General features: G+C 66.5%; 75 protein-coding genes. 27 read left to right on the forward strand and 48 right to left on the reverse strand.

Annotation, left to right across the window (positions count from 1 at the left end; all coding sequences use genetic code 11):
• The 4 genes from QN357_RS00005 to QN357_RS00020 form a co-directional block, all read right to left on the reverse strand.
• Nucleotides 1-2,983, reverse strand: a 2,983-nt coding sequence (locus tag QN357_RS00005; protein ID WP_323504247.1) for a glycosyltransferase, incomplete at its 3' end; no start/stop codon positions are given.
• A 104-nt stretch (nt 2,984-3,087) separates the two neighbouring features.
• The gene (locus QN357_RS00010; protein ID WP_134449029.1) at nt 3,088-3,426 is read right to left on the reverse strand and encodes a WhiB family transcriptional regulator; all 339 of its coding nucleotides are present in this window, start codon (nt 3,424-3,426) and stop codon (nt 3,088-3,090) included.
• Nucleotides 3,427-3,606: 180 nt separating this feature from the next.
• A complete protein-coding gene (gene galE, locus QN357_RS00015; protein WP_134449030.1) occupies nt 3,607-4,575 on the reverse strand; it encodes a UDP-glucose 4-epimerase GalE in 969 nt (322 codons plus the stop codon).
• A gap of 144 nt (nt 4,576-4,719) precedes the next feature.
• Entirely contained in the window at nt 4,720-4,860 is a 141-nt protein-coding gene (locus QN357_RS00020) for a hypothetical protein (protein ID WP_166787366.1), read from the reverse strand.
• A gap of 93 nt (nt 4,861-4,953) precedes the next feature.
• Here QN357_RS00020 and QN357_RS00025 point away from each other — a divergent pair, with 93 nt between their 5' ends.
• A complete protein-coding gene (locus QN357_RS00025) occupies nt 4,954-5,934 on the forward strand; it encodes a GlxA family transcriptional regulator (protein WP_134449031.1) in 981 nt (326 codons plus the stop codon).
• Between the two features lie 42 nt (nt 5,935-5,976).
• Here QN357_RS00025 and manA read toward each other — a convergent pair whose 3' ends face one another.
• Complete coding sequence (gene manA, locus QN357_RS00030; RefSeq protein ID WP_134449032.1) at nt 5,977-7,278, reverse strand: mannose-6-phosphate isomerase, class I; 1,302 nt, start codon at nt 7,276-7,278, stop codon at nt 5,977-5,979.
• Nucleotides 7,279-7,428: 150 nt separating this feature from the next.
• Between manA and QN357_RS00035 the strand changes: the two genes are divergently transcribed.
• Complete coding sequence (locus QN357_RS00035) at nt 7,429-9,579, forward strand: hypothetical protein (protein WP_323504248.1); 2,151 nt, start codon at nt 7,429-7,431, stop codon at nt 9,577-9,579.
• Nucleotides 9,580-9,624: 45 nt separating this feature from the next.
• Here QN357_RS00035 and QN357_RS00040 read toward each other — a convergent pair whose 3' ends face one another.
• Genes QN357_RS00040 through QN357_RS00050 form a run of 3 tightly spaced genes read right to left on the reverse strand, consistent with a single transcriptional unit; the run spans nt 9,625 to nt 12,015 of the window.
• Complete coding sequence (locus QN357_RS00040) at nt 9,625-9,945, reverse strand: metal-sensitive transcriptional regulator (RefSeq protein WP_134449034.1); 321 nt, start codon at nt 9,943-9,945, stop codon at nt 9,625-9,627.
• Nucleotide 9,946: 1 nt separating this feature from the next.
• Nucleotides 9,947-10,249: a rhodanese-like domain-containing protein gene (locus QN357_RS00045; RefSeq protein WP_134560445.1), complete on the reverse strand. Its 303-nt coding sequence runs from the start codon at nt 10,247-10,249 to the stop codon at nt 9,947-9,949.
• Nucleotides 10,246-12,015 (reverse strand): FAD-dependent oxidoreductase, encoded by a 1,770-nt coding sequence (locus QN357_RS00050; protein ID WP_323504249.1) that lies wholly within the window; start codon nt 12,013-12,015, stop codon nt 10,246-10,248. Before QN357_RS00050 ends, QN357_RS00045 begins: the two co-directional genes overlap by 4 nt.
• 92 nt (nt 12,016-12,107) lie before the next feature.
• Here QN357_RS00050 and QN357_RS00055 point away from each other — a divergent pair, with 92 nt between their 5' ends.
• Together QN357_RS00055 and QN357_RS00060 are read left to right on the forward strand one after the other, a co-directional pair.
• On the forward strand, nt 12,108-13,412 hold the full coding sequence (locus tag QN357_RS00055; protein WP_323504250.1) for an O-antigen ligase family protein: 1,305 nt from the start codon (nt 12,108-12,110) through the stop codon (nt 13,410-13,412).
• A 68-nt stretch (nt 13,413-13,480) separates the two neighbouring features.
• Nucleotides 13,481-14,797 carry an O-antigen ligase family protein gene (locus tag QN357_RS00060; protein WP_134560451.1) on the forward strand — a complete coding sequence of 439 codons (1,317 nt, stop codon included), beginning with the start codon at nt 13,481-13,483 and terminating at the stop codon, nt 14,795-14,797.
• Between the two features lie 8 nt (nt 14,798-14,805).
• Here the strand turns inward: QN357_RS00060 and QN357_RS00065 are convergent, their stop codons facing one another.
• Both QN357_RS00065 and QN357_RS00070 read right to left on the reverse strand, forming a co-directional pair.
• On the reverse strand, nt 14,806-15,984 hold the full coding sequence (locus QN357_RS00065; RefSeq protein ID WP_323504251.1) for a glycosyltransferase family 2 protein: 1,179 nt from the start codon (nt 15,982-15,984) through the stop codon (nt 14,806-14,808).
• Between the two features lie 39 nt (nt 15,985-16,023).
• Nucleotides 16,024-17,286, reverse strand: a complete 1,263-nt coding sequence (locus tag QN357_RS00070) for a lipopolysaccharide biosynthesis protein (RefSeq protein WP_134449040.1) — start codon at nt 17,284-17,286, stop codon at nt 16,024-16,026.
• Nucleotides 17,287-17,353: 67 nt separating this feature from the next.
• Between QN357_RS00070 and QN357_RS00075 the strand changes: the two genes are divergently transcribed.
• Nucleotides 17,354-18,265 carry a glycosyltransferase family 2 protein gene (locus tag QN357_RS00075; protein WP_134449041.1) on the forward strand — a complete coding sequence of 304 codons (912 nt, stop codon included), beginning with the start codon at nt 17,354-17,356 and terminating at the stop codon, nt 18,263-18,265.
• 28 nt (nt 18,266-18,293) lie between these two features.
• Here the strand turns inward: QN357_RS00075 and QN357_RS00080 are convergent, their stop codons facing one another.
• From QN357_RS00080 to QN357_RS00100, 5 genes are all read right to left on the reverse strand, one after another.
• On the reverse strand, nt 18,294-20,324 hold the full coding sequence (locus tag QN357_RS00080) for a hypothetical protein (protein WP_323504252.1): 2,031 nt from the start codon (nt 20,322-20,324) through the stop codon (nt 18,294-18,296).
• Nucleotides 20,325-20,435: 111 nt separating this feature from the next.
• Nucleotides 20,436-21,446, reverse strand: coding sequence for a glycosyltransferase family 2 protein (locus QN357_RS00085; protein ID WP_416347597.1), 1,011 nt, complete (start codon nt 21,444-21,446; stop codon nt 20,436-20,438).
• Nucleotides 21,447-21,510: 64 nt separating this feature from the next.
• A complete protein-coding gene (locus tag QN357_RS00090; protein WP_323504254.1) occupies nt 21,511-21,927 on the reverse strand; it encodes a DUF2304 domain-containing protein in 417 nt (138 codons plus the stop codon).
• 2 nt (nt 21,928-21,929) lie between these two features.
• Nucleotides 21,930-22,670: a glycosyltransferase family 2 protein gene (locus tag QN357_RS00095; protein WP_416347598.1), complete on the reverse strand. Its 741-nt coding sequence runs from the start codon at nt 22,668-22,670 to the stop codon at nt 21,930-21,932.
• Nucleotide 22,671: 1 nt separating this feature from the next.
• On the reverse strand, nt 22,672-23,847 hold the full coding sequence (locus QN357_RS00100) for a glycosyltransferase family 4 protein (RefSeq protein ID WP_323504256.1): 1,176 nt from the start codon (nt 23,845-23,847) through the stop codon (nt 22,672-22,674).
• Nucleotides 23,848-23,993: 146 nt separating this feature from the next.
• Between QN357_RS00100 and QN357_RS00105 the strand changes: the two genes are divergently transcribed.
• On the forward strand, nt 23,994-25,493 hold the full coding sequence (locus QN357_RS00105; protein ID WP_323504257.1) for a DUF2142 domain-containing protein: 1,500 nt from the start codon (nt 23,994-23,996) through the stop codon (nt 25,491-25,493).
• A gap of 32 nt (nt 25,494-25,525) precedes the next feature.
• Here QN357_RS00105 and QN357_RS00110 read toward each other — a convergent pair whose 3' ends face one another.
• From QN357_RS00110 to QN357_RS00135, 6 genes are all read right to left on the reverse strand, one after another.
• A complete protein-coding gene (locus tag QN357_RS00110; RefSeq protein ID WP_323504258.1) occupies nt 25,526-27,571 on the reverse strand; it encodes a hypothetical protein in 2,046 nt (681 codons plus the stop codon).
• A gap of 221 nt (nt 27,572-27,792) precedes the next feature.
• Complete coding sequence (locus tag QN357_RS00115; RefSeq protein WP_323504259.1) at nt 27,793-29,376, reverse strand: glycosyltransferase family 2 protein; 1,584 nt, start codon at nt 29,374-29,376, stop codon at nt 27,793-27,795.
• A complete protein-coding gene (locus tag QN357_RS00120) occupies nt 29,373-29,732 on the reverse strand; it encodes a hypothetical protein (protein ID WP_323504260.1) in 360 nt (119 codons plus the stop codon). Before QN357_RS00120 ends, QN357_RS00115 begins: the two co-directional genes overlap by 4 nt.
• A 74-nt stretch (nt 29,733-29,806) precedes the next feature.
• The gene (locus tag QN357_RS00125; RefSeq protein ID WP_323504261.1) at nt 29,807-32,350 is read right to left on the reverse strand and encodes a glycosyltransferase; all 2,544 of its coding nucleotides are present in this window, start codon (nt 32,348-32,350) and stop codon (nt 29,807-29,809) included.
• A gap of 66 nt (nt 32,351-32,416) precedes the next feature.
• Complete coding sequence (locus QN357_RS00130) at nt 32,417-33,163, reverse strand: ABC transporter ATP-binding protein (RefSeq protein ID WP_323504262.1); 747 nt, start codon at nt 33,161-33,163, stop codon at nt 32,417-32,419.
• Nucleotides 33,160-33,996: an ABC transporter permease gene (locus tag QN357_RS00135; protein WP_323504263.1), complete on the reverse strand. Its 837-nt coding sequence runs from the start codon at nt 33,994-33,996 to the stop codon at nt 33,160-33,162. Before QN357_RS00135 ends, QN357_RS00130 begins: the two co-directional genes overlap by 4 nt.
• A 69-nt stretch (nt 33,997-34,065) precedes the next feature.
• On the opposite strand from QN357_RS00135, the gene QN357_RS00140 reads away from it, so the two are divergent.
• Complete coding sequence (locus QN357_RS00140) at nt 34,066-34,953, forward strand: glycosyltransferase family 2 protein (protein ID WP_323504264.1); 888 nt, start codon at nt 34,066-34,068, stop codon at nt 34,951-34,953.
• 63 nt (nt 34,954-35,016) lie between these two features.
• On the opposite strand, the gene QN357_RS00145 is transcribed toward QN357_RS00140, so the two are convergent.
• Genes QN357_RS00145 through QN357_RS00160 form a run of 4 tightly spaced genes read right to left on the reverse strand, consistent with a single transcriptional unit; the run spans nt 35,017 to nt 38,634 of the window.
• Nucleotides 35,017-36,042 carry an NAD(P)-dependent oxidoreductase gene (locus QN357_RS00145; protein ID WP_323504265.1) on the reverse strand — a complete coding sequence of 342 codons (1,026 nt, stop codon included), beginning with the start codon at nt 36,040-36,042 and terminating at the stop codon, nt 35,017-35,019.
• Nucleotides 36,039-36,785 (reverse strand): glycosyltransferase family 2 protein, encoded by a 747-nt coding sequence (locus QN357_RS00150; protein ID WP_323504277.1) that lies wholly within the window; start codon nt 36,783-36,785, stop codon nt 36,039-36,041. Before QN357_RS00150 ends, QN357_RS00145 begins: the two co-directional genes overlap by 4 nt.
• 5 nt (nt 36,786-36,790) lie before the next feature.
• Entirely contained in the window at nt 36,791-38,047 is a 1,257-nt protein-coding gene (locus QN357_RS00155) for a nucleotide sugar dehydrogenase (protein ID WP_323504266.1), read from the reverse strand.
• 26 nt (nt 38,048-38,073) lie between these two features.
• Nucleotides 38,074-38,634, reverse strand: a complete 561-nt coding sequence (locus QN357_RS00160) for a GtrA family protein (protein WP_323504267.1) — start codon at nt 38,632-38,634, stop codon at nt 38,074-38,076.
• 106 nt (nt 38,635-38,740) lie between these two features.
• Here QN357_RS00160 and QN357_RS00165 point away from each other — a divergent pair, with 106 nt between their 5' ends.
• Nucleotides 38,741-40,048: a hypothetical protein gene (locus QN357_RS00165; RefSeq protein ID WP_323504268.1), complete on the forward strand. Its 1,308-nt coding sequence runs from the start codon at nt 38,741-38,743 to the stop codon at nt 40,046-40,048.
• 169 nt (nt 40,049-40,217) lie between these two features.
• Here QN357_RS00165 and rfbA read toward each other — a convergent pair whose 3' ends face one another.
• Both rfbA and QN357_RS00175 read right to left on the reverse strand, forming a co-directional pair.
• Nucleotides 40,218-41,084, reverse strand: coding sequence for a glucose-1-phosphate thymidylyltransferase RfbA (gene rfbA, locus QN357_RS00170; protein WP_323504269.1), 867 nt, complete (start codon nt 41,082-41,084; stop codon nt 40,218-40,220).
• A 2-nt stretch (nt 41,085-41,086) separates the two neighbouring features.
• Nucleotides 41,087-41,695, reverse strand: coding sequence for a dTDP-4-dehydrorhamnose 3,5-epimerase family protein (locus tag QN357_RS00175; RefSeq protein ID WP_134558227.1), 609 nt, complete (start codon nt 41,693-41,695; stop codon nt 41,087-41,089).
• Between the two features lie 74 nt (nt 41,696-41,769).
• Between QN357_RS00175 and rfbB the strand changes: the two genes are divergently transcribed.
• From rfbB to QN357_RS00190, 3 genes are read left to right on the forward strand one after another with little or no spacing between them, the layout of a single operon-like run.
• Nucleotides 41,770-42,759: a dTDP-glucose 4,6-dehydratase gene (gene rfbB / locus QN357_RS00180; RefSeq protein WP_323504270.1), complete on the forward strand. Its 990-nt coding sequence runs from the start codon at nt 41,770-41,772 to the stop codon at nt 42,757-42,759.
• Nucleotides 42,756-43,610, forward strand: coding sequence for a dTDP-4-dehydrorhamnose reductase (gene rfbD / locus QN357_RS00185; RefSeq protein ID WP_323504271.1), 855 nt, complete (start codon nt 42,756-42,758; stop codon nt 43,608-43,610). Before rfbB ends, rfbD begins: the two co-directional genes overlap by 4 nt.
• Nucleotides 43,607-44,752, forward strand: coding sequence for a glycosyltransferase family 1 protein (locus tag QN357_RS00190; protein WP_323504272.1), 1,146 nt, complete (start codon nt 43,607-43,609; stop codon nt 44,750-44,752). The genes rfbD and QN357_RS00190 overlap by 4 nt, the downstream gene beginning before the upstream one ends.
• A 72-nt stretch (nt 44,753-44,824) precedes the next feature.
• Here QN357_RS00190 and QN357_RS00195 read toward each other — a convergent pair whose 3' ends face one another.
• The 4 genes from QN357_RS00195 to QN357_RS00210 form a co-directional block, all read right to left on the reverse strand.
• Nucleotides 44,825-46,069, reverse strand: coding sequence for a hypothetical protein (locus QN357_RS00195; RefSeq protein ID WP_323504273.1), 1,245 nt, complete (start codon nt 46,067-46,069; stop codon nt 44,825-44,827).
• Between the two features lie 558 nt (nt 46,070-46,627).
• Nucleotides 46,628-47,989: an LCP family protein gene (locus QN357_RS00200; protein ID WP_323504274.1), complete on the reverse strand. Its 1,362-nt coding sequence runs from the start codon at nt 47,987-47,989 to the stop codon at nt 46,628-46,630.
• Nucleotides 47,986-48,453: a 5-(carboxyamino)imidazole ribonucleotide mutase gene (purE, locus tag QN357_RS00205; RefSeq protein WP_323504278.1), complete on the reverse strand. Its 468-nt coding sequence runs from the start codon at nt 48,451-48,453 to the stop codon at nt 47,986-47,988. The genes QN357_RS00200 and purE overlap by 4 nt, the downstream gene beginning before the upstream one ends.
• Nucleotides 48,454-48,557: 104 nt before the next feature.
• On the reverse strand, nt 48,558-49,694 hold the full coding sequence (locus QN357_RS00210; RefSeq protein WP_322189442.1) for a 5-(carboxyamino)imidazole ribonucleotide synthase: 1,137 nt from the start codon (nt 49,692-49,694) through the stop codon (nt 48,558-48,560).
• A gap of 122 nt (nt 49,695-49,816) precedes the next feature.
• On the opposite strand from QN357_RS00210, the gene QN357_RS00215 reads away from it, so the two are divergent.
• On the forward strand, nt 49,817-50,341 hold the full coding sequence (locus QN357_RS00215; protein WP_322136414.1) for a GtrA family protein: 525 nt from the start codon (nt 49,817-49,819) through the stop codon (nt 50,339-50,341).
• Here QN357_RS00215 and QN357_RS00220 read toward each other — a convergent pair.
• A complete protein-coding gene (locus QN357_RS00220) occupies nt 50,297-50,857 on the reverse strand; it encodes a PH domain-containing protein (protein ID WP_322136415.1) in 561 nt (186 codons plus the stop codon). The two genes, QN357_RS00215 and QN357_RS00220, sit on opposite strands and share 45 nt — an antisense overlap.
• Nucleotides 50,858-50,864: 7 nt before the next feature.
• Nucleotides 50,865-51,746, reverse strand: a complete 882-nt coding sequence (locus tag QN357_RS00225) for a biotin--[acetyl-CoA-carboxylase] ligase (protein WP_322189441.1) — start codon at nt 51,744-51,746, stop codon at nt 50,865-50,867.
• Between the two features lie 175 nt (nt 51,747-51,921).
• Between QN357_RS00225 and QN357_RS00230 the strand changes: the two genes are divergently transcribed.
• Together QN357_RS00230 and QN357_RS00235 are read left to right on the forward strand one after the other, a co-directional pair.
• Nucleotides 51,922-53,535 (forward strand): acyl-CoA carboxylase subunit beta, encoded by a 1,614-nt coding sequence (locus QN357_RS00230; RefSeq protein ID WP_416172932.1) that lies wholly within the window; start codon nt 51,922-51,924, stop codon nt 53,533-53,535.
• A gap of 9 nt (nt 53,536-53,544) precedes the next feature.
• Entirely contained in the window at nt 53,545-53,808 is a 264-nt protein-coding gene (locus QN357_RS00235; protein WP_322189440.1) for a hypothetical protein, read from the forward strand.
• Nucleotides 53,809-54,062: 254 nt separating this feature from the next.
• Here the strand turns inward: QN357_RS00235 and QN357_RS00240 are convergent, their stop codons facing one another.
• The 4 genes from QN357_RS00240 to QN357_RS00255 all read right to left on the reverse strand — a co-directional run bounded on the left by QN357_RS00240 (nt 54,063) and on the right by QN357_RS00255 (nt 58,541).
• Nucleotides 54,063-55,103 carry a hypothetical protein gene (locus tag QN357_RS00240; protein WP_322140663.1) on the reverse strand — a complete coding sequence of 347 codons (1,041 nt, stop codon included), beginning with the start codon at nt 55,101-55,103 and terminating at the stop codon, nt 54,063-54,065.
• Entirely contained in the window at nt 55,103-56,419 is a 1,317-nt protein-coding gene (locus tag QN357_RS00245; RefSeq protein WP_322189439.1) for a sensor histidine kinase, read from the reverse strand. The genes QN357_RS00240 and QN357_RS00245 overlap by 1 nt, the downstream gene beginning before the upstream one ends.
• The gene (locus QN357_RS00250) at nt 56,406-57,110 is read right to left on the reverse strand and encodes a response regulator transcription factor (protein ID WP_322189825.1); all 705 of its coding nucleotides are present in this window, start codon (nt 57,108-57,110) and stop codon (nt 56,406-56,408) included. Before QN357_RS00250 ends, QN357_RS00245 begins: the two co-directional genes overlap by 14 nt.
• A 117-nt stretch (nt 57,111-57,227) precedes the next feature.
• Nucleotides 57,228-58,541: a class I SAM-dependent RNA methyltransferase gene (locus QN357_RS00255; RefSeq protein ID WP_322189438.1), complete on the reverse strand. Its 1,314-nt coding sequence runs from the start codon at nt 58,539-58,541 to the stop codon at nt 57,228-57,230.
• Nucleotides 58,542-58,598: 57 nt separating this feature from the next.
• Between QN357_RS00255 and QN357_RS00260 the strand changes: the two genes are divergently transcribed.
• The 3 genes from QN357_RS00260 to QN357_RS00270 all read left to right on the forward strand — a co-directional run bounded on the left by QN357_RS00260 (nt 58,599) and on the right by QN357_RS00270 (nt 61,554).
• Entirely contained in the window at nt 58,599-59,267 is a 669-nt protein-coding gene (locus QN357_RS00260; RefSeq protein WP_322189437.1) for a nucleoside triphosphate pyrophosphatase, read from the forward strand.
• 109 nt (nt 59,268-59,376) lie between these two features.
• Nucleotides 59,377-61,146 carry an acetyl/propionyl/methylcrotonyl-CoA carboxylase subunit alpha gene (locus QN357_RS00265; RefSeq protein WP_323504275.1) on the forward strand — a complete coding sequence of 590 codons (1,770 nt, stop codon included), beginning with the start codon at nt 59,377-59,379 and terminating at the stop codon, nt 61,144-61,146.
• A gap of 54 nt (nt 61,147-61,200) precedes the next feature.
• Complete coding sequence (locus tag QN357_RS00270; protein WP_322189435.1) at nt 61,201-61,554, forward strand: MmcQ/YjbR family DNA-binding protein; 354 nt, start codon at nt 61,201-61,203, stop codon at nt 61,552-61,554.
• A 108-nt stretch (nt 61,555-61,662) separates the two neighbouring features.
• Here the strand turns inward: QN357_RS00270 and QN357_RS00275 are convergent, their stop codons facing one another.
• Entirely contained in the window at nt 61,663-63,096 is a 1,434-nt protein-coding gene (locus QN357_RS00275) for an NAD(P)H-quinone dehydrogenase (protein ID WP_322189434.1), read from the reverse strand.
• Between the two features lie 181 nt (nt 63,097-63,277).
• Between QN357_RS00275 and QN357_RS00280 the strand changes: the two genes are divergently transcribed.
• Both QN357_RS00280 and QN357_RS00285 read left to right on the forward strand, forming a co-directional pair.
• Complete coding sequence (locus QN357_RS00280) at nt 63,278-64,111, forward strand: purine-nucleoside phosphorylase (RefSeq protein WP_134560705.1); 834 nt, start codon at nt 63,278-63,280, stop codon at nt 64,109-64,111.
• A 332-nt stretch (nt 64,112-64,443) separates the two neighbouring features.
• Nucleotides 64,444-66,264, forward strand: a complete 1,821-nt coding sequence (locus QN357_RS00285) for a phospho-sugar mutase (protein ID WP_416347599.1) — start codon at nt 64,444-64,446, stop codon at nt 66,262-66,264.
• Nucleotides 66,265-66,291: 27 nt separating this feature from the next.
• Here the strand turns inward: QN357_RS00285 and QN357_RS00290 are convergent, their stop codons facing one another.
• From QN357_RS00290 to QN357_RS00335, 10 genes are all read right to left on the reverse strand, one after another.
• A complete protein-coding gene (locus tag QN357_RS00290) occupies nt 66,292-66,564 on the reverse strand; it encodes a PTS sugar transporter subunit IIB (RefSeq protein ID WP_322189432.1) in 273 nt (90 codons plus the stop codon).
• The gene (locus tag QN357_RS00295; RefSeq protein WP_322189431.1) at nt 66,561-67,037 is read right to left on the reverse strand and encodes a PTS sugar transporter subunit IIA; all 477 of its coding nucleotides are present in this window, start codon (nt 67,035-67,037) and stop codon (nt 66,561-66,563) included. The genes QN357_RS00290 and QN357_RS00295 overlap by 4 nt, the downstream gene beginning before the upstream one ends.
• 41 nt (nt 67,038-67,078) lie before the next feature.
• Complete coding sequence (locus QN357_RS00300) at nt 67,079-68,197, reverse strand: adenosine deaminase (RefSeq protein ID WP_322189430.1); 1,119 nt, start codon at nt 68,195-68,197, stop codon at nt 67,079-67,081.
• A gap of 108 nt (nt 68,198-68,305) precedes the next feature.
• Nucleotides 68,306-69,616, reverse strand: a complete 1,311-nt coding sequence (locus tag QN357_RS00305) for a thymidine phosphorylase (RefSeq protein WP_322189429.1) — start codon at nt 69,614-69,616, stop codon at nt 68,306-68,308.
• Nucleotides 69,613-70,026 carry a cytidine deaminase gene (locus QN357_RS00310; RefSeq protein ID WP_322189824.1) on the reverse strand — a complete coding sequence of 138 codons (414 nt, stop codon included), beginning with the start codon at nt 70,024-70,026 and terminating at the stop codon, nt 69,613-69,615. The genes QN357_RS00305 and QN357_RS00310 overlap by 4 nt, the downstream gene beginning before the upstream one ends.
• 50 nt (nt 70,027-70,076) lie before the next feature.
• Complete coding sequence (locus QN357_RS00315) at nt 70,077-71,387, reverse strand: ABC transporter permease (protein WP_416173101.1); 1,311 nt, start codon at nt 71,385-71,387, stop codon at nt 70,077-70,079.
• Nucleotides 71,384-72,673, reverse strand: a complete 1,290-nt coding sequence (locus tag QN357_RS00320; protein ID WP_322189428.1) for an ABC transporter permease — start codon at nt 72,671-72,673, stop codon at nt 71,384-71,386. Before QN357_RS00320 ends, QN357_RS00315 begins: the two co-directional genes overlap by 4 nt.
• Nucleotides 72,670-74,190 (reverse strand): ABC transporter ATP-binding protein, encoded by a 1,521-nt coding sequence (locus QN357_RS00325; RefSeq protein WP_322189427.1) that lies wholly within the window; start codon nt 74,188-74,190, stop codon nt 72,670-72,672. The genes QN357_RS00320 and QN357_RS00325 overlap by 4 nt, the downstream gene beginning before the upstream one ends.
• 108 nt (nt 74,191-74,298) lie before the next feature.
• Nucleotides 74,299-75,402, reverse strand: a complete 1,104-nt coding sequence (locus QN357_RS00330) for a BMP family ABC transporter substrate-binding protein (RefSeq protein WP_322189426.1) — start codon at nt 75,400-75,402, stop codon at nt 74,299-74,301.
• A 185-nt stretch (nt 75,403-75,587) separates the two neighbouring features.
• Entirely contained in the window at nt 75,588-76,709 is a 1,122-nt protein-coding gene (locus QN357_RS00335) for a mannose-1-phosphate guanylyltransferase (RefSeq protein ID WP_322189425.1), read from the reverse strand.
• 100 nt (nt 76,710-76,809) lie between these two features.
• On the opposite strand from QN357_RS00335, the gene QN357_RS00340 reads away from it, so the two are divergent.
• The 8 genes from QN357_RS00340 to trpS all read left to right on the forward strand — a co-directional run bounded on the left by QN357_RS00340 (nt 76,810) and on the right by trpS (nt 84,944).
• Nucleotides 76,810-77,964, forward strand: coding sequence for a glycosyltransferase family 1 protein (locus tag QN357_RS00340; protein ID WP_322189424.1), 1,155 nt, complete (start codon nt 76,810-76,812; stop codon nt 77,962-77,964).
• Nucleotides 77,965-78,078: 114 nt separating this feature from the next.
• A complete protein-coding gene (gene sdhC / locus QN357_RS00345) occupies nt 78,079-78,495 on the forward strand; it encodes a succinate dehydrogenase, cytochrome b556 subunit (RefSeq protein WP_134449412.1) in 417 nt (138 codons plus the stop codon).
• Nucleotides 78,496-78,506: 11 nt separating this feature from the next.
• The gene (locus QN357_RS00350) at nt 78,507-78,959 is read left to right on the forward strand and encodes a succinate dehydrogenase hydrophobic membrane anchor subunit (protein WP_322189423.1); all 453 of its coding nucleotides are present in this window, start codon (nt 78,507-78,509) and stop codon (nt 78,957-78,959) included.
• 16 nt (nt 78,960-78,975) lie between these two features.
• Nucleotides 78,976-80,790: a succinate dehydrogenase flavoprotein subunit gene (gene sdhA / locus QN357_RS00355; RefSeq protein ID WP_322189422.1), complete on the forward strand. Its 1,815-nt coding sequence runs from the start codon at nt 78,976-78,978 to the stop codon at nt 80,788-80,790.
• Nucleotides 80,791-81,549 carry a succinate dehydrogenase iron-sulfur subunit gene (locus QN357_RS00360; protein ID WP_134449415.1) on the forward strand — a complete coding sequence of 253 codons (759 nt, stop codon included), beginning with the start codon at nt 80,791-80,793 and terminating at the stop codon, nt 81,547-81,549.
• Between the two features lie 378 nt (nt 81,550-81,927).
• Nucleotides 81,928-83,010, forward strand: coding sequence for a YihY/virulence factor BrkB family protein (locus QN357_RS00365; protein ID WP_322136429.1), 1,083 nt, complete (start codon nt 81,928-81,930; stop codon nt 83,008-83,010).
• Nucleotides 83,011-83,019: 9 nt separating this feature from the next.
• A complete protein-coding gene (locus QN357_RS00370) occupies nt 83,020-83,883 on the forward strand; it encodes an exodeoxyribonuclease III (RefSeq protein WP_322189421.1) in 864 nt (287 codons plus the stop codon).
• Nucleotides 83,884-83,939: 56 nt separating this feature from the next.
• Nucleotides 83,940-84,944, forward strand: coding sequence for a tryptophan--tRNA ligase (trpS, locus tag QN357_RS00375; RefSeq protein WP_322189420.1), 1,005 nt, complete (start codon nt 83,940-83,942; stop codon nt 84,942-84,944).
• Nucleotides 84,945-84,980 lie beyond the last annotated feature (36 nt).

Here is an 84,980-nt window from a genome sequence, read left to right on the forward strand (position 1 = left end):
CCTTCACGCTGCGCCGCAGTGCGGCACGAGCCTCGGAGCGGGCAGACCGCGCCTCGGACTTCGCACTGCGTTCTTCGCGGTGGAGATCCCGTGCCTCTGCCTTGCGGTCCTGGGTGTCCGAGCGGGCCGAGCGGCGCATGGCGTCGCGATTCGCCTGGCGTACGGCTTCGGGGCCTGCCCCGGTCGGGATCGACAGGAGCAGGGCTGAGCCGACCGTGATCGCGGCAAGAAGCAGGGCGGCGAGAGAGAAGACTCCCCCGGCGTGGGCCGGGACCTCGCTCGCCGTGACACCGGCGGCGGAGGCGGACCCGTCATGGCGCCAGAGCCGCCCGTACGCGGTGTCCCCGACGGGCACGAGCGCTGCTTCGCCGTCGAGCGCGGTCGTCGCCCTGGCTAGGGTCTCCGTGGCCGCGACGCTTGCCGCCGCGGCACCTCTGCCGGTGTCGGTGAGGGCGGCCGGCCGCAGCAGCACGAAGCGGATGCCGAGGTCGGCCAGTCCGGCCGAGGCATCCAGTCCGCTGCGTGAGGCCAGGTTTCCCGCGAGCGTGGCGAGTTCCTTATCCGCCGCGGAGAGCGTGGTCGTGGTGTTGACGAGGGTGCTCTGCTCGTTGAGGGTGGTGCCCGCGCCGCGCACGATCGTGGCGAGGATGCCGCCGTTGGACTGCGGGACGATTTCGAGGGTGCCGACCCGGGCATCCGTCTGCGCTTCTGCCGTCACGAAGGCGGGCTGGGTGCGGTCGCTGCCCTCATGGACGGCGCTCAGCTCGAGCGGGAGTGCTCCGGCGAGCGGGACGACGGCGACAGCGAGAAGGACGGTTGCGGCGACGGCGGGGGCGACGGCGAAGCGGCGGAACTCGCGCAGGGCGAAGATCACGGCGCCGACAAGGCCGAGCCAGTAGAGGCTCAGGCCGGAGCCGGGCCAGATGCTGACGCTCGCGGCGCCCGTCGTCGCGAGGCTGAGCTGCGTCGCGGCGATCGCGGTGCCGGCGCCGAGAAGGGCGGTCAGGACCGCGACGCTCGCATTGCGGATGCTGGGCAGGAACAACGAGAGTGCGGCGAGGATCGCGAGCGGGGCGAACAGGAACGGGATGATCCAGGACAACGGCAGGCCCTGCAACGCGGGGGCCTGGCCGAGCAGCGTGCTCCAGCCGCCGAAGTCGCCGGTCGGGAAGCCGAGCAGCAGCTGCCAGTCCGGGGCGGGGGTGCTGGGCACCGGCACCCCGGGGTCGGCAAGGAGCGCGAGCCACGAGCCGCGCAGGCCCTGGTCCAGGATCAGCGGGAGCGCGAGGGCGACGGCGGGCAGCGGGATGCCGATGAACCGGGCGATGCCGCGTCCGCTGGCGACCGAGCAGAGCAACCACAGGATGAGCAGCGCGGGCGTGAGCGAGGGGGCGCAGAACAGCACGGCGGCGAAGAGCAGGGATGCTGTCGCCGACGCGGACCACGACCGGCCGGCGGAATAGCCGGCGAAGAACAGCCAGGGCAGCAGCAGGTGCGCGAGGATCGCGGCAGGGCGACCGGCCGAGAACGCTGTGAGGAAGGTCGGGGCGAGCACCCACAGTGCTGCGGCTGTGAAGCGGAGGTACCCGCGGTCGGTCAGGCGGGTCGCCGCGAGCCAGGCGCCGAGTGCCGCGAGCGGGAGGGCGACGAAGTAGAGCAGCACGAGCGAGTACGACGGGGCCCAGAACGTGAGCGAACCGAGCACGGCGAGCACGGCGGCGAAAGGATCTGCGGCACCGACGAAGCCGAGGCCGAGGTCGCGCCAGCCGTATCCAACGCTCGCCCAGAGCCCGGCCGGGGTACTCGACAGCGGCAGGAGTCCCCCGCCGGCGAGGTTCTGCGCGCCGAGCAGGGAGGCGAACATGATGATTCCGACGAGCGCAGCCGCGAGCACGGTCCAGGCGCCGCCGCTCGCGAAGAAGCGGATCTCCGGCCGGTCGGCGCCGAGGCCGACGAGCACCGCTTCGCGCTTGAGGGCGTGCCTGCGGCGGACCTCGGCATTCGTCAGGCGCAGGGACGCGATCGACCCCCAGCCGAGCGTGCGGGTCTCGGCGAGTCGACGGCGGGCATTGTGCACCCGGGAGCCACTGAACGCGGTGCGGAATGCGGCCGAGAACTCGCCGGGAATCGCGCCGGGCTCCTTCTGCAGCAGCGCTCCGATGGAGCGGAAGAAGGCGAAGGGCACGAGCGCGATCCAGTGCAGGGGGATCAGCCACCCCGCGGAGTAGACGAGGCGCCGGTGCAGCTGTGCGGTCCTGGCCACCCGGAGTCGCTTGCGGCGGGCCCGTCCGCGCGAGGACCCGCTGAGCCCGGCGACACCGTCGCCCGCCGAGGCGACGCGCGCCGCGGCGACGACGGACACCCGGCGGCCGGACAGGCGCACGCGCACGCAGAAGTCGAGGGCGTCGTCCGCGGACGGCAGGCCGGGGTCGAAACCGCCGAGCTGGTTCCAGACGCTGTGGCGCACGAGCATTCCGCCGGCGTCGACGGCGAGCACGTCGCTCATGCCGTCGTGCTGGCCCTGGTCGAGTTCGCTCTCGACGAGGGTCACGGTCGCCCCGCCCGGCGTCATCGACAGGCCGACGTCGTGGATGTAGTCATGGGCGCGCCAGTCCATGATCTTGGGTCCGGCGACGGCGACGGAGGGTGCGATCTCGAGTTCGCCGAGCAGCGCTTCGAGCGCGCCGGGTTCGGGGGCACTGTCCTGGGCGAGCAGCCAGAGCATCTCGCTGTCGGATTCCGGCGGCGCCATCACGCGCACGGCGGCGGCGATCGCCTGCCCGAAGGTCAGGTCGGAGTCGGCGGAGATGAAGTGCGTCGGACCGTGCGCGGCGAGCAGCTGGGCCGTCGCGTCGCTGGATCCGCAGTCGACGGTGATGACGACATCCGGCTGACGGGTTTGCCGACTCAGAGCCTCGAGAGTGCGCTCAAGGTGTTTCGCGCCGTTGCGGGCGACAAGGATGGCTGTGACTCGTGCATGCATATCAAGCCAAGCCTAGGTTGCATCGTCGTTGTGCGGTGGCCCCTGGACGGGCGTGCCCGATATGCACGGCCCGATTCACGCGGCCGATGTGGGTGGGAACGGCGTCAGCTGGCGCGCTTGCGCAGTTTGCGCCGCTCGCGTTCGGAGAGACCGCCCCAGATGCCGAAGCGTTCGTCGTTGGCGAGCGCGTACTGCAGGCACTGGGTGCGCACCTCGCACGAGGTGCAGATCTTCTTCGCGTCCCGGGTGGAGCCGCCCTTTTCGGGGAAGAACGCCTCGGGGTCGGTCTGGGCGCACAGCGAATCCGCCTGCCAGGCGAGGGCGTCACCTTCGTCGGGAAGAGTGTGTCCGGTGCTGTCCTTGCGAATTCCGGGAATGCCCAAGCGAACGGGATCGACGAACCAGTCCTCGGGTACTCCGGAACGATACTCGGCTTGCGTCATATCGTCTCCCACCCCTTGCAATACGTGCCCTAATAACTCGTCCGCACTAATTACAGCCGTGTAATTCCCCCACGTCAAGTCGCCGATAATAAACCCTCAATGTCGGCTGGAGAGTTTCGACTCGCCCAAAGACAGAAAATGTGACCTCGCCGGGGGCTTGACGAATATGCGTCCAGAGCCCTATGAAACGGATGCCGCCTGCCGCGATTCCCAGGCGCTGCGCACCATTTCTTCGAGGCTGTGCCGCATCTTCCAGTCGAGGTCGCGTGCCGCGAGCGCGCCGCTCGTGACGATGCGGTCGGGGTCGCCGGCCCGGCGGGGACCGATGTCTGGCGTGAAGTCGATGCCGGTCACGCGGGCGACCGTCGTCATGATCTCGCCGACGGAGACGCCGTCGCCGCTGCCGAGGTTGTAGACGGGTTCGATCGCCGTGCCGGCGTCGAGGAGTCGGGCGGCCGCGACGTGCGAGACGGCGAGGTCGGCGACGTGGATGTAGTCGCGCACGCAGGTGCCGTCGGGGGTCGCGTAGTCGTTGCCGTTGATCCGCGGGGTGCGGCCGGCGAGGAGCGCGTCGAAGATGATCGGGAACAGGTTGTGCGGGCTCGTGTCGCGGAGCTCGCGAGCACCGGAGCCGACAACGTTGAAGTAGCGGAGCGCGGTGTAGCTGAGTCCGGCCGCGACGGCCTGGTCGCGGAGCAGCCACTCGCCGATGAGCTTGGTCTCGCCGTACGGGGACTCCGGGCTCTTCGGGGTCTCCTCGGTGACGAGCGAGGTCGTCGGGGTGCCGTAGACGGCCGCGCTCGAGGAGAACACCATCCGCTTCACGTCGGCTTCCTGCATTGCAGCGAGGAGGGTGGCCATGGCCGTGACGTTCTGCTCATAGGTGTGCAGCGGGCGCTGCACCGAGACCCCGGCGTACTTGAAACCGGCGACGTGCACGACGCCCGTGATCGGGTGATCGGAGAAGGTGTTGAGGAGAAGGGGGCCGTCGAGCAGGTCGCCGTGAACGAACGGCACGGACTCAGGGACGAATTCGGCGTGGCCGCTCGAGAGGTCGTCGACCACGACGACGTCGATGCCCTCGGCGAGGAACGCGCGGACGATGTGGGATCCGATATAGCCGGCTCCGCCGGTGACAAGCCACGCCATGTTTACCCTCGCAGGATCGCTCGGCAACCTAGCGATGCCGGTGCTGCCAGCCTAGCGTTCGGGCCGATTCCGGCGCTGCGCGCCCCCTGCGCCGCTTCGCGCCAGGCGTGCCAGGCGCGAAGCAGCGGAAGTAGCGCGCGTGGGTCAGGGCCAGTCGTCGTCGGGGCCGTGGGTGCGCCGGGCGATCTGCGGGTCGCCGTAGCCGTCGCGGGTCACCGTGCTGAACGTCGCGACGGCGCTCCAGAGGGTGAGGAGGGCGAGAACCAGGACCAGGAATGTCATCATGGCAGGAACTCTAGGCATTGCGATATCCTGCCGCGAGTGGCAGTCTTGCCAGTGTTCGACCATTTCCTGCCAATGCCGTTACCGGAGGTTCGCATGCCCGCCGCGCTCGCCCCTGCCTCGCTCAACAAGGTCGTCTGCATCGCCCTGCCCGACATGGCGCCGTTCGAGTTCGGCGTGATCTGCGAGGTCTTCGGCATCGACAGGAGCGACACCGGCGGTCCCGTCTTCGACTTCCACGTGACGGCCGCCGAGCCCGGGCCGATCCGCACCAAGCTCGGCTTCGACATCATCGTGACGGAAGACCTCTCCGCGGCGGCCGACGCCGACCTGCTCGCGATTCCCGCATTCGACAAGGGCACACCGGTGCATCCCGCCGTGCTGCAGGCCGTGCGCGACGCCGAGGCCCGGGGCGCCTGGGTGCTGAGCGTCTGCAGCGGCGCGTTCGTGCTCGGCGAGGCGGGCATCCTCGACGGCCGGCGCAGCACCACGCACTGGATGTACACGGATGCCCTCGCGCGCCGATTCCCCCAGACCCGGGTCGACCCCGACGTGCTCTTCGTCGAGGACCGCCGCGTGGTGACCGGGGCCGGTACTGCGGCCGGCATCGACGCGTGCCTGCACATCGTGCGGAAGGTGCTCGGGGCATCCGTCGCCAACAACATCGCCAGGCGGATGGTCGTGCCGCCTCAGCGCGACGGCGGCCAGTGCCAGTTCATCGAGGCACCCGTCGTCGACTGCGACAGCGACTCGTTCGCGAGCGTGACCGCGTGGATGCTCGAGAACCTCGACCGCGAGCTGCCCGTCGAGGAACTCGCCCGGCGCTCGCTGATGTCGCCGCGCACCTTCGCCCGGCGCTTCCGCGCGGAGCTCGGCACGACGCCGACGGCGTGGCTCAACCGGCAGCGCCTGCTGCGGGCGCAGCAGTTGCTCGAGGAGAGCACGCGGAGCCTCGAGGAGATCGCCGGCGACACCGGGTTCGGCGGGGCCGCCGTGATGCGGCACCACTTCCTCAAGGTGCTGCAGACCACCCCGACCGCGTACCGGCGCACCTTCGGGGCCCGCCGCGCCGGCTGACCTCCGGGCTCCTCGCGCCGAGCAAAGACCGGCGAGCGGGGACTAGGGGGTTGTGGCGAGGAAGACATCTCCGGCGCCCGCGAAGGTGAGGGTGCCCTCGTCGGGGGTGATGTAGACCGATTCGCCGCGCTTCAGGGTGACGGATGCCGTTGCACCGGCCACGAGGAAGCCTCCGGCCGTGCAGAGCGCGATTCCCGGTCCCGTGAGCGTGAACTGGCGCATCGGGACCCCGGCGGCGGGAGCGGCAGCATCCGCCGCAGAGGCCTCGATGTGCACGAGCGCGAAGTCGTCCACGTCGGGCCGGTACTCGGACACGCCGGGCGTGTGCACGATCGGGGCCAGGTAGGGCACCGGAACCGGAGAGAAGGCGAGCACGTCGAGAAGTTCGTCGACGTCGATGTGCTTGGGGGTGAGCCCGCCGCGGAGCACGTTGTCCGACGCCGCCATGAGTTCGATGCCGAGCCCGAGCAGGTAGGCGTGGATGTTGCCGGCCGGCAGATAGAGGGCCTCGCCGCGTTTCAGGGAGACCCGGTTGGTCAGGAGGGAGATCACGATGCCGGGGTCGCCGGGGTACGCCACGGCGAGGTCGCGCACGGTCGCGAGCTCGAGCGGGAACCGGATCGCGGCCCCGCCCTCCGCGAGGTACACGGCGTCCTTCGCGAGGCTGACCACGCGCTCGACGAGCCAGGAGACCTCGCCGGTGTCGCCGCCGCGCCCGTCACGCAGCAGCCAGTCCACGGTGTCCCGCAGGCCGGTGTCACCGAGCAGCCGGCTCTCGAGGGCGTCGAGGGCTCCGGGCTGCGGGTTCTCCGACGCGGCGTCGAGGGCGCGCAACTCCCCCACGATGCGCCGCACCTCGCCGAGCTCGCGGAAACCGCAGAGCGCCTCGAAGGTCTCGCTCAGCGCGAAGATGATCTCGGGCTTGTGGAACTGATCGCGGTAGTTGCGGTCGAAGGCATCGATGGGGACGCCCGCGGCGTTCTCGAGGGCGAAGCCGGTGCGCGCCCGCTCACTCGTGGGATGCGCCTGCAGCGAGAGCGGGCTCGCGGCGGCGAGCACCTTGAGCAGGAACGGCAGCCGCGGAGGCACCGACCCTGCGTCGGTCTCCCGCTCCGCGAGCGCGGAGCCGAGAGCCCGCTCGGGGTCCGCGAGGATCCAGTCGACGAGGGTCCTGGCCCCGCCCGTGCGCGAGGGATCCTCGATTACCGACGGCGACCCCGGGTGCGCCCCGAGCCAGAGTTCGGCCTCCGGCTTGCCAGACGGAGTCGTGCCGAGCAGTCCCGAGATCGCGGTCGTCGAGCCCCACGCGTAGTCCCGCGGTGTATTGCTGATGCCCACAAACATGACTGCTCCTGTACGTCTCGTGCGACTCGGTTGAGTCCAAACTATCAAGGCGCCCACGGATGCCCGGCGACGGTCCCCCTTGACACTCGCTACCTTAACCGGTTTAGTGGGGAGTGCTGAACCGGTTCAGTACTCAAAGGAGAGTCACGCATGACGCACAATGCCGTTGGTTTCCGTTTCACCCCGCGCCGATCGGCGCTGGGCTCCGTCGCCCTCGCGAGCGCGGTCTCGCTGCTGCTGTGGGGAGCCGGTGCGGGAGCCGCGGCCGCACAGCCCGGCCGGGCGGCCGCATCCGTCGCCGGCGGCACCGCAACCGCGGTCGGCAGCACCACCACGCCACCGGCCCCCGCCGCAGGCCAGCCGCTCACCAACCTCGCTCACCTGGACTTCCTGCTCGACGCGGTTCCGCTCACGCAGACCGCGGAGCACACGACCTACCGCCTCGCCGAGCAGCCGACCGCGCAGGCGCCATGGACCTACGCCAACCGCAACGCGGACGGGAGCTACACCCGCATCGGCGGCGGCTCCCTCGACGCAGGCACTGGCCACTGGAGCCAGGGCGCATACAACGCCGACGACATCGCCCGCACCGCGGTCGTCTACCTGCGGCACTGGAAGCTCACCGGCGACGCCTCGAGCCGCGACCACGCGGTGCAGACCCTGCGCGCCCTGACCTACCTCCAGACCGCGTCCGGCCCGAACGCCGGCAACGTCGTACTCTGGCAGCAAGCCGACGGCACGCTGACCCCGAGCGCAACGCCCAAGGAACTGCCGGACCCGAGCGACTCCGCGGAGTCGTACTGGGTCGCCCGCACCCTCTGGGCCCTCGGCGAGGGCTACGCGGCCTTCTCTGGAACTGGCGCGGGCGGAGACCCCGCCTTCGCCGCGTTCCTCCAGAACCGGCTGCACCTCAGCCTCGACGCGCTCAACCGGCAGTCCCTCGCCCGGTACGGCACCTTCGACGTCGCCGACGGCGTGAAGGTCCCGGCCTGGCTCATCGCCGGCGGGGCGGATGCCTCGGCAGAGGCCGCCATCGGCCTCGCCGCCTTCAGCGCGGCCGACCCCGGCGACAGCGTTGTGCGCACCGCGCTGACCCGGCTGACCGAGGGCGTCGCCGCGATGTCCTCCGGTTCGCTCACCCAGTGGCCGTTCGGCGCGATCCTGCCGTGGAACAAGTCGCAGTCGCTCTGGCATGCCTGGGGCGGCCTGGCCCCTACCGCCGTCGCGACGGCATCGACCGTGCTCGGCCGACCCGACCTGCTGAAAGCCGCCGTCGCCGACTCCGCCCAGTTCACCCCGCAGCTTCTCGCCGCGGGCGGCGCCGACAACGCGTGGAGCCCGACCCCCGGCGAGGCGCAGATCGCCTACGGCGTTGACTCCCGGGTCGAAGGCCTCGTCGCGACCGCGAAGGCCGCGAACGCGCCCGGCCTGCTCGACGTCGCCGCGATCTACGCCGGCTGGTTCTTCGGCGCCAACCGCAGCGGCCTCCCGGCATACAACCCGGCGACAGGCACCGCGATCGACGGCATCGAGCGCGACGGCCGGGTCAACCCGAACTCGGGCGCCGAATCCACGATCCACACCCTGCTGACCATGCTCACCCTCGACGCGAACCCCGAGCTCAGGGCCAAGGCGCTCGGAATCGAGAAGACCGTCGCAACCGCAGGACTCAGCGTCGTCGAAGCCGAGTCCGGCACGATCACCGGCGGCTCGGTCGTCACCCCCGCATCGGCGTGGACCGGCGAGGCCAACCTCTCCGGCGGCGCATACGTGAGCCTGACGAAGGGCGGGTCGCTCAGCGTCCCCGTCCCGGCGAACGACCAGGCCCGCAACGTCTACCCGATCGTGAACCAGACCGAAGCCCGCTCAGGGAACACGAGCTGGGCATCCGCCCGGGCAGCGCTCGGCAGCACGGCGAACGGTGGCGCGGGGGCGCAGGGAATCACGGATGCCCCCGGCCGCCTGCTGCCGCTCTCACTGTCCCGCACGCTGCCGGCCGGCTCGACCGCTGTGACCGGCACGTCGAGCGGGGCGGCGGCGATCGACGCGTTGCTGCTGCAGCCGCTCGTGTCCACGGTCACGGTGACCGGACCGGCCGGCGATTCGACGCTGTACGTGAGCGCCGCGCGGGAGTCCAGCGTGCGGCCCGTGCTCGTGCCGCGCGGGTTCCGGCTGGAGCAGGCCGCTTACGATGCCGCTGGCCGGCCCGTCGCCCACGCGGATGAGCGGGGGAACCCGGCTCGCGCATCCGTCACGGTCGCCCCCGGCGGCTTCACGGTCACGCACCTGACCCGGCGCTGATGCCCCGCCCGCCCGTGCCCCGTGGTCAGGGGCGGGCGCGCGGGGTCAGGCGAGGGTGAGGAAGAGTTTCTCGAGCTCGTCGACCGTGAGCGCGTTCGGGGTGTCCGGGTTGTCGATGCAGTCGCGCATCGCGGTGGACACGATCACGAAGCCCGCCTTGTCGAGGGCGCTCGACACCGCGGCAAGCTGGGTCACGACGTCCTTGCAGCTACCGCCGGATTCGACCGCGGCGATCACCGCGCCGAGCTGGCCCTGGGCCCGGCGCAACCGGTTCAGGATCTTCTTCTGGTTCGCGGCGTGCGCGGCCCCCTGCACAGCGGTGGGCTGAACGGCGGCATCCGCTACGGCGACAGTTTCAGTAGTCATCTCAGGCCTTTCCGGAAACGGGCAGCCCGGCGCGCTGCCACGCGTCCATGCCGCCGACGACGTTGATCGCGTCGATGCCCTGCGCCGCGAGGAAGCCGGTCGCCTGGGCGCTGCGCCCGCCGAGGTGGCACACCACGTAGACGGGGCCCGTGCGCGGCACCTCGTCGACGCGCTGCACGAGCTCGCCGAGCGGGATCAACCGCACTCCCTCGGCGTGGACAGTGTCGTATTCGGACTGTTCGCGCACGTCGACGATGGCGGGGTGGTCGAGCGCGGCGAGTTCCGTGACAGTGATTTCCTTCATGCGACGATCCTTTCGGTGGAGAGAGTGGGAACTACGGGGGAAATAGGAGGAGCAGGAGCGACCGCGGCGCGGGGCGACGCGGCGAGCGCCGCGGCCCCCGCCGCCCAGGTTTTGTAGCCTCCATCGAGGTTACGCACCTCACGGCCGAGCTGGCTGAGCAGCCGCGCGGCGGTGTGCCCGCGCTGCCCGACCTGGCAGTGCACCACGAGCGGCCCGGCCGGCAGGTCGCCGAACCGGTCGCGGAGCTCGTCGAGCGGCACATTGATCGCCCCCGGGATACTCCCGGCCGCGAACTCGCCCGCCGTGCGCACATCGACCAACGCCTCGCCCGCGGCGAGCGCCGCGGCCAGTTCGTGCCACTGCAGGCTGCGGGTGGTGCCGGCCGCGAGGTTGTCCGCAACGTAGCCGAGCTGGTTGATCGGGTCCTTCGCCGAGCCGTACTGCGGCGCATAGGCGAGCTCCAGCCGACTGAGAGCGGATGCCGTCAGCCCGCCGGCCATCGCCGTGGCGATCACGTCGATCCGCTTGTCGACCCCGTGACCGCCCACGATCTGAGCGCCGAGGATCGCGTCCGTCGCGGCATCAACCAGGAGCTTGACCGACATCTGCTCGGCCCCCGGGTAGTAACCGGCGTGGTCGCTCGGGTGGGTGTGCACGACCCGGTGCCCCCGGCCGGAGGCCAGCAGGCGCCGTTCACTCCAGCCGACCATGGCGACGGTCGTGCCGAAGACGCCGACGATCGCGACGCCGAAGGCCGGCTCCGCGGCGACGGAGACCCCGGAAGCGCCGGCTGCGCTGTCGGCAATGCTGTCCGCGGCGGCGCGGCCGTGCCGGTTGGCGAGCCCGGCCATCGCGATCCGGGTCGGCCCGCCGCTGATCGCATCGATCTTCTCGGCGCCGTCGCCGACGGCATAGATGAGCGGGTCGCTCGTCCGCTGGGTGTCGTCCACCCAGATCGCACCGCTCTCGCCGATCCGCAGGCCGGCCGCAGCGGCGAGCGAGGTGTCCGGGAGCACTCCGGTCGCCTCGATGATCAGGTCGGCCGCGACATCCGTTCCGTCGCTGAGCAGCACGCGCCCGGCGGATGCGCCCCGCACCGAGGTGTCCACCCGCACGTCCACGCCGTGCGCTTTCAGCACCGCGGCAACCGGGGCCGCCATCTCGGGGTCGAGCGGCCCGAGCACCTGGCCGGCGAATTCGACGGCCGTGACCTGCACGCCGCGCAGGACGAGGTTCTCGACAGCTTCGAGGCCGATGAAGCCGGCGCCGATCACGACGGCGGCGACCGTGGCGGCGGGGCCAGTGACGGCGGAGCCCGGCCCGGACGCGCGCGTGAGGAGCGCGGTGATCTGGTCGACGTCGTCGACCGTGCGTAGGGTGTGCACCGGCAGGTCCGACCCGGCAGGGAGCACGCTGCGGGTCGTCGCCCCGGCCGCGAGCACCAGACGGTCATAGCCTTCGGTCGTGACGGTCCCCGTCACCGTGTCCCGCACGCTGACCGTCCGGGCCGCACGGTCGATGCCGGTGACCTCGTGGTCGATGCGCACGTCGAGGCGGAAACGACTCGCGAGTGACTCGGGCGTCTGCAGGAGCAGCGCCGACCGGTCTTCAATGAGGCCGCCCACGTAGTAGGGCAGCCCGCAGTTCGCGAAGGACACGTAGTGCCCGCGCTCGAATACGATGATTTCTGCCGCTTCGTCGAGCCGGCGCATCCGCGTCGCAGCGGACATGCCGCCCGCCACTCCGCCCACAATAAGAATCTTCATGGCTGAACTATACCCCCATGGGTATAAAAATGTCTGGGTGGCTGTGTGCTCGACAGCAGCCGGGCGGGAACCCCGGCAGTACTCTAGGACTCATGCCCGCCGTACAGAGCCGTTTCGTCGTCCGGTCCTTTGCGACGCTCGTGTTCTTCACGGCCCTCGCCGGTCAATTCTGGCGCAACCTGCTCGGCTGGTGGGGCTTCGGCGCCATCGCGGTCGTGGTTCTCGTCGGCAGCGTGGTGTTGCTCGTGCGCCTGAAGCCGGACTGGGTCTGGTCGAAGTTCCCGCGCTCGATCGGCGTCTTCCTCGTGATCACGACGCTGTCCATCGCCTGGTCCTTCTACCCGGGCGCCTCGGCCATCGGCGTCGCCGTGCTCTGGGCCACGACGATCGCCGCGCTCTTCCTCGCCCTCGTGCTCAGCTGGGCCGAACTGCTCCGCACCCTGGCCGCGGCGCTTCGCTGGGTGATCGCCCTGTCGCTGCTCTTCGAAGTGATCGTCGGCGCCTTCGTGCGGCAGCCGGTGCTCCCGCTCTGGGTGTCCTACCCCGGCGAGAAGATCCCGGACGCGTTCTACTGGTCCCGCGGCCTGCTCTTCCACGGCGGCCCGATCGAGGGCATCGTCGCCAACCGCAACCTGCTCGGTTTCGTTGCTCTCCTCGCGGTCATCGTCTTCGCGGTACAGCTCGCCGCCCGCACAGTCCGGCGCGGCTGGGGCATCGCCTGGCTCGCCGCCGCCGCGGTCGTGCTGGTGCTGACCCGCTCTGCGACCGTGACCCTCGCCGCAGCCTTCGTCGCGATCGTGCTGATCTTCGCCCTCTGGACCCGCAGCCGCGGCCCGCAGCGCCGCCGTCCCGTCTATGTCGCCGCCACGGGCCTCATCGTCGCCGGCGGGGTCGCGGTGGCAACCCTGTCGCCGTGGCTGCTCAGCCTCTTCGGCAAAAGCGAGGACCTCACCGGCCGCCTCGACATCTGGGCGAGCGTCACCGGCCTCGCCGTGCAGCGGCCGGCATTCGGCTGGGGCTGGGTCAGTTACTGGGTGCCGTGGGCCGAACCCTTCGCGGGCCTCGCGAACCGCAAGGGCGTCGTCTACCTGCAGGCGCACAACGCCTGGCTCGACGTCTGGTTCCAGGTCGGGGTGATCGGCCTCATCGCCTTCGTCGCGATCGTCGCCGGCGCCCTCTGGCGGTCCTGGTTCCTCGCGGTCGACCGGCCGCGCACGACCGTCTCCGACACCGCCCCGTACACCGTCTCCGCCCTGCTCCCGCTGCTCCTGATGGCCGCGCTCATCGCCCAGAGTGTCGCAGAGAGCCGGCTGCTCATCGAATACGGCTGGGTTCTCCTCGTGCTCGTCAGCGTCACCACCAAGAGACAGCAGGCCTTGAACCGGCCGATGCCCTAGGCATCCGTGTGGCTGCGAAACACGCCAGACCGGGCGGGGCGGATGCCGGCGGGTAGCCTAGGAAGCCCATGAACTCCCGCGCGCACTCCCCCGAACTACCGAGGGCACTCATGCGGCTCTTCCGGGGCCCGCACTTCGCCACGGCGCTGACCCAGGCGACGATCGCGACAGCGTTCGGCTCGGTCTTCCTGCGCGGGCTGGTCGGCTGGCCCGGCCTGATCGGCGTGCTCGGCGGACTCGTCGTGCTCGCCGCGTTCTCCCTCGTCGCCCGCAGGAAACAGATCGAATGGCACGGGCTGCTGCCGATCTCGATCCTGGTATTCCTCGGCTGGTGCGCACTGTCCTTGCTCTGGACCGGGTACCCGTTCGCGACGGCGATCGGGCTCATCTACCAGCTCGCCTTCGCCTTCCTCGCGCTCTACATCGTGCTCGCGCGCACCATGATCCAGATCGTGCGGGCGACAGGGGACGTGCTCCGGGTGCTGCTCGCGACCTCCGTCGCACTCGAGATCGTCGCCGGACTGCTGCTCGACGCGCCGATCCGGTTCCTCGACATCCAGGGGCATCTTGACGAGCTCGGCCCGATCCAGGGCATCTTCGGCTCCCGCAACGCGCTCGGGTTCGCTGCCCTCATTGCGGGCGTCACCTTCGTCATCGAGCTACGGACCCGGTCGGTGCGGCGCGGGGTGGCGATCGTCTCGCTGATCGGGGCGACCGCCTGCCTCCTGCTCACCGGGTCTCCGGTCATCTTCATCGTCGCGGTCTTCGTCGGTCTCGCCGGTCTCGCCCTGACCTGGCTGCGCAACACCCCCCAGCCGCGCCGTCGGCTGCTGCAGTTCGCCCTCCTCGGCGTGACCGTCGTCGCCGGGGTCGTCGCGTTCCTCACCCGCGGGGCCATTGTCGAAGCGCTCAACGCCCGCAGCGAATTCGGCGTGCGCGCGACCCTGTGGCGGGAGATGTGGCGCCTCGTGGGGCTGCACCCGCTCGAGGGCTGGGGCTGGTCGGGCCTGTGGCCGGGGACCGCGACCCCGTACGGGTGGCTCGACTTCAGCACCCGCCGACACTACGAGACCGGACTGAACGCGTTCCTCGATGTGTACTTCCAGCTCGGCCTGATCGGCTTCCTGAGCTTCCTGGTCCTCGTCGTGCTCGCCTTCTGGCGGTCCTGGGTGCTCGCCTCCAACAAGCGCACCCTCATCTACGCGTGGGCGCCGCTCATCCTCGTGGTGCTGATCGTCACGAGCCTCGCGGAGAGCACTGTTCTCGTGGAGGCCGGCTGGCTACTGCTCCTGATCTGCGCCCTCACGGCCGCGCAGGGCAAGAGCTGGCGCAGCGGACTTCAGCCCAGGCCCCGCCCGCCCGAGACCGACGACGGGGCCGAGTAGAGCTGTCGCTAGCGGGGGCGACGGATGTCGATGGACAGGATCCCGAGGAACATCCCCGACATCGCGGTCTGGAACCCGAGCATCATGAACAGGGCGGCCGGAACCGCGAGCCGCATCGTGTCGACGGGGTCCTGGGCGCCGAATCCGGAGGCGGCCCAGACGCTCAGCTGGAGGATGGCAACGGCGAAGCCGATCACGAAGAGGATCAGGCCGACGATCACGCCGCTTTCGAGGCTCGCCCGCTGGGCGAACCGTTCGAAGGCCCGGCTGCGCGGCAGGTGGAAACCCTCGTGTTGCGCGTAGAGCTTCGTCAGAAGCGCAAAGAGCATCGCCTGGTAGCCCACGACGGCGAGCGCTGCGAGATAGACCTGGCTGGACACGTCGAGGCCCACGGTGCCGATCTGCACCGGTCCGAAGGCGAGCAGGATGGAGCCGAGGATTCCGAGGGCGAACGCGACGGAACCGGGGATCAGGAACAGCCAACGCGGGTTGAAAAGCAGCAGGAACCGGAGGTGGCGCCAGCCGTCGTGCCAGCTGCGGAGGTGCGGCGGACGGCTGCGGCCGTCCTTCTTGAGCGTCGTGGGCACTTCGCTCACCCGGAGGCCGTCGAGGGTCGACTTGACGACGATCTCGCTGGCGAATTCCATGCCAGTCGTGATCAGGCCGAGGTCGAGGATCGACTGCCGGTTGAAGCCGCGCAGGCCGCAGTGGAAGTCGCGGATCTCCGAGCGGAACAGCATCCGCCCGATGGTCGAGAGCACGGGATTGCCGAGATATTTGTGCAGGGGCGGCATGGCGCCGGGCTCGATGCCGCCGCGGAACCGATTGCCCATCACGAGTTCGTCGCCGGCCCTGAGCCGTTCGACGAATTGGTCGAGGGAGCTGAAGTCGTAGCTGTCGTCGGCGTCACCCATGATCACGTAGGTACCTTTGGCTGCTTCGATGCCGCCCATCAGGGCGTTGCCGTAGCCCTTGGCCGCGACGTCGACGACGCGGGCGCCGTGCTCGATCGCGATCTCCTGCGATCCGTCGGTGCTGCCGTTGTCGGCGATGACGACTTCTCCGCGGACTCCCGACCGCGCCAGGTAACCCTGGGCTTTGTCGATGCAGATCGCCAGCGTCTCGGCCTCATTCAGGCACGGCATGACGATGGACAGTTCGAGCTCGGCGACAGACGTGTCGGACATCATTTCCTTCGGGACGGCGGTTACAGCTAATCCTTCACCCTAGACGAGTGGAACACGGATGCCGCGCGGGGCATCCGCCTGCACGCGCCCGAACGATGCGGCGATGACCCACACTGCGGTCACGGTATACCCGGAGATGACTCCGGCCACGGCCGCCCACGACCCGGTCAGGACCGGCGTGCCCGCGACCATGACGATCAGGCCAACGACCAGGCCGACGACCGAGGCGGCCGTCGCAACCCGGGTGCGCCCCGTCGTCAGCAGGTATGCCGTGGCGACCAGGGAGATCGAGAAGGCGAAGACGCCGATCAGGAGGAAGGCCATGATCGGTGCGGCTTCCCGGTAGGTCGCGTGGAAGACGACGTCGACGACGATCGGGCTGGCGAGGGCGACAGCTCCGAAGACGGCGCCGAGGCCGAGGAACATCACTCCGAACACCATCAGGTACCGACGCCGCGAGGCGACCCGATCGGCCGCCACCCACTCGGTGAAGCGCGGGATGAGCACCTGGGTGATGGCCTGGCTGAGCATCGACGCGGGGGTGGCGAGCGACATCGCCGCGGCGAACAACCCGGCCGTGAGCGGTGGCTCGACGATGAATACAAACACCATCGCGAACTGGATCAGCCCGTTCGAGGCGAGCAATCCGAGGGAATTCCAGGAGATGAACTTCAGGATGCGCGCCGGCTCCAGCCCGCTCTCCTGCCGGAGCTCGTCGTGGCCGAGGTGTGCGCCACGGAGCGAGTGCAGCGCGAAGACGGCGTAGCCGATCGCGATCGGCCAGAGGAGCGCCCCGGGAAGGCGTGTCACCAGGACGATCGTGAGGAGCCCGATTGTCGTCGCCGAGGAGATCACGTCCCAGATTGCCGCAGACGTGATCCGGCCGAGGCCGACCTCGATCCCCCGCGCGAGGACATAGCCGGACCACGTCACGATCAGCACCCCGATCGCGATGGTGTCGCCGATGTCCGCCCCGAGCGCGATCATGGCGACAGGAAGCCCGATCAACAGCATTCCGGCGCAGGAGATCCAGAACGAGCGCTGGATCAGGCGGAGGGCGGGAACAGGAGAATGGCCGAGTGCACGCTCGTGCGCGAGGAAGTGCGCTGCCGCGTTTCCCGCCCCGGTCGGCCAGAGCAGCGAGAGGATCAGGGCCAGGGCGATCCAGGCCGAAACGTGAGCCAGATCCTCCGGCCCCATCACGCGGCCGATCAGCACCGTGTAGGCAAAACGGGCCAGTCCCTGAGCGAGGACACCACCGGTGGAGATGGCTGCCTGGGACATGAGCGAAGATGGTTTCACCTGTGAATGCTACTCGGCGAACACGGAAGCAGCGGTTCCGAAACCGGATGCCGCGAGGGAGAACCGCGTGACACTCGACATCATGATGCCGTTCTACGGCCGCGTCGACCATTTCCGCATTGCCGTGGAGAGCGTCCTCGCGCAGACGGATCCCGACTGGCGTCTCGTCGTCATCGACGACTGCTATCCCGACGTCACGGCCGGCGAGTGGCTCGTCGGCCTCGCAGATCCGCGGATCGTCTACCGGCGCAACCCGGTGAACGCGGGCATCAACGTGAACTTCCAGGCCTCGATCGACCTGGCCGTGAACGAGTGGCTGACCATCTTCGGCTGCGACGACGTGATGCTGCCCGGCTATGTCGCCCGGGTCAAGGCGCTCGGCCAGGCGCATCCGACCGCGGACTTCATCCACCCGGGCACCCGGGTCATCGACGGCGACGGCCGGGTCTACCGGCCGCTCGTCGACCGGATGAAGGCGCTCTACCGCCCGCACGTGCGCGGCACCATCGAGCTGGGCGGCGAGAAGCTCGCCGTGAGCGTGACGAGGGGCAACTGGATGAACTTCCCCGCGATCGCCTGGCGCCGCTCGGCCGTTGCCGCGGTGGGGTTCCGGCCGAACCTCTCGGTCATCCAGGACCTCGGCCTCGCCCTCGACGTGGCGTTCCAGGGCGGCAGCCTGCTGCTCGACGACGAGGTCGTCTTCGAGTATCGCCGCCATGCCTCGAGCGTCTCGTCGTGGCGGGCGGCGGAGGGCAGCAGGTTCGTCGAGGAGCAGCGCTTCTTCCGGGCACTCGCGGCCGAGTTCGAGGAGCACGGCTGGCCTCGGGCGGCCCGCACGGCCCGCTGGCACATCTCCTCGCGGATCAATGCCCTCACGCGCCTGCCCGAGGCCGTCTCCGCCCGTCAGACGGCCGGCATCCGCATTCTGGCCAGGCACGCCCTCGGCCTGAGCCTCGCAGAGCCAGCCGAACGCCGGTAGGTGCCGGCGAGAGCCGGGCGGCGTGTTTCTAGCGCGGGACGACCTGGTAGATCTCCAGGGTCGCCTTCGGCAGCTCGAAAGCCTGCACGGGCTTCAGGCAGGTCGAGTCAAGACGGTGATCGTCTGCGAGCACGTAGCCCACGTTCGCCTGTGCGAACACGGAGCAGGCGTCGAAGGTGACCCGGATCTGGTCCTCAGCGGGATTGGAGACCACGGGCTCCCCGGGGCCCGCGACCCAGCTCACGCCGGCGAGTCGGTTCCACTGGAAGGCGTACTGGTTCGCCGGGTCGATGACGCCCCACATCGCGCGGGAGGGTGCACCCTGGAAGCCGTTCTCCGCACGCACGCCGGACTCCAGCAGCACCGCAGTCGTGAGTCCGCCGCCGATACCGACCCAGGTCTTCGGCGCCGAAGCGTCGAGGGCGACGACGGCCCTGGACACCGCCGTCTCGCGCAGATCGAGCACCCCGCTGTAGATCGGGTTGGTCAGGCCAGAGCCGGCGATCGTCACGATCAGGAACGCGGTCGCGGCGAGCCTCGGCTGACGCCGCGCGGCGAAGTAGATGGCCGCCGCTGAGAGCAGCGCCCAGAGCCACCAGAGCTGCACGGCCTCGAGCATTCCGGGGAGGTGCCGGATGGCCACGTATCCGATCGCGGCCTGGGAGAGCGCGAAGAGGCCGGCCGAGATCGCGGCGATCCAGAAGCCTGCGCGCACCCGGTGTTCGTCGAGGTAGCGCAGCACGTAGGCGAGCAGGCCGAGGGACGCAAGCCCCATGCCCAGCCGCACGCGGTTCTGGCTGGTCTTGTCGAGCAGCAGGAGCCGTGCGATCGCATCCCATCCGGGCACGTACAGGTAGGCGAGCAGCAGCAGGACCACGGCGGTGAGCCCGATGAGCGTCCAGGGCAGCATCCGCTTCGCCCTGGCCTGCCTGAACACGATCCAACCGACGACAGGCAGCAGGTAGATGCCGATGTAGAAGAAGGTCGACGCTTCAGAGCCGTTCGCTCCGAGCAGGCCTGGGCGCTGCGCATTGAGAGTCTGCGTGAACGAGGATCCGATCGCCGAGGCGAAACTCAGCAGGCTGCCGCCACCGGTCGGTGTCACCCGGTTGCCCGGGTACGTGGTGCCGAGGAACGCCTCGACGGTCGTGAGTTTGGTCGCGAGCCAGAGAACCGTGACGGCGGATGCCGCAACGCCGGCCACGAGCACCGGTCCGACCCGCGAGAGCACTGCCCGCAGCCCAGGGTTCTCCCGGCGACGCTCGACCACGAGGCCGATGGCGAAGAACAACACGACAAGTACCGCCGGAACGATGAAGGGCACGTAGATGCCCGTCGCCATGACCACCGTGAGGAAGCCCACGAGGGCCGCCCAGCCCCATCGGGACCGCAGGGAGCTGCTCGAGAACGCGTGCATCAACGCCGTCATGGCGGTGAGTGCCCACACGACCGGCCACAGCGTCGTGGACAGGTACCACCACTGGAAGAGCGGGCTGTAGAGGAATCCGACTGCGATCATCGCGGAGACGCCGGGCCGCCTGGGCAGCAACGTGACGAGGAACATGTACGCGGCGGCCGCGAGCGCGAGCCCGGGCAGCCACCACTTGAAGGCGATCGCGTGGTCGACGTCCATGACCATGAATCCCCAGAGGTGCGGCCGGAAGGCCACCGTCCAGTCCACCCGGGGCAGGTCCTGCGGCAACGTCGCATCCATCCCGCCGGGGAACGTCTCGTTCACGAGCGGAAGCCCCTGCTGCACCTGGGCGATCGCCCACACGGTCTGCACGTTCCATTCATCGGACCTGGTGAGCTGTGGCGTGCCCGCGATCAGGCTCGAGTCGCTGCCGTAGGCGATCTGGCTGTGGAAGACGCCCGAGGACGACCCGTTGATTCCGAGTGCGACGAGCACGATGCCCAGGATCAGGAGCAGCGCGGGGAAGGCGAGGAGGACCCGCGTGCGCGGCAGGCCGTCCGTGCCCGGTTCGGTGAACCGCCGATAGCCGTCGCGCCAGGCGTGCAGTCGCGATCGCCCGACAACGGGCGTCAGATCCTGTGGCACGGCGAGTTCCTCCATCACTTGCGCGGAATACGTCCGCATCGGGGCCACGGGCACCCCCGGCGCCGGCCCTCACCCAGAGTAGACGATTGGTGACAGAGCCATCGAAAGGGCCTAGACGGGCTGCACAAGGTCGCGCAGCACGTCCTGGGCGCCACGCCCGAACCGGGCGTAGCGTCCGGTACGCCACTCACGGACAACGGGGAGGATGCGCGCCGCGTACGCTGCGGGCAATGAACTGCGCACGACTTCGTGGGCAAGCTTGCCTTCGAGCAGGTACAGGACGCTGGGTTCGGCGGTCGGCCCCAACAACGACGGCGCTCGCTCGGCCAATGCCCGAGCACGCGCAAGGAGCCGCCTGTTCCGCTCCGTACGTGGCGCTCGGAGCCTGCCGAGCCGTCCGGCGGTGTCGAGATTCGTGACGCCGATCTGGTTGGCATCGTGCTGGCGGTAGTCCACGAGTTGCTCGTCGAGCAGATCCATCGTTCCCGTCAGCGCCGCGACCATTGCCAGCCATTCGTCGTGCACCCAGGCCGCCGGAAACGGCCGTGCCCCCTCGAGGAGCTCGCGACGCACCATCATGGTCGCCCCCGTCACGATATTCCGCTGCACCAGCAGCTCGAGGGCCCGCCCGTCGTGTTCGAGGGCTTTGGCGACGTCGGCGACACCGAGGGTCTGCAGCAGGGTCATCCCCAGCGGATGCCCGTCGCCGTCGACCAGGCGGGCGTCGGTGTGCAACAGCACCAACTCCGGCCTGCGGGTGAATTCTGCCGTCATGAGTTCGAGCCGACGTGGATGCCAGATGTCGTCCTGGTCGCTCAGCGCCAGAATATCGCCCGAGCATGCGCCGAGGGCCTGTTCGAAGTTCCCGGTCACGCCGAGCCCGCTCGCGTTGCGAATCACCCGCACCTCGATGGCGCTCAAGGGATTGCGGGCACGCCACTCCGTCACGACGGACTCCACGAGTTCGGGGGTCCCGTCAGTCGACGCGTCGTCGGAGACCACGATCTGGGCGGGAGGCCGAGTCTGGCCGAAGATGCTCCGGAGCTGCTCCGTTACGTATGCCGCCCCATTGAACGTGCACATGGCAACCGACACGGGCGATCGCGACTCAGCGCTCGTCACCTCGGATTCCCATCACGTGGGTGACGGGCGGGCGAAATAAGGGAATCACAGTGAGCGCGCACGGTCACTTCTCCGGTGAATCAGGATTCACGCTTCGTGTGTCCGATTCCGACCCGGACTCTCCAGAAGACAGCTCTCCTTCGACTTGGCGCAAACGGAGCTCCAAGAGCGCCACCGATTCCGCGAGATTGCGGCACCTTTCCTCGACACGGGTCAGTTCCGAGCTGTGCTGGAGGCACACCAGGAACAGGATCGCAATACTGACGAAGAACACCAGATTGGTCGGAATCTTGATTCCGACCAATTGAGCCGCCCACTCGAGCGTGACTGGAAAGACACCCGCGAGGAGTGCCAGCAGTCCCGCTCCCAGCCACCAAACCGCGTGCCGTTCGCGCAGCTGCCGTCTGCGGAGTAGCTCGACAACGATCACAAGAATCACGAGCGCTGCCGCTATCCCGAGATAGTAGCTTGTAATGGTCATGGTCAATCGACGCTTCCGTGCGGGAGGTGCGCCGGTCTGATCAGTGCGAACACCAGTGCGATCATTGCGCGGCCGAGATAGACCGCGGATCGTGCCGGACTGTGCGAGGCGACTCCGCCCGAACGGGGTCGCATCGACACGGGAACCTGAGCGATCCGACAGCCCTCGCGAATGGCGATGACGAGAGACTCGATCGTGTCACCCAGATACTCCGCAGGATAGTGATCGGCGAACAATTTCACCGCTCGCGGACCGCTGGCGCGCAGGCCAGACGTCGTGTCAGTGAGCCTGGTGTGGGAGATCCGGCTCAACATTGACGAGAGCGTGAGCATCGCCCACCGGCGGGGGCCGCTAGCCTCGTAGACTCCGGCTCCCGCGAATCGCGCGCCGATCACGAGGTCCGCTTCGTCGAGCTTCGCCAATAGTGGACGGACGTCGGCCGGATCGTGCTGGCCATCCGAATCGATTTGGACGACATTGGCATAGCCGTGTTCGCGGGCGTATTTGAAGCCCAGCCGCATAGCTCCGCCGACACCCAGGTTGAAGGGAAGAACGGCAACGATTGCTCCTGCGGCACGTGCGGCTTCCGCAGTGGTGTCCGAGGACCCATCGTCGACGACTAGGCAGCCGACGCCGGGGAGTTGACTGAATACCTCCTGGACGACGTCGCCGACGGATTCTTCTTCGTTGAACGCCGGCATCACTATCAGTGTTTGCTCCAGCGTCGTCTTCACAGGGTCCATCCTAAGGTTGGCCCGCGTGGTCGGCAGGCGAGCCGAGCGCCGAGGTCGCACTCGCGACGACCGCGAGGTACTCTTGCGCGCGGGCGTGCCAGGACCAGCGCGCCTCCAGAATGTCCCGGGGAATGAGCGGCAGCGGATGCTTCAGGGCCTCCACAACCGCCCCGACGAGGGCTTCATAGGAGGAATCTGCAACCTCGCGGATCGGTCCGCCGTCTGCGCGGAGCGGCTGAACAGAGGGGACAGGGAAGGATACGATCTGCGCGGCTGTCGCCGTGGCCTCGAGGAGGGTGATCTGGAAGCCCTCAGCAAGTCGGCTGGGGTTCACGAGCACCGAGGAGTTCAAGACCGTCCTGATCGTCTCGACTGGGGCATGTCCGTGAAGCGATACGAACGTATCAATTCCTCGAGACTGGATTCGCGCCTTCAGCGCGGGCAGGTCAGGCCCGTCACCCAGGATATGCACCGACAGGTTGTTGAACCCCTTTTCGTCTATCAGTTCCGCGGCCAGGTCGATGAAGTCTTCCCAACCCTTGCCACCGACGAGGCGGCCGAGGAAGGCGATCCCTGTTGGTGCGCGATTCGCTACGACGACAGGCCACTCCTCAAGCCGGAGCGCGTTGTGAAACACCTCGGCCTTCACTCCCGCGAGCACGTCAACGAACTGGATGACGGGCTCGGAAACGGCAAGGACACAGGTAGCGCCCCGGAGCACGGCGCGCCCGAATGTGAGATCGACGATCCGGGAGGCGAGCTGAATCGCCCTCGACGGTGACTTGACGAAACCCGCGCCATGCTCGGTGTGGATCACGGGGACGCCCATTCGGCGTGCCGCCCGCAGCCCGACGAAGGACATCGGAAAGAAGCGGGTATGGGTCGAGACCACCGTGACGCCGAGCCGGCCGAGCTGGCGGCTCAGCCGTCGTGAAGTACCCCACATGGGAAAAGAAATCACGGATGCGATCGGCAGGTGCATCCGGAGCCTGATGACCCGGACGCCCGCCTCTGTGACGTCCGAAGCCTCGGGAGCGAGAGAAACGACCGTGACGGTCGCCCCGGCGTCCTTGAGTTCGTTCGCCAGTTGGAACACATGACTCTCGAGCCCCCCCAGTCTGGGGGGGTAACTATTGACGATAATCGCAATGTGAACGGCTTCACTATGGGTGTCTTCGACGTCCAACGTCTACATTCCCCCTGCTTTGACCAGCCTCGGAACGATTCTATAGGTACGGCCGCGAGCGCGACGCTCATCATTACAATGGAATGACTGCGGAGGCAACAACCCTTGCTACCGACCGAGGATGCGCCGGCCGGTAAGCTCACGACGTGACTCAGGCGACGCAGCAACGCACTCGAACGAGACTTCTGGCAACGATTCTGACACCGATCATCGGACTTATGGCGCTCCTGAGCTGGGCAGTGGCCTCACCGGTTGGGGCTAGCCCGGATGACGACTACCACCTGAACAGCATCTGGTGCGGAGACGGCATCCGCGAGGGACTCTGCGCGCCCGGTCCGACGGATGACGAGCGTGTCGTCCCCGTACCTCTGGCGGCCTCGCCCTGCTTTGCTCTCAAGCCGAATCTCAGCGCTTCCTGCCAGAAGGACGGGCTGACCTCCGGCGGTTACGCGTCGGTCGCGACCAAACGCGGCAACTGGACAGGCGACTACCCGCCGCTCTTCTACGCGGTGATGGGCGCCTTCGCCGGTCAGGACATTCCCCTCTCCGTCATTCTTATGAGGGTGTTCAACGCTGTGCTCTTCGTGGGCATAACCACTGCCCTCTACTTTCTGCTGCCGTTCAGGAGACGCCCGATTCTGGCGTGGAGCCTCGCTATCACGCTGGTGCCCCTTGGCATGTTCCTTATACCGTCCACCAATCCCAGCAGCTGGGCCCTCATCTCTGCGGGAACGCTCTGGATCGCTCTACTGGGATTCTTTGAATCGAGTGGTCAACGACGCCTCGGCCTCGGTCTTTTGGCTACCCTGGCGACCGTGATCGGAGCCGCAGCCCGTGCTGACGCCGCCATATACGCCATCCTCGCGATCGGCGTGGTCGTGATGCTCTCGGCACGGCGCGAACGACGATTCATCGTGTCGTTGGCACTGCCCATTGCGCTCGTGTTGATCGCAGGGTACTTCTACTTGTCGTCCGGCCAGTCCTCGATCGTTGAATCCGGGCTCGTCTCCGGCAACGTTCGAGGAGACTGGAAGCAACTGCTATTCGTGAACATCTTGAACGTGCCGACCCTCTGGGCGGGCGCCCTGGGTTTCTGGGGAATCGGCTGGCAGGACACTGTTCTCCCAAGTGTCGTGTGGGTTAGCACGATCGCAGTCTTCAGCGCGCTCGTCTTCACCGGAATGCGCACTATGGGTCGACGAAAGGGTTTGGCGACGGCTGGAATCTTCGGGGCCATGTGGGCCATCCCCACGTATGTCCTTGTCCGCTCCCATGCCTACGTCGGTGAGCAATTCCAGCCCCGATACATACTGCCGCTGATGATCTTGCTCGCCGGGCTCGCCCTCTTCAACTCGAATGGCCGTGTCTTGAAGCTCGCCAGATTTCAAACGATCCTCGTTGTCGTGGCCCTGAGCCTGGCCAACTCAGTCGCCCTGCATTTCAACATCCGCCGCTACGTCACCGGCGCCGACGCGATCGGCTGGAATTTGAACGCCGGCGTCGAATGGTGGTGGGCCGGCGCGCTGTCGCCGATGGCCGTCTGGGCCATCGGGTCAGTCACATTCGCGGGGGTGGTCGCGGCGTTGTTCTGGCGCCTCCTCTCACCTGCTCAAGCAGAGACGCATACGTTCTCGCGGGTGAACTAACGACGAACGGGACCAACTCGGCCTTTCTCGTCCTATCCCGTGACAACTTTACAGCCGAGGAGCGCGTTCGAACCGGGGCCGACATTGATTGCGTACACGCAAACGTTGTGGGATCCGAGAGTGATCGCGGTGGTGAAACCGTAACCATGATTGGGACCGTATGCCGGGTAGACGGCTGCGAAGTCCAGACGTTCGTTGGGCGCCGTGATCGGCGTTCCACTCGCATCGACGTAAATGTGCACCGGGATCGGCTGAGCGGTATCGGGGTCATAGGCCCACCCTGAAACCGAGAGCTTTCCGTTAGTGGCGGAGAGCGAATCGATGACGCCGACCGGCGAGCCGCTCATCGCCGTCACTGTTTTGCAGCCCAGCTCCTGATTCCCTCCGGGACTCACGACATCGATTCCGTAGGAGCACACTCGATGGACGCCGGGCGTTGCTGCGAAGGTGATCGCGTAGCCATGCGACGAGCCGTAGCCGGGGTAGGCGGCGGCGACATCGGGCCGTGATCCTGTGGCCGAGCCTGCAACTCCGCTCGAGTCAGAGTAGACGTGCACGGGTATTGATGCCGTTGTATCGGGATCGAATGCCCACCCGGCTGCGGTGATCGTTCCGGGGCCGACGGACACCACGTCAAGGGTTCCAACTGGCGCGCCACTGAGAACTGTGACGGTCTTGCAACCCAGGAGGGTGTTGGACCCGATTCCGGCAGATTCAATCCCGAATGCACAGACCGTGTGCACCCCCGGGGCGACAGTGAGACTTCGACTGTAGCCGTGCTGTGGCCCATACCCGGGATAGATCTGAGCAACGTCGGAACGGGAGTCGTCTGCAACGAAAGCCGCACCTGCGGAGTCTACATAGATGTGGACTGGGATCGATGCCGACGTGTCGGGGTCAAAAGTCCAGCCCGTCACGGTGATGGCGCCCCGGGACGCGCTCACAGAGTCAAGGACCCCCTGTGGGGAGCCCACCTGAGCGACGAGGTCGCTACACGTGAACAGCGTATTTGTTCCCGGGCCCTGATTGATCCCGAAAACGCATACGTGCTGATTGCCCGCTGTGGTCGTTTTGAGCGTGACATCAAAGCCGTGCGCGGACCCGGCCGACGGCCACATCGCGCCGACGTCTGGTCGATTGTTGCTCGCAACGATCGCCGTGCCGACACCGTTGACATAGACATGCACCTGGATGGAATCCGATGTGTCCGGGTCAAACGCCCAGCCGGCGACCCGGATGCCACCGGGTACGGTCGTGAGAATATCGACACTGGCGACGGGGTTCCCCGCCGAGTTGGGCGAACCGAACCAGTTGTTGTAATAGACCCAGAAATTGCGATTTCCATAGGAGGAACAGCTGTCGCCGGTACCGCCAAGGTTTGCCAACGCTGCGGCGTCCGGCTGATATGGCGTGTAATAGTACAAAGCTGCCGTGGCGTTGTTCTTGATCTGAATCGGGCTCGATCCACAAGCAGTATTGGGGTGGTACTGAATGTTTGACATCTGTCCAACGTGCAGTGAAGTGTGGGATCCGAGTGGATTGCCGTACCAGGCAAATTGCCGAGCGGCCGAGAACACCTGGATGAAGAATCCGTAGTAAGCGGAGTCACACGGCGCCGTATCCGGGCAGCCCTGCCCGAGGGCATTTCGAAGTTCCGAAGCAGAGGGAGCATTGTCCGTCACCAGACCTTGTTCCTTCTGCAACGTGACCAACAAGACCTTCGCGCTGATCGTGCAGGCCTGCTGAACCTTGTAGATGATCCGCGCAGCAGACTCGCCGGCTTCGCCTGAGTATGTTGCGCAGGTGCCGAAGCTGAGTGTCGTTGTAGGGGTGTCCACCCGAAGCACGTTCAGACACAGCGAATTCTGGCAGGTTCCAACCTTGGCATCCAAAAAAGCCTGGATCTGATCCTGTGACATTGCGTCGCGGACATAGAAATTCTGGTCGGAGATGATATATCCGGGATCGAACTGGCTGCCGCTGAGGGCTTGCGCAGGTTGCGGCATAGCCGTGAGAACAGTCCCGATCAGGCCGACGACCACGAGGGCAGTCAGCATTCTTCGTGCTTTGTCGAGCATGTCCGTGCCTCCGGTACCGACCGTGCGTCGTCAGCACGGCATCAGGTGGGCAACATTCTCTCGGGAAGGAGGACACGACCGCACGGGCAACACTACGCGAGGGGAAGCACATTTGGGGACTTCCCAGGCTGGGTTCCCCCGCTTAGGGGGTATGGTCTACCACCGACCCTGAGGGCACAAGCAAGCTGTCCTCGCCACGGGAAGGTACGAACACCCTGAAGCTAAAACAGGTAGGGATCTCGTCCCGGCCGACCCCATCGCTCGAAGATCATCTTGTCCTCAAAGGAATGCACCGTCGGGTTCCGTGACCGTGACTCAAAGTGGAAGAGCTCCAGGTTCGCGAGCCACACCAGCCGGAAGCCCGCTTGGTCAACCTTCTTGCAGAGGTCGACGTCGTTGAAGCTTCCGGGGAACAATTCGGAGAAACCGCCGATGGCCGTGAAGACCGAACGAGGCATCGCTACGCACGCAGCAGTGAGGCCCGACGATTCACGGTTGACGATGAGGGAACAAAATGCGCCGAAAGAGTCCTGCTCTGAGCCCATGTACGCATGTGTGAACTGACCCATGTGATGGAGGTGTCCCGCATGCTGAATGAAACCATCCTCAAACAGCAGTTTTGCACCGGTCATTCCCACGTCCGGCTCGTTGAGTGGAGAGATCAAGTCGCCGATGAACTCGTCGCTGATGACCTGCGTATCGTCGTTGAGAAAGATGAGCACATCCCCGCGTGCCGCAAGAAAGCCTTCGTTGCATTTGCGGCTGAAGTTGAACGGACGATCGAAGGGCACGAGCGTGAGCCTGTCCCCCGCAATCTCGACGAGGTCCGTGAGCACTTCAGCAGGGGTATCGGTGTCATGGACCACGACGATTTCGAGGTCCTCGTGGCGCGTCTTGGCAAGCACCGAACGCACAGCTTCGACAACGAATACCCGCCGTTGGCCCCAGACAAAGCCAGCAGTTCCGCGGGTCGGGATGATTACGCTCACAGAACGCTTGAGCTCTGGCTCTCGCTCGATCCGATATGTGCCTGAATTCACCCCTCGGTAGGCAACGCCAGCTATACCGACTCGAGCGAGGTGGGCGTTGACGGCGCGAACGCCGGCATCCCACGTGTATGGCTTGTTCGCAGGGTCAGCGGCCGTCGAACCGGCAATGACACGCCAATGGTAGAGGACCTCTGGGATGTGGACGATTTGGCGAGCCTGTTCCGTCACGCGTAAAACAAGGTCGTGGTCCTGCGAGCCCTCGAACTCTGATCGGAATCCGCCGACTTCACGGACCAGGTCGGTGCGCAAGACAGAAAGGTGACCCGTGTACATCTGACCGCGAAGTCTCTCCGGGGACCAGTCGGGCTTGTCAAACTGGTCGTAATACTCCCCTCCGGCTCCGAGCTTGTCTTCGTCAGAATAGACATAGTCGGCACCGGGGGTCTTGCGGATCACCTCGTACATGAGTTTGAGTGCACGTGGCGCAAGAAGGTCATCGTGATCGAGCAATGCGAGGAAGGTGCCTCGGGCTGCGTCGATCGCATCGTTGGATGCCTGAACGATTCCGCCGTTCGATACGCGCTCGATCACTCGAATTCGTTCGTCCCTCTCCGAAGCTCTGCGCAAGAGCTCTCGAACGGCAGGGTCTGGTGAACAATCGTCGACAAGGACAAGTTCCCAGTCCCGAAAGGACTGGCCGAGAACGGAGTCGATGGTTTCCTGAAGGACGTCGACGGGCGCGTTGTAAACCGGTGTAAGTACCGAGAAGAATGGGTTGCGCAGTGTGCTTGTTTGGGCGGGGGCCGGCTGGCTCATTTGAGAAAGCGCCTCTTGGCACGCTTAGCTAGCGCGACTGGTGCTATCACCATGCGACCGATTCGCCATGTTGTCGAACCCCTCGTCAGTGCGAGGTCCTGTGCGCTTCGATCCCGAATACGCATAATCTCCGCCTCGGCACGGTCACGTTCGTGGATGAAGTCGATCCGAGCCTGAACCAGTTCGGCTCGAAGCCCGAGCTCCATATCCCTGCTGATGAGCTGGGCATGGGTCGAATCACGCAGGCTTGCAACCAGCAGGTCCCGCTCGCGACGTACTTCAGCGCATTCCGGATCGCTACACCGTGGCGGGTTGGTCTCTGCGGCACTCATCTTCACACTCTCGTCGCTTTTCATTTCAATTTTCAGCTTACCGATTGGATGCGTATGGCCCGGCTAGCAGTCACCGTTGCATACTCCCCATTAGGGGGCTATTCGCCAGCGGCCTTCTTGCGCGCTTGCCTTGCCTGCACGCGTTCGATGACTGCGCCTGGTCCACCTTGCCGGAAGTAGTACGCGACCCGTCCGAAGTCACGACGAAGCCCGGTGTGGCGAACAACCTCAAGTTTCGGAGTCTTCTGCGCGCCCAGCTTGCCTCGCTTGTCCTTCTTCTCGACAGCCAGCTTCTTATCAGCAGCGTGTTGGGGAGCTCGGCAGAATTCCACCAGCGGAGCGAGTGCCTTGTCCCAGGTGAAGGATTGGCGAACGCGGGCTACGTTATTGCGCGCAGCCAAGACTGATTCATCATCGTAGAGATAGGTCGCGATCGCCGCTGCAAGAGCGTCAACATCTCGTTCGGGAACTGCGGCCCCCAGCGATTCGCCGGCTACCAGGCTTCCGAAGGAATCACCATCCGTCGTCACGATAGGCAATCCAGCCCAGAGATAATCGAGAATTCGGGTCCGGAACGAGAACGTCGTTTCGACGTGCTGGAAGTGGGTCGACACTCCGAGGTCAGCCTCAAGAAGGTAGTCCTGCCTGTCCTCGTACGGCACCCACGTCTCATTGAAGAAGACGTGCTTCCCAGAGAGTCCAAGTTCATCGGAGAGTGCCCTTGCCGCGCCAACGACCTCCATCTCCGGCACAAGCGGGTTCGGGTGCTTGACGCCCATGAAGAAGAGTCGAATGTTGGGGTGCTCCACGGCAAGCTTCGCGACTGATCGGATCAGCGTGTTCGGATCGAACCAGTTGTAGATCCCCCCACCCCAGATGATGATCTTGTCGTCCGCTCCGATTCCCGGAACCACACCACGCATTGCCGGGTGGAGATGCACAGGTTCTTCTGAGGGGATCCCAAAGGGTGCCACTGCAATCAGGGTATCGAGGTCGTTGTCCCGCGAGTAGGTGTAGGGGTTGACCCGCCCGAGCGCGGAGAGCTGGCCGAGCCAGAAGTGCCGCTGTCGTTCGCTGGCGCAGAGGAAGAAATCCCCGAGGAGAAGCTGGTGGTTGAGGGCATCCTTCGCCTCGGTGACCTGCTTGTCCCAGAGAGCCAGTGTCTGGCCACGGCCCTGTTCCAGCTGCTCCAGCTGGAGCGGGTCGTACACGTCAACGACGAGCACCTTCTTGGACGTCTCAAGGCTGGGGAACAGTTCCAGGGCGTGTCCCTGCACGATGATCACATCGGCCCATTTTTCGTGTTCGTCGACCGAGCTGGGGTGGTGATGCGAAATAACGCCGACCTCAACCATGTCGTCCAGGGCCACAGCCTTCGACATGCTCAGGAGGCGTACGTCGTGATCTTCCGACAGGAGCTTGGCGATGTTCCACGCCCGGATAGCCGGGCCTGCCATCCTGTAACCGACGGGGTCGCCCGTGATGACAAGAATGTGCCGGCGGCCGACAATGCTCAACTGACCGAGATTGTCCACGATCTTTTCGTAGCCACGGAGATAACCCTCGATCGGATAGGCGGGCTCGTCAGTGTTGCCGAAGAGGCTCTTCAACTGCCGGTCCGACACAGCACGGGTCTCCTGCACTTTCGCACGGGCCGCACGCATTTCGGGAAGCAATTCGACGAACTGGTCGACTGCATAAATGCCGGCCATCGTCTGCTTGGAGATCGGAAGAGTCGCCTCATCATCGTTGCCGGGCTTGCGAATATCGAGGGACGTCGAGTCCAGACTTCCGCGTGCCACAGCTCGCCGTGTAGCCAGGAGGAGCGCGCCGGGGAAGACCTGGGCAAGAGACTCATCGTCGAGATTCTTGTACAAGGTGTAAAGCGCGTTCCGCTCGAGAAGATAGGTCTCGCGAAAATTGCCGAACTTGTTCATCGAGGCGTGGTGCTTGTGGAATGCAAGCGACTTGGGTTGGAACCGGAACCGATACCCGAGAAGGTTCAGCCGCCAGCCGAGGTCGACATCGTCATAGAACATGAAGAACGAATCATCGAATCCGCCGAGCTCATGGAAGACCGACGAGCGGATGAACATCGCGGCGCCGGTGCCGAAGAGCACGTCCTTTTCGTCGTCCCAGGCTCCGCGATCGGTCTCGCCGGCGTGCGGCTTGTAACCCATGCCATACCAAGTGATCGAGCCGTCAATATAGTCAACCTTGTCGCCGTCCCAGTCCAGAACTTTGCTAGCGACAGCGCCGATGTTCGCTCCGCCGGAGAACGTGGCGATTGCTTCTCTGATCCAGCCGATATCGGGCCGGGCGTCATTGTTGAGGAAAGCCACGAATTCGCCAGTAGAGCGGGCCACGCCGAGATTACACCCGCCGGTGAATCCCGTATTAATCTCGGATTCGACGAGAACGACGTCTCCTGCTATGTCCTGAAGTCGGACCAAGCTGTCATCGCCGGATCCGTTCTCCACGACGATGATCTCCAAGAGCTCCCTCGGCCAATCGAGTTCAAGAAGACCGCGCACACACTCGATCGTGTCTTCAGCACCCCGAAAGTTGACGAGAACGACGGACACGACACCTGGACGTTGTTTCTTCAAAAAACACACCTCGTTGAATTGGACGGCAACCACAGGAGTCTACCAAGCTGTCGAAAACGCCCGGACTCGGACATTTCCCCAGTGGCATGGGCGGGATGTCTAGGCTGCGGCGCCCCCGGGCAAGGACGCGAGATAGGAGTCGATCGTGGCCTGAGCATCCCCATCCGTGACGAGCTCGCCGTGGTTCAACCACGCAGCACGGTCACACATATCGCTCACCATACTCATGGAGTGGCTGACCAGAATGACCGTTCGGCCGGCGGTCTTGAAATCGATGAACTTCTGCTTGCACTTCTCTTGGAATTCCGCGTCACCAACGGCCAGCACCTCGTCCACAACCAGAATGTCCGGATCGACGTTGATGGCGATGGCGAAACCCAGCCGCACATACATGCCCGAGGAATAATTCTTCACGGGCTGGTCGATGAACTGCTCCACACCGGAGAAGTCGACGATCTCATCGAACTTTCGAGTGACTTCCTTCTTGGACATCCCGAGGATCGACCCGTTCAGGAAGACATTCTCCCGCCCGGACAGCTCCGGATGGAAACCGGATCCGACCTCGAGCAGTGCAGCAATCTTGCCGCCATACGTTATTGAGCCCTTCTCCGGGGCGTAGATCTTGGCAAGACACTTCAGAAGCGTCGATTTCCCGGATCCGTTGCTTCCGATCAAGCCGAATGTCGAGCCGGTCGGTACCTCAAAACTCACGTCCTTGAGCGCCCAGAAGTCCTCATGGATGGAACGTCGACCGCGCATGACCGCGGATTTGATCGACTGGTTTCGCTCGTGATAAAGCCTGAACTTCTTGCTCAGGTGATCAACGGTAACTGCAATCTCATTCATAGCGCTTCCGCCAGACCTTTCTCGCCCTTGCGGAAGAACCAGACACCAACGACAAGGGCCACAGCGGACCACACCACGCAGAGGAGGAAGTCCTCGCCATTTGGCCATCTGTTGTCGTAGAGTAACTGCCGGAATACCGCCACAAACCGCTCCAAGGGATTGATTCGGTAGATATCAAGAATCGTAATCGATGTTCCGAAGAGTCCTCCGTACTTGTTCGACTGATCTTCGACGAGGCTAATCGGGTAGATCACGGGAGTCAGGTACATCCAGATCTGCATGACGATTCCGACGAGGTACTGAGTATCCCGGAAGTGAACGTTTGCCACAGCGAGAACCAGTGCGACTCCGGCAGAAAATAGGGCCAGGAGAACCATCATCAGTACGACCAGAGGAACCCAGGGCCACACGAAGGAACCGCAGATGACCAGAACGATAAGGAGAACGCCCATTTCGAAGAGCCAGTTATAGCCTACGGAGCCCACCTTGGAGAGGGGTAAAACAATTCGGCTGAAGTAGACCTTCTGAACGAGTCCAGCGTTGCCCAGGATGGACCCCATGCCCTGCTGAACCACATTCGCGAAGAATGCCCAAGGCAACAGCCCGCACAGAAGCCAGACGGCGAAGATGTTCAATCCGCTGGGGTTTCCGGGCGGAGGTGTCACTCTGAGGATGAACGCGAAGACAATGGTGTACACCAACATCGTCGCAAGCGGATTCACCAGCGACCACAGCTGGCCAAAAATGGTTCGCTTGTATTGGCCTCTGATCTCACGGAGGGTGAGATTGGCCAGCAGTTCTCTCGAATCAAGAACTTCTTTCAAATATCGCATGTACCCTCGCTGAGCGGCCGGTCGGGATGGCCGCAGATCAATCTAGCCTAGAACTATGATGGGAAGCCTATGGCCACCGAACTGAACCCACCCGTCGCAGCAGCGCGCGTGGCCGTCGTTACGGTGAGCTACGGCTCCGAGCTGGTCCTCCGTCCCTTTCTGGCGTCTCTGTCGCGAGCAGCAGTGGTGCCTCTCAGGGTGCTGGTCGCGGACAACAAGCCAAGCGCGGCCCCCGCTGACGTAGCATCCATTTCCGCAGACTTTGCAGCGGAGTATCTCCCGATGGAATCGAATCGCGGATACGGCCACGCCATCAATGAAGCGGTCAAGAAGTTGCCGCCTGAGATCGAATGGGTTGTTGTGAGCAACCCCGATGTTGTCGTTGCCCCGGGGAGTATTGACTCTCTGCTGGCCACAGCTGAATCCGATGCCGCGATCGCCGCGATCGGCCCGCGAATCCTCTCCTCCGACGGTGAGGTGTATCCGTCGGCACGGGCCATCCCGTCTCTCCGCTCCGGTGTCGGCCATGCCCTCTTCGCGAACATCTGGCCGTCCAATCCCTGGACCCGACGGTATCGACGTGACAGCACCACGGTCCTGATCCAGAGAGACGCCGGGTGGCTCTCAGGCGCGTTTCTGATGGTTCGCCGTTCGGTTCTGGATCAGCTGCATGGCTTCGATGAGAGCTATTTCATGTATTTCGAAGATGTGGACCTTGGCTATCGCATCGGCAGGCTCGGCCTCCGCAACGTCTACCTTCCGAGCGCTACCGTCGTGCACACGGGCGCACATTCCACGCATACGGAATCTTCTCGGATGATCAGGGCACATCACGACAGCGCCAAACGATTCCTCTTTAAGAAGTACCCCGGACCGTTCCTGTGGCCGCTGCGAGTCGCGCTGGCACTGGGCCTGGAGGCACGTTCGCGTGTCGCCGAAAGACACACGCGCCTGTAGCTGCGCGCTGAATCGACAACGCCCTGCTCGAGTCCGGAGACTCGAGCAGGGCGAAGGTTTCGGTTAGATTCGACCGTCTTCGATTGCGGTCTGAATCCACGGGATGACCTCATCGAGCATGTCATCGAGGGACGTCGCCGCCTCGAACCCGAGGAGGTCTCGGGCCTTGGTCACGTCGGGGACGCGCTTCTGCACGTCGTGCTCGAATCCTTCGTCGCTGATGAAGCTGATCGGCGCATCCGGTCCCTTGATCTTGCGCCAGATGACCTCCGCGAGTTCCTTGACGTTGTGTCCGGCCGGGGTCGACATGTTGAAGTCGTTGTTGATCGCCGCCGGATTCTCCAAGCTGCTGACGATACCGCGTGCAAGGTCTCCGCCATAGGTATAGTGACGGACCTGGTCACCACTCCCGAGAATGTGGATCGGGTCCTGACCGCGAACGATCTTCTGTACGAGGTCCGGAACGACGTGGCTCATGGCGAGCTTCACGTTTCCGGAATCGATCTCGACATCGCCCAGCGCACGGGTCTCGCCGATTCCCACACAGTTGAACGGGCGGAGAATCGTGTAGGGCAGCTTGTACTGGTCCCAGGCTGCGATGGCGAAGTACTCGACCGCGAGCTTCTGGAATCCGTAGGAGGACAGGGGCGGCGGTACGAGGCGCTCGTCACCCTCCTTGCTCGGCCAGCGGTCCGTGGACTCGAAGACCATCGAACTCGACATGTACGTGACCTTCTTCAGGCGACCGGCTTTGTGCGCCTCAATGGCGGCGTCGACCGAAGACGCGATGATGCGCTCATTCTGAGCGAGGAGGTCATACGGATAGGTGTGGAAATAGGAGATTCCACCGATCAATGCCGCGCCGGCGATGAAGTGGTCTGCGTCCGAAAGGAGACGGGTCATCAATTCGGTGTTCTGGACATCGTCAACGAAGAGTTCGTAGTTCGGGTTGGAGTCGTAGGACTTGACGACTTTTCCATACTTGGAATAGTTGTCCACTCCGACGACCTGGTAGCCCTGTCGAAGCAATTCCTCAACGATGTAACCACCGATGAAACCGGCAGATCCTGTGACGACTACTTTTTTCATACTGTGCTGTCCTTCTTCTTGGTTGAGTTGAGCTGATCGACGGTCAGACGCGGGCCGAATGCGAACCGGTACCACTTGAGGTACTTGGGAATCCATTTCGCCAACTTGAAATTAGACTCCCCTGCGGTGCGATCGAGCCAGATGGTGGGAATTTCGGCAACCGGAAGTCGGAGGCGCCGAGCTTTGGCGGTGAGTTCGATTCCAATTTCAAAACCGTCCCTGCTATCGATTCCGACGGATCGGACGAAGTCGGCGTCATAGGCCTTGAATGAGTTGGTAGCGTCCCTGGTTCCTGAATTGGTCAGGAGGTGCAATGACTGTCCCGCCATCCTGGAGAGAAAATTCTTCAGCCGAGGACCGCCCACCTGCTGGCCACCTGCCATATATCGCGAAGCTGCGGCCACCACAACTCCGCGCTCCACGAGCATCACGAGGTCATCAATCTGACGAGGGTCGTCACAGCCGTCGGCCATTGTGACGACCACAGTGGGGGCAACGGCGTGATCGATCCCATATCGAATCGCATACGCCGGCCCCCGTCCGTAGTCGTTGACCAGGTATTTCACGAACGGAACGATCTCCGAGTAACGCTCGACCGGGCCGATCGTCGTGTCCGTGTCCGCGTCGACCACAATGAGTATCTCGGCATCGCTGTGAACGGCTGCGACAATACGGTCCAGTCCGACCACGATGTCCTCACCCTCGTTGTAAGCAGGGATGACGATTGAAACGCGAGGTGCCACCTGAGTCAAACCAGCACTCCGTTGCCGAGCAGGTTCCAGACGTCGGCGACGGGCTTGTCCGTCCGAATTCCGCGGTACTCCGGATGCGGGGTGGCAATCACGAGGATGTCGGCCTTCTCCAGTACCAGATCGAGCGGGAGCAGAGTGTCATCGGTTTCCTCACTGACGTACGGGTCCGTACCGAGGACAGCCTTCGCTTTGAATTTCAGAACCCGACGGAGCTTGTACGAAAGGCTCGAACGGATATCGTCGGATCCCGCCTTGAAAGACATTCCGAGTATCCCGACGGTCATCGTCGACAGATCGAAGCGCTTTTCCAACTGGCTCACGACATACAGAGGAAGTCCTTCATTCACCAGCATGGCCGAGTGGCCGAGGGTGAACGTGTTGTCGCTGAAGGCGGCAAGCTGCATGGTGTCCTTGAACAGGCAGGGGCCGGCTGCGAATCCGGCACCCGGCATGTCACTCGCCCGAGGGTAGTCCTGGGTGAGGCCAGCCCTGATCCGTTCGAAGTCGAGTCCGCGGTTGTTCGCCATCATGTAGAACTGATTGACCGCGGCGAACTTGATGTACCGCCACGTGTTCGTGAAAAGCTTGGCGAGCTCAGCCTCCTCAGGTTCAAGGTGCACGATTGTCTCGGTCAGTGTGCCGAAGAGTTCGGCTGCACGACTACGACCAGACTCGGTATGTGACGAAACGATCTGAGGCAGGCTGAACAGTTCGGTCATCGCACGGTGCTCTGCAATACGCTCCGGGCAGAACGCCACCTCGATATCCACGCCAAGATCCGCGATCATACGTTCGACGAGTGCCGTGACGCCCGGATAAACGGTGCTCCGAAGCACGAGGAGCTGGCCATCACGGAAGTAAGCGCTGCATGAACCGAGAGCGTCGGGGATGGCGTTGGGATCGGGGTTGAGGTGTTCGTCAACCGGTGTCCCGATGACAACGATGATTGTCTGTGCGGTGGCGACGATGCCGGCATCAGTGGATGCGACCAGCTTTCCGTCAGCGAGGGCTTGGGTGAGCATGGGCTCTGCGCCGGGCTCGACGAACGGCATAGTTCCCGCGTTGACAGTCGCAACTGCTTTTTCACTGAGATCGTAGATGCCGACCCGAGCGCCGCGGCTCGCGAGTGCGATTGCAAGGGGAAGACCAACGTGTCCAGCACCTCCAACGACAACGACGTCGTGCTCGAATTGAGATGTCAAACGAATCGGCTCCTTGGTTTGTGCAGGCAAACGCCCGCGAGTGATGGACATGTCCACCCTAATCTAAGGCTCCGGCCTTACTTTCCTGCCGGCACGGCACTCGCCGCGACGGCGTTGCTTTCGCTGACGTCCTCGGATTCCAACTCCGCCCGGAGTGTCCGGGCGGTGAGACCGTCCGAACGAGTGGGTGCATAGACCCAGAACCGGTAGAGGAGAAAACGGAAACTGGTGGCGATCACCAGTCCGATGACGTTCGCCGAGATGTTGTCGGCGAGGAGGCTGGTGAACCCGAATACGTAGTGCGAGAGATAGAGGCAGAAGAGACTGATCCCCATGCCCACCAAGGCAATCACGCTGAATTCGACGAATTCGAGGATGAAATTTTCCCTACGGTGCTCCCGGAACGTCCAATAACGGTTGCCCACCCACGTCACGACCGTGGAAATGGTGACCGAGACGATCTTCGCTCCGAGCGGGCTCTGAAAGAAGTGATCCTCCCCCAGCGCTCCAACACTCAACAGGTTGAAGACGCCGACATCGATGGCGTAACCCAGTAGTCCGACGACGCCGAACTTGAGTGCGTATCGCAGAATCCGCTCGTATAGAACGAGGGCCGCGCGGTGCAGTGATGACGCCACGAGACCTCCGAGGATGGTTGATTGGCAACTTTGGTATGCTACCAGACCCCCGCCGCGGCAGGCCGCCGTCGATGGCCGTGCCCTAAGTTCGATATGTTTGCAGCACATGTCCAGATACGAATCAAATCCCGGTCTCGCTGCGCGAACGGTGCCCAGGTGGCTCATCGGACCGCAGGCTGTTCACTACTTCGCACTCGTCGCCAGTTTTGTGCTGATCCTCTTCATTGGTAGAACCCAGTGGTTCTTCGGCGACGACTGGGCCATTCTCGCCCCCAGGCTCGACACAGATTTCATGCTCCCTCATGTCGGTCATTGGAATCTCATACCGGCCGTATTGTTTCCACTGCTCCGCAACTCGATCGGACTCGACAGCTACCTGCCGTTTCTCGCCCTTGCTGTCATCGCTCATCTCGCAGTGGTGCACGTGGTCTGGCGAATTCTGAGTCGGATCGGTGTGCTTCCCTGGCTCGCGACGCTGCTGAGTATCTTTCTAATGCTCCTCGGCGCCGCTTCTGAGAATCTCCTCTGGGCATTCCAGTTTGGGTTTATGGGAGCGATCGCGCTCGGTCTGGGCGCGATCCTTCTTCTCGACCGCAAACAACTCACCATCACTGCACGAGTATCTATCATCGTGCTGTCGGTCCTCGCGCCCATGTTTTCCGGAACCGCGATTCCCGTCTTGGTTGCGGCCGGCCTCGTCGGATGGTTCCGGCATGGCTTTCGGCGCACAGCCTTTCTCCTCCTTCCCGCAGCTGTCATCTACCTCTCCTGGTACTGGGACTTCGGCAGACTCTCAGCTGTGCCCGCGTCCGGGATACATTCAGTGGCGGATGTCGACTCGGCACTGCAGTTCTTCTTCGCAATGTTCGGTGTCGGTTTCGGGCATGCCCTTCCCCTCATCGTGCTTGGCGTCATTCCGTGCCTGGCAGTGGTCAGCTGGTTCTTCGTCAGCGTCCGCATCGGAGTTCGCTCGCCTCAGCTGATCGCCTATGCGCTTGCAATCGGTTCTGTAGTGTTCGCAGCACTCACGACGTACTCCAGGATGAACCTGGGCATTTCAACGGCCGGATCCAGTCGCTATGCATATGTGTTGATCACTCTCCTCGTTCCGGCATTTGGGGTCATTTTGAACTCCGCATCAATCAAAGGACGAGTTCAGAGGGCACTCGTCTATGCTCTCGTTCTCTGCCTTATCGGCTTCAATGCCATGTTTTTGAGGGATGACGCGCATCGGCAGGCGGACCGAGAAGCGACCAGCCGCGCCCGGATCGAAGGGGCTCTGACCCAGATCAAGAACGGCCAATTCGACCCGGCAGAATTATCGAAGCCGATCGACGATCAGTGGTCTCCGGACTTGCTTGGCTCAGATTTGACGTGGCTCTACGAGCACGGTCAGATCACCCCGGCAAAATAGCACTGCCGCGCTAGGTACACCCGGCCGGGACGTTGGTGACACTTCGGGCTTGTGCCCACGGCCGCCGGCCTCATCAAACCGCACTGCTGCTACAACACCGAACGCATCCACACCGGCATCGGAACAACCCCCATCAGTCGAGTGGCACCAACGTCATGACTCAGTACAGCTAGACGGAAGCGACCAGGCTGCTCAAGTACTTCCCGTAGCCGCTTTTCTGGAGAGGGGCCGCGAGCACGGCAAGCTGCTTGGTATCGATCCAGCCGGCGCGCCAGGCGATCTCTTCGATGCAGCCGACCTTGTGGCCTTGGCGGTCTTCGATGACGCGCACGTACTCGGAGGCCTGCATCATCGACTTGAAGGTGCCGGTGTCGAGCCAGGCGGTGCCGCGATCGAGAACCTGGACCTGGAGCTTGCCTGCCTCGAGGTAGCGCTCGTTGACAGTGCTGATCTCCAATTCGCCTCGAGCGCTGGGCTCGATGGACTTGGCGATCTCGATGACGGAGTTGTCATAGAAGTAAAGACCCGGAACCGCGTAGTTGCTCTTGGGCTTGGCCGGCTTTTCCTCGATAGAGATGGCGGTCATGTTGTCGTCGAATTCGACGACGCCATAGGACGTGGGGTTACTGACGTGGTAGGCGAAGATGCGTGCCCCGTCTATTTCGGTGTTGTTGCGCAGGGCGGAGCCGAGGCCGGCACCGTGGAAGATATTGTCGCCGAGGACAAGGGCGACGCTGTCGTCGCCGATGAACTCCTCGCCGATGATGAACGCCTGGGCGAGACCGTCCGGGGATTCCTGAACGGCGTACTCGATGCGGATGCCCAGGGTGGAACCGTCGCCGAGGAGGGCCCGGAACTGGTCGTTGTATTCCGGGGTCGTGATGACGAGGATTTCCTTGATCCCGGCCATCATCAACGTCGACAAGGGGTAGTAGATCATGGGCTTGTCGTAGATGGGCATCAGCTGCTTGGAGATGCCCTTGGTGATCGGCCACAGGCGTGTGCCGGAGCCGCCGGCGAGGATGATTCCGCGCATGTCTAGTTTCCTTCGTTCAGTGCCGCGTAGAAGGCCTTCGCGTCTGCCCAGGTCGGGAGAAGCCCGTTCGCGGCGGACTCGGCCAGCCCGGGGGCGTCGGTGTCTTTCGGGGAGAGCAGGAGTTCGCCGGCCTCGGGCGGGAACACCAGGCCGATGTCGGTGTCGAGCGGGTTGATGCCGTGTTCGCGGCCCGGGTTGAACGGGGCCGTCACGAGGTAGCTGACGGTGGCGTTGTCGGTCAGGGCGACGAAGCAGTGCCCGATTCCCTCGGCGATGTAGACGGCACGACGGTCGGTGTCATCGAGGAGGACGCTGTCCCACTGGCCGAACGTCGGTGAACCGACCCGGATGTCGATGATGTAGTCGAGGACGGCGCCATAGGTCGCGGTGACGTACTTGGCCTGGCTCGGCGGAATGTCCGCGAAGTGGATGCCGCGCACCGAACCACGCTTGGAGACACTCGTATTCGCCTGCACCACGTTGAGCTTGTGCCCGATCGACTCCTCGAGGCGGTCGAACCTGCCCCATTCCAGGAACACCCCCCGGTCGTCGCCGAACTGCTTCGGAGTGATTTCGTAGGAATCGGGGATGGAGAGTTCGCGGATCTGCACGCGCAGAAGTCTACCAAGCGGGTACCGGTAGCATTGAAGCGATACTTTCAGCAAACGGAATGGTCACCTCTTATATGAAGATCCTCGTTACCGGCGGCGCCGGTTTCATCGGCTCCAACTTTGTTCGTCGCACCATCGAAGACGCCTACCCGGGTCTGGAAGGGGCCGAGGTCGTCGTCCTGGACGCTCTGACGTATTCGGGCAACCTGGCCAACCTTGCGCCGATCGCCGATTCCCCCCGGTACTCGTTCGTGCACGGCGACATCCGCGACGCGGCGTTGCTCGACACGATCTTCCCGTCCCTGGACGCGGTTGTGCACTTCGCGGCCGAGTCACACGTGGACCGGTCCGTGCGCGACGCCTCCATCTTCGTCGAGACCAACGTTCTCGGCACCCAGCAGCTCCTCGACGCCGCGCTCCGCCATAACCTGGCCCGGTTCGTGCACGTGTCCACGGATGAGGTCTACGGGTCGATCGCGGAGGGCTCCTGGAACGAGGAACGCGCCCTGGAACCCAACTCCCCGTATTCCGCGTCCAAGGCCGGCAGCGACCTGCTCGCCCGCTCATACCACCGCACCCACGGGTTGAACGTGTCGATCACGCGCTGCTCGAACAACTACGGCCCGTACCACTTCCCCGAGAAGGTCATCCCGTTGTTCGTGACGAACCTGATCGATGACAAGCACGTTCCCCTGTATGGGGCGGGCAACAACATCCGCGACTGGCTGCACGTGGACGACCACACCCGCGCGATCGCGATGGTCCTCGTCGGCGGTCGCGCCGGAGAGATCTACAACATCGGCGGCGGCACCGAACTGACCAACCTCGAACTCACCCAGCTGCTGCTGGACTCCACCGGCAAGGACTGGTCCTACGTCGACCGGGTCGCTGACCGACTCGGCCACGACCTGCGCTACTCGGTGGACATCACCAAGATCCAGGCCGAACTCGGCTACGCCCCGCAGGTCCCCTTCGAGAAAGGCCTCGCCGACGTCGTGCAGTGGTACCGCGACAACCGCACCTGGTGGGAACCCCTCAAGGCCCGCGCAGCACTGAGCTCATGACCCGGTACCTGATCACCGGCGCCGCCGGGATGCTCGGCCGCGACCTGCAGAAAGCCCTGACCGGGCGAGACGTGACCGCATTCGACCGTGGCGAACTCGACATCACCGATGAAGCCGCCGTCCAGGCGGCCGTCACCGGGTTCGACGTCGTGATCAACGCGGCCGCGTACACGAAGGTCGACGACGCCGAAACGAACGAGGACGCCGCCTACCTGCTGAACGCGGTCGGACCGCGCAACCTCGCCCGCGCCGCGAAAGCAACCGGTGCGCGCCTCGTGCAGATCTCTACCGACTACGTCTTCGAAGGCAACGCCGAGTCCCCCTACCAGGAGGACGCACCCGCCGCACCGATCTCCGCCTACGGGCGCACCAAGGCCGCCGGCGAGGAATTCGTCCTCGCCGAGAACCCGGGCAAAACCTACATCGTGCGCACCGCATGGCTCTACGGGAAGAACGGCCCGAACTTCCCCAAGACCATGCTGAAGCTCGCCGCCACCCACCCCACCCTGAACGTGGTCGAGGACCAGGTCGGCCAGCCCACCTGGACCGTCGACCTCGCCACGCAGATCGTCGCCCTGCTCGACGCGGATGCCCCCGCCGGCATCTACCACGGCACCAACTCCGGTGTCACGAGCTGGTTCGGCTTCGCCCAGGCCGTACTCGAAGCCAACGGCCTGGAACCCGCCCGGGTGCACCCGACCGACGGGGCCTCCTTCGTGCGGCCGGCACCCCGCCCGGCCTACTCCGTACTCGGCCACGATGCCTGGACCACAGCCGGACTCACCCCCATGCGCGACTGGCACGACGCCCTCACCCAGGCCGTGGCCGAAGGCGTCCTCGAAACCGAATGATCACACTGCGGGTTATCGTCGACCAGATGATCGCGCCGGTTCCCGGCGGGATCGGTCGATACACCGAGGAGCTGACCCGGGCGCTCATCGCGAGCGCTCCGCTCAACTGCGAGGTTGAGGGGATCGTCTCCGCGTCGCAGCCCGAGCAGTACGCCGCCATCGAGGCGGCCCTGCCCGGGCTCGCCGGGCTCTACAAGACAGCACTCCCCCGCCGAGAGCTCGCCGCGGCGTGGCAGCTCGGGGTGACCACTTCCCCCGGGCCCGGCATGATCCACGCGCCGGGCCTGATGGCTCCGCTGCGCCGTCACGACCGGGTGAACGACCACACGCAGGTCGCTTTGACCGTGCACGACGTGCTCGCATGGACGCATCCTGAGGCACTGACCCCGACGACCGTTGCCTGGACGAAAGCGCGGATGAAGCGGGCGCGGAAGCACGCGGACGCGATCGTCGTGCCGAGCCATGCCGTCGCCGCGCAACTCGCGGAGATCGTCGACCTCGGCGACCGGGTGCGCGTCATCGGGGGCGCCGTCGGCACCGGCTTCCGGCTGCCGTCCAACTCTTCGGCCACTGAGCTGCTCGCCACGGCACTCGACCTGCCGTCCGAATACATCGTGACCGTCGGAACGCTCGAGCCGCGTAAGGGCGTCACAGCCCTCATCACGGCCCTCGGCCTGCCCGGCGCTCCGGACCTTCCCCTGATCGTCGTCGGACCGGGCACCTGGGGCGAAGTCGACCTCGGTTCCGTCGCCGAAGAGGCCGGACTCACGCCGGGACGGGTGCGGGCGATGTCCGCGCTCACCGACGAGGAACTCGCCGTCGTGATCGCCCGCGCGAACGTGCTGGTCGTCCCGAGCCTCGAGGAGGGGTTCGCGCTGCCCATCATCCAGGGCTTCCACCTCGGCACCCCGGTCGTGCACTCCGACGCTCCCGCTCTCCTCGAGGCAGGCGGCGATGCCGGTCTCGTCGTCGAGCGCGAGGATGCCGCCGGGTACCCCGAACGCCTCGCCGAGGCAATCGCCCGGGTCCTGACCGACCGGGCCCTCGTCCAGAGGCTGCGCGTCTACGGCGGCGACCGGGCGAAGGCTTTCAGCTGGCGGGATTCGGCCGAGCGTGTCTGGCAGCTGCACGCCGACCTGTAGGTGCCGAGCAAGGCATCCACGCACACAGTCTGTGAAACCGTTGGCCGTGGGCGCCGGTCTCATCCCTGGTCACTAGCGGGCGCCGCGCACCACGTCGCATGTCGTCAGGACTTTCCATCCACCAGGTGCGATTGGCAACCCAACGGCCTGCGATCCTGGGAGCGTGCGGCACGCCTGTTGAGCCTCTGCGACTTCAGCAACCCACGCACGCTGTGGTTCCCGAGCTGTTACCGCAAAATCAGGTAAAGCAATGATCGAAAGAAGCGCTATCAGCACGACTCCAGCGGATGCGCCCACGATGAGGCTCTTTCTTCGCTGCTTCCATACTGCCGCCGCCGCCGCCAGGCTAATGAGAACCAAAGTTATGGGAAGTATGGAGTATCGACTGCCCTCCCAGGTGATACCGGTGGCGGGATCAAACTTCGTAGTCCACCGGATTGACGCGGATGCGGCGAAGAAGACGAGTGCGGTGCCCGTGGACAAGAACGCGAGACCGCCCAGCTGCCCACCGCGCAGCATAGTCCAGACCACCGCCGTTAGAACGAGAATTATGGCCATTAACAGGGAAAGAACTCCCCAGCTCAGGTATGCCGCCGCCGCCCCCGACTCGCCACTCAGTCCAACGAGGAATACCCGGAAGATGGTCGAGCGGACCAACCCTGGAACGGTCGGCAGCGCCCTGGCCTCACCCAAACTCGAGCCCAAGACCACTTCGAGTTGTATGCCGAGACTCACGAGATAGATCACAGGGACAACCAGCTGGCGCGGACTCCGCAATGCAATGAGTCTCACGAGAACGATCGGCAGAAAGACTCCAGACAAGGGATCGCTGAGAACGGCAAGAGCAACGACGACTCCTGACGCGATCAGAATCGCCGGATGATGCTGGCTCGTCACAAGCACGACGATCAGCCCAACTAGAAGATACCAATGCGAATTCGCAAGGCTGCCAATGACCTCGACGTTTGCGATGGGCAACGTGACAACGCCAAGCCAGACAGCGAACCTGGGTACTTTGGCCGGTATCCGTGGCTGAAGCAATATGTAGACGAAGGCTGAAACGAAGGCCGTCAAAAGGCACGCCGCGACGGTCAAAGCTAGGGGAACATAGGCCAATGGCACAACGTTCACCGCGATCGAAGCAACTATTCGAGGGAAGGCGTGCATGTACCCGGCGTAGGGCTCGAGAAATGACGCCAAAGGACTGCCTTCGAGAGCCCGGGCAACGAAAACCGCGCCGTCTTCGGCCCATAGAACATTGCGGGAGCCAGGGGGTAATCGACTGTAGGTGGTGATGAAGCCCAGGATGAGGAGCACAAGCCAAGTCGGCACAAACTTCAGCCAGGTCGAGTGAGCGTCTTCGGGGCCGAAGAGCCAATCACCTATCGGTCGAAGACGCCGTTGCGCTCGGGATACCCGAGTCCGCGCGCCTGAAACGATCCGCGGCCCCTGGGCTAATAGCCTCATGGCGTCCTGGTTTCCAACATCGCGACTCTGGTCCCTTGTTTCACGGTATTCCCGAGCACGTACACGGGTGCGTCGTGTCCTCTGTCCGCGTCGCAGGCTGCCATTTTCGCCGCACCGAGACGCCCTCCAGTCGCACGCAAGAGAACATCAGGCAGATCTTCACAAGTGTGTCAATGCACGGCGGAAATCATGAGGCCCTTGTTCAGCGCGGCGGGACGGTCGAGGTTACCATTCTTCCACGCCGCTCAGTAGGCGCCGTACTCGCAGCCGGAGTTGCGCATGCCGACGGTCAGGGGATGACTGGGGTTCTCGGCGGTGACGCGCCAGATGATCTCGGTGTCGGTATCGGTCTCACTGCACTCGAACGCCGTGGTGCGGCGGGTCCAGAATGGGGAGAAATGGATACCGCTATGGGGTGGGTGTCGCCGTGGCCGGGGTGAGGGCGGCGTCTATCAGTGACCTGATCACGTCGTAGTCGGGATTCTCCGGGTCGACGTTGTTCGCCGGGGTCAGCTCGACCGTGTTGATCGGGTGGGTCTTGGACTTGGCGGCGAGCGTCACGAAGTAGCCGAGCATGCTCTGCGGGATGTCGGTCTTGACGACCTGGGACCCGGCTGAGGCCACGGACTCGAACTTGGCGAGCACGTTGGCGGGGCTGGCCTGGGCGAGGATCGCCTCCTGAAGCTGGTGCTGGCGCTCCATGCGACTGTAGTCGCTCGTGCCGTGCCGCGAGCGGGCGTACCAGAGTGCGTGGTAGCCGTCCATGTGCTGCATGCCCGGCTCGAACCAGAACAGCACGGTGGTGAAGGTGTCGTCGGTGTGGACCGGCACGCGTTCGGTCACGTTGATGTCGACGCCGCCGAGCGCGTCGATGAGCTCGGAGAAGCCCTGCATGTCGATGAGCCCGTAGTACTGGATGGTCAGCCCGGTGATGCCCTCTGCGGCGTCCCGCATGCCCTCGATACCGGGCTCGCTGCCGGCATCGATGGCCTTCGGGTACATCTCGGGGCTCTTCAGCTCGACCTCGGTGTAGATCGAGTTGAGCATGCACGCGTCGACCCGGCAGGTGTCGTGGTATCCGTATCCCTTGGGATACTCGGCGGCGAGCGGGGAATTCGCTACGAAGGGCACGTATGCGAGGTTGCGGGGCAGGCCGATCATGGTGACCTGGCCCGTGGTCGCGTCGATGCTCGCCACGGTGATGCTGTCCGGGCGGAGACCAGACCGGTCGGCTCCGGCGTCGCCGCCGAGAAGCATGATGTTGTAGCGCCCGTCAACCGGAGGGACCGTCGGCCCGGCCACGAAGACCGAGGACAGGAAGTCGCTCGCCGTCGCGGCGACGTAGGCGCCGTAGCCGGCCGTTCCGGCGATGACGACCATGATCACGGTCGCGAATCCGGCGATGAGGGGGCGGGCACCGGGGCCCGCCTTGACGAGGCGCACGAGCCGGAGGGTGTCGAGGGTCAGCACGACCCAGACGATGCCGTAGAACACCAGTACCGCTGCGGCGACCCAGAGCCCGATCGAGTTGGTGAAAGCCGTGAGCACGAACTCAGGCCAGAACAGGTAGGCGAGCCCCACGATCACGACAAGGCCGATCAGGGTGAACGTGCAGCGCAGGCCGAACCGGCCGAGGCTGCGACTGCCGGCGAGCACTTGCGCCGAGCCGGGCAGGACGACGTTCAGCAGCACGAGCCACCAGGCCCGTTTTGTCATCACACGGGCGGACCCGGATTCCGGGTTCCTGATCGGATTGGTGGCGATGCTCATAGCTTGGCTTGGAGATCCGAATTCTTCTGTTCGACCTGTGCGGCAAGGTCGAGTGCGTAGGCGAGGAGCTTGTCGTGCAGGCCGGCGTCGGAGAGGGCCAGGATCTTCACGGCGATGAGCGCCGCGTTACGGGCCCCGCCGATGGAGACGGTCGCGACAGGCACTCCGGCCGGCATCTGCACGATCGAGAGCAGGGAGTCGAGGCCGTCGAGCCGGCTGAGTGGAACGGGAACGCCGACCACGGGAAGCGCGGTGACGGCGGCGAGCATGCCGGGGAGGTGCGCTGCACCGCCGGCGCCGGCGATGATGACCTTGAGGCCGCGCCCGTGGGCGTCTTCGCCATAGGCGATCATCTTCCTGGGCGTGCGGTGCGCGGACACCACCTGGACTTCGTAGTCAATCCCGAAGTCGCGCAGGAGCTGCGCGGCGTCGCTCATAACCGGCCAGTCGGAATCGGAGCCCATGACGACGCCGACGAGCGGCGCGTGCGGCACCGGGGGCGTTTCTCGGTTCTCCGACAGCGGGGTGGTTGCTATGGGGTTCTCGGGCACGCAGTCGATCTTAGGTGTCAGTCCTGAAAAAACGCCGCAGTGGCACGCGCTTCATAGGCGACGTCGTCCAGATCCGCCCCTCCCACGGTGACATGGCCGACCTTGCGGCCGGGTCGCGGGTCCTTCCCGTAGTTGTGCACCTTCGCCGACGGATGCGCGGCGAAAGCCGCCGGATACCGATCGGCGAGCGTGCCTTCAGCGGGTCCGCCGAGGATGTTCACCATCACCGACCACTCGTCGCGCGGCGTCGTCGCACCGAGCGGGAGGTCGAGGACGGCACGGAGGTGCTGTTCGAACTGGCTCGTGGTCGATCCTTCGATCGACCAGTGGCCGCTGTTGTGCGGGCGCATCGCCAGCTCATTGATCAGGAGGCGCTCATCCGTCGTCTCGAAGAGCTCGACGGCCATCACGCCGCACACGCCGATGCCCTCCGCGACCCTGACGGCGATGTCGGCGGCGACCGCCGCGAGTCGTCCGCTCGACAGCGGCGCGGGGGCGATCACTTCTGCACAGACGCCGTCGCGCTGCACGGTCTCGACGACGGGCCAGACGGCGACCTGGCCGGACGGGCGCCTGGCCACGAGCTGGGCCAGCTCCCGGGTGTACGGCACGTGCTCCTCGACAAGCAGGGCGCCGCCGTTGGCGTCCTCGGCGAGCGCGATGAACCAGTCGTCGACCTCGTGCTTGTGCGTGACCACCCGCACGCCCTTGCCGTCGTAGCCGCCCCGCGGCGTCTTGACAACGGCGCGGCCGCCGTGGTCGGCGATGAAGACGGCGAGCTCAGCCGTGTTCTCGACAGCCGCCCAGTCCGGAACCGGGAGCCCGAGCTCGCCGAGGCGCCGGCGCATCTCGATCTTGTCCTGGGCGAAGACGAGGGCCTCCGGTCCCGGGCGCACGGTGACCCCGCGGGCGACGAGTTCACGGAGCACGGCCTGGGGCACGTGCTCATGGTCGAAGGTGATCACGTCGACGGTCTCGGCGAAGGCGAGGACCGTGTCGAGGTCGTGATAGTCCCCCACCCTCGTCGCGGCGAGGCCGGCCGACATGCCGTCGGCCTCGGCCAGGACACGCAGGTCGATCCCGAGGTTCACCGCAGCGGGGATCAGCATCCTGGCCAGCTGGCCGCCCCCGATTACGCCGACTGTCGTGCTCATTTCGTCACCGATTTCTGTGCGACCCTTCATTTTCGGACGCACCGATTTTCAGTCTGAGGCGGTGTACGCGCCGTAGACTCGTGGATTGTTGTTCTATCTTCGCCCATAGACCGGATGGATGTATGCCGATTACCTCGGGAAAATCAGCACGGCTCGTCGCCCTCGCGATTCAGATCGCGAGCTTCGGCGCCGTGGGACTCGTCGGCTTCGCCGTCGACTTCTCGGTGTTCAATCTGCTCCGCACCACGGTCTTCGATCCGCACCTGGTCCACGCCGGGCCGATCTACGCCAAGGTCGTCTCGACCATCCTCGCCATCGCCGTGAACTGGATCGGGAACCGGTACTGGACCTTCGGCAAGAGCCGCCAGTCCCAGACCCTCCGCGAAGGAATCGAATTCTTCGGCGTCAGCCTCGTCGGTATGGGCATCGGACTCGCCTGCCTGTGGGTGAGCCACTACGTGCTCGGCCACACCAGCGTCGTCGCCGACAACATCTCCTCGAACGTGATCGGCCTCATCCTCGGCGCGATCTTCCGCTTCGTGCTCTACCGCTACTGGGTCTTCGCCCCGCACCGTCGCGTTGTCGCTCCGGTGACGGCGAGCCTAGCGACCATTCCAGATGGTCGTCTGGTCGGCAGCGAACGCTGATTCCTCGCGCCGCCGCGAATCGAATCCGGTCTGCGACTGCTCGATGAGGTCGTGCAGCACGCGCTGCACCAGGGTCGCATTGGGAACGTCCTTCAGCACGAGCGGCCGTTCGGAGCCGGAGGCGATGATCACGTCGCCGGAACCGCTCAGGGTCTGCAGCCAGGTCGTCCGCACCCTCACGTCGTAGCCACGGCTGTGCAGCAGCTCCTGCCGGGTCCGCACGAAGAAACCGCGCCGGAAGATGATGCGCCGGGTCGTGATCGTGTACCGCCGGTTCAGCCAGGACGCGAGCGGCAGGAGCCAGACCAGCACGACGACCGCAGCCGCGACCCAGAGCAGGGCGCTGTCCTGCCACGGCTCCGCGAGGTTGCCGTAGAAATACCCGGTTGCCGTGCAGACGCCGACCAGCGCAAGGGTCGGCCAGAGCAGCACGCGACCGTGCGGGCGCAGCGCGGCCACGACCCGTTCGGCCGGAGCCCCCGGATCTGCCGGGCCCGTCCCCCTGTTGTTCGTCATGACCCTATTAATACCTCAGGTGGGTCACATCGCCCGCCGCGACGGCCTGCGGCTCGCCGGTGGCCTGGTTCTCCACGATCAACCGGCCCGACTCGTCGAGCGCGATCGCGACCCCGACGAGGTCGTCACCGCCGGGCAGTTGCACCCGCACCTTCGAGCCGAGGGTGCCGCACAGTGCCGTGACGGTGCCAAGGAGACCGCTCGCGACCGGGTCCCCGTTCACCGCGAGGAACTCGGCCGTGAGACGGGAGAGTTCGATGAGGTAGCGGGCGAGCACGGCATCCGCCTCGGGGGCCCGGCCGGTCACGAGCAGCAGCGAGGTCGAGGTGAGCGTGGGCAGGTCGTGTTCGTCGAGCGAGAGGTTGAGGCCCGTGCCGATCACGAGCCCGCGGGTGTCCGGCAGCAGCTCTGAGAGGATGCCGGACACCTTGTAGCCGTCGATCAGCACGTCGTTGGGCCACTTCAGGGTGACCTCGTGGGCGGGGTGTTCACCGTCGTCGGGGCCGGCGGCCGACGTGCCGGCGGACGGGGCGCCCGCGACGAGGCTCGCCTCGACCTCTGCGCGCACGGCGATGGTCATCGCGGCGCCGGCGAGGAGCGGGAACCAGCCGAAGCGATCCACCGGGAGCGGGGTGCCCTCGCCGGCGCCTGTTCCGACGAGCGGGCGCAGCAGCACGGAGATGGCGAGCGACTTGCCGGTGGGGGCGAGCCAGGTGCGGCCGAGCCGGCCCCGGCCGCGGGTCTGGTTGTCGGTGACGACGGTCGACAGGTGCGGCCAGCCGGCGGCATCCGCCCCCGTCGCGTGGCCGACGAGCACGTCGTTCGTGGACCCGGCCTCGTCGAGGTAGTCGAACCGGCTCACCGCCTCACGGCTGAGTGGAAACTGCATCTGACCTACTTCCGCTTCCTGCAATTCTCCCGGAAGATGCCCCCGATGCCACATTTTGAACCGAATTTGCGGAATCTGCAGGAGTTATGCCCGCCCGGGGGAACAGAACGGCCAGCGATCGGGCCGGGTTTTGTAGGGTTTCGTCAACGGTCCGGGCCGAGGGCTGGCCGGTAGAGTGAACGGCGTGAGTGACAATTCGCCCGTTTCGGGACCAGATCTGTACACGACGGCTGGAAAGCTCGCCGACCTCAAGATTCGCTATCACGAAGCCGTGACCGCGAGCGGTGAGGCGGCGATCGAAAAACAGCACGCCAAGGGCAAGATGACCGCGCGCGAGCGTATCGAGCTCCTTCTCGACCAGGGCTCGTTCGTCGAACTCGACGAGTTCGTGCGCCACCGCACCCACGGCTTCGGCATGGAGAAGAAGCGGCCGTACGGCGACGCGGTCGTCACCGGCACCGGCACGATCCACGGGCGCCAGGTCGCGGTCTACTCGCAGGACTTCACCATCTTCGGCGGATCGCTCGGCGAGGTGGCCGGCGACAAGATCATCAAGGTGATGGACCTCGCCCTCAAGACGGGCGTGCCGATCATCGGCATCCTCGACTCCGGCGGAGCGCGCATCCAGGAGGGTGTCGTAGCCCTCGGCAAGTACGGCGAGATCTTCCGCCGCAACACCGCAGCCTCCGGCGTCATCCCGCAGATCTCGATCATCTGCGGCCCCGCCGCCGGTGGCGCGGTCTACTCCCCCGCACTCACCGACTTCGTGATCATGGTCGACAAGATCAGCCAGATGTTCGTCACCGGCCCCGACGTGATCAAGACCGTCACCGGCGAAGACGTCGGAATGGAGGAGCTCGGCGGCGCGCTCACCCACAACAAGGTCTCCGGTGTCGCGCACTACCTCGCGAGCGATGAGGCCGACGCGCTCGACTACGCCCGCACCCTGCTCGGTTTCCTGCCCGACAACAACCTCGCCGAGCTTCCGGTCTTCGACAGCGACGTGGAGCTCGAGACGACGGATGCCGACCGCGCGCTCAACACGATCATCCCTGACTCGCCGAATCAGCCATACGACGTCAAGACCGTGATCGAGCACATCGTCGACCGCGGCGACTTCCTCGAAACGCAGCCGCTGTTCGCCCCGAACATCGTCGTCGGCTTCGCCCGCGTCGAGGGCCGGTCCGTCGGCATCGTCGCCAACCAGCCCAACGCCATGGCCGGGACGCTCAACATCCAGGCCGGCGAGAAGGCCGCCCGTTTCGTGCGGTTCTGCGACGCGTTCTCGATCCCGATCCTCACCCTCGTCGACGTTCCCGGCTTCCTGCCCGGAACCGATCAGGAGTGGACCGGCGTCATCCGCCGCGGCGCGAAGCTGCTGTACGCCTACGCAGAGGCGACGGTGCCGCTCGTGACCGTGATCCTGCGGAAGGCGTACGGCGGCGCATACATCGTGATGGGTTCCAAGCAGCTCGGAGCCGATATCAACCTCGCCTGGCCGACCGCCGAGATCGCCGTGATGGGTGGCCAGGGCGCCGTGAACATCCTCTACCGCGCCGAGATCAAGAAAGCCGAAGCCGCGGAGGAGGACGTCAACGCCGTGCGCACCCGCCTCGCCAACGAGTACACCTACAACGTCGCGAGCCCGTTCCTCGCCGCCGAACGCGGCGAGCTCGACGGGATCATCGAGCCGGCAGCCACCCGGGTCGCCATCACCAAGGCGCTGCGTGCCCTGCGCACCAAGCGCTCGAGCCTGCCGCCCAAGAAGCACGGTAACATCCCGCTGTAGGGAGCGACCATGGCAGACGAAGAGAACGCCCGACCGGACGCACCGGAGGACACCCCCGCGGATGCTCCGGCGCACCTGCGGTTCCTGACCCGCGGCATCAGCCCGGTCGAGGCCGCGGCCGTGTCCGCCGTGCTGCACGGCCTGCTCCGCGAGGAGACCGGCAGCCTGCACAAGAAGCCGACCGGCGCCCGCAGCGGCTGGCAGGCCGGCCAGCGGGCCATCCGGCCGCCCTTCGTGTCCGGGCAGAGCAGCTGGGGCGAGTTCCGGGCCTGAACCGTCCGGGTCCTGGCCGGTCCCCCTAAATGCCGACTTTTGAATTGCGAACGGCTCGACCACTATAGATATTGCTAGGTGTCGCTCACTGAGTTACACAGCCAGAATTCGTCGACTAGGGTAAGCAGGCGAATTCTGGGGGCACGTCAGGGTGACATTCGGGTTGTCGCCCTGGCACAACGTAAAAAGGGGACCAGCCTTCGGGTTGGTCCCCTTTTTTTTGCGTTCCGGGCCGGTCCGTTCCCCGCAGGCCCTCAGGCGCCGAGGGCGGATGCCGTGGCCGGGTCTCTGGGGATCTCGAGCCAGAGGTCGACCTCGGGCTCCGGTGAGTCCTGTCCCAGGGCGCTCAGCCGGGCATCAGCACTGCTGAGGCCGACCACGGTCACGGCCGTCGCCGACCCTTCCCCCGCGGTGCGTGCGATGATCGTGTCGGCCGTCGATTCGCCGATGGCGGCGGCGAGCTGATTGAGGACGGTTTCGAGCTCGGCACCGTCGAGGTCGTCGATCGTGCCCTCGTCGAGAAGCGTCACGATGCCGCCACGGCGCCTGGCCGTCATCACCTGCTCGCGCACGGCGTCGTTGAGCAGCTTGCGGCCGCGGATCTCGTCCCGCACGGCGGCTTCGAGGTAGCGGCACTCCTGGCGGTCCTCCGCGTCGAGCTCGCCGCGCTTGTCGATGATGCGGCGCAGCATGGGGGACGCGAGGCGCAGCGTCTGCGCGAGGCGCACCTGGCGTTCGAACAAGTGCGCTTCCTGGGCGGCCTGCCACTCCGTCGCCTCCCGCTCCGCGAGCGCATACTGGCGGGCGTCACGCCCCGCCTTGGCGAGGGCGCGGGCGAGGAGGACGGCAACGGTCACCCAGACGACACTCCCGATCACGCCCATGTCGAGCAGCTGGGCCGGGCCGGCCCAGATGATCGTGTGCACGACGAGCGCGCCGACACCGACCCAGGCGAGCGCCGTTCGGCGGCGCGTCGCCGTGATCGTCATGAGAGTGCCGACGGCGGCGACGTACCAGGTCGCGTAGCCGTTCCTTGCGGAGCCGTCGAGCTGGCTGCCGACGAGGAGCGGGATCACGACGCAGACCGCGACGTTGAAGAAGGCGAGCGCAAGGCCCATCCGCATCGGGCTCGACGGCCAGAGGCTCAGGACCGTCGCGAGTGCGTAGAGCGCGAGCGCGATGATCGTCGGTCCCGGGGTGCGCGGCAGGTCGATGGAGTAGATGCCGAGCACGACGTGGTACGCCGAGAAGAGGCCGGCGAGGAACAGGACGAGCCCGCGCGGGACGGTGATCATCAGGGGGTCACCCCGCCGTCCTTCGGCCACTCGATGGTGATCGTGGTGCCCTGCCCCGGCGTGGAGCACACCGACACGGAGCCGCCGACGCTCTGCATCCGCTCCGCGATCGAGATGCGCAGGCCGAGGCGCGCGCTCGGGACGAGGGCCGGGTCGAAGCCGACGCCGGTGTCGGAAATCTGGATGGTGCATCCGCCCTGGCTGTTCGCACTCATCGTCAGCACCCGCTCGGGATCGGGCGCACCTGGGCCTGCGCCGGCGTGCTCCACGCTGTTGGCCATGGCCTGGACGGAGGCCGCGAGGATCGCCTCGGAGACGTGCGTGGGCACGGCGAGCTTCGGGATGGAGCACTCGACGATCGTGAACGGCCGGGCGAGCCGGGAGGCCGCGAGGCGGATCTGCCCGGCGAGCTCGGAGAAGCTCACCGTGCTGTCGTCGACGGCCGGGGTGATCGCTGCGTCCGTGAGGCGCTGGAGGGCGTCGGTGGCCATCCCGGAGGCGAGCTGCGCGGCCTTCGGGCTGCCGGCGGCGGCCGCGGCGAGGAACGTCGCGAGCACGCTGTCGTGCACGATCGAGTCCACCTGCACGCGCTCGACCTCGGTGGCGTGCTGGCGCACGGCGTTCGCGTACTTGTTGAGCGCATTCGTCTGCGCGGCGTCGACGGAGGCTGCCGTCTGCCGCAGCATGAAGATTATGATCAGGAGGACCTGGCCGAGGAGCGTCGCGTAGACGGCGTCGAGGGAAGCCAGCAGCGCATCCGCGTCACCGCCGGAGGGCAGCGAACGCACGATCCCGTAGGCGAGCGGGGCGGCGAAGGTGTACGCGCACGCCCAGCCGAGCGGGAACGAGATGGCCGCGCACGAGGTCGCGACCGTGCAGACGTACCAGAGCCAGGGCTTCCCGTCGAGGACGGCCGCCGGGTCCCGCATCAGGAACGGCCACCCGATCAGGGCGACGAAATACACGAGTGCAACGGCGCCGGTCGTGATGCGCACTCCGACCTTGGTGATCGAGGCCACTACGACGGCTGCGACCGCCACGGCGAGGGCGACCGGCATCGCGACGCCCATGACCGGCAGCCGCAACGGGATCTGCTGCAGCATCGCCGGGAGGGCCTGCAGGGAGAAGACGACGGCGACCCCGGCGACGGACCGGGAGATTACGACCTCGATCCGGGACCGGCTGATCGGGTTGCGGGGCTGGCGGATGCCGGGCGCCCGGATGCCCTCCGCCGCGACGGGTACGAGTTCCAGGCGGTCGGGAGGCAACCGTGTCGGGAGCTGCGGGATCGTGCCCGCTGCTTCAGCCGCGGCCATCTCCGCCATCCGGGTCCAGCCCCGGCAGGATTCCGTCTTCAACGGCCCGGCGCAGCAGGTCGACCTTCGTCGGCGCGGGACGCCCGACCTCGACGTACTTCACGCGGATCCGGTCGAGGTACTCCCGCGCGGTCGAGTGCGCGATGCCGAGCTGCATGGCGACCATCTTGAGCGGAAGGCCGGAGGCGTAGAGGTGCAGCACGTCCCGTTCCCTGCGGCCGAGCTGGGCCTTGGCGAAATCGCGGTCGGCGTCGATCGCGGTCGCCCATTCGAGGTTGTTGAGCACGTCGCCGCGTGCGACCGAGGCCACCGCGGCCATCACTGTCGTCGTCGGCGACGACTTCGGGATGACGCCGGCGGCGCCCGCAGCGAGGGCCTCGCGAACGAGGGCGACCCTGTCGGCGATGCTGTGCACGAGCACCGATGCGCCCGTGCTCTGGGCCAGGTGCACGTTGTCGGTGACGAGGGAGCCGTCGCCGAGGGAGAGGTCGAGCACGATCACGTCGCAGGGACGTCCGCCGATCCCGTCGACGAGTCCCTGGACGGTCGCCGCGGTTGCGACGACCTCGTAACCGACGTTCTCGCAGGCGGCCTGGATGCCGAGGCGGACGGATTCGTGATCGTCGGCGATGCCCACCCGGACCGGGTGGTCGAGCGGCGTACGCGCTTCAGCGGCGTGCGTCGAACCCAGGGTCGCACCGGCAGGGCCGGCGGGGGCATCCGCCGTCGTGGTCGGAGAGGTCGCGGGTGTTGTCGGGTGCGTCACTTGTTCCTACATTCTTCCATTGCACGTACACGTCAACGATAGCTATTTGGACAGCAGGGCGACGGCTTCGACGTGATGAGTGTTCGGAAAGAGATCGAACGCGCGCAGCTTCCGCAGCTCGTATCCGTGCCCGTTGAGGAGGGCGATATCGCGGGCGAGGGCGACGGGATCGCAGGCCACGTACACGATCTGCTTCGGGGACAGCACCGCGAGCTGGTCGATGACCTCGTGGCCTGCGCCGGAACGCGGCGGGTCGAGGACGACGGTCGCCGCCTGGTGCTTCGCCCGTTCGGCGGCGCTCGCGTCCCGGACCAGGCCGGCCAGGAAGCGGTCGACCCGGTCGGTGCGAACGCTCGCTCCGACCCATTCCGCGAGGTTCTCTGCGGCGAAGTCGGTCGCGTGCGCGTCGCTCTCGACGGAGGTGATCCGGACAGTGCTGCCGAACTTGTCACCGACGGCCGCAGCGAGCAGCCCGACGCCGCCGTACAGGTCGAGGTTGGTGGCACGGGGGTCGAACAGCTCGGGATCGATCAGGTCCTGGACGGCGTGGTACAGGGTGTCCGCAGCGCGGACGTGCACCTGCCAGAACCCGCCGGCGTCGAGACGGAATTCCCGGTCACCGACGACCTCACGGATCAGGGTGCGCGGGGTGGCCTTGGGCTTACCGCGCGCGTCCGGCTCCGAGACGAGGATCTGCACGGTGCCGAGGCTCGGGGAGACGACGTCGACTGAAGCCGCTCCGGGGAAACGCTGGTCGAGCGGGGCGGCCGCTTCGAGCATCCGCTCGGCGAGGGGAAGATCGCCGACGGGGATCACCCGGTGGGAGCGGGCCGCGTATGGGCCGACCGTGCCGTCTTCGTCGACGTGAAGGCGCACCCGGGTGCGCCAGCCTGTGCCGTCCGCCGCGTCGCCTGGCGAGGCGTTTGGGCCGAGCGGCACGGGTTCGACGACAACGTCGGACTCGATCTTCGCCATGCGCTTCAGGGAGTCTGCGAGCACCTGGCGCTTGAGTTCGCGCTGGAAGCCGAGTTCGATGTGGCCGAACTCAGCGCCGCCGGCCCGGTCGTCCGGGTCGCGCTCGACGGCAGCGGAGGCCCAGATGTGCGGCTGGCGTTCGCGGGCCGCGTCGAGGACCTCGACGGTCTCCGCGCGCCAGAAGCTCTTGTGGTTCGCGGAGGTGAGCCGGGCGCGCACGCGCTCCCCCGGCAGGGTGTCGCTCACGAAGACCACGCGGCCTTCGTGCCTGGCGATGAAGATACCGCCGTGAGCTACGTTGGTGACGAGGAGTTCGAGTTCAGTACCCACCTCGGCTGCGGGTGCGGGGAGATTCGCCGGTGTGTCATTGCTGGTGGCCATTGTTCGAGCATCCCACATCGCTTCTATCGCCGCTTATCTCGCCGCACAAAGGGAACCATGCGCCTCTATCTGGCTTCGACCTCTCCGGCCCGGCTCACGCTCCTGCGTGCCGCGGGCATCGAGCCGGTCACGATCGCGCCCGGCGTCGACGAAGACGAGGTCGCAGCGGATGCCGCCCGGACGCTGGGCGCACCGCTGACGCCCCGTCACACGGTCGAGTTGCTCGCTCGCGCCAAGGCGGAGGACGTCTCCCGGGCGATCGTCGCCCTGGACGCCGAGGCCGCAGACGGTGACGACGTGCACCTTGTGCTCGGCGGGGACTCCGTCTTCGTCATCGATGGCGTGATCTACGGCAAGCCGCACACGGCCGAGCGGGCCAGGGAACGCTGGGAGCTGCAGCGCGGCCGCACCGGGCAGCTCTACTCCGGCCACTGGCTCATCGAACACAGGGCCGGCGTGCCCGGCCGAGCCGTCGGGGCCGTCGCGGTCGCCGACGTGACCTTCGCCGACGACATCGACGACGCAGAGCTCGACGCGTACATCGCGACGGGAGAGCCCCTGTTCGTGGCGGGGGCCTTCACGATCGACAGTCTGGGAGCCCCCTTCATCACCCACATCGAGGGCGATCCCTCGACCGTGGTCGGCTTGTCGCTGCCGACGCTGCGCCGGCTCGTGCTGAGGCTCGGCCACTCCTGGCCGAGCCTCTGGAACCGCGCGAAAGCCTGACGCGCAGCGGGTTTCGAGGGCGCCTTGTAGGCATCCATACCTTTTTCGGGGTTCTTTTTGTTGAAGAGAACCAAAGTCTCGGGCGCGATCTCCAATAAGCTCAGGCACTGTGTCCCGCATAACGAAGGTCCTCATCGCCAACCGGGGCGAAATCGCCGTCCGGGTGATTCGAGCCGCGAAAGACAGCGGCATTCTCTCGGTCGCCGTCTACGCCGACCAGGATCGTGACGCCGTGCACGCCCGCCTCGCAGATGAGGCGTACGGGCTCGACGGTACGACAAGCGCAGAAACCTACCTGGTCATCGAGAAGATCCTCTCGGTCGCCCGCCGTTCGGGTGCCGACGCCGTGCACCCCGGCTACGGTTTCCTCGCCGAGAACGCCGATTTCGCCCGCGCCGTGATCGACGCCGGCCTGGTCTGGATCGGCCCGTCTCCCGACGCCATCGAGCAGCTCGGAGACAAGGTCTCCGCGCGGCATATCGCCGAGCGGGTGAACGCTCCGATGGCCCCAGGCACGCTCAACCCGGTGGAGGGCGCGTCAGAGGTCCTCGACTTCATCGACCAGTACGGGCTTCCGGTCGCGATCAAGGCGGCCTTCGGCGGCGGCGGACGCGGCCTCAAGGTCGCCCGCACCCGCGAAGAGGTCCCTGAGCTCTTCGACTCGGCCGTGCGCGAGGCCGTCACCGCCTTCGGTCGCGGCGAGTGCTTCGTCGAGAAGTACCTCGACAAGCCCCGCCACGTCGAGACCCAGTGCCTCGCGGACGCCTACGGCAACGTCGTCGTCGTCTCCACCCGCGACTGCTCGCTGCAGCGTCGCCATCAGAAGCTCGTCGAGGAGGCACCGGCACCGTTCCTCACGACCGTTCAGCACGACGAGCTGTACCGCGCGTCCAAGGCCATCCTCAAGGAGGTCGGTTACCTCGGCGCAGGCACCTGCGAGTTCCTGATCGGCCAGGACGGCACCGTCTCCTTCCTCGAGGTCAACACCCGGCTCCAGGTCGAACACCCCGTCTCCGAGGAAGTCACGGGCATCGACCTCGTCCGCGAACAGTTCCGCCTCGCCGAGGGCGGTCGCCTCGACTACGACGACCCGATCCCGCGCGGGCACTCCTTCGAATTCCGGATCAACGGAGAAGACCCCGGCCGCGGGTTCATGCCCTCTCCCGGCCCCGTGCACGTCTTCAGGGCGCCGGGCGGCCCCGGCGTGCGCGTCGACAGCGGCGTGCAGGCCGGCGACGTCATCTCCGGTTCCTTCGACTCCCTGCTGGCCAAGCTCATCGTCACCGGCGCGACCCGCGAGGAGGCGCTCGAGCGTTCGCGCCGCGCCCTCGACGAGTTCGACATCGCGGGCCTCCCGACCGTGCTTCCGTTCCACCGCGCGATCGTGCGCGACCCCGCGTTCGCACCCTCGGACGGCGAGCCGTTCTCGATCTACACCCGGTGGATCGAAACCGATTTCGTCAACGACATCGAACCGTGGAACGGCTCCCTCACCGACGAGGGCACCGCCGAGAAGCGCCACAACGTCGTCGTCGAGGTCGAGGGCCGCCGCATCGAGGTCAGCCTCCCCGTGCGTCTCCTGCCCGGCACCGCCGAAAGCACCGCCGGTCCCGCCCCGCGTCGCCGTGGCGTGGCCCAATCGGTGAACACGGCCATCGGCGACGCCGTGGTCGCGCCGATGCAGGCCACGATCGTCAAGCTCGCCGTCGCTGAAGGCGACGTCGTCGTCAAGGGCGACCTGCTGCTCGTGCTCGAAGCCATGAAGATGGAACAGCCGCTCACCGCGCACAAGGACGGCGTGATCGGCAGCATCGGCGCCGTCGTCGGTGCCACGGTGTCGAGCGGGCATCTGCTGCTCGCCGTGACCGACGCCGCTTAGGCACCGCACGGCAGGCATCCGCTCGCACATCGTCGGCCGGGAAAGGGGACCGTCGTGGATCCGGACGAACTGACCGCGTTCCTGCTCGACCTGAACGGCGCCGTCGAGACGTACCCGTTCGGGCCTGAGGCCCGGGTGATGAAGGTCGCGGGCAAGATGTTCTCCGTCGACCAGCCGGATGCCCCGCGCCGGTCGATCACGCTCAAGGCGCTCCCGGAGAACGTGCCGCGGCTGATCCGCAGCGTTGCCGGCATCGAGCCCGGGTACCACATGAACAAGCGGCACTGGGTGACCGTGAGACTCGACGGCTCCGTGCCCGCCGGCCACGTGCGCGAGCTGATCACCGAGTCGCACGCGATCATCGTCGCCGCTCTCCCCCGCGCCATCCGCCAGTCCCTCCAGGGCTGACCCACCGTCCCGCGAGAGTACGTTTTCGGCCCTTAAAACCGCGCTTTAAGGGCCGAAAGTGCACTCTCGCGAGGACGCGGGGCGGGGTGTGTGGGGATCCGTTCGGGACTAGAGGACGATGTGCATCGCCCGGGCGGCATCCGTGATCGAGCCCGTCAGCGACGGATAGACCGGGAAGGCCCTGGCGACCTCATCGACGGTGAGCCGGTGCTCGACGGCGAGCGCGAGCGGGAAGATGAGTTCGCTCGCCTTCGGGGCGACGATGACGCCGCCGATGACGGTGCCGGTGGTCGTGGTCGCGAAGAGCTTGACGAAGCCGTCCTTGATCCCCATCATCTTCGCCCGCGGGTTCGCGGCGAGGGGCAGCTTGTAGATGGTCCCGCGCACGAGCCCGTCCTCGATCTGCTTCTGCGTCCAGCCGACGGTCGCGATCTCGGGCTGGGTGAAGATGTTGGCCGCAACATTGCGGATCTCGATCGGGTTCACCGCGTCGCCCATCGCGTGGAACACCGCCGTGCGGCCCATCATCGAGGCGACCGATGCGAGGGGCAGCTCGGTCGTGCAGTCTCCGGCCGCGTAGATGTTCGGCATCGAGGTGCGGGCGACCCGGTTCACCCGGATGTGCCCGGAGTCGGTCAGCTGCACTCCGGCCTCCTCGAGGCCGATCCCGCGGGTGTTCGGCACAGAGCCGACGGCGATCAGGCAGTGGCTGCCCTCGACCTTGCGGCCGTCGGACAGGGTCGCGAGCACCCCGGTGGAGGTGACGACGACGGATTCGGCGCGGGACTTGCTGAGGACGACCATCCCATTGCGCTTGAAGACGTTCTCGATCACTGCGGCGGCGTCGGCGTCCTCGCCGGGCAGCACCTGGTCGCGGCTCGAGATCAGGGTGACGCGGGCACCGAGGGCCCGGTACGCCGAGGCGAACTCGGCGCCGGTGACGCCGGACCCGACGACGATCAGGTGCTCGGGCACCGCCCGCAGGTTGTAGAGCTGGGTCCAGGTGAGGATGCGCTCACCGTCGGGGACCGCGGTCGGGAGGATGCGCGGGCTCGCGCCCACGGAGACGACGATGGTGTCGGCGCTGATCCGGTCGAAATCGGTGCCGGAGGCCTCCGAGGTCGCGACGATCACGCCGCTCGTGCCGTCGAGGCGGCCGTGGCCCTGCACGAGGCGTACTCCGGCGGTGACGAGCGTGGCCCGCATATCCTCGGACTGCTGGCGGGCGAGCGCGAGGAGGCGCTTGTTGACGGCGGCGAGGTTGATCGCGACCTCGGGGCGGCTCGGCTTGCCGTCGGCCCCGCGCACGTAGAGCTGGACGCCGAGCTCGGTCGCGTCGCCGATGGAGTTGGTGGCCTCAGCGGTGGCGATGAGGGACTTCGAGGGCACGACGTCCGTGATGACCGCCGACCCGCCGACGCCGACCTCTTCGACGAGGGTGACCTCCGCCCCGAGTTGTGCTCCGGCGATCGCCGCTTCGTATCCGCCGGGCCCTCCGCCGAGAATGACGATCTGCTGCTTGCGTTCGAACTCGTAGGCCATGGTGACATTCTGCCGTCCGCCGCCCTTCGCCACCAATCCCGGCAGGGGGCATCCGCCCGCCCCAACGCCCGCGCCGGACGAATTCGACGAAGTTTCTGAGATTTCCGCGCGTGAGAGGGCACTTTGGGCCCCGAATGCCCAAAATCTCCGTCGAATTGGTTCGGGCGAATAGAGTGGGGGGATGCCGACGATCGACGCAAACCCGCTGGACGAGCCACAAACCGATCCATTCGAGATCGCCCGGATCGCGGCGGAGGAAATCGCCGAGCTGACCGGCGTCACCCATCACGACGTCGCGCTGACCCTCGGCAGCGGGTGGGGCAAGGCCGCGGAGCTCATCGGCGAGACCACGCACACGATCCCCGCGCAGTCGATCACCGGATTCAGCGCCCCCGCGCTCGAAGGCCACGTCGGCACCCTGCGTTCCGTGCTCCTGCCGAACGGCAAGCGGGCTCTCGTCATCGGCGCGCGCACCCACTACTACGAAGGCCACGGCGTCCGCCGGGTCGTGCACAGCGTACGCACCGCTGCGGCAACGGGCGCGACGACCATGATCCTCACCAACGGGGCGGGCGGCATCCGCGAGACCTGGACCCCCGGAACGCCGGTGCTGATCAGCGACCACATCAACCTCACCGCGGACTCGCCGCTCGAAGGCGCGACCTTCATCGACCTGACCGACCTCTATTCGAAGCGGCTGCGCGACCTCGCCCGCACCATCGACCCCGGGCTCGACGAGGGCGTCTACTGCCAGTTCCGCGGACCGCACTACGAGACCCCCGCCGAGGTGCAGATGGCGAAGGCGATCGGCGGCCACATCGTCGGCATGTCGACGGCGCTCGAGGCCATCGCCGCCCGCCAGGCCGGCATGGAGATCCTCGGCCTGTCCCTCATCACCAATCTCGCGGCCGGGATCCAGAAGGAGCCGCTCAGCCACGCCGAAGTGCTCGTCGCAGGCAAGCAGGCCGAACCCGTGATCAGCGCACTCCTCGCCAGGATCGTGGCCGCCCTGTGAGCGCGACCGAGACCGGCACAGGGCCCACGAACACGGGGCCCACGAGCACAGGGCCCGTCGACGCCGGGCTGACCGGCACCGGTGAGGTCCGCGCGCGCGGGCGTCACCGGGCATTGCCGGATGCTCCCGCTTCCGCACTGCCCCCGACCCTCGCGCTCGAGATCGTGGAGATTCCGGTAGCGGCAGCAGCCGAATCAGCGGAGCCCGTTCCGCCCACCCCGGAAGCCCCGGCATCGCCGGTGGTTCCGGCGGCAGCCCAGGAACCCGCCGCTGCCCCACTGACGGCCCACCCGGCATCCGCCGCGGACGAGCAGGCCCCCGTCACCGCGGAAATGGACGCCACCGTCGCGGCGGCCTTCGTCCCGGCAGCGCTCGCCCACCCCGTTGGGGCATCGACGACGTCCGCACCGGCCCCTGCGCCCGACGACGCCGCCACGTTCGCCGCGGCCACCGCCTGGCTCGCCCAGGACCCGGACCCCGAGACCCAGGCCGAGCTGCGCGCCCTGCTCCGCGGGGCACAGTCCGCGGACGAGGCAGCAATCACCGAGCTGCACGCCCGCTTCGACGAGCGCCTCGCCTTCGGGACGGCCGGCCTCCGCGGCGCGATCGGCGCCGGCTCCAACCGGATGAACCGCGTCCTCGTGTCCCAGGCCGCGGCCGGCCTCGCCGCGTTCCTGATCGGAACCGCCCTTCCCGGCCAGACCCCCTCCGTCGTGATCGGCTACGACGGCCGCAAGAACTCCCAGGTCTTCGCGGCCGACAGTGCCGCGATCATGGCGGGTGCCGGCGTCCGCGCCATCCTGCTGCCCCGCCTGCTGCCGACGCCCGTCCTCGCCTTCGCCGTCCGCCACCTCGACGCGAGCGCCGGCGTCATGGTCACCGCCTCGCACAATCCCGCGGCCGACAACGGCTACAAGGTCTACCTCGGCGGCGCGAACAGCGGGTCCCAGATCGTTTCACCGGACGACGCGTTCATTGCGGCGGAGATCCACCGCGTGGCGACGCACACGACCATCCCCGACCTGCCGCGCGGCGCCTACGAGACCGCGGAGGAGACCGTCGTCCAGGCCTACATCGCCGCGACCGCCGCAACCGTCGGCCCGCCGCGCGCCCAGGTCAACGCCGTCTACACGGCCATGCACGGGGTCGGCTGGGACACCACCCGCCGCGTGCTCGAGGCTGCGGGCTACGACCTGCCGACCCTCGTCGACGCGCAGATCGCCCCGGACCCGACCTTCCCGACCGTCGCGTTCCCGAACCCGGAGGAGCCGGGCGCCCTCGACCTCGCCTTCGCGACCGCCCGCGAGATCGACGCCGAACTCGTCATCGCGAACGACCCGGACGCCGACCGCCTCGCGATCGCGATCCCCGACGCCGACGCCGCGGGCGGCTACCGTCGCCTCACCGGCAACGAGGTCGGTGCGATCCTCGGCTGGCGTGCAGCGGAACGGGCAGAACTGGCGCCCCTCGCCGACGACGCCGCCACGGACGACGACGCGGAAACCTCCGCCCCAGCCCCGCGCAACGGCACCCTGGCCTGCTCGATCGTCTCGTCGCCTGCGCTGAAGGCCGTGGCGGATGCCTACGGCATGCGCTTCGAAGAGACCCTCACCGGGTTCAAGTGGGTCTCCCGCGCCCCCGGTCTCGTCTTCGGCTACGAGGAAGCCCTCGGCTACCTCGTGAATCCGACGACCGTGCGCGACAAGGACGGCATCTCCGCGGCCCTCGCGCTGCTCTCCCTCGTGAGCGACCTGAAGAACGAGGGCTTCACCCTCGCGGACCACCTGCACCACTTCAGCGGCCGTTTCGGGCACTTCTCGTCGAGCCAGATCTCGGTGCGCGTCACCGACCTGTCGTCGATCTCCCGGGTGATGGACCGGCTGCGCTCGAACCCGCCGGTGTTCATCGGCCGGATCCGCGTCGACCACATCGACGACCTCGCCGGCGGCTTCCTCGGCCTGCCCCCGAGCGATGTGCTCCGGATCCGACTCGTCGGAGGCGCCCGCGTGATGGTGCGCCCGAGCGGCACGGAGCCCAAGCTCAAGGTCTACCTCGACACGAGCAGCGTCGTCGGCACGGTGGTGGAGCGCCAGGTCGCCGCCAACGCCGTGCTCGCCGAGCTCGAGCGCGGTATGCGCGAGCTCATCGCGTAGGGCTAGAACCTCCGCACCGCTCCGGGTTCAGCCGAGCGCTTCCTCGAGCTTGGTGGTGAGCTCGTCGACGTCGAAATAGTTGTCGATCACGACGATGTCCGCGTTGGTCTTGCCGATGTGGGCCACGAGCTCCGATGAGGTCAGGATCACCTGCGCGTCCGCGCCGACGGTCTGCACGGAGGCAACGTCGGTCGCCGTCACCTCGGCGTCGATGTCGAGCCGGGCGAGAGCCCGTTCTGCGTTCATCTTCAGGATCGCGGAGGTGCCGACTCCGACCCCGCACAGGGCGACGATCTTCATTCCTGGACCCCGCTGGCTTCTCCGGCGGGTGCCGTCACGCCGAGCAGCGAACGGATGCCGGCGGCATCCGTCGCGGCCGCAAGCGCAGGGATGACCCGCGGGTCATTAAAGAGGTTCGCGAGTTCGGCGACGAGCAGCACGTGCTCATCGCCCGTCGTCACGGCGAGGCCGAGGACCACGCTGACCGGGTCGTTGTGCGGGTGGCCGAAGGCGACGGGTTCCGCGAGGGTCACGATGCTCAGGCCCTCTGCGAGGACATCGGGGCCTGGGCGCGCGTGGGCGAGGGCCAGGCCGGGGGCGATCACGACGTAGGCGCCGAACTCTTCGATGACGTCGATCATCCGTTTCGTGTAGCCGGGGCCTGTCGACCCCGAGCGCTCGAGACCGTCGCCGGCCGCGGTCACGGCGGTGCGCCAGTCGGCCACGTGGATGCCGATCGCGATGGCGGTAAGAGGCAGGTCTGGGAGTTGCATAGGTTCTTTCACTGGGGTTGCGTGGCGGGGTCTGCGGACTCTCAGGCCTCTTCGAAGCCCGCGACGATGGCGTCGGCGAGCTCTTCGCGCTCTTCGAGCGGGAGGAACGCGGACTGGGCGGCGTTGAGCTGGAAGACCTCGAGGTCGTCGATGTCGTAGCCGAAGGCGTCGCTCAGCAGCGCGAGTTCCTGACTCAGGCTCGTGTCGCTCATCAGCCGGTTGTCGGTGTTGACGGTGACCCGGAAGCCGAGCTGGTAGAGCAGGTCGAAGGGGTGGTCGAGCAGGTCGTCACCCCAGGCGGCGATTGCGCCGGTCTGCAGGTTCGACGACGGGCTCAGTTCGAGGGCGATCTCGCGGTCGCGCACCCACTGTGCGACCGGGCCGAGGGTGACGTAGGTGTTGTCGTCGTCCTCGCGGCCGATCACGATGTCTTCGGCGAGGCGCACGCCGTGACCGAGGCGCAGTGCGCGGCCGTCGAAGAGGGCGCCGCGGATGCTGCCCAGCCCGTCGGCCTCTCCGGCGTGCACCGTGACCGGCATGAACTCCTTGGCGAGGTAGTCGAATGCTGCGATGTGGTTGCGGGCGGGGAAGCCGAGCTCCGCTCCGGCGATGTCGAAGCCGACGACGCCGTTGCCGCGGTGGCGTACGGCGAGTTCGGCGATCTCGAGGCCGCGGTTCGCGTGGCGCATCGCGGTGATGAGCTGGCCGACCCGGATGGTGGACCCGAATTCTGCCGCCTCGTCGACGCCGGACTCGAGCCCCTCCTGCACGGCCTCGACAACCTGGTCGAGGGTGAGCCCGCGGGTGAGGTGCTGTTCGGGTGCCCAGCGGATCTCCCCGTAGATGACACCGTCTGCTGCGAGGTCCAGCACGAATTCGTGGGCGACCCTGGTGAGGCCCTCACGGGTCTGCATCACGGCCGTCGTCACATCGAAGGTCTTGAGGTAATCCACGAGCGAGCCGGAGTTGGCCTGGTCGGCGAACCAATCGCCGAGGGCGGCAGCTTCCGTCGACGGCAGGGCGAGACCGATGGCCTCGGCGAGCTCGATGATCGTCTGGGGGCGCAGGCCGCCGTCGAGGTGGTCGTGCAGCGATATTTTGGGCAGCGCATTGATGCTCGTACCACCGGGCAGCAGGAATTCCTCAAGGCTCGTATTCACGCTCACCAATCTACCGGCCCCGGCCTCCCCCGGCTCCTCCCCAGGCATATCTCCCGTAATTTATTGTGATCGGCAACACACCGGTTCCGTGCGGAGATCGAGCAGTGCTCAGCGACCGATGCGCTCGGCGATGAGGGGGCCGCCGTCGAGCACGGGCTCGCCGGGGTCGCCGATCCGGTATGCGCCCTCGAGGGCCTCCAGGGCCCTGGTGAAACGCTCCGGCTCGTCGGCGCTGAGGGTGAAGAGCGGCTGCCCTGCGCGCACGGTGTCGCCCGGCTTGGCGTGCAGGTCGATCCCTGCGGCGTGCTGCACGGGGTCCTGCTTGCGGGCACGGCCCGCCCCGAGACGCCAGGCGCCGATCCCGAACGGCAGCGCCTGCTGCTCGACGAGCACCCCGTCACGGTCTGCCGTGACGATGTGGGTTTCCTTCGCGACCGGCAGTGCGGCATCCGGGTCGCCGCCCTGGGCGCGGATGACCTCGCGCCACTTGTCCATGGCCCGCCCGTCGGTGAGGGCAGCGGCGACGTCGACGCCGGTGATCCCGGCGAGCTCGAGCATCTCGGTCGCGAGGGCGATCGTGAGCTCGACGACGTCTGCAGGCCCGCCGCCGGCGAGCACCTCGACCGATTCGCGGACCTCGTTCGCATTTCCGATCGCGAAGCCGAGCGGCACGTTCATGTTGGTGAGCAGGGCGGATGTCGCCACCCCGGCATCCTCGCCGAGCGCGACCATCGTGCGGGCGAGCTCCCGGGAGAGCTCGATGTCCTTCAGGAATGCGCCGGACCCGAATTTCACGTCGAGGACGAGCGCGCTCGTGCCCTCCGCGATCTTCTTCGACATGATCGAGGAGGCGATCAGCGGGATCGCCTCGACGGTTCCGGTGATGTCGCGGAGGGCGTAGAGCTTGCCATCGGCCGGGGCGAGGCCGCCGCCCGCCGCGCAGATCACGCCGCCGTGGTCGCGGAGCTGGGCGAACATCTCCTCGTTGCTGAGGTGGGCGCGCCAGCCGGGGATCGACTCGAGCTTGTCGAGGGTGCCGCCGGTGTGCCCGAGGCCGCGGCCGGAAAGCTGCGGAACGGCCGCGCCGAAGACCGCGACGAGCGGCATCAGCGGGAGGGTGATCTTGTCGCCGACGCCGCCGGTGGAGTGCTTGTCGGTTGTCGGCTTGCCGAGGCCGGCGAAGCTCATCCGCTCGCCGCTGTTGATCATGGCGAGGGTGAGGTCCTTGATCTCCCGGCGGGTCATGCCGTTCAGGAAGATCGCCATGGTCATCGCGGCCATCTGCTCGTCGCCGACGTAGCCGCGGGTGTACGCGTCGATCAGCCAGTCGATCTGGGGGGTGGCGAGTTCGCCGTGGTCGCGCTTGGTGCGGATCAGGTCGACGGCGTCGAAGGCTTCGAGGTGGGTCTGGGTGTTCACTGGTGTTCTTCCCGGTAGTCGGCGAGCTGGCGGGGCCCGAAGGCGTCCGGCAGGACCTGGTCGATGGTGCGGAGGCCCGAGACTGTTTCCAGCAGCATGCCGGGTGCGGAGTGTTCGTAGAGGAGCTGGCGGCAGCGGCCGCACGGCATCAGCAGGTTGCCGTTGCCGTCGACGCAGCTGAAAGCGAGGAACCTGCCGCCGCCGGTGAGGTGCAGCACGGAGACGAGGGCGCACTCCGCGCACAGCGTGAGGCCGTACGAGGCGTTCTCCACGTTGCATCCGCTGATCACCCTGCCGTCGTCGACGAGGGCCGCCGCGCCGACGGGGAACTTCGAGTACGGCGCGTACGCGAGGCTCATCGCCTCGGTCGCGGTGCTGCGGAGGAGCGCCCAGTCGATGGCGGGAGCCACGTGGCCGGACTCCGGTTCGTTCTTTCGCGCGGGTTCGTTCTTTCGGGAGCTCACGATTTGATGTACGGCTTTCCGGAGGCCGCTGGCCCCCGTGACTGGCCGACGAGGCCGGCGACGGCGAAGATCGTGACGAGGTAGGGCAGCATCAGCATGAATTCGCTCGGCACCGGGGAGCCGATGATGCTGAGCACGTTCTGCAGGTTGCTCGCGAAGCCGAAGAGCAGCGCGGCGAGGGTGGCCCTGATCGGGTCCCAGCGGCCGAAGATGACGGCGGCGAGGGCGATGAACCCGGCGCCGGCTGTCATCTCTTTGCCGAAGGCGCCGACCGAGCCGAGGGTGAAGTACGCCCCGCCGAGACCGGCGATCGCGCCCGCGAGGGAGACGTTCCAGAACCGGGTGCGGGCGACGTTGATGCCCACGGTGTCCGCGGCCTGAGGATGCTCGCCGACGGCGCGCAGGCGGAGGCCCCACTTGGTGTGGAAGAGGCCGAAGTACACGCACGCCACGGCCACGTACATGATGTAGACGATCAGGGTCTGCCGGAAGAAGACCGGGCCGATGATCGGGATCTCGCTCAGCAGCGGGATGTTGATGTTCTCGAACCTCGGCGGGCTGTTGAGCGTCCCTGCGTTCGGGGCGAGCAGCTGGGAGAACAGGAAGCCGGTGACCCCGGAGACGAGCACGTTGAGCACGACGCCGACGATGACCTGGTCGACGAAGTACTTGATCGCGAACGCGGCGAGCACGAAGGAGACGAGCACGCCGGCGACCATCGCCGCGACAAGCCCGAGCAGCGGCTGCTGGGTGATCGACGCGACCATCGCCGAGGTGAACGCACCCGCCAGCAGCTGGCCCTCGATCGCGACGTTGACCACGCCGACCCGTTCGGAGATGACGCCGCCGAGCGCACCGAAGATGAGCGGGACGGCGAGGCTCAGCGACCCGAAGAGCAGCCCGGGCACGGGGATCGTGTGGTCGGCGGAGGCCCAGGCCAGGAAGCCGACCAGCAGGAACACCGCGAACACGGTGACGAGCCAGATCGGCACCTTCGCCTTCGAGCGCACGAGCCATCCGCTCGCCGCCGTGATCAGGAGCAGGAGGGCGACGACCGCGATGCCGGTCGGCCGGGTGGGCAGGACCACGTCGGGCAGCTGAATCAGGTCGGTCGTGGTGGACAGGCGCATGGTGCTCTCGCCGTCACGACCGAAGACGACGAGCAGCAGGAAGCCGAGCACAGTGAAGATCGCGAGGGCGATCGGGGTCTTCCAGCTCTTGATCTGCTCGAAGTCGGGCCCTGCGGCAGTGACTGCTGCGCCCGGTCCGGTGGACCCGGCCGGTGAAACGGTTGTCGGAGTGCTCACGAGGCCACCACCTCCGTGGGTGTCGTGGTGCGTTTCCGGGGCGTCTTCGCACCGGGGGTCTTCTGGCCCGGCGTCGGCAGCCGGAAGATGGCGCGCACGAGGGGCGGCGCCGCGATGAACAGGACGATGAGGGACTGCACGATCAGCACGATATCGATCGGGACGCCCTCTGCTGCCTGCATCGAGAACCCGCCCGCCTTGAAGGCGCCGAAGAGGATGCCTGCGGCGAAGACCCCCCACGGGCGTGAGCGGCCGAGCAGCGCGACGGTGATCGCGTCGAACCCGATGCCGGAGTCGATGCCGGCGTCGAAACCGCTCGTCGACGTGCCGAGTACCTGGTTGATGCCTGCGAGGCCGACGAGGCCGCCGGAGAACAGCATCGCGTAGACGTACATCCGGTCGACGCTGATCCCGGCCACCCGGGCCGCGTGCGGGTTGAGCCCCACGGCGCGGAACTGGAAGCCGAGATTCGAGCGCGACAACAGCCACCAGGTGAAGATCGTCGCGATGATCACGAGGATGAACCCGAGGTGCAGGTTGTACGCGGGGCCGAGCAGGTCGGGGAACACGGCCGTCGGTTTGCTCGCGGGACTCTGCGGGTTGTTGGACCCCGGCGTCTTCAGGAAGCCGTCGCGCAGCAGGTAGCTGACGAGGTAGTAGGCGACGTAGTTCAGCATGATCGTCGTGATGACCTCGTGCGCACCGGTGCGTGCTTTGAGCAGGCCGACGATGCCGCCCCAGAGTGCGCCGCCTGCGACACCGACGACGAGGGCGACGACCAGGTGGATGCCGGCGGGCAGGTCGAGCGCGAAGGCCACCCAACCGCCGAGCGCGGCCGCGATGAGCATCTGGCCGCGACCGCCGATGTTGAACAGCCCGACACGGAAGCCGAGCGCAACGCCGAGGCCGGCCGCGATCAGCGGGGTCGCGAAGGTGAGGGTCTCGGTGAGCGGTTTGATCCCGGACGCGAAATCCGGCTTGCGGAAGTTGTAGATCGACCCCTGGAACAGGGCGGAGTACGCGCCGGACACGGAATTCCAGGCCGCGACGACGGTGTCGCCCGGTCGGGAGAAGAAGTAGACCGACGCATTCTGGACGTCCTCGTTGGTGAAGGCGATCAGGATCGCGCCGACGAGCAGGGCGAGGACGACGGCGAGGACGGAGATGATGGCGTTCCCGGTCGTGATCTCACGGAAGACCTGGTACGCGCGACTCGGCTGGTCAGGCTGGTCCGGCCCGACCGGCTTCCCGCTGGAAACCGGCGGGGTCTGCAGGGTCTCGCTCATGCTGCCGCTCCTTCTTCGGTCGGCGTTTCGCCGGCCATCATCAGCCCCAGTACGGCCCGGGGGGTGTCGCCGGGGACGATGCCCACGACGCGGCCGCGGAACATCACCAGGATCCGGTCGGCGAGCGCGGCGACCTCGTCGAGTTCGGTCGAGATCACGATGACCGGGGTGCCGGCATCCCGGGTCGCGATGATGCGCTCGTGCACGAATTCGATCGAACCGACGTCGAGGCCGCGGGTCGGCTGGGCGGCGATGAAGAGGCGCAGGTCGCGGCTGAGCTCCCTGGCGAGGACGACCTTCTGCTGGTTTCCGCCGGAGAGGCGGGCGACGAGTGTGTCGATGCCCTGGGAGCGCACATCGAATTCCTTGACCTTGTCCTCGGCGAACCGGGCGAGGAAGGATAGCTGGACGTTGAAGCGTTTGACGAACGGCGGCTGGTGCGACCGGTCGAGCATCAGGTTCTCTGCGATCGTGAATTCGCCGACGAGGCCGTCCTCTGTGCGGTCCTCTGGCACGAAGCCGACGCCGGCGTCGAGGATCCGGCGCACGGTGTGGTTGCGGAGCGAGGCACCGTCGAGGGTAATGTCGCCGGAGACGCGCGGCTGGAGGCCCATCAGGGCCTCGGTCAGCTCGGTCTGCCCGTTTCCCTGCACTCCGGCGATGGCGAGGATCTCGCCGGCGTGCACGGTGAAGCTCACGTTGTTGACGAGCACCTGCCCGCGCGGGTCGAGCACAGTGAGGTCGGTGACGACGAGGGCAGGGGCACCGGGCGCGGCCGGGGACTTGTCGACGGTGAGGTCGACGGCGCGGCCGACCATCATCGTGGCGAGTTCCTCGTTGCTCGCGGTGGGCGAGGCCTGGCCGACGACGGCACCGAGGCGGATGACGGTGATCCGGTCCGCGACGGCGCGCACCTCCCGGAGTTTGTGGGTGATGAAGACGATCGAGGTGCCGGAGTCGCGCAGCTGGCGCATGATGCCCATCAGCTCGTCGGTCTCCTGCGGGGTGAGCACCGCGGTCGGCTCGTCGAAGACGAGCACCTTCGCATCGCGGGAGAGCGCCTTGATGATCTCGACCCGCTGCTGCACTCCGACGGGGAGGTCCTCGACGAGGGCGTCGGGGTCGACGTCGAACCCGAACCTGGCCGAGATCTCGGTCACCCGGCGGCGGGCGGCCGGGAGATCGAGGTGGCCGCCGAACCCGGTCTCTTCGTGGCCGAGCATGACGTTCTCGGCGACGGTGAAGACGGGGATGAGCATGAAGTGCTGGTGCACCATGCCGATGCCGGCGGCCATGGCGTCGCCGGGTCCGGAGAAGTGCTGGACGACGTCGTCGAGCAGGATCTCGCCTTCTTCGGCCCGGTAGAGGCCGTAGAGCACGTTCATCAGGGTGGACTTCCCTGCACCGTTCTCGCCGAGCAGCGCGTGGATCTCGCCGGCCTCGACAGTGAGGTTGATGTGGTCGTTGGCGACCAGGGCACCGAATCTCTTCGTAATGCCGCGAAGTTCGAGCTTCATACTTCCCGATTCTATTGAGCAGCCGGCCGGGGGGTCAGCGGCCGGGGGTTAAAGCACACGGGGAGGCCAGCTCTCGCTGGCCTCCCCGCGATGGCACTTCCTGGTGTGTTACTTCGGGGTGGACGGCGACGTGACCGTGAGCTTGCCGCTGATGATGTCGGCCTTGATCGCGTCGACCTCCTTCACGAGCGCGGGGTCGACCTTGGATTCCCAGTCGTGCAGGGGCGCGATGTCGACGCCCTTGTTCTCGAGGGTGCCGATGTACGGGGTCGCGCTGAACTTGCCGTTCGCCGCGTCAACGACGATCGCCTTGGTCGCATCCGCCATCTGCTTCATGATCGAGGTGAGGTAGAGCGCCTTCGTGGCCGGTGCGGTCGCGTAGAGGTCGCTGTCGACGCCGACGATGGCAACGTCCTTGCCGGAGTCCTGGATGGCCTGCGCGGTGCCCTGGAAGAGCGGTCCGGCAACCGGAAGGATGATGTCGGCGCCCTGGTCGATCAGGTTGGTGCTGAGCGCCTTGCCCTGGTTGATGTCGTCGAAGCTGCCGGCGAAGGTTCCGGCCTGGGCGGCCTTGTCCCAGCCGAGGAGCTTGACGGACTTCGACTTCTGGGTGTTGTAGTACGTCACGCCATCGGCGAAGCCGTCCATGAAGATCGTCACGGATGGGAACTGCTTGCCGCCGTAGGTGCCGACGATGCCGGTCTTGGTGGTGCCCGCAGCGAGGTAACCGGCGAGGAAGGCGGCCTGGGCGGTGTCGTAGAGCACCGGCTTGACGTTGTCGAGGGCAAGGGGGCTGAAGTCGTCATTCGACAGTGCGGAGTCGATGATGGCGAAGTCGGTCGTGGGGCTGGCCTTGGCCGCGTCGCGGGTGGTGTTCGCGAGCGCGAAGCCGACCGTGAGGATGAAGTTGCAGTTCTGGTCGACCATGCTGCTGACGTTGCCCGCGTACTGGTCGGTCGTCTTGGACTCCGCCTGCTTGAACTTGACGCCGAGGGCATCCGCTGCCTGGGTCATTCCGTCGAAGCTCGACTGGTTGAAGGACTTGTCGTCGAAGCCGCCGGCGTCGGAAACGATGCAGGGGGTGAAGTCGGTGACCGCAGCGGTCGACGTGGCGCCGCCGGTGCTCGGCGCCGCCGCACAACCGGCGAGCAGGGCTACGGCGCCCAGGGTGGCGAGTCCGCTGAAAACGGCCCTTCGTTTGGTGATTGTCAAGATGACCTCCATTGCTGGCCCGGCGCGGGTTCGACGGGGCTGTGTGCAATCAGGTTACCCAATGTTTCACTGCTCAGTTGAGCAAACTCGATAGGTGCGCTAAGCGTTATCAACCCGCTACCTGTACGAAACAAATCCGTGCACAATTAGCCGGAGACCGGCACAAACGATTCAGACGGTGTCGGCTACAACACGTCGCTGCTCCCGGAGAGCTTGAGGGCGTCGACGACGGCCTTCACTTTCTGCGCATTCGCGCTCGTCGTCACGAGCAGAGCGTCCGGCGTGTCGATGACGACGATGTCCTCGACGCCGATCAGCGCGATCATCCGGCCGGTGTGGCTCACGACGATTCCGCTCGACGAGTCCGCGAGAACGCGTGCGCCCTCACCGAGGATCGCCAGGTCGCGCTTCCGCCCGTTCGCGTGGATCTTGGCGATCGACGCGAAGTCGCCGACGTCGTCCCAGTCGAACTGGCCGGGGATGACGGCGAGCTGGCCGCGGGCCGCGACCGGCTCCGCGACGGTGTAGTCGATGGCGATCTTCTTGAGCTTCGGCCAGACCTTGTCGACGACGGCGCCGCGACGCGGGGTGTCCCAGGCATCGGCGAGCTCGAGGAGCCCGGCGAGCAGCTCGGGCTCCGCAGCGCCGATCTCTTCGAGCAGGCGATCGGCCCTGGCGATGAACATTCCCGCGTTCCAGAGGTAGTGGCCGCTCGCGACGTACGCCTCCGCCGTCGCGAGGTCGGGCTTCTCGACGAAGGAGTCGACGGACTGCGCGTTCGGCGCCCCCGGGATATCGAGCGGCGCGGCCGTCTTGATGTAGCCGAATCCGATCGCGGGCTCCGTCGGCCGGATGCCGATCGCGACGATGTACCCGGCATCCGCTGCCGCGACGGCCTCGACGATGGTCTGGCGGAACAGGATGGCGCCCTTGATGACGTGGTCGGCCGCGAAGGACCCGATGATGACGCCGGGTTCGCGTTTCTCGAGGATGGCGGCGGCGAGGCCGATGGCCGCCGTCGACTCGCGCGGCTCGCTCTCGAGCACGACATTGAGGTCGGCGAGCTCCGGCAGCTGCGCCTCGACGGCGGCGCGGTGCGCGCGACCGGTGACGACCATGATGCGCTGGTCGCCGGCGAGGGGGGCCAGCCGGTCCCAGGTGTCCCTGAGCAGGGTCTGGCCTGACCCGGTGAGGTCGTGCAGGAACTTCGGCGCGTCCGCGCGGGAGAGCGGCCACAGGCGGGATCCGATGCCGCCGGCGGGGATCACGCTGTAGAAGCGCTCGAGTGGGTCAGGTGCCTGGGTCATTCGGCCAGACTACAGGCCGCCGGGGGGCTGTTCACCGGGTATTCACGCAGTGGTTCCGGGTATTCACGTGCTTGTTTCGAGGGGTGCATACGCTCGAAACATGCGGGTTGCTGTCGTCAGTGAAAGTTTCCTCCCCACGGTCAGTGGGGTCACCACGAGCGTCTGCAAGGTGCTCGAGCACCTGCAGCGCACCGGGCACGAGGCGATCGTCATCGCCCCCGCCGGTGCTCCTTCCGAATACGCGGGTTTCCCGGTGTTCAGCGTCCCCGCCGTCTCCTACCGCCAGTTCCCTGTCGGGATGCCGAGCCCGCACGTGCAGCGCCTGCTCGCCGATTTCGGCCCGGACGTCGTGCACGCGGCCTCCCCGTTCCTCCTCGGCGCCCAAGGCATCGCGTCGGCGAACCGCCTCGACATCCCGAGCGTCGCGATCTTCCAGACGGATGTCGCCGGTTACGCCAGGCGCAACCGGCTCGGCCAGGCGACGAAGGTCGCCTGGCGCCTCGTCAAGTGGATCCACGACGGCGCCGACCTCACCCTCGTGCCCTCCTCTGCCTCGATGGCGGACCTCGAACGGGTCGGCGTGCGCAGGCTCGCCCGGTGGACGCGCGGCGTCGACCTCGTCGGCTACCACCCGAACCGGAGGAGCGAACCGGCCGTCGCCGAGCTGCGCAAGCGCCTGTCCCCGAACGGTGAGGTCGTGGTCGGCTACGTCGGCCGGATGGCGCCGGAGAAACAGGTCGAACGGTTCCGTGCCCTCAGGGGCGTTCCGGGCATCCGTGTCGCCCTCGTCGGCGACGGGCCGTCCGTGCCGCTCATCCAGCGCGAACTCGCCGGCGTGCCGGTGACGTGGCTCGGCCGGCTCTCCGGGTCCGCCCTCGCCGACGCTTACGCCGCGTTCGACGTCTTCGTGCACGCCGGGACCGAAGAGACCTTCGGCCAGACGATCCAGGAGGCGCACGCGGCTGGGCTCCCCGTCGTCGCCCCGCACGCCGGCGGCCCGATCGACCTCGTCGCGCACGGCGACAACGGATTCCTCTTCACTCCAGACGACGAACGCGATCTGCGGCGCTGTGTCACGCGGCTCGTGGATGACGCGCCGCTCCGGCTGCGGATGGGCGAATCCGGCAGGAGGGCGGTGCTCGGCCGCTCGTGGGAGAACGTCTGTGAAACCCTTGTCGGTTACTACGACAAAGTCATCGACGAACGTGCCGCCATCCGCGTGATGACGGCGGTTCCGCTGTCAATGCAGCGCTGAGGGCCCTCGCGGATAATATCTCGGCCTAGAGACACTTAGGATGGTTGCACGCGCACCAGCGCAGTGCCGGCCTGCACTATTCGAGGCCGCTCATTCAGCCAGGGAAGGTTGGTCATGCCTCAGCAATCGGCACGGACATTGACATCCCAGCAGAAGACCACGTCACGCCGCCCCGCAGGAACCCTGTACCGGGGCCGCGAGGGTATGTGGTCGTGGGTCCTCCACCGGATCACCGGTGTTGCGATCTTCTTCTTTCTGCTGGTCCACATTCTGGACACGGCGCTCGTGCGCGTGAGCCCCGAGGCGTACAACGCGGTCATCTCGACTTACCAGACGCCGATCATGGGTCTCGGCGAGACGGCGCTCGTCGCGGCGATCGTGTTCCACGCGTTCAACGGGATCCGGATCATCCTGATCGACTTCTGGAGCGCGAAGTACCAGAAGGTGATGTTCTACGTCGTCATCGGCCTCTGGGTCGTCACGATGCTGGGCTTCGCCCCCCGCCACCTCATGAACGTCTTCAGTCACTAGGAGGAGCAGCCATGGCAACCACACTCGACTCCCCCAGGAGCCCATACGCGCGCCCGACGGGCAAGCGCGGCACCAACTGGGAAAAATGGGGCTGGATCTACATGCGCGGCTCCGGCGTCGTGCTCATCGTGCTCATCTTCGGTCACCTCTTCGTGAACCTGATGATCGGCAAGGGCGTCGACGCCCTCAACTTCGGCTTCGTCGCCGGCAAGCTCGCGAGCCCGTTCTGGCAGTGGTGGGACGTGGCGATGCTCTGGCTCGCCCTGATCCACGGCGGCAACGGCATGCGCACGATCGTGAACGACTACGCGACCCAGCGGGTCACCCGCGGCATCTTCAAGTGGGCCATCCTCGCCGCCGTCGTGATCCTGATCGTGCTCGGCACGCTCGTGGTCTTCACCTTCGACCCCTGCCCGGCCGGTTCGCCCGCCGACCTTCTTCCCACGTTCTGCCCGGCCATCTAGGAGCTCACACCAGCACATGACGGATGTATCAAACACCGCACCGACCGAATCCACCGTGATCGACGGCGTGCACTACCACAAGTTCGACATCGTGATCGTGGGAGCAGGCGGCGCAGGGATGCGCGCAGCCATCGAGGCCGGACCAGGGGCAAGCACCGCGGTCATCTCCAAGCTCTACCCGACCCGTTCGCACACGGGAGCCGCCCAGGGCGGCATGGCCGCAGCGCTCGCCAATGTCGAGGAAGACAACTGGGAGTGGCACACCTTCGACACCGTCAAGGGCGGCGACTACCTCGTCGACCAGGACGCGGCTGAGATCCTCGCGAAGGAGGCCATCGACGCGGTCATCGACCTCGAGAACATGGGCCTGCCCTTCAACCGCACCCCGGAGGGCAAGATCGACCAGCGCCGCTTCGGCGGCCACACGAGCGACCACGGCAAGGCGCCCGTGCGCCGCGCCTGCTACGCCGCCGACCGCACCGGCCACATGATCCTGCAGACCCTGTACCAGAACTGCGTCAAGCGCGGCATCAACTTCTTCAACGAGTACTACGTGCTCGACCTCGTGATGACCCCGGTCGACGGTGTCGACCAGCCGTCCGCCGTCGTCGCACTCGACCTGTCGAGCGGCGAACTGCACGTCTTCCAGGGCAAGGCCTTCATCTTCGCGACCGGCGGCTTCGGCAAGATCTACAAGACCACCTCGAACGCGCACACCCTCACCGGTGACGGCGTCGGCATCATCTGGCGCCAGGGCCTTCCGCTCGAGGACATGGAGTTCTTCCAGTTCCACCCGACCGGCCTCGCCGGCCTCGGCATCCTCCTCACCGAGGGAGCCCGTGGTGAGGGCGCGATCCTGCGCAACGCCTCAGGCGAGCGCTTCATGGAGCGGTACGCCCCGACGATCAAGGACCTCGCCCCGCGCGACATCATCGCGCGCTGCATGGTCAAGGAGGTCGCGGAGGGCCGCGGCGCCGGACCGAACAAGGACTACCTGTACCTGGACTGCACCCACCTGGGCGCCGAAGTGCTCGAGACCAAACTGCCGGACATCACCGAGTTCGCCCGCACCTACCTCGGCGTCGACCCGGTCACCGAACCGGTGCCCGTGATGCCGACGGCGCACTACGCCATGGGCGGCATCCCGACCAACGTCAACGCCGAGGTGCTGCGCAACAACACCACCGTCGTTCCCGGCCTCTACGCCGCCGGCGAGTGCGCGTGCGTCTCGGTGCACGGCTCGAACCGGCTCGGCACCAACTCGCTCCTGGACATCAACGTCTTCGGCAAGCGCGCGGGCAACAACGCCGTCGCCTACGTGAAGACCGCGGAGTTCACCCCGCTGCCCGATGACCCGGCCGGGACGGTGCGCGAACTGCTCGAGGGCATCCGCTCGTCGACAGGGACAGAGCGCATCGCCGTGCTGCGCAAGGAACTGCAGGAGACGATGGATGCGAAGGCGCAGGTCTTCCGCACCGACGAGTCGCTCTCCGAGGTCACCGAGGTGATCCACTCGCTGCGCAACCGGTACAAGAACATCGGCGTGCAGGACAAGGGCCGCCGGTTCAACACCGACCTGCTCGAGGCCGTCGAACTCGGCTTCCTGCTCGACCTCGCCGAGGTCGTCGTGTACTCCGCCCGCAACCGCAAGGAAAGCCGCGGCGGCCACATGCGCGACGACTACCCCCTGCGCGACGACGTGAACTACCTCGTGCACACGATGGCGTACCTCACCGGTGACCCGCTCTCAGCGGATGCCGCAGACCACATTGCGCTGGACTGGAAGCCAGTCACCATCACGCGCTACCAGCCGATGGAAAGGAAGTACTGAGTGAGCACCGCATTCGCAGACGCCCCGGTCGTGCCCGAGGAGATTCAGTCCTTCACCGTCACGCTCATCATCCGACGCTTCAACCCGGAGGTCGACGACGAGCCGCACTGGGAAGACTTCGACGTGCAGATGTACCCGACCGACCGGGTGCTCGACGCATTGCACAAGATCAAGTGGGAGCAGGACGGCTCCCTGTCGTTCCGGCGTTCCTGCGCGCACGGTATCTGCGGCTCTGATGCGATGCGCATCAACGGCCGCAACCGCCTGGCCTGCAAGACGCTGATCAAGGACCTCGACATCACCAAGCCGGTCTACGTGGAGGCGATCAAGGGACTTCCGCTCGAGAAGGACCTCATCGTCGACATGGAGCCGTTCTTCGAATCGTTCCGGGCCGTTCAGCCGTTCCTGGTGTCCAACACCGCGCCCGTCGGCGGCAAGGAGCGCATCCAGACCGTCGCCCAGCGCGAGCGTTTCGACGACACCACGAAGTGCATCCTCTGCGCGGCGTGCACCTCGAGCTGCCCGGTGTTCTGGACGGACGGGCAGTACTTCGGCCCGGCCGCGATCGTGAACGCGCACCGCTTCATCTTCGACTCACGCGACGAGAACGCAGCCGTTCGCCTCGACATCCTGAACGACCGGGAGGGCGTCTGGCGCTGCCGGACGACCTTCAACTGCTCGGAGGCGTGCCCGCGCGGCATCCAGGTGACGCAGGCGATCGCCGAGGTCAAGCAGGCGATCCTGCGCGGCAAGGCCTGAGCGCAGGAGTCTCACACGCACGAATCTCATCCGGAGTAGCCGGTGGCGCCGACTCGGGTTTCGTCGCCACCGGCTGGTCGCGCGAGCCGGCGGCTGGCCGGGTCGAGTGACCGTCGCTCAGTCCACGAGCCAGATCGACCCGGCTCGGACAGTGCCGAACGAGCCGTTCTGGACCCGGGAGCGCCGCGCCGGAGCGAGGCGATCGGGCCCGGCCGGGACATCCGCTTCGGGTGTCGGATGACCGGTCTGGACGGGTGGACTCTCGGATCGTCGCAGATCCGGGCGGTCGGGCGCAAGAGGTGAGGGAGTCTCACGAGTGATTGCGCCCCCGAACTGGGGGTATTCGTGGGCGTTTGCGGAAATCGTTAGGCTTATGCGGTGAAGCCGCCCGCATTCGTGAACCGACTGACGACCCTGTCCAAGCGCATCATGCAGTGGCGGCCCGTGCGTGCATTCACGCACTTCGGGGAAAGCAGCGGTGCGATCCTCGCCGGGGGCATGACCTACCAGGCTATTTTCGCGATCTTCGCGGCGGTCTGGGTGGGCTTCTCGATCGCCGGGCTCTGGCTGACCTCGAACCCGGCGCTCCTCGACCAGCTGTACTCCCTGATCAACCAGTCCATCCCCGGGTTGATCGGCAAGGGTGGAGTGATCGACCCGACCCAGCTCGCGAGCCCGGGGGCGCTGACCTGGACCGGTGCGATCGCCCTCGTCGGCCTGATCGGCACGACCCTCGGCTGGCTCTCGACGACCGCGCAGGCCGTGCGCAGCATCTTCGGGATGCCGCGCGACGGCACCTTCTTCCTGCTCGTCAAGCTCAGGGAGCTCGGCCTCGGTGCGGGCTTCGGGCTCGCGCTCATCGTCTCCGCGCTGATCTCCCTCGCGAGCACGGAGGCCCTCGGCGGCATCCTCGGCTTCCTCGGCGTCTCGCGGGACTCGCTCGGGTTCATCGTGGGGGCGCGCACGATCGGGCTGCTCGTCGTGCTCCTCATCGACACCGTCACACTCGCCGTGCTGTTCCGGGTGCTGAGCCGGGTGCACATCCCGTTCCGGAAGCTCGTGTCCGGCTCCCTGCTCGGCGGGGTCGCGCTCGGCGGGCTCAAGGTGCTCGGCGGCGCCCTCCTCGGTGGGGCGGGCAAGAACCCCTTGCTCGCGACCTTCGCCGTCGTGATCGGGCTGCTGATCTGGTTCAACTTCATGAACACGGTGATCCTCCTCACCGCCTCCTGGATCTCGGTCGGGATGCAGGACGCGGGCATCCCGCCGCAGCCGGTGAACCCGGACGAGGCCGCGGCGGCGGCGGAAGCCCGCGAGCTCGAGGCGCGGCGGATCGCCGCGCTCGCGGAGCTGCGGGATGCCAGGGCGGCCCACGAGGCGTCCTCCTGGGGCCGGCGCTGGGCATCCGCTCGCCGGCTGCGCGCCGCCGAGAAGCGCGCAGCCCCCTTCGCCCCGCCGACCTAGACTTGGTTCATGCCGTCTACGCCTGCAGCTTCAACGCCGTCTGCCCAGCCGCTTCGCATCGCCTCGATCAACGTCAACGGGGTGCGCGCTGCTTACCGTAAGGGGATGGGCGACTGGCTGGCCGGACGGGACGTCGACATCCTCGCCATCCAGGAGGTCCGCGCTTCGACCGAGGACCTCGAAGGCCTGCTCGGGCCGGAGTGGAGCATTCTCCACGATGCCGCGACGGCCAAGGGACGGGCCGGGGTCGCCCTCGCGAGCCGGTCGACGGCATCCATTCACCGGGTCGAACTCGGCGCGGAGGACTTCGACAGCGCCGGGCGCTGGCTCGAGGCCGACTACGAGGTGAACGGCACGATCGTGACCGTCGTGAGCACCTACGTGCACTCCGGCGAGACCGACACCCCGAAGCAGGTCGAGAAGTACAAGTTCCTCGATGCGATGCTCGCTCGGCTGCCCGAGCTCGCGGCGCACAGTGAACGCGCGGTCGTGCTCGGCGACCTCAACGTCGGGCACCGCACCCTCGACATTAAGAACTGGCGCGGCAACCGCAAGCACGCCGGGTTCCTGCCGGAGGAGCGGGCGTACTTCGACCGCATCCTCGGCGCGGAGGACGAAGCCGGCTACAACGCCGGCGCCGGTCTCGGCTGGGTCGACGTCGGCCGCAAGTGGGCCGGTGAGGTGGAGGGGCCGTACACGTGGTGGTCGCAGCGCGGCAAGGCCTTCGACACGGATACCGGTTGGCGACTGGACTACCAGCTCGCGACCCCGCTCCTGGCGGCATCCGTCGTCGACTACACGGTCGACCGCGCGGATGCCTACGACCGGCGCTGGTCGGACCACTCCCCCGTCGTCGTCGACTACGCGCTCTGACCCATTTCACGCCTCCGGCTCCGGCCCGCGGCCACACGCTACGAAAGATCTGAATCATGGACAAGCCCCGTCTCTACTCCGGCATGCAGCCGTCGGCCGAATCGCTGCAGATCGGCAACTACATCGGCGCCCTGCTGAACTGGAAGTCGCTGCAGGAGACGCATGACGCGTTCTTCTCGATCGTCGACCTGCACGCGATCACCGTCGCGCAGGACCCGGCCAAGCTGCGGGAGAACACCCGCCGCACCGCGGCGCAGTACATCGCGAGCGGGATCGACCCCGACGCCTCGACGCTCTACGTGCAGTCGCACGTTGCCGCGCACGCGCAGCTCGCCTGGGTGCTGAACACCATCACCGGTTTCGGCGAGGCCAGCCGGATGACCCAGTTCAAGGACAAGTCTGCCAAGCAGGGTTCCGACGGCACCACGGTCGGACTGTTCGCGTACCCGATCCTGATGGCCGCGGACATCCTGCTCTACGACACGGTCGTCGTTCCCGTCGGCGAGGACCAGCGCCAGCACGTCGAGCTGACCCGCGACATCGCGGCGCGGTTCAACGCGCGATTCGGCGACACGTTCGTGGTGCCGGAGGCCTCCATCCAGAAGGAGACCGCCAAGATCTACGACCTGCAGAACCCGCTGTCGAAGATGTCGAAGTCGGCAGAGTCGCACGCCGGCGTGATCTGGGTGCTCGATGAGCCCTCGGTCACCGCCAAGAAGATCATGCGCGCGGTGACGGATGCCGATGGCGGCGTGGTCTTCGACCGGGAGAACAAGCCCGGCGTGGCCAACCTGCTCACGATCTACTCGACCATGGCCGGGCGCACGGTCCAGTCCCTCGAGGACGAATACGCCGGCCGCGGCTACGGGGACCTCAAGAAGGGCCTCGCCGAGGTCGTCACAGGTACCTTCGGTCCGATCCGCGCCCGGGTGATCGAGCTGCTCGACGACCCGGCCGAGCTCGACCGCCTGCTGGCCGTCAACGCCGCGCGGGCGGCATCCGTTGCCGATGCCACCCTCGCCCGTGCGTACGACCGCGTCGGCCTGCTCCCGCCCCGCTGACCACCCGCCCGCGCGCCCTGAGGCACACGGCCGAGA

It is taken from the genome of Cryobacterium sp. RTC2.1 (assembly GCF_035018685.1).
Taxonomy (GTDB): domain Bacteria; phylum Actinomycetota; class Actinomycetes; order Actinomycetales; family Microbacteriaceae; genus Cryobacterium; species Cryobacterium glucosi.

Coding starts and splice junctions, on each gene's coding strand:
- QN357_RS00235 (WP_322189440.1), top strand. CDS start 53,545: ATGGCAGACGAAGAGAACGCCCGACCGGACGCACCGGAGGACACCCCC.
- QN357_RS00295 (WP_322189431.1), bottom strand. CDS start 67,037: ATGCAACTCCCAGACCTGCCTCTTACCGCCATCGCGATCGGCATCCAC.
- QN357_RS00165 (WP_323504268.1), top strand. CDS start 38,741: ATGTCCAGATACGAATCAAATCCCGGTCTCGCTGCGCGAACGGTGCCC.
- QN357_RS00060 (WP_134560451.1), top strand. CDS start 13,481: ATGAACTCCCGCGCGCACTCCCCCGAACTACCGAGGGCACTCATGCGG.
- QN357_RS00210 (WP_322189442.1), bottom strand. CDS start 49,694: ATGAGCACGACAGTCGGCGTAATCGGGGGCGGCCAGCTGGCCAGGATG.
- QN357_RS00110 (WP_323504258.1), bottom strand. CDS start 27,571: ATGCTCGACAAAGCACGAAGAATGCTGACTGCCCTCGTGGTCGTCGGC.
- QN357_RS00325 (WP_322189427.1), bottom strand. CDS start 74,190: ATGAAGCTCGAACTTCGCGGCATTACGAAGAGATTCGGTGCCCTGGTC.
- QN357_RS00065 (WP_323504251.1), bottom strand. CDS start 15,984: ATGTCCGACACGTCTGTCGCCGAGCTCGAACTGTCCATCGTCATGCCG.
- sdhA (WP_322189422.1), top strand. CDS start 78,976: ATGACGGATGTATCAAACACCGCACCGACCGAATCCACCGTGATCGAC.
- QN357_RS00285 (WP_416347599.1), top strand. CDS start 64,444: ATGGACGCCACCGTCGCGGCGGCCTTCGTCCCGGCAGCGCTCGCCCAC.
- QN357_RS00220 (WP_322136415.1), bottom strand. CDS start 50,857: ATGACGAACAACAGGGGGACGGGCCCGGCAGATCCGGGGGCTCCGGCC.
- QN357_RS00020 (WP_166787366.1), bottom strand. CDS start 4,860: ATGATGACATTCCTGGTCCTGGTTCTCGCCCTCCTCACCCTCTGGAGC.
- rfbD (WP_323504271.1), top strand. CDS start 42,756: ATGACCCGGTACCTGATCACCGGCGCCGCCGGGATGCTCGGCCGCGAC.
- QN357_RS00130 (WP_323504262.1), bottom strand. CDS start 33,163: ATGAATGAGATTGCAGTTACCGTTGATCACCTGAGCAAGAAGTTCAGG.
- QN357_RS00245 (WP_322189439.1), bottom strand. CDS start 56,419: ATGGCCGCGGCTGAAGCAGCGGGCACGATCCCGCAGCTCCCGACACGG.
- purE (WP_323504278.1), bottom strand. CDS start 48,453: ATGGGCTCCGATTCCGACTGGCCGGTTATGAGCGACGCCGCGCAGCTC.
- QN357_RS00045 (WP_134560445.1), bottom strand. CDS start 10,249: ATGAAGGAAATCACTGTCACGGAACTCGCCGCGCTCGACCACCCCGCC.
- QN357_RS00200 (WP_323504274.1), bottom strand. CDS start 47,989: ATGAGCATCGCCACCAATCCGATCAGGAACCCGGAATCCGGGTCCGCC.
- QN357_RS00340 (WP_322189424.1), top strand. CDS start 76,810: ATGCGGGTTGCTGTCGTCAGTGAAAGTTTCCTCCCCACGGTCAGTGGG.
- QN357_RS00370 (WP_322189421.1), top strand. CDS start 83,020: ATGCCGTCTACGCCTGCAGCTTCAACGCCGTCTGCCCAGCCGCTTCGC.
- rfbA (WP_323504269.1), bottom strand. CDS start 41,084: ATGCGCGGAATCATCCTCGCCGGCGGCTCCGGCACACGCCTGTGGCCG.
- QN357_RS00225 (WP_322189441.1), bottom strand. CDS start 51,746: ATGCAGTTTCCACTCAGCCGTGAGGCGGTGAGCCGGTTCGACTACCTC.
- QN357_RS00050 (WP_323504249.1), bottom strand. CDS start 12,015: ATGAAGATTCTTATTGTGGGCGGAGTGGCGGGCGGCATGTCCGCTGCG.
- QN357_RS00120 (WP_323504260.1), bottom strand. CDS start 29,732: ATGAAAAGCGACGAGAGTGTGAAGATGAGTGCCGCAGAGACCAACCCG.
- QN357_RS00255 (WP_322189438.1), bottom strand. CDS start 58,541: ATGGCCACCAGCAATGACACACCGGCGAATCTCCCCGCACCCGCAGCC.
- galE (WP_134449030.1), bottom strand. CDS start 4,575: ATGGCGTGGCTTGTCACCGGCGGAGCCGGCTATATCGGATCCCACATC.
- QN357_RS00135 (WP_323504263.1), bottom strand. CDS start 33,996: ATGCGATATTTGAAAGAAGTTCTTGATTCGAGAGAACTGCTGGCCAAT.
- QN357_RS00320 (WP_322189428.1), bottom strand. CDS start 72,673: ATGAGCGAGACCCTGCAGACCCCGCCGGTTTCCAGCGGGAAGCCGGTC.
- sdhC (WP_134449412.1), top strand. CDS start 78,079: ATGCCTCAGCAATCGGCACGGACATTGACATCCCAGCAGAAGACCACG.
- QN357_RS00025 (WP_134449031.1), top strand. CDS start 4,954: ATGCCCGCCGCGCTCGCCCCTGCCTCGCTCAACAAGGTCGTCTGCATC.
- QN357_RS00280 (WP_134560705.1), top strand. CDS start 63,278: ATGCCGACGATCGACGCAAACCCGCTGGACGAGCCACAAACCGATCCA.
- manA (WP_134449032.1), bottom strand. CDS start 7,278: ATGTTTGTGGGCATCAGCAATACACCGCGGGACTACGCGTGGGGCTCG.
- QN357_RS00155 (WP_323504266.1), bottom strand. CDS start 38,047: ATGTCCATCACTCGCGGGCGTTTGCCTGCACAAACCAAGGAGCCGATT.
- QN357_RS00260 (WP_322189437.1), top strand. CDS start 58,599: ATGCGCCTCTATCTGGCTTCGACCTCTCCGGCCCGGCTCACGCTCCTG.
- QN357_RS00350 (WP_322189423.1), top strand. CDS start 78,507: ATGGCAACCACACTCGACTCCCCCAGGAGCCCATACGCGCGCCCGACG.
- QN357_RS00290 (WP_322189432.1), bottom strand. CDS start 66,564: ATGAAGATCGTCGCCCTGTGCGGGGTCGGAGTCGGCACCTCCGCGATC.
- QN357_RS00145 (WP_323504265.1), bottom strand. CDS start 36,042: ATGAAAAAAGTAGTCGTCACAGGATCTGCCGGTTTCATCGGTGGTTAC.
- QN357_RS00140 (WP_323504264.1), top strand. CDS start 34,066: ATGGCCACCGAACTGAACCCACCCGTCGCAGCAGCGCGCGTGGCCGTC.
- QN357_RS00275 (WP_322189434.1), bottom strand. CDS start 63,096: ATGGCCTACGAGTTCGAACGCAAGCAGCAGATCGTCATTCTCGGCGGA.
- QN357_RS00040 (WP_134449034.1), bottom strand. CDS start 9,945: ATGACTACTGAAACTGTCGCCGTAGCGGATGCCGCCGTTCAGCCCACC.
- QN357_RS00240 (WP_322140663.1), bottom strand. CDS start 55,103: ATGATCACCGTCCCGCGCGGGCTCGTCCTGTTCCTCGCCGGCCTCTTC.
- QN357_RS00190 (WP_323504272.1), top strand. CDS start 43,607: ATGATCACACTGCGGGTTATCGTCGACCAGATGATCGCGCCGGTTCCC.
- QN357_RS00215 (WP_322136414.1), top strand. CDS start 49,817: ATGCCGATTACCTCGGGAAAATCAGCACGGCTCGTCGCCCTCGCGATT.
- QN357_RS00035 (WP_323504248.1), top strand. CDS start 7,429: ATGACGCACAATGCCGTTGGTTTCCGTTTCACCCCGCGCCGATCGGCG.
- QN357_RS00095 (WP_416347598.1), bottom strand. CDS start 22,670: ATGGACCCTGTGAAGACGACGCTGGAGCAAACACTGATAGTGATGCCG.
- QN357_RS00010 (WP_134449029.1), bottom strand. CDS start 3,426: ATGACGCAAGCCGAGTATCGTTCCGGAGTACCCGAGGACTGGTTCGTC.
- QN357_RS00090 (WP_323504254.1), bottom strand. CDS start 21,927: ATGACCATTACAAGCTACTATCTCGGGATAGCGGCAGCGCTCGTGATT.
- QN357_RS00115 (WP_323504259.1), bottom strand. CDS start 29,376: ATGAGCCAGCCGGCCCCCGCCCAAACAAGCACACTGCGCAACCCATTC.
- QN357_RS00055 (WP_323504250.1), top strand. CDS start 12,108: ATGCCCGCCGTACAGAGCCGTTTCGTCGTCCGGTCCTTTGCGACGCTC.
- rfbB (WP_323504270.1), top strand. CDS start 41,770: ATGAAGATCCTCGTTACCGGCGGCGCCGGTTTCATCGGCTCCAACTTT.
- trpS (WP_322189420.1), top strand. CDS start 83,940: ATGGACAAGCCCCGTCTCTACTCCGGCATGCAGCCGTCGGCCGAATCG.
- QN357_RS00335 (WP_322189425.1), bottom strand. CDS start 76,709: ATGACCCAGGCACCTGACCCACTCGAGCGCTTCTACAGCGTGATCCCC.